General features: G+C 31.5%; 114 protein-coding genes and 1 pseudogene (2 of these 115 running past the window's edge). 61 read left to right on the top strand and 54 right to left on the bottom strand.

Going from position 1 to position 115,343, the window contains the following annotated elements; translation table 11 throughout:
* The 4 genes from hglS to VCM48_RS15665 all read left to right on the top strand — a co-directional run.
* Positions 1 to 273: the 3' portion of a 2-oxoadipate dioxygenase/decarboxylase HglS gene (gene hglS, locus VCM48_RS15680; protein WP_482271126.1), read on the top strand. 1,158 nt of this gene lie to the left of the window's left edge; only the last 273 of its 1,431 coding nucleotides appear in the window; the start codon falls outside the window, past its left edge; the stop codon is at positions 271 to 273.
* A gap of 123 nt (positions 274 to 396) precedes the next feature.
* A complete protein-coding gene (locus VCM48_RS15675; protein WP_241210203.1) occupies positions 397 to 855 on the top strand; it encodes an Lrp/AsnC family transcriptional regulator in 459 nt (152 codons plus the stop codon).
* A 36-nt stretch (positions 856 to 891) separates the two neighbouring features.
* Positions 892 to 3,789, top strand: a complete 2,898-nt coding sequence (locus tag VCM48_RS15670) for an FAD-binding and (Fe-S)-binding domain-containing protein (RefSeq protein WP_482271125.1) — start codon at positions 892 to 894, stop codon at positions 3,787 to 3,789.
* Between the two features lie 135 nt (positions 3,790 to 3,924).
* Positions 3,925 to 4,305: a hypothetical protein gene (locus VCM48_RS15665; protein ID WP_482271124.1), complete on the top strand. Its 381-nt coding sequence runs from the start codon at positions 3,925 to 3,927 to the stop codon at positions 4,303 to 4,305.
* Here VCM48_RS15665 and ctlX read toward each other — a convergent pair.
* Positions 4,302 to 5,237, bottom strand: coding sequence for a citrulline utilization hydrolase CtlX (gene ctlX, locus VCM48_RS15660; protein ID WP_482271123.1), 936 nt, complete (start codon positions 5,235 to 5,237; stop codon positions 4,302 to 4,304). The genes VCM48_RS15665 and ctlX overlap by 4 nt on opposite strands.
* A 157-nt stretch (positions 5,238 to 5,394) precedes the next feature.
* Between ctlX and VCM48_RS15655 the strand changes: the two genes are divergently transcribed.
* Positions 5,395 to 5,880, top strand: a complete 486-nt coding sequence (locus tag VCM48_RS15655; RefSeq protein ID WP_482271122.1) for a DUF2938 domain-containing protein — start codon at positions 5,395 to 5,397, stop codon at positions 5,878 to 5,880.
* 101 nt (positions 5,881 to 5,981) lie between these two features.
* On the opposite strand, the gene VCM48_RS15650 is transcribed toward VCM48_RS15655, so the two are convergent.
* Positions 5,982 to 7,025 carry a flavin-containing monooxygenase gene (locus VCM48_RS15650; protein ID WP_482271121.1) on the bottom strand — a complete coding sequence of 348 codons (1,044 nt, stop codon included), beginning with the start codon at positions 7,023 to 7,025 and terminating at the stop codon, positions 5,982 to 5,984.
* Between the two features lie 321 nt (positions 7,026 to 7,346).
* Here VCM48_RS15650 and VCM48_RS15645 point away from each other — a divergent pair, with 321 nt between their 5' ends.
* The 9 genes from VCM48_RS15645 to VCM48_RS15605 all read left to right on the top strand — a co-directional run bounded on the left by VCM48_RS15645 (position 7,347) and on the right by VCM48_RS15605 (position 13,304).
* Positions 7,347 to 8,075 carry a DUF4272 domain-containing protein gene (locus tag VCM48_RS15645; protein ID WP_482271120.1) on the top strand — a complete coding sequence of 243 codons (729 nt, stop codon included), beginning with the start codon at positions 7,347 to 7,349 and terminating at the stop codon, positions 8,073 to 8,075.
* Between the two features lie 67 nt (positions 8,076 to 8,142).
* Entirely contained in the window at positions 8,143 to 8,721 is a 579-nt protein-coding gene (locus VCM48_RS15640) for an Lcl C-terminal domain-containing protein (protein WP_482271119.1), read from the top strand.
* Positions 8,722 to 8,731: 10 nt separating this feature from the next.
* Positions 8,732 to 9,286 (top strand): GNAT family N-acetyltransferase, encoded by a 555-nt coding sequence (locus VCM48_RS15635; RefSeq protein ID WP_482271118.1) that lies wholly within the window; start codon positions 8,732 to 8,734, stop codon positions 9,284 to 9,286.
* Between the two features lie 55 nt (positions 9,287 to 9,341).
* Entirely contained in the window at positions 9,342 to 9,725 is a 384-nt protein-coding gene (locus tag VCM48_RS15630) for a hypothetical protein (RefSeq protein ID WP_482271117.1), read from the top strand.
* 115 nt (positions 9,726 to 9,840) lie between these two features.
* Positions 9,841 to 10,857 (top strand): TQO small subunit DoxA domain-containing protein, encoded by a 1,017-nt coding sequence (locus VCM48_RS15625; RefSeq protein WP_482271116.1) that lies wholly within the window; start codon positions 9,841 to 9,843, stop codon positions 10,855 to 10,857.
* A 188-nt stretch (positions 10,858 to 11,045) separates the two neighbouring features.
* Complete coding sequence (locus VCM48_RS15620) at positions 11,046 to 11,489, top strand: DUF6892 domain-containing protein (RefSeq protein WP_482271115.1); 444 nt, start codon at positions 11,046 to 11,048, stop codon at positions 11,487 to 11,489.
* A 29-nt stretch (positions 11,490 to 11,518) separates the two neighbouring features.
* Entirely contained in the window at positions 11,519 to 12,778 is a 1,260-nt protein-coding gene (locus tag VCM48_RS15615) for a hypothetical protein (RefSeq protein ID WP_482271114.1), read from the top strand.
* A 14-nt stretch (positions 12,779 to 12,792) separates the two neighbouring features.
* Positions 12,793 to 12,990, top strand: coding sequence for a hypothetical protein (locus VCM48_RS15610; protein ID WP_482271113.1), 198 nt, complete (start codon positions 12,793 to 12,795; stop codon positions 12,988 to 12,990).
* A complete protein-coding gene (locus tag VCM48_RS15605; RefSeq protein ID WP_482272229.1) occupies positions 12,963 to 13,304 on the top strand; it encodes a M23 family metallopeptidase in 342 nt (113 codons plus the stop codon). The genes VCM48_RS15610 and VCM48_RS15605 overlap by 28 nt, the downstream gene beginning before the upstream one ends.
* 3 nt (positions 13,305 to 13,307) lie before the next feature.
* Here the strand turns inward: VCM48_RS15605 and VCM48_RS15600 are convergent, their stop codons facing one another.
* The 3 genes from VCM48_RS15600 to VCM48_RS15590 form a co-directional block, all read right to left on the bottom strand.
* On the bottom strand, positions 13,308 to 13,532 hold the full coding sequence (locus VCM48_RS15600; RefSeq protein ID WP_099216474.1) for a hypothetical protein: 225 nt from the start codon (positions 13,530 to 13,532) through the stop codon (positions 13,308 to 13,310).
* Complete coding sequence (locus VCM48_RS15595) at positions 13,519 to 14,907, bottom strand: MATE family efflux transporter (RefSeq protein WP_482271112.1); 1,389 nt, start codon at positions 14,905 to 14,907, stop codon at positions 13,519 to 13,521. The genes VCM48_RS15600 and VCM48_RS15595 overlap by 14 nt, the downstream gene beginning before the upstream one ends.
* Positions 14,908 to 15,033: 126 nt before the next feature.
* The gene (locus tag VCM48_RS15590; protein ID WP_482271111.1) at positions 15,034 to 15,597 is read right to left on the bottom strand and encodes a fasciclin domain-containing protein; all 564 of its coding nucleotides are present in this window, start codon (positions 15,595 to 15,597) and stop codon (positions 15,034 to 15,036) included.
* 157 nt (positions 15,598 to 15,754) lie between these two features.
* Here VCM48_RS15590 and tpx point away from each other — a divergent pair, with 157 nt between their 5' ends.
* The 7 genes from tpx to VCM48_RS15555 all read left to right on the top strand — a co-directional run bounded on the left by tpx (position 15,755) and on the right by VCM48_RS15555 (position 23,210).
* On the top strand, positions 15,755 to 16,252 hold the full coding sequence (gene tpx, locus VCM48_RS15585; protein WP_274640514.1) for a thiol peroxidase: 498 nt from the start codon (positions 15,755 to 15,757) through the stop codon (positions 16,250 to 16,252).
* 6 nt (positions 16,253 to 16,258) lie between these two features.
* Positions 16,259 to 16,639 carry a diacylglycerol kinase family protein gene (locus tag VCM48_RS15580; RefSeq protein ID WP_124590778.1) on the top strand — a complete coding sequence of 127 codons (381 nt, stop codon included), beginning with the start codon at positions 16,259 to 16,261 and terminating at the stop codon, positions 16,637 to 16,639.
* A gap of 27 nt (positions 16,640 to 16,666) precedes the next feature.
* A complete protein-coding gene (locus VCM48_RS15575) occupies positions 16,667 to 19,117 on the top strand; it encodes a DNA translocase FtsK (RefSeq protein ID WP_482271110.1) in 2,451 nt (816 codons plus the stop codon).
* Between the two features lie 39 nt (positions 19,118 to 19,156).
* Complete coding sequence (lolA1, locus tag VCM48_RS15570; RefSeq protein WP_124590776.1) at positions 19,157 to 19,810, top strand: outer membrane lipoprotein periplasmic chaperone LolA1; 654 nt, start codon at positions 19,157 to 19,159, stop codon at positions 19,808 to 19,810.
* A gap of 93 nt (positions 19,811 to 19,903) precedes the next feature.
* Positions 19,904 to 21,376 (top strand): LptF/LptG family permease, encoded by a 1,473-nt coding sequence (locus tag VCM48_RS15565; RefSeq protein WP_415269677.1) that lies wholly within the window; start codon positions 19,904 to 19,906, stop codon positions 21,374 to 21,376.
* The gene (gene ribB / locus VCM48_RS15560; RefSeq protein ID WP_274640517.1) at positions 21,354 to 22,496 is read left to right on the top strand and encodes a 3,4-dihydroxy-2-butanone-4-phosphate synthase; all 1,143 of its coding nucleotides are present in this window, start codon (positions 21,354 to 21,356) and stop codon (positions 22,494 to 22,496) included. The genes VCM48_RS15565 and ribB overlap by 23 nt, the downstream gene beginning before the upstream one ends.
* Positions 22,497 to 22,901: 405 nt before the next feature.
* Positions 22,902 to 23,210, top strand: coding sequence for a hypothetical protein (locus VCM48_RS15555; RefSeq protein WP_416223636.1), 309 nt, complete (start codon positions 22,902 to 22,904; stop codon positions 23,208 to 23,210).
* A 138-nt stretch (positions 23,211 to 23,348) separates the two neighbouring features.
* On the opposite strand, the gene VCM48_RS15550 is transcribed toward VCM48_RS15555, so the two are convergent.
* From VCM48_RS15550 to VCM48_RS15535, 4 genes are all read right to left on the bottom strand, one after another.
* Positions 23,349 to 24,272, bottom strand: coding sequence for an AraC family transcriptional regulator (locus VCM48_RS15550; RefSeq protein WP_482271109.1), 924 nt, complete (start codon positions 24,270 to 24,272; stop codon positions 23,349 to 23,351).
* The gene (locus VCM48_RS15545) at positions 24,244 to 24,792 is read right to left on the bottom strand and encodes an alpha/beta hydrolase (RefSeq protein WP_482271108.1); all 549 of its coding nucleotides are present in this window, start codon (positions 24,790 to 24,792) and stop codon (positions 24,244 to 24,246) included. The genes VCM48_RS15550 and VCM48_RS15545 overlap by 29 nt, the downstream gene beginning before the upstream one ends.
* Positions 24,793 to 25,159: 367 nt before the next feature.
* Positions 25,160 to 25,468, bottom strand: a complete 309-nt coding sequence (locus VCM48_RS15540) for a hypothetical protein (RefSeq protein WP_482271107.1) — start codon at positions 25,466 to 25,468, stop codon at positions 25,160 to 25,162.
* Positions 25,455 to 26,768 carry an NAD(P)/FAD-dependent oxidoreductase gene (locus tag VCM48_RS15535; RefSeq protein WP_482271106.1) on the bottom strand — a complete coding sequence of 438 codons (1,314 nt, stop codon included), beginning with the start codon at positions 26,766 to 26,768 and terminating at the stop codon, positions 25,455 to 25,457. Before VCM48_RS15535 ends, VCM48_RS15540 begins: the two co-directional genes overlap by 14 nt.
* Positions 26,769 to 26,882: 114 nt before the next feature.
* Here VCM48_RS15535 and VCM48_RS15530 point away from each other — a divergent pair, with 114 nt between their 5' ends.
* Positions 26,883 to 27,317: a DUF7738 domain-containing protein gene (locus VCM48_RS15530; protein WP_482271105.1), complete on the top strand. Its 435-nt coding sequence runs from the start codon at positions 26,883 to 26,885 to the stop codon at positions 27,315 to 27,317.
* On the opposite strand, the gene VCM48_RS15525 is transcribed toward VCM48_RS15530, so the two are convergent.
* From VCM48_RS15525 to VCM48_RS15485, 9 genes are all read right to left on the bottom strand, one after another.
* On the bottom strand, positions 27,312 to 27,839 hold the full coding sequence (locus VCM48_RS15525; protein WP_482271104.1) for a hypothetical protein: 528 nt from the start codon (positions 27,837 to 27,839) through the stop codon (positions 27,312 to 27,314). The genes VCM48_RS15530 and VCM48_RS15525 overlap by 6 nt on opposite strands.
* Entirely contained in the window at positions 27,840 to 28,262 is a 423-nt protein-coding gene (locus tag VCM48_RS15520) for a secondary thiamine-phosphate synthase enzyme YjbQ (RefSeq protein ID WP_482271103.1), read from the bottom strand. It abuts the gene before it with no gap.
* A gap of 9 nt (positions 28,263 to 28,271) precedes the next feature.
* Positions 28,272 to 29,021, bottom strand: coding sequence for a LytR/AlgR family response regulator transcription factor (locus tag VCM48_RS15515; protein WP_482271102.1), 750 nt, complete (start codon positions 29,019 to 29,021; stop codon positions 28,272 to 28,274).
* A 1-nt stretch (position 29,022) separates the two neighbouring features.
* Positions 29,023 to 31,941 (bottom strand): sensor histidine kinase, encoded by a 2,919-nt coding sequence (locus VCM48_RS15510; protein ID WP_482271101.1) that lies wholly within the window; start codon positions 31,939 to 31,941, stop codon positions 29,023 to 29,025.
* Between the two features lie 480 nt (positions 31,942 to 32,421).
* Positions 32,422 to 32,928 carry a hypothetical protein gene (locus VCM48_RS15505; RefSeq protein WP_482271100.1) on the bottom strand — a complete coding sequence of 169 codons (507 nt, stop codon included), beginning with the start codon at positions 32,926 to 32,928 and terminating at the stop codon, positions 32,422 to 32,424.
* Positions 32,929 to 33,014: 86 nt separating this feature from the next.
* On the bottom strand, positions 33,015 to 34,322 hold the full coding sequence (locus VCM48_RS15500; protein WP_482271099.1) for a hypothetical protein: 1,308 nt from the start codon (positions 34,320 to 34,322) through the stop codon (positions 33,015 to 33,017).
* 86 nt (positions 34,323 to 34,408) lie between these two features.
* The gene (locus VCM48_RS15495) at positions 34,409 to 36,571 is read right to left on the bottom strand and encodes a choice-of-anchor D domain-containing protein (protein WP_274640530.1); all 2,163 of its coding nucleotides are present in this window, start codon (positions 36,569 to 36,571) and stop codon (positions 34,409 to 34,411) included.
* Between the two features lie 266 nt (positions 36,572 to 36,837).
* Positions 36,838 to 38,745, bottom strand: a complete 1,908-nt coding sequence (gene dnaK, locus VCM48_RS15490; protein ID WP_482271098.1) for a molecular chaperone DnaK — start codon at positions 38,743 to 38,745, stop codon at positions 36,838 to 36,840.
* A 136-nt stretch (positions 38,746 to 38,881) separates the two neighbouring features.
* Positions 38,882 to 39,487, bottom strand: coding sequence for an NUDIX hydrolase (locus VCM48_RS15485; protein ID WP_482271097.1), 606 nt, complete (start codon positions 39,485 to 39,487; stop codon positions 38,882 to 38,884).
* 7 nt (positions 39,488 to 39,494) lie between these two features.
* Here VCM48_RS15485 and pyrE point away from each other — a divergent pair, with 7 nt between their 5' ends.
* The gene (gene pyrE, locus VCM48_RS15480) at positions 39,495 to 40,145 is read left to right on the top strand and encodes an orotate phosphoribosyltransferase (protein WP_274640533.1); all 651 of its coding nucleotides are present in this window, start codon (positions 39,495 to 39,497) and stop codon (positions 40,143 to 40,145) included.
* 10 nt (positions 40,146 to 40,155) lie between these two features.
* On the top strand, positions 40,156 to 40,545 hold the full coding sequence (locus VCM48_RS15475) for an SRPBCC family protein (protein WP_274640534.1): 390 nt from the start codon (positions 40,156 to 40,158) through the stop codon (positions 40,543 to 40,545).
* On the opposite strand, the gene VCM48_RS15470 is transcribed toward VCM48_RS15475, so the two are convergent.
* Positions 40,540 to 41,277: a biotin--[acetyl-CoA-carboxylase] ligase gene (locus tag VCM48_RS15470; RefSeq protein WP_482271096.1), complete on the bottom strand. Its 738-nt coding sequence runs from the start codon at positions 41,275 to 41,277 to the stop codon at positions 40,540 to 40,542. The two genes, VCM48_RS15475 and VCM48_RS15470, sit on opposite strands and share 6 nt — an antisense overlap.
* A gap of 86 nt (positions 41,278 to 41,363) precedes the next feature.
* Here VCM48_RS15470 and rsfS point away from each other — a divergent pair, with 86 nt between their 5' ends.
* The 6 genes from rsfS to VCM48_RS15440 are packed head-to-tail and all read left to right on the top strand — an operon-like array spanning position 41,364 to position 46,006.
* Positions 41,364 to 41,732, top strand: coding sequence for a ribosome silencing factor (rsfS, locus tag VCM48_RS15465; RefSeq protein WP_047789323.1), 369 nt, complete (start codon positions 41,364 to 41,366; stop codon positions 41,730 to 41,732).
* Positions 41,733 to 41,757: 25 nt separating this feature from the next.
* Positions 41,758 to 43,683, top strand: coding sequence for an ATP-dependent zinc metalloprotease FtsH (gene ftsH, locus VCM48_RS15460; protein ID WP_274640536.1), 1,926 nt, complete (start codon positions 41,758 to 41,760; stop codon positions 43,681 to 43,683).
* Positions 43,684 to 43,693: 10 nt separating this feature from the next.
* Positions 43,694 to 44,284: a hypothetical protein gene (locus tag VCM48_RS15455; protein WP_274640537.1), complete on the top strand. Its 591-nt coding sequence runs from the start codon at positions 43,694 to 43,696 to the stop codon at positions 44,282 to 44,284.
* 3 nt (positions 44,285 to 44,287) lie between these two features.
* Complete coding sequence (locus VCM48_RS15450; RefSeq protein ID WP_482271095.1) at positions 44,288 to 45,082, top strand: phosphatidate cytidylyltransferase; 795 nt, start codon at positions 44,288 to 44,290, stop codon at positions 45,080 to 45,082.
* 28 nt (positions 45,083 to 45,110) lie between these two features.
* On the top strand, positions 45,111 to 45,368 hold the full coding sequence (locus tag VCM48_RS15445) for an acyl-CoA-binding protein (RefSeq protein WP_274640539.1): 258 nt from the start codon (positions 45,111 to 45,113) through the stop codon (positions 45,366 to 45,368).
* A 5-nt stretch (positions 45,369 to 45,373) separates the two neighbouring features.
* Positions 45,374 to 46,006, top strand: coding sequence for a YceI family protein (locus tag VCM48_RS15440; RefSeq protein ID WP_440122165.1), 633 nt, complete (start codon positions 45,374 to 45,376; stop codon positions 46,004 to 46,006).
* Between the two features lie 54 nt (positions 46,007 to 46,060).
* Here VCM48_RS15440 and VCM48_RS15435 read toward each other — a convergent pair whose 3' ends face one another.
* Entirely contained in the window at positions 46,061 to 47,599 is a 1,539-nt protein-coding gene (locus VCM48_RS15435) for a peptide MFS transporter (RefSeq protein WP_482271094.1), read from the bottom strand.
* Positions 47,600 to 47,797: 198 nt separating this feature from the next.
* Between VCM48_RS15435 and VCM48_RS15430 the strand changes: the two genes are divergently transcribed.
* From VCM48_RS15430 to VCM48_RS15415, 4 genes are read left to right on the top strand one after another with little or no spacing between them, the layout of a single operon-like run.
* Entirely contained in the window at positions 47,798 to 48,484 is a 687-nt protein-coding gene (locus tag VCM48_RS15430) for a TetR/AcrR family transcriptional regulator (protein WP_440122167.1), read from the top strand.
* Positions 48,468 to 50,138, top strand: coding sequence for a peptidase domain-containing ABC transporter (locus VCM48_RS15425; protein WP_482271093.1), 1,671 nt, complete (start codon positions 48,468 to 48,470; stop codon positions 50,136 to 50,138). The genes VCM48_RS15430 and VCM48_RS15425 overlap by 17 nt, the downstream gene beginning before the upstream one ends.
* Before the next feature lie 6 nt (positions 50,139 to 50,144).
* A complete protein-coding gene (locus VCM48_RS15420; protein ID WP_482271092.1) occupies positions 50,145 to 51,506 on the top strand; it encodes an HlyD family secretion protein in 1,362 nt (453 codons plus the stop codon).
* Between the two features lie 34 nt (positions 51,507 to 51,540).
* Positions 51,541 to 52,938, top strand: a complete 1,398-nt coding sequence (locus tag VCM48_RS15415; protein ID WP_482271091.1) for a TolC family protein — start codon at positions 51,541 to 51,543, stop codon at positions 52,936 to 52,938.
* On the opposite strand, the gene VCM48_RS15410 is transcribed toward VCM48_RS15415, so the two are convergent.
* The 15 genes from VCM48_RS15410 to VCM48_RS15340 all read right to left on the bottom strand — a co-directional run bounded on the left by VCM48_RS15410 (position 52,933) and on the right by VCM48_RS15340 (position 69,324).
* The gene (locus VCM48_RS15410) at positions 52,933 to 54,036 is read right to left on the bottom strand and encodes a hypothetical protein (RefSeq protein ID WP_482271090.1); all 1,104 of its coding nucleotides are present in this window, start codon (positions 54,034 to 54,036) and stop codon (positions 52,933 to 52,935) included. The two genes, VCM48_RS15415 and VCM48_RS15410, sit on opposite strands and share 6 nt — an antisense overlap.
* Positions 54,037 to 55,122 carry an amidohydrolase family protein gene (locus VCM48_RS15405; protein ID WP_274640547.1) on the bottom strand — a complete coding sequence of 362 codons (1,086 nt, stop codon included), beginning with the start codon at positions 55,120 to 55,122 and terminating at the stop codon, positions 54,037 to 54,039.
* 24 nt (positions 55,123 to 55,146) lie between these two features.
* Positions 55,147 to 55,623, bottom strand: coding sequence for a hypothetical protein (locus VCM48_RS15400; RefSeq protein ID WP_482271089.1), 477 nt, complete (start codon positions 55,621 to 55,623; stop codon positions 55,147 to 55,149).
* A gap of 7 nt (positions 55,624 to 55,630) precedes the next feature.
* Positions 55,631 to 56,161, bottom strand: coding sequence for a 3-hydroxyanthranilate 3,4-dioxygenase (locus tag VCM48_RS15395; RefSeq protein WP_482271088.1), 531 nt, complete (start codon positions 56,159 to 56,161; stop codon positions 55,631 to 55,633).
* Positions 56,162 to 56,257: 96 nt separating this feature from the next.
* Positions 56,258 to 57,034 carry an SDR family oxidoreductase gene (locus VCM48_RS15390; protein WP_482271087.1) on the bottom strand — a complete coding sequence of 259 codons (777 nt, stop codon included), beginning with the start codon at positions 57,032 to 57,034 and terminating at the stop codon, positions 56,258 to 56,260.
* A gap of 1 nt (position 57,035) precedes the next feature.
* On the bottom strand, positions 57,036 to 57,254 hold the full coding sequence (locus VCM48_RS15385) for a DUF6500 family protein (protein ID WP_482271086.1): 219 nt from the start codon (positions 57,252 to 57,254) through the stop codon (positions 57,036 to 57,038).
* Positions 57,247 to 58,689 (bottom strand): aldehyde dehydrogenase, encoded by a 1,443-nt coding sequence (locus VCM48_RS15380; RefSeq protein ID WP_482271085.1) that lies wholly within the window; start codon positions 58,687 to 58,689, stop codon positions 57,247 to 57,249. The genes VCM48_RS15385 and VCM48_RS15380 overlap by 8 nt, the downstream gene beginning before the upstream one ends.
* An 81-nt stretch (positions 58,690 to 58,770) precedes the next feature.
* Positions 58,771 to 59,427 (bottom strand): hypothetical protein, encoded by a 657-nt coding sequence (locus VCM48_RS15375; RefSeq protein ID WP_482271084.1) that lies wholly within the window; start codon positions 59,425 to 59,427, stop codon positions 58,771 to 58,773.
* Between the two features lie 40 nt (positions 59,428 to 59,467).
* A complete protein-coding gene (locus tag VCM48_RS15370; protein WP_482271083.1) occupies positions 59,468 to 59,878 on the bottom strand; it encodes a RidA family protein in 411 nt (136 codons plus the stop codon).
* A gap of 65 nt (positions 59,879 to 59,943) precedes the next feature.
* Positions 59,944 to 60,462, bottom strand: a complete 519-nt coding sequence (locus VCM48_RS15365) for a DUF1697 domain-containing protein (RefSeq protein WP_482271082.1) — start codon at positions 60,460 to 60,462, stop codon at positions 59,944 to 59,946.
* 11 nt (positions 60,463 to 60,473) lie between these two features.
* The gene (locus VCM48_RS15360; protein ID WP_482271081.1) at positions 60,474 to 65,312 is read right to left on the bottom strand and encodes a DNA repair ATPase; all 4,839 of its coding nucleotides are present in this window, start codon (positions 65,310 to 65,312) and stop codon (positions 60,474 to 60,476) included.
* Between the two features lie 81 nt (positions 65,313 to 65,393).
* On the bottom strand, positions 65,394 to 67,463 hold the full coding sequence (locus VCM48_RS15355) for a flotillin family protein (RefSeq protein ID WP_440122180.1): 2,070 nt from the start codon (positions 67,461 to 67,463) through the stop codon (positions 65,394 to 65,396).
* Positions 67,464 to 67,490: 27 nt separating this feature from the next.
* The gene (locus VCM48_RS15350) at positions 67,491 to 68,201 is read right to left on the bottom strand and encodes a hypothetical protein (RefSeq protein WP_440122181.1); all 711 of its coding nucleotides are present in this window, start codon (positions 68,199 to 68,201) and stop codon (positions 67,491 to 67,493) included.
* 2 nt (positions 68,202 to 68,203) lie between these two features.
* Positions 68,204 to 68,917: a PspA/IM30 family protein gene (locus tag VCM48_RS15345; RefSeq protein WP_482271080.1), complete on the bottom strand. Its 714-nt coding sequence runs from the start codon at positions 68,915 to 68,917 to the stop codon at positions 68,204 to 68,206.
* A gap of 11 nt (positions 68,918 to 68,928) precedes the next feature.
* Positions 68,929 to 69,324 carry a type III secretion system chaperone family protein gene (locus VCM48_RS15340; protein ID WP_440122183.1) on the bottom strand — a complete coding sequence of 132 codons (396 nt, stop codon included), beginning with the start codon at positions 69,322 to 69,324 and terminating at the stop codon, positions 68,929 to 68,931.
* Positions 69,325 to 69,557: 233 nt separating this feature from the next.
* Here VCM48_RS15340 and VCM48_RS15335 point away from each other — a divergent pair, with 233 nt between their 5' ends.
* Positions 69,558 to 70,316, top strand: a complete 759-nt coding sequence (locus tag VCM48_RS15335) for a helix-turn-helix domain-containing protein (RefSeq protein ID WP_440122184.1) — start codon at positions 69,558 to 69,560, stop codon at positions 70,314 to 70,316.
* 1 nt (position 70,317) lies between these two features.
* On the opposite strand, the gene VCM48_RS15330 is transcribed toward VCM48_RS15335, so the two are convergent.
* Positions 70,318 to 71,715 (bottom strand): FAD-dependent oxidoreductase, encoded by a 1,398-nt coding sequence (locus VCM48_RS15330; RefSeq protein WP_482271079.1) that lies wholly within the window; start codon positions 71,713 to 71,715, stop codon positions 70,318 to 70,320.
* Between the two features lie 5 nt (positions 71,716 to 71,720).
* On the bottom strand, positions 71,721 to 72,980 hold the full coding sequence (gene kynU, locus VCM48_RS15325) for a kynureninase (RefSeq protein WP_482271078.1): 1,260 nt from the start codon (positions 72,978 to 72,980) through the stop codon (positions 71,721 to 71,723).
* Between the two features lie 147 nt (positions 72,981 to 73,127).
* Between kynU and VCM48_RS15320 the strand changes: the two genes are divergently transcribed.
* On the top strand, positions 73,128 to 73,904 hold the full coding sequence (locus VCM48_RS15320) for an IclR family transcriptional regulator (protein WP_482271077.1): 777 nt from the start codon (positions 73,128 to 73,130) through the stop codon (positions 73,902 to 73,904).
* A gap of 59 nt (positions 73,905 to 73,963) precedes the next feature.
* Here the strand turns inward: VCM48_RS15320 and VCM48_RS15315 are convergent, their stop codons facing one another.
* The 3 genes from VCM48_RS15315 to VCM48_RS15305 form a co-directional block, all read right to left on the bottom strand.
* Positions 73,964 to 74,776 (bottom strand): M23 family metallopeptidase, encoded by an 813-nt coding sequence (locus VCM48_RS15315; protein WP_482271076.1) that lies wholly within the window; start codon positions 74,774 to 74,776, stop codon positions 73,964 to 73,966.
* A gap of 13 nt (positions 74,777 to 74,789) precedes the next feature.
* Positions 74,790 to 76,682 (bottom strand): phosphoglycerate dehydrogenase, encoded by a 1,893-nt coding sequence (gene serA / locus VCM48_RS15310; RefSeq protein WP_482271075.1) that lies wholly within the window; start codon positions 76,680 to 76,682, stop codon positions 74,790 to 74,792.
* A 169-nt stretch (positions 76,683 to 76,851) separates the two neighbouring features.
* Entirely contained in the window at positions 76,852 to 77,661 is an 810-nt protein-coding gene (locus VCM48_RS15305) for a UbiA prenyltransferase family protein (protein ID WP_482271074.1), read from the bottom strand.
* 131 nt (positions 77,662 to 77,792) lie between these two features.
* Here VCM48_RS15305 and gcvP point away from each other — a divergent pair, with 131 nt between their 5' ends.
* Positions 77,793 to 80,648: an aminomethyl-transferring glycine dehydrogenase gene (gene gcvP, locus VCM48_RS15300; RefSeq protein WP_482271073.1), complete on the top strand. Its 2,856-nt coding sequence runs from the start codon at positions 77,793 to 77,795 to the stop codon at positions 80,646 to 80,648.
* A 51-nt stretch (positions 80,649 to 80,699) separates the two neighbouring features.
* On the opposite strand, the gene VCM48_RS15295 is transcribed toward gcvP, so the two are convergent.
* On the bottom strand, positions 80,700 to 80,987 hold the full coding sequence (locus VCM48_RS15295) for a hypothetical protein (protein ID WP_099216293.1): 288 nt from the start codon (positions 80,985 to 80,987) through the stop codon (positions 80,700 to 80,702).
* Positions 80,988 to 81,589: 602 nt separating this feature from the next.
* On the opposite strand from VCM48_RS15295, the gene VCM48_RS15290 reads away from it, so the two are divergent.
* Complete coding sequence (locus VCM48_RS15290; RefSeq protein ID WP_099216292.1) at positions 81,590 to 82,459, top strand: M90 family metallopeptidase; 870 nt, start codon at positions 81,590 to 81,592, stop codon at positions 82,457 to 82,459.
* Positions 82,460 to 82,782: 323 nt separating this feature from the next.
* Positions 82,783 to 83,223, top strand: coding sequence for a hypothetical protein (locus VCM48_RS15285; protein WP_482271072.1), 441 nt, complete (start codon positions 82,783 to 82,785; stop codon positions 83,221 to 83,223).
* Between the two features lie 304 nt (positions 83,224 to 83,527).
* Here the strand turns inward: VCM48_RS15285 and VCM48_RS15280 are convergent, their stop codons facing one another.
* Positions 83,528 to 85,159, bottom strand: a complete 1,632-nt coding sequence (locus VCM48_RS15280) for an ABC-F family ATP-binding cassette domain-containing protein (protein WP_482271071.1) — start codon at positions 85,157 to 85,159, stop codon at positions 83,528 to 83,530.
* 224 nt (positions 85,160 to 85,383) lie between these two features.
* On the opposite strand from VCM48_RS15280, the gene VCM48_RS15275 reads away from it, so the two are divergent.
* The 6 genes from VCM48_RS15275 (at position 85,384) to VCM48_RS15250 (ending at position 90,770) form a co-directional block, all read left to right on the top strand.
* Positions 85,384 to 86,553, top strand: a complete 1,170-nt coding sequence (locus tag VCM48_RS15275) for a hypothetical protein (protein WP_482271070.1) — start codon at positions 85,384 to 85,386, stop codon at positions 86,551 to 86,553.
* A gap of 1 nt (position 86,554) precedes the next feature.
* A complete protein-coding gene (locus tag VCM48_RS15270; protein WP_482271069.1) occupies positions 86,555 to 87,253 on the top strand; it encodes an OmpA family protein in 699 nt (232 codons plus the stop codon).
* Positions 87,253 to 88,110, top strand: a complete 858-nt coding sequence (locus VCM48_RS15265) for an HNH endonuclease signature motif containing protein (protein ID WP_482271068.1) — start codon at positions 87,253 to 87,255, stop codon at positions 88,108 to 88,110. The genes VCM48_RS15270 and VCM48_RS15265 overlap by 1 nt, the downstream gene beginning before the upstream one ends.
* A gap of 436 nt (positions 88,111 to 88,546) precedes the next feature.
* A complete protein-coding gene (locus VCM48_RS15260; protein ID WP_482271067.1) occupies positions 88,547 to 88,687 on the top strand; it encodes a hypothetical protein in 141 nt (46 codons plus the stop codon).
* 585 nt (positions 88,688 to 89,272) lie between these two features.
* Positions 89,273 to 90,100: a DUF5677 domain-containing protein gene (locus VCM48_RS15255; protein ID WP_482271066.1), complete on the top strand. Its 828-nt coding sequence runs from the start codon at positions 89,273 to 89,275 to the stop codon at positions 90,098 to 90,100.
* Between the two features lie 151 nt (positions 90,101 to 90,251).
* On the top strand, positions 90,252 to 90,770 hold the full coding sequence (locus tag VCM48_RS15250; RefSeq protein WP_482271065.1) for a hypothetical protein: 519 nt from the start codon (positions 90,252 to 90,254) through the stop codon (positions 90,768 to 90,770).
* Positions 90,771 to 90,844: 74 nt separating this feature from the next.
* Here the strand turns inward: VCM48_RS15250 and VCM48_RS15245 are convergent.
* The 7 genes and pseudogenes from VCM48_RS15245 to holA all read right to left on the bottom strand — a co-directional run.
* Positions 90,845 to 91,030: pseudogene (locus tag VCM48_RS15245) on the bottom strand (DNA polymerase III subunit delta); the annotation flags it as partial.
* A gap of 6 nt (positions 91,031 to 91,036) precedes the next feature.
* The gene (locus VCM48_RS15240) at positions 91,037 to 91,639 is read right to left on the bottom strand and encodes a hypothetical protein (protein WP_482271064.1); all 603 of its coding nucleotides are present in this window, start codon (positions 91,637 to 91,639) and stop codon (positions 91,037 to 91,039) included.
* 23 nt (positions 91,640 to 91,662) lie between these two features.
* Positions 91,663 to 92,133, bottom strand: a complete 471-nt coding sequence (locus VCM48_RS15235) for a hypothetical protein (RefSeq protein WP_482271063.1) — start codon at positions 92,131 to 92,133, stop codon at positions 91,663 to 91,665.
* Positions 92,134 to 92,143: 10 nt separating this feature from the next.
* Positions 92,144 to 92,803, bottom strand: a complete 660-nt coding sequence (locus VCM48_RS15230; protein WP_482271062.1) for a hypothetical protein — start codon at positions 92,801 to 92,803, stop codon at positions 92,144 to 92,146.
* Positions 92,803 to 93,381, bottom strand: a complete 579-nt coding sequence (locus VCM48_RS15225) for a hypothetical protein (RefSeq protein WP_482271061.1) — start codon at positions 93,379 to 93,381, stop codon at positions 92,803 to 92,805. Before VCM48_RS15225 ends, VCM48_RS15230 begins: the two co-directional genes overlap by 1 nt.
* A 6-nt stretch (positions 93,382 to 93,387) precedes the next feature.
* Positions 93,388 to 95,271, bottom strand: a complete 1,884-nt coding sequence (tssD, locus tag VCM48_RS15220) for a type VI secretion system tube protein TssD (protein ID WP_482271060.1) — start codon at positions 95,269 to 95,271, stop codon at positions 93,388 to 93,390.
* A gap of 371 nt (positions 95,272 to 95,642) precedes the next feature.
* The gene (holA, locus tag VCM48_RS15215; RefSeq protein ID WP_482271059.1) at positions 95,643 to 96,644 is read right to left on the bottom strand and encodes a DNA polymerase III subunit delta; all 1,002 of its coding nucleotides are present in this window, start codon (positions 96,642 to 96,644) and stop codon (positions 95,643 to 95,645) included.
* A gap of 352 nt (positions 96,645 to 96,996) precedes the next feature.
* Here holA and VCM48_RS15210 point away from each other — a divergent pair, with 352 nt between their 5' ends.
* The 3 genes from VCM48_RS15210 to VCM48_RS15200 all read left to right on the top strand — a co-directional run bounded on the left by VCM48_RS15210 (position 96,997) and on the right by VCM48_RS15200 (position 99,824).
* Positions 96,997 to 97,440: a type I restriction enzyme HsdR N-terminal domain-containing protein gene (locus tag VCM48_RS15210; RefSeq protein WP_099216504.1), complete on the top strand. Its 444-nt coding sequence runs from the start codon at positions 96,997 to 96,999 to the stop codon at positions 97,438 to 97,440.
* Positions 97,441 to 97,698: 258 nt separating this feature from the next.
* On the top strand, positions 97,699 to 98,328 hold the full coding sequence (locus tag VCM48_RS15205) for a hypothetical protein (protein WP_482271058.1): 630 nt from the start codon (positions 97,699 to 97,701) through the stop codon (positions 98,326 to 98,328).
* Positions 98,329 to 98,825: 497 nt separating this feature from the next.
* Positions 98,826 to 99,824, top strand: a complete 999-nt coding sequence (locus VCM48_RS15200) for a glycosyltransferase family 2 protein (protein ID WP_482271057.1) — start codon at positions 98,826 to 98,828, stop codon at positions 99,822 to 99,824.
* Here the strand turns inward: VCM48_RS15200 and VCM48_RS15195 are convergent.
* The 3 genes from VCM48_RS15195 to VCM48_RS15185 all read right to left on the bottom strand — a co-directional run bounded on the left by VCM48_RS15195 (position 99,816) and on the right by VCM48_RS15185 (position 101,694).
* A complete protein-coding gene (locus VCM48_RS15195) occupies positions 99,816 to 100,484 on the bottom strand; it encodes a ceramidase domain-containing protein (protein ID WP_482271056.1) in 669 nt (222 codons plus the stop codon). The genes VCM48_RS15200 and VCM48_RS15195 overlap by 9 nt on opposite strands.
* An 85-nt stretch (positions 100,485 to 100,569) precedes the next feature.
* Positions 100,570 to 101,190, bottom strand: coding sequence for an L-threonylcarbamoyladenylate synthase (locus VCM48_RS15190; protein ID WP_482271055.1), 621 nt, complete (start codon positions 101,188 to 101,190; stop codon positions 100,570 to 100,572).
* Positions 101,191 to 101,193: 3 nt separating this feature from the next.
* Positions 101,194 to 101,694, bottom strand: a complete 501-nt coding sequence (locus VCM48_RS15185; RefSeq protein WP_482271054.1) for an IS1096 element passenger TnpR family protein — start codon at positions 101,692 to 101,694, stop codon at positions 101,194 to 101,196.
* Between the two features lie 58 nt (positions 101,695 to 101,752).
* On the opposite strand from VCM48_RS15185, the gene VCM48_RS15180 reads away from it, so the two are divergent.
* From VCM48_RS15180 to VCM48_RS15170, 3 genes are read left to right on the top strand one after another with little or no spacing between them, the layout of a single operon-like run.
* The gene (locus tag VCM48_RS15180; RefSeq protein ID WP_482271053.1) at positions 101,753 to 102,169 is read left to right on the top strand and encodes a PaaI family thioesterase; all 417 of its coding nucleotides are present in this window, start codon (positions 101,753 to 101,755) and stop codon (positions 102,167 to 102,169) included.
* Between the two features lies 1 nt (position 102,170).
* Positions 102,171 to 103,022, top strand: a complete 852-nt coding sequence (locus tag VCM48_RS15175) for an alpha/beta fold hydrolase (protein ID WP_482271052.1) — start codon at positions 102,171 to 102,173, stop codon at positions 103,020 to 103,022.
* Positions 103,019 to 104,056: an isochorismate synthase gene (locus VCM48_RS15170; RefSeq protein WP_482271051.1), complete on the top strand. Its 1,038-nt coding sequence runs from the start codon at positions 103,019 to 103,021 to the stop codon at positions 104,054 to 104,056. Before VCM48_RS15175 ends, VCM48_RS15170 begins: the two co-directional genes overlap by 4 nt.
* A gap of 382 nt (positions 104,057 to 104,438) precedes the next feature.
* On the opposite strand, the gene VCM48_RS15165 is transcribed toward VCM48_RS15170, so the two are convergent.
* Positions 104,439 to 104,801: a PUR family DNA/RNA-binding protein gene (locus VCM48_RS15165; RefSeq protein ID WP_274641213.1), complete on the bottom strand. Its 363-nt coding sequence runs from the start codon at positions 104,799 to 104,801 to the stop codon at positions 104,439 to 104,441.
* 82 nt (positions 104,802 to 104,883) lie between these two features.
* A complete protein-coding gene (locus VCM48_RS15160; protein ID WP_482271050.1) occupies positions 104,884 to 106,638 on the bottom strand; it encodes an ABC transporter ATP-binding protein in 1,755 nt (584 codons plus the stop codon).
* Between the two features lie 154 nt (positions 106,639 to 106,792).
* On the opposite strand from VCM48_RS15160, the gene VCM48_RS15155 reads away from it, so the two are divergent.
* The 10 genes from VCM48_RS15155 to VCM48_RS15110 all read left to right on the top strand — a co-directional run.
* Positions 106,793 to 107,893, top strand: a complete 1,101-nt coding sequence (locus VCM48_RS15155; protein ID WP_274641211.1) for a Glu/Leu/Phe/Val family dehydrogenase — start codon at positions 106,793 to 106,795, stop codon at positions 107,891 to 107,893.
* A 77-nt stretch (positions 107,894 to 107,970) separates the two neighbouring features.
* The gene (gene nusB / locus VCM48_RS15150; protein WP_124590300.1) at positions 107,971 to 108,909 is read left to right on the top strand and encodes a transcription antitermination factor NusB; all 939 of its coding nucleotides are present in this window, start codon (positions 107,971 to 107,973) and stop codon (positions 108,907 to 108,909) included.
* Between the two features lie 39 nt (positions 108,910 to 108,948).
* Positions 108,949 to 109,416 (top strand): DUF1573 domain-containing protein, encoded by a 468-nt coding sequence (locus VCM48_RS15145; protein WP_124590302.1) that lies wholly within the window; start codon positions 108,949 to 108,951, stop codon positions 109,414 to 109,416.
* Positions 109,416 to 109,736, top strand: a complete 321-nt coding sequence (gene yajC, locus VCM48_RS15140; protein WP_099216516.1) for a preprotein translocase subunit YajC — start codon at positions 109,416 to 109,418, stop codon at positions 109,734 to 109,736. Before VCM48_RS15145 ends, yajC begins: the two co-directional genes overlap by 1 nt.
* Before the next feature lie 80 nt (positions 109,737 to 109,816).
* Positions 109,817 to 110,746, top strand: a complete 930-nt coding sequence (locus tag VCM48_RS15135; protein WP_482271049.1) for a YbbR-like domain-containing protein — start codon at positions 109,817 to 109,819, stop codon at positions 110,744 to 110,746.
* A gap of 1 nt (position 110,747) precedes the next feature.
* The gene (gene coaE, locus VCM48_RS15130) at positions 110,748 to 111,338 is read left to right on the top strand and encodes a dephospho-CoA kinase (protein WP_482271048.1); all 591 of its coding nucleotides are present in this window, start codon (positions 110,748 to 110,750) and stop codon (positions 111,336 to 111,338) included.
* 109 nt (positions 111,339 to 111,447) lie between these two features.
* Positions 111,448 to 113,013, top strand: coding sequence for a sensor histidine kinase (locus tag VCM48_RS15125; protein ID WP_274641207.1), 1,566 nt, complete (start codon positions 111,448 to 111,450; stop codon positions 113,011 to 113,013).
* 11 nt (positions 113,014 to 113,024) lie between these two features.
* On the top strand, positions 113,025 to 113,723 hold the full coding sequence (locus VCM48_RS15120; protein WP_125068104.1) for a response regulator transcription factor: 699 nt from the start codon (positions 113,025 to 113,027) through the stop codon (positions 113,721 to 113,723).
* 126 nt (positions 113,724 to 113,849) lie between these two features.
* Positions 113,850 to 114,746, top strand: a complete 897-nt coding sequence (locus VCM48_RS15115; protein WP_274641206.1) for an ABC transporter ATP-binding protein — start codon at positions 113,850 to 113,852, stop codon at positions 114,744 to 114,746.
* A gap of 9 nt (positions 114,747 to 114,755) precedes the next feature.
* A protein-coding gene (locus tag VCM48_RS15110) for an ABC transporter permease (RefSeq protein WP_274641205.1) crosses the window boundary here: on the top strand, positions 114,756 to 115,343 show its 5' portion. It continues 261 nt past the right edge of the window; only the first 588 of its 849 coding nucleotides appear in the window; the start codon lies at positions 114,756 to 114,758; its stop codon lies beyond the right edge, outside the window.

The raw sequence follows: 115,343 nt of genomic DNA, 5'->3' as shown, positions 1-115,343 counted from the left end.
AAAGTGTATACAAAAGAAGATGTAAACCAATTATTAGAGGATGGTTATTTAAGTATAGAACCTATGGTTTACGAAGACTTCTTACCTGTAAGTGCAGCAGGAATTTTTGCTTCAAACTTAGGTACAGATGATGCTAAGCGTGAATATGAAGGCACTTCTAATCAATCATTATTTGAAAAAGGTTTAGGTGAACCTGTTTATAAGTTAACAAAATGGTATGAAGACATGCAAGATGAAAGCATACAAAACTGCTTAGCTGTAATAAATGCTTAATCATAAAATAGAATATTGAAAAAGTGTAGCCGTATATTTGCATTATCGGCTACACTTTTTTTCGTTAAAAACGATTGTTTATCTTGTAGCTTATATTAAGTTTATTCTAACAAAATTATTCTTTTGGAAAATCAATTTGATTATATAGACAAACAAATACTTTCAAAATTACGTTTAGACGCTCGTAAAGCCTATTCACAAATTGCGGAAGAATTAAAAGTTTCCAACTCCTTAATTCATCAACGCATTAAAAAGCTAACCGCAGAGGGTGTTATTAAAAATGCTGAGTTTGTTTTAGAAGAAAAGAACTTAGGTTATAAAACCAAATCATACACAGGTATCCGATTACGTGAAGCTCGCTTTGCTAAAGAAGTAATGCACGAGTTGGAAAAAATACCTGAAATAACCGAATGTAACTTTGTTTCCGGTTACTACGCTATTTTTATTTTAATCTTTGCTAGAGACAATGAACATTTACAAAAAATACTATACGATAACGTACATTTAATTAAAGGAGTGGCAGGAACCGATACTTTTATTTGTTTCGATACCTGTTTTAAGCGTCACATTCCAATAGAATAACTAACAACACTACCCACATTTTAGGTAATTAAGATAATGGTACAAACAACACAACTAGAAACGTTCAAAAAATCATTAACTGGCGAACTATTTTTTGACGACCTACATAAAAACATTTACGCAACCGATGCTTCAGTATATCGTAAAATCCCACTAGCAGTTGCCTACCCCAAGAATATACAAGATATTCAACTGTTAATTGATTTTGCTACTAAGAACAATATTACCTTAATTCCTCGTACTGCAGGAACTTCGTTAGCAGGACAGTGTGTAGGAGATGGAATTGTTGTAGACGTTTCTAAACACTTTACCAACATATTGGCTTTTGATGAAATTAACAAAACCATTACGGTAGAGCCAGGAATTATTCGTGATGATTTAAACCGCTTCCTAAAACCATTCGGATTGTTTTTTGGTCCGAATACCTCAACCTCTAACCGTTGTATGATTGGCGGTATGGTAGGCAACAACTCTTCAGGAAGTACTTCTATTCGTTACGGAGTTACCCGTGATAAAGTCATTGCTATTCAAGGTTTGTTAAGTGATGGTAGTGAAGTTACTTTTTCTGAAATTACCTCAGCTGAATTCAACCAAAAGAAAATAGAAAATTCGTTAGAAGGAAACATCTATCGTGCTATTTATACAGAGCTTTCTCAAAAAGCTATTCAGCAAGAAATTAAAAAAGAATTTCCAAAGGAAAGCATTCACCGAAGAAATACTGGGTATGCTGTTGATGAGTTTTTAACTTCCGATTTATTTGGCGGAACTAAACCAACTATCAACCCTGCTAAGTTTTTATCAGGAAGTGAAGGTACTTTGGTATTTTCAACCGCTATCACCATTCAACTAGACGACTTACCTCCTACCCAAAGTATTATGGTGTGTCCACATTTTACCAGTGTAAATGAAAGTTTAAAAGCTACCGTTACCACTATGAAACACACGCTCTATGCTTGTGAATTGATGGATAAAGTGATTTTAGACTGTACTAAAAACAACCGTGAACAAGCAAAAAATCGTTTCTTTTTACAAGGAGATCCTGAAGCTGTATTAATGTTAGAAGTTTCTGCCGATACCATTGAAGAAGCAGAAATACTAGCCGATAAACTTATTGAAGATTTAAAAGCAAACAACTTTGGATACCACTACCCTAAAGTGTATGGTGAAGACATTGCTAAAGTGCATCAACTACGAAAAGCTGGTTTAGGATTATTAGGAAATATAGTGGGAGACGATAAAGCAGTAGCTTGTATTGAAGATACTGCCGTAGCCCTAGAAGATTTACCTACCTATATTGAGGAATTCACCAAAATTATGGATAAATATCAGCAAAGAGCAGTGTATTATGCACATGCAGGAGCTGGTGAGTTACATTTACGTCCTATTTTGAATTTAAAGAAAAAGGAAGATGTAGTACTTTTTAGGAAAATAACTACTGAAACTGCCGAGTTAGTTAAGAAATATCAAGGGTCCTTTAGTGGTGAACATGGTGATGGTATTGTTCGTGCAGAGTTTATTCCATTGATGATAGGTGATAAAAACTATCAACTATTACGAAGAATAAAAAAGGCATTCGATCCAAATAACGTATTCAACAAAGGAAAAATTACGGATGCTTTTCCTATGGATCAAAGTTTACGTTATGAAATTGACAGAAATGAACCTGAGATAGAAACCATTCAAGACTTTTCGGATAGTGAAGGTATTTTAAAACTAGCTGAAAAATGTAACGGCTCAGGTGATTGTCGTAAATCTCCTGAAGCTGGGGGAACACTCTGCCCAAGTTACAGAGCTACTCGTAACGAAAAGGAAACTACGCGAGCAAGAGCCAATACATTACGTGAAGTGTTAACCAATAATACTGCTAAAAACAAGTTCGATTCTAAAGAATTAAAAAATATTCTCGACCTATGTTTAAGCTGTAAAGCTTGTGCTAGCGAATGCCCTAGTAACGTAGATATTGCCTCTATGAAAGCAGAATTCTTGTACCAATATCAAGAAACAAACGGGTATTCTTTCCGTAGTAAATTGTTTGCTAACAATGCCAAATACAATAAACTAGGAAGTAAGTTCCCTGTGCTAACAAATTTCTTTACCAATACTACCCTAGCTAAAAAAGTTATGGGAGTTGCTACAGAACGTTCTGTTCCTAAATTAGCTAAACAACCATTAAGTACTTGGTTGAAAAAATACCAACCTACAAACTCAAAAAAAACCGTGTATCTCTTTAATGATGAATTTACCAACTTCTACGATACTGAAATTGGTAAAGACACTGTAATTATGTTAGAAAAGCTAGGATACGAAGTAAAAACTGTAGATCATGAAGAAAGCGGACGTAGTTATATATCTAAAGGTTTTTTAAAGGAAGCTAAAGAAATTGCTAATAAAAATGTTACGATTTTTAAAGAATTAATTTCTGAAGAAACACCACTCGTTGGAATTGAACCTTCTGCTATTTTAACGTTTAGAGATGAATACTTACGTTTAGCAGATGATAAAGTATCTGCCAAAAAGCTTTCTGAAAATTGTTTTACTATTGAAGAGTTTTTAGCGAACGAACATGCTAATGGCTCTATAGATACAACTAAGTTTAGTAATGAAACAAAGGAGCTTAAAATACATGGGCATTGTCATCAAAAAGCATTGTCTAGTACACATGCCTCTTTTTCTATATTAAATATTCCTAAGAACTATAAAGTAACAATTATGAATACCGGTTGTTGCGGTATGGCTGGATCTTTTGGATATGAAAAAGAGCATTATAAAGTAAGTATGCAAGTGGGGGAAGATACGTTGTTCCCTAAAGTTAGAAATTGTTCGGTTGATACTGAAATAGTAGCCGCTGGTACGAGTTGCCGCCATCAAATTTATGACGGAACAAAGCGTATAGCAAAACACCCAGTAACAATTTTAAGAGAAGCTTTACTATAAATAATTGATTTTCATGTCATTATTTTGTACTTTTAAGACGATTAACTCTTAAAATGTACTATTATGGCGAGCAATAAAATCATATTTAGCAATGCGCTGCTAATTTTTGCGGGCATTGTTGGCTTCTTTCTAATTATGAAAATTTTTGGATTGGAAGATGTTTCCGAACTGCGTTTTTTAAACTTTGCTTTCGTTCTTTATGGTATTAACAGAGCTATAAAAACCAATATCATTAAAAACCACGAATCGTTATATTTTAGCAATTTTTTATTAGGAATTGGAACCTCTATAATTGCTGTAGCCTTAACCATTTTAGGCCTTATTATATATGTAGATTTTATAGATGCTGGTTTTATGACAATACTTGAACAGTCTTCTTTCTGGGGTCAGAACTTAAGTTTACCACTTGTTGTATTTGCATTAGCTATAGAAGGGATTGCTTCTTCAGTAATCTGTTCTTTTATCTTAATGCAGTACTATAAAAACTATAAAGTTTCAAATACAATGGTTGCTTAGGCTCTTGGTAAAAAAACCTCAGCCATCATGCAACGAGCACTTCCACCACCACAGGTTTCTATAGTTTCTAGAGAGCTGTGTAGTATTTTGCTGTGCTTTTCTATAGCTTTAACTTGATTAGAATTCAACGAATTAAAAGCAGAGGAACTCATTATTAAGTAATGTTCATCGTTCATTCCTTTAACTTGTAACATATTTCCTGCAAATTGTGTCACTTGTTGCTCTGAGATGGCAATAACTTCTTTTCCATCCGACTTTAAGTGCTTTAATAAGTTTTTCTTTTCTTTTTTATCATCTATCGAATCTAAACATACCACCGCAAAACTTTCCGCAACACACATCATTACGTTTGTATGATAAATAGCTTCTCTCCTTCCCCCAACTGTTTGGTTTGCTGTAAAAATTACAGGAGTATATTCAAAATCTTCGCAAAATTCAATAAACAACTCTTCATCTGCACGAGGAGATAAAGCACAATACGCTTTTCTGTTGTGCCTATCTAAGATCATACTTCCAGTTCCTTCTAAGAAAACCTCCTCCTCTTCTGCTTCAGAGTAGTCTACAACATTTTCTATTACAAACCCTTTTTCTTCCAAAATTTCTAGTACATCTTCTCTACGCTCTAAACGTCTATTATCTGCAAACATTGGATAGATAGCAACATCTCCATTTTCATGAAAAGAAATCCAATTATTTGGAAACAATGCATCGGGTGTATTTGGTTCTTTAGTATCTTCAACAACTACTACAGTAACACCAACAGCTTCCAACTTTTCTACAAAAGCATCAAATTCTTCTTGTGCCTTAGCATTGATTGATGCAGGTAACATTCCTGACAATTCTTGTTGGTAATAATTATTTACTGCTGTTTGTTCATTCATCCTAAAACTTGCAGGACGAACCATTACTATTGTATTTGTTGTTTGTTGCATACTGCGAATGTAATAAGATTTTGGTTTGTTTTAACAACCAAAACAGTAAAGAGAAGCTACTAAATTTAGTTAAGTTGTATTAATTTATCCTATTATTTCTCCGTTTTGTCCTATCACCACATTCTTCACCCATTTTACTTTTGTCTAAAAAAACAACATGAATAATTTATTTCAAACAATTTTAATAGGTATTGGAGCAACAGCAACTATGGATATTTACTCCATAATCTTGAATTACTTTGGTATAAAAACTCTTAACTACAAGTTTCTAGGTCGCTGGATTAGATATTTTTTTGATGGTAAGTTTTCTCACCATACAATATTTACCGCTCCCTCTATAAAACACGAACATATAATTGGCTGGATTGCACACTATACGATTGGAATTATGTTCGCTTTACTTTTAGTACTTATTTTTGATAAAAAATGGCTTGAAAACCCTACTCTTTTACCAGCTATAATCATAGGGGTAGTAACTGTTATAGCTCCTTTCTTTTTTATGCAGCCTGCTTTCGGACTAGGTATTGCCGCTTCTAATGTTCCTGATCCAATCAAAGCTAGAGTAATGAGCTTAATTACACATACCATATTTGGTTTTGGATTATTTTTAAGTGCAAAGATTTTAAATATTCTAATTAAGTAATTAGACTTATTTTTAAGAGAAGTATCCTTAATTTTATAAACCTTTCTAACAAAACTACTAATAACTGCTGCTATTGGTAGTTTTGTTATTATGCTTAAAATTTATTTTTTACTAATTATATCTGCCAAATAGCTTGCATCTTTTGATACACCTCCTAGAGTGGCAGAACCACGTGTATACATCCAAGGTAAACCTATAAAATACAGACCTTCTATATTACTTACTCCTCTATAATTTTTTGGATAGTTATCTGAGTCTAACTCCAAACCTTCTATCCATTTAAAATTAGGACGGTACCCTGTTGCCCAAATAATATTTTTTATTGATGTTACTTTTTTGTTTTCAAAAACAACTTCATTATCCAGCGCATCTTTAGTTCTTCCAACAGTAACTACATTTTCACGGGATAGAATTTCTTTTACATCAGTACCAATTACAGGTTGCAACGATGTGCTTATTTTTTTCCCTATCCAACTATACTTGTTAAACTTTAAAAAACCTATAAGTGTAAACCACCACCATAAAGTTTTACCTAAAAATTGCTGAGGTAAGGTTTTCACCTTCGTATCTCCCGAAAAATAAACCGTTTTTGATTTTTTATCCTTAGATATTTCATCAAGAATTTGGTATCCAGAATCTCCTCCTCCAACAACTAAAACATCTCCTTCTTGTAACTGTTTACTATTTTTATAGTAATTGCTGTGCATTTGTAATACTTCTTCAGATAGTTTAGTATGACAAGGTGGTGTGTACGGTATATGAAATGGTCCGGTTGCTACAATTATATTCTTAGCTAGAATTTCTCCTTCATTATAGATTACATGAAATCCTTTAGTCGATTTTTTTACAGAAGTAACTAATGTGTTTAGTTGTACAGGAATGTCAAACTTCTTCACATACGATTTAAAGTAATTGCTAACCTCATATTTAGATGGATAATGCCCTTTAGGAGCGTTAAACTTTAAACCAGGTAAGTGATTATATTCTGTTGGTGTAAATAGTTTTAAAGAGTCCCATCTATTTAGCCAAGAGGCTCCTATTTCTTCTTCTCCATCTACTACTATAAAACTTTTTTCCATCTTTTTTAAGTGGTAAGCCATGGATAAGCCTGCTTGTGCACCACCTATAATCACAAAATCTAACATCTAAAATCATTTTCATTAAGAGCTCAAATATAGATACTTTAAACAAGCGCGTCAAACTTTTCTCGGAACTGTAAATCCTCCTAAAACCATAGAACTATCATTTTCAACATATTAAACTAATTACAAGCAAAATAACTTAAGTTTTGTTTATACGAATAAAAGCATGTAACCAAATAATCTCAATTTATAAAGGCAGTAGTAACACAAAAATCTTATCAATCTTTACTATATTTTAACAAACTTTATATCAATACCTGTTGCTTTTATAAATATTTTCACCAAAAAATAAGCTATAATTTTAAAACATAAAAAAAACAAACTATGGGATGGTTTAACAGGAAAAAAACTTCAAAAAATAATACCCCTAAATCTAAAGTAACTCAAAGAGATTCTTCAAAAATTAGATCTCAATCAATTGCTACTTGTCTTGACGCTGGATTTCGTCCTGCAAGTTCTCTTCCTACAATCAGAGAAACAAAGTTAAGACCTGCTGACGAAATTGCAGGAAGACTCCACGCTATAAAAGCTCTTGTTTTATGGCTTATGGTGCCTTCAGAAAACTTACCTGACGAAAAAATAATTAACTTCATTAATCAAAATAAACTTCTTGGTTACATGACCACAGAAGAAAAAGAAATACTTGATGCTTCTAGAAATGATATTGAGTTAAGAAATTCTATTGGTTGGAAGTTTGAAAACGCATGGCCACTTGCTTGGTACTTTGGTTATGATGAACCTGAGATCTCTGGTCAAATGATGACAGGAGAGCAAATGCAGGAAATCCTAATAAATCATACATGCTCACTTGATACTTTAATTAGTGATTGGCTTCCTCAGCAACACACTCTAGAGAAAGAAAAACTGGTAGAAAAAGAGGATTTATTTTACTGCTTACATAATGCAGTAAGAAGTGCACAACTAGGAGAAAACACTGCTCCTGATAGCTTCGATCCTATTGGAAATGGAGGAGTTATACATGAACGTAGACATTCGTTAACATGGATGCTTTCTAACGGTACTGAATGGGAAGATACCGATCTTAGCACATAAACTTAAATAAAACAGGAGAAGTTAATTTATAGACTCATAAATTTGTAAAAATTGAAATTTTAAGAATATGAGAATACTTATCCTTGCTGTTTTACTACTTAACTTTTCTTCATGTAAGAACTCTAAAAAAGAAAATAACGAAGCTAAAAAGAAACCTGAAGTAAAAGTAGAAAAAGTTACTGCTGATAACAACCAAAAGAATATTGATTCTACTCTAATTGTTTTAGACTCTACTACAAACTTGGTTTGGATGAAAAAAGATTTTAGTACAATTGAGAAAAGGTTTTTAAATAAATGGAATGAAGTTTTTGAGTGGCAAGAACAAATGAACTCTATCAACTATGCAGGATTCAGCGACTGGAGAGTTCCTAGTATAAAAGAATATCGTTCTATCAATAAAAATAAAAAAGACAGAATTAATTATAAACAAGTATTTACAGAAATTGACTCTACTTTTTTTTGGGGAAAAGGAGCTTATGCTTTCTGGAGCTCAACAACACCTAATAAAAACACTGCCAGCTACATAAGTTTTAAAGAAGGGTTTGCTGTATCTGGAAACAGAGAAAAAATTATAACATACACAAAAAAGGATAAAGGAAAATCGTTTGGTATGAGTGTTAGATTAGTTAGAAATAAAGTCAATTAAAATATTCACAATGATTGTTAGAAAAGCTACTACCAAAGACACCAAAGAAATTGCTTCTTATATGTTATTAGCAATGGAAGACATTGTTTATAAATTTATAGGAGAAAGTTCTACAGAGAAAGCACTTCATTTTTTAGAATCGTTAATTATTCAAAAAAACAATCAGTACTCTTACGAAAACTGTTGGGTTATAGATAGCGACAATAAAACTATTGCCGCAACTAACATCTATAATGGCGCAGATTTAAAAGAACTTAGAAAACCAGTAGCTTCATTGCTAAAAAAGATGTTTAACCAAGAACTAACATATGAAGACGAAACCCAGTCTGGAGAATATTATATTGATTGTATTGGTGTAAACCCTAACTACCAAGGCAAAGGCATTGGCTCTAAAGTATTGCAATTCTTAATCAATGAATATGTCCATAAAAAGAACGGAACATTAGGCCTTTTAGTAGATAAAGAAAACCCTAATGCTAGAAAATTATATTTAAAACTTGGTTTTAAAGTTGTTGGTGAAAAAGTATTAGCAGGTAAAGAAATGGAACATTTGCAAATACAATAACTTTATTAAGAAAACTATAACAAACTACACTCGGTTTATTTTATAAGTTTACAGTATGAGAAAACTTTACAAAGCTTTTAATATATCTACCTTATTCTCTGCAATAGGGTTAGTTATTTTATTACTGTTTTCTCCTTGTAAAGTTAGAAACTTTATACAAGCAGAACTTAATATTCCTCAAACAGAGGTATCTAACAAAAGTCAAACAACACACAATCAAATAAACTGCTATGATAGTGAAATTACTGATGCTTCATTAATACAAATAGTATCTTATAGTAAAATTTCACCAGCTTTTCTGAATAAAGCTTTTAACTTCTCTCTTCGCCTTATTGAGAGCCTCCCTAGAAAAACAATAAGCAATTATCAAAAAAAAGGACATGTAACATCTTTAATTCCTCTTTATATTTTATTTAAAAATTTTAAAGTCCACCTTTAGCTCTCTCTTCTTAATAGTTACAGATAAAAAATAATAATCTACATAACACTTACTTATGTAGCTATCGCTTGTACTATAAAACTACAAATAGTATAAGTCTTAATACAAAAATATAATGATTAACAACAATATAAAAAACGATTCAGGGCTTTTGGCTCTGGCAATACGGTTAGTTATTGGTTGGACCTACTTCTCTGCTTTTTGGAGAAGAACAGTTTTAGCCGATAAACTCGACCCTGAAGTAGCAGGATACATTGGAGAGAAGTTTAACCATTTCCTCCCTAATGCATTAGGTATTAAACCTCTAATTCAATATTTAGTAGAAAACCCAGACATCCTATGGTTAAATATGGTAATATTTACCATTATTGAAGGAATTGTAGGACTATTCATCATTTTTGGTTTATTTACTAGGATAATGAGTATTGGTGTATTCGGTCTTGCTATGGGAATTCTTTTGGGCTCTGGTTGGATAGGAACAACATGCCTTGACGAATGGCAAATTGGTGTGCTTGGAATAGCTACAGGATATGTGCTCTTTTTAACAGGAAGCGGTAAATACTCACTAGATAACTACTTTATAAAGAACAACTTATACTTCACTAAAAAGAAATGGTTTGCATGGTTAGGATCAGGTATTTTGCCAATTAAAAACCATTTTTTTCCAAGATTTGTTTTAATAAGTTCCTTGGCAATTTTAGGAATAACTTTATTTACCAATCAAGTATTTCATGGTGGAGTTTGGGGAACGCTTCATAATAAATCGGTTAAACCTAAATTAGAAATAACAGAAGGAAAAATTAATAACGATACACTTTCTTTTGATGTTTTTAGAACAGAAGGTGTTGATGTATATGGTTCTTGGGTTATTGCAATAGATTTATTAGATCAGAATAACAATAGTATTGCTCAATATTCGCAAAAAGAATTAGCTTCTTTAGCTAATCAAAATATATTAAATTATTACGTTGCTAAAATAAAACCTGGTAAACATAGTTTAATTGTTCCTTTGGGAGCTAAAGCAAAAATGACTTTTAAAAACTCTACCTTCTCAAACCTTTCTAACGGAACATATACCGTAAAAATAACAGATATTAGTGGTGCGTTTTGGACACATCAAATAACTAAATAAACCTAAAACGCAATAGTGAAAACAATCACTATTGCGTTTCTTTTACAACTTCAACTTCTCTCCAACCAACCTTATACTTTTTTTAACAAATTTTGTATCGATTGCGTTTGTTTTTATAAATAATTTCACAAAAAAAAGCTATTGAGTGTTTTCTACACTTAACTTCTCTTTAAATAAAAAAATGGACTATGAGTAATCAATTAAATTTCAGAGAATTAAACTTTAAATTAACTGTAATTAACGAGTTAATGTACATTCAAGAAGTATTACAACCTAAATTAGAGGTATATGATTTTATTGAAAAACACCGAAACTTAACTTCTTCAGAAGCTTATGATATTATTGAAGAAGAAGGCTATGAAATAATTCCAGAGGTATTACAATACTTTAAAAACTTAGAAATTACTTCTGAAATGGTTGAAAACATTGAAGAGTTACACATGGATGGAGGTGATGAAATTTACGGTCAAATCATTCCTTTTTGGGATGGTGAAGATGATGTATTTAGTGTAAACTCTGCTGTTGATGCTAAATTACTTCCTAACTTAAAAAGCGTTTCTCTTCTTTATAGCGAGAATGAATCACTTTTAGAAGATTTTCAAGAAAAAGGAATTGAAGCTGATTGGCTTTAAAAAAGTAAAAACATATTTAAAAATATATAATGGAAACTAGTAACGCAAACGACAAAAAAATACAACAAGAGTGGTATAACATTGGCGAAACATACGCTACTGAGGTTAACAAAATGGTTGCTTTTGGTGAAGAACATGGTTGGGAGAACTGGAAAGGTAAAGAGCCAGAAGACAATCGCGACCATTTAGCTGATACTGTAGTACAAAAATTAAAAGAAGCCAATAAAACTGGACGTATTGAAGAGTTCAGAAAGCAATATCCGCCCGCTCATACTCCGTTAATAAAATATTTTAAAGAGAAAGGACAAAGCATTGAACAACTATGTTTTATTGAGAATGAAAAAATTGTTTTCATTGTTGGTACTTCCTATCAGAAGAGACAAGCATATATTCTAGACAACAAAATACTAATCAAATTAGACGATACTATTGAAGCCATTGGAAAGTCTCATCAAAATAACATTTTTGCTGTTAAAACACCTGGTATATTAATTACTCGTAAAGAATGGGATGGAGAGATTATCGAAACATTTGAATTAGGAGACATAAATAAGTTAGGTATTTCAAATATGACGCCTTTTAATGATGGTAAAAAAGTACTTGTCACAACTTCTGAAGGGATATATCTTGTTTCTAAAAACTCAATAAACATGATACATCCTGAACCTGATTTAGAAGATGAAGAATGGGACTCATATATAGTTATGGAAAACGCTACTTTATCAAATAACAATAAATATATTGTAGTCGGCGATCAATCTTTCGACCATCGAGTAATGGACAGCGAAGGAAATCAAATCGGAGAAATAGGTCCACAATCTTCATACCCTCATTTTTGTCTTTTTTCTAAAGACGACAAACAACTTATTACAAATTCTTGCCATTTTTATAATGGAATTACTATTGGAGTAGATACTGACAACTTAAATGGAATAGAAGTTGAATCTTATGTAGATGAAGCTGATAACTTTAAAGTTATTGATGATGAAATGAGAGTTTATGTTGGTATAACTACTAAAGATTACTATATCTTAGGAGATGCATATGGGTATATTAAAGCCTTTGACCAAAACGGAAATTGTATTTGGAGGCATTTTTTAGGATCTACCATAAGTGGTATTGCAATTTCTGATGATGAACAAACTTTATGGGTAGGTTCTTACACTGGGTTTGTTCACAAATTAAGACTTGGTAAAGGACATAGAGATACACACACAATAGGTAATGGAGATCATTACGAAGATTTCAGATTAATTCTATGGAAAGAAGAAACAGAACTTTGGTGGTAAAACTATAAAACAACATGTTTAAAATAAAAAAGAAACTACTTATTCTTTTAATAATTCTATTAACAGGCTTTTTAATTCCTCAAAACTTAAAAATGCCTGTTAATGGAGCTACCAAATCTGATTATAATCCAAAATCATTTTGGTATTATCCTTGGGGAAAATCAGTTACCCATAAAGGGTTGATATTTTTGCCAAAAAAAATACTAAAATAACCTCATCAACCTATGGACTAGTTTTATTTTCTAGAAAAATAAGTATGGGTGGAAATATTGTAGTTATACTAGGTCCTAAATGGAGATTACATTACTATGCTCATTTAGAAGAGGTAAAAACAACTTCTTTAAGTTTTTTAAATAATAATTCGGAAATTGGAACAGTTGGTACTAGTGGAAATGCTGTGGGGAAAGCTCCCCACCTACACTATTCCATTTTATCTCTAATTCCGTATGTTTGGAAAATTGATTCAGACAGACAAGGATGGAAAAAAATGTTTTACCTAAATCCTATTGATTACTTAGAAGAATAGCTCTTATTCTAATCCTTCCATTTCAGCATCATAAAATAACCCTGCAGCCTCAATTAAACCTTCTAACTCATTAGCTAAATCTTGTTCGTTTTCGTTAGACAAGTCTTCAAACCACTCAATTTCATCATCTTTTAAATTAATTAAAAAACGAGGGTACTCAGTATGTAAAACAAAAATATCTTCTGGATGTTCGCTATTATCTGCTAATAAAAATTTAGGTAAGTTCATGGTGTTTTGTTTTAATAAGTTCAATAGTTAATTTGTTAAATCGTATAAACAGTAAAATTGATGCTGTAGTTAATCCTGCTAGTAAACCTAACCAAATACCAAAGCTTCCATACATTTCTTCTGAACCGAAGAAAAAACTAATAGGAAAACCTACTACCCAATACGATATAAAAGTAATTAATGTAGGTACTTTTACATCTTGTAAACCGCGTAAAGCTCCTAACATTACAACTTGTATACTATCACTAATTTGAAAAATTGCAGCCGCAATTAACAAATTTGCTGCTATAGCCATTACCTCCATGTTATCTGCATAATTTTCAGCATCGCTTAAATCAACATATAAATTTGGTAATGATTTGTGAAAAACAAAGAAAAAAGTAGCAAATATAACTGCCAGTATAGTTCCTAAGAAAAATATTGAAAATGCTATTCTTCGTAATTCTTTATAATTTTTTAATCCTTTTTGGTTTCCTACCCTAATCATAGAGGCAACACTTAATCCTGTTGCTACCATAAATGTCATAGAAGATAAATTCAACGCTATTTGGTTCGCTGCCTGCGGATTTTTCCCTAACAATCCACTTAACCAAATTGCTGCCGTAAAAATGGCTACTTCAAAAAACATTTGCATAGCACTTGGTGTACCTAAATTTATGATTTTTCTAATCATTAAAGTATCTAGCACAAAAAACTTGATATTAGTAACCAAACGTCTTGAACGTTCCTTTTTACTTAACAACCACCATAAATATACTACCATTACAAACCTTGACAGTAAAGTTCCGTATGCAGCTCCCACGATACCTAATTGAGGAAAACCAAACTTACCGTAAATAAGTAAGTAATTCAGTAATACATTCAATACATTAGCTATCAATGTTGCATACATAGGATAGCGTGTCATTGACATTCCATCACTAAACTGTTTAAATGCCTGAAAAATAATCATCGGAATTAATGAAAAAGCTACCAAGTCTAAGTATGGAATCGCCAACTCAACCACTTCTATAGGTTGCTTCATTAAATACATTAATGGTTTAGAAAAGAAAACTACTAAAAATAGCATAATCCCCATCATAGTACACAAGAAAAGTCCGTGCTTAAAAGTTGATTTTGCTTGTGTAAAATTATTAGAAGAATCTGCTTCGGCAATTAAGGGAGTTATTGCGGTAGAAAAACCAATACCTAACGACATAGCTATAAACATAAAGCTATTACCCAATGAAACCGCTGCTAACTCTGCAGTTCCCAATTGTCCTACCATTATATTATCTATAAAACTCACAAAAGTATGCCCCAACATACCTAACATTACAGGAGCTGCAAGTTTTAAATTGTATTTAAATTCTGATGTATATTGCTTAATGTTCAATTTAGTACTCTTTTCAGCTTGCAAAAATACAACTGTTATCTAAAATAATACAGGGATATGACAAAATAAAAACCGCTTAAAAAAGCGGTTTTTATAACATCAAATAATTACAATTTACTCTAGTTTTTATGATTTTGGTAATAAAACGCTACTAATTACATGAATTACTCCATTAGATTGATTTACATCTGCAATAGTAACCTTAGCCTTACCTCCACTTGCATCAGATATATAAACATTTTTTCCTTTCATCCATGCTGTGATTTTACCTCCGCTAACAGTTTCTATAGAAGCCTTACCTCCTTTATCTTTTATTAACTTCACTAGTTCGTTTGCACTCCATTTACCAGCAACAACATGATACTTCAAAATGGTCTGTAACTTCATTTTGTTTTCTGGTTTCAATAACGATTCAACTACTCCTTCAGGAAGCTTATCAAAAGCCTTATTTACAGGAGCAAAAACTGTAAAAGGACCTTTACTAGATAAAACATCTACCAAATCTGCTGCTTTTACAGCAGCTACTAATGTTGTATGATCTTTAGAATTTACAGCATTTTGCACAATGTTTTTTGATGGATACATTTCTGCACCTCCAACCATTTTTGTGTCTTCTTGTGCCGTAATACTATAGCTGGTAAATAAAGCGACTGCTAAAACGGTTACTTTTAAAAAGTTTAAGGTTTTCATAAATAATGATTTTTAAATTAATATTTCTATTTAACCATACCTACGAAAAAGATTGTCTCTTGGTTTTGCAAAAAATTAAATTCCTCAGGAAAACTTAGAATATTCTTATAAGTTATTTAATAATTCTTATTTTTGATTTTCCTAAAACACATATAAAATGGCTTCAATAACTCTAAAAGGTAACACAATAGAAACAATAGGTAACTTACCTAAAAATGGAACTAAAGCAATTGATTTTTCGTTAGTTGCTACTGATTTATCTGTCAAGAATTTAAGTGACTTTAGTGGTTCTAAATTAATTTTAAATATTTTTCCAAGTGTCGATACAGGTACTTGTGCTACATCTGTTAGAGAATTCAATAAAAAGGCCGCCAACTTAGAAAACACTAAAGTTTTATGTATTTCTAGAGACTTACCTTTTGCTCAAGGTCGTTTTTGTGGTGCTGAAGGCATTGAAAATGTAGTAATGCTATCTGATTTTGCTGCTGGTAGATTTGGTAAAGACTATGGATTAGAAATTGTTACAGGGCCTTTAGCTGGCTTACACTCTCGTTCTATTGTTATCATTGATGAAAATGGTAATGTAACCTATACAGAACAAGTAAATGAAACTGTAGATGAACCTAACTATGAAGCTGCATTAAAAGCTCTTTAAAAATATATGAAGAACCCGAATGACGGCTTTTTAAAAGGACGCATACGTAGTATTAAATTTGCAGTAAAAGGAATGTGGTTATTAATAACTACAGAAGATAGTATAAAAGCTCAACTTACATTTGCTTTAATTGCTACTATCTTCGGATTTTACTTTAATATATCTGCAACAGAATGGATGATTCAAACTTTGGCTATTGGTATTGTTTTAGTAGCAGAAGCTTTAAACACAGCTATTGAAAAAGTAGCTGATTTTATACATCCTGATTATCATAAAAAAATAGGCTTTATTAAAGATATTGCTGCTGGTGCTCCTGCATTTGCTGCCTTTATATCACTAATTATTGCTGGGATAATTTACCTTCCTAAAATAATAGCTATATTGTAGCGTTCAATTTATTTCTAACAAAAATACATGGCAAAAAAGAAGACAACTGTTCAAAAAAAACAGCCAAAAACATCTATCATAAAAAAGATTAAGACCTTTTTTTCAAACAGACAAAACCAAACTATTTTAGGTTTTTTTCTGTTATTGTTTTCTATATTTTTAACTGTTGCTTTTATTTCTTTTTTCTTCTCTTGGCAAGAAGACCAAAGCACACTAAGTCAATTTGCAGATAAAACTATCCCTACTAAAAATTTACTAGGAAAAATAGGTGCTAAACTAAGTAATTTCCTTGTATACAAAGGTTTTGGTTTAGGAGCTTTTATTATCCCTTTAACATTGTTTTTAACTGGTGCTAGAATTTTACTACAAACCAATTTAAAAAGAATTATCACCTCATGGAATTGGGCTATTTTAATCATGCTTTGGCTTGCTACAGCTCTTGGTTTTGTTGAAAAAAAGCATGCCCTTTTATCAGGAGTAATTGGTTTTGAATTAAATGAATATCTTCAAACTTTCTTAGGTAAAACAGGTCTGGCTATTTTACTCATTTTCTTTTTAGTTGCTTATTTAATCATCCGATTTAGTATTACTCCTGAAGCAATTAGCGAAAAAGTAAAAGTTAATAAAGAGAAAAAAGCTAATGCTGTAAAAAACAATCCAAAAGTTAACAGAGACGATTCTACTATTGTAAACGATACTGATGATACCAATTCTGAAGAAGCTAAAAAAGATAAATCAGACTTTGAATTATCTCTAGAAAATTTACAACCAACTATTTCTAACTATTCTGGTGTTGAAGAAACTACTGATAATGAAAAAAATAAAGAGATTTCTTTAGACATCACCCAAAATAATGACCCTACAACAAATATATCAGAGGACAGTAAAAAAGAAGTAGAGGTTGCTATTGAAAAAATTGCAGAAGAAAAAAGTGTTACCGAAAACTTATCTGATCAATTACTTAAAGACTTTGGTGAATTTGATCCTACCTTAGAACTAGGTAACTTTAAGTTTCCTTCTTTTAACTTACTAAAAGAATACAACGAAAGTATTTCTGTTGACCCTACTGAGCTTGAAGCTAAGAAAAACCAAATTGTAGAAACTTTAAAAAACTACAAAATTGGTATTGCCCAAATAAAAGCTACTGTAGGACCAACCATTACCTTATATGAAATTGTTCCTGAAGCAGGAGTACGTATTTCTAAAATTAAAAACTTAGAAGACGATATTGCTCTATCGCTATCAGCTTTAGGAATCCGTATTATCGCTCCTATTCCTGGAAAAGGAACCATTGGTATTGAAGTACCTAATAAAAAAGCAACTATCGTATCTATGCATTCGGTAATTTCTTCAAAGAAATTCCAAGAATCACCAATGCAACTTCCTATTGCTTTAGGTAAAACTATTTCAAATGAAACCTTTGTTATCGATTTAGCCAAAATGCCTCACTTATTAATGGCTGGTGCTACTGGACAAGGTAAATCTGTAGGATTGAATGCTATTTTAACATCACTTCTATACAAAAAACACCCTGCTGAAGTAAAGTTTGTATTAGTTGATCCTAAGAAAGTAGAATTAACACTATTCAACAAAATAGAACGTCATTACTTAGCAAAATTACCAGATGATTCTGATGCCATTATCACTGATACCACTAAAGTAGTTAATACATTAAACTCTTTATGTATTGAAATGGACAACCGTTACGACTTACTTAAAAATGCTATGGTTCGTAACATTAAAGAGTATAACGCCAAGTTTAAAGCTCGTAAACTAAACCCTGAAAACGGACACCGCTTTTTACCCTACATTGTTTTAGTAATTGATGAGTTTGCTGATTTAATTATGACTGCTGGTAAAGAAGTAGAAACTCCTATTGCACGTTTAGCACAATTAGCTCGTGCTATTGGTATTCATTTAATTGTAGCAACGCAGCGTCCATCTGTAAATGTAATTACTGGTATTATTAAAGCAAACTTCCCTTCTAGAATTGCTTTTAGAGTAACTTCAAAAATTGACTCTAGAACTATTTTAGATGCTCCTGGAGCAGACCAGTTAATTGGTCGAGGTGATTTATTATACTCTGGAGGAAATGATATTACCAGAATTCAGTGTGCTTTTGTAGACACACCTGAAGTAGAAAAAATTACTGATTTTATTGGCTCTCAACGTGCATACCCTGAGGCTTATTTACTTCCAGAGTATGTTGGAGAAGAAGGTGGCACAAATCTTGATGTTGATATCGCAGACAGAGATAAACTGTTTAAAGAAGCAGCTGAAGTTATTGTTACTGCACAACAAGGTTCGGCATCGTTATTGCAACGTAAATTAAAGTTAGGCTACAACCGTGCTGGTAGATTGATAGATCAATTAGAAGCCGCAGGTATTGTAGGTCCTTTTGAAGGTAGTAAAGCACGACAAGTACTTGTACCTGATTTAATTGCCTTAGAGCAATTATTAGAGAGTGAAAAGAATTAATAATTATAAACTATTCCGAAAGTGGAAATAAGAAAGACGATGAAAAAAATAGGATTATTATTTATTGGATTATGTATTAGCATTAGTGCTATGGGACAAACAAATTCTTCTGAAGCAAAAAAATTGCTAGACGAGGTTTCAAATAAAATGGGTACCTACAGAAATATGGTTATCGGTTTTAACTCTTCCTTAATAAATAAAGAAGCTGGTATTACCAATGACCCACCTATTAGAGGAGAAATTACTTTATCTGGTGAAAAATATAACTTAGACTATCTTGGAAATACCTTTATTTTTGATGGAAAAAAATTAGTTGTTATCAACCAAGACGAAAAAGAAGTTAGCATTAATAACGGTAACTTAGATGAAGAAGATGGTTTTATTTATCCTTCTAAATTACTAACTTTTTATAAAGAGGGGTATAATTATCAAATGGGAACTTTAAAAAACAGTAATGGACGTAAAGTTCAGTATATAGACCTTACTCCTATTGACAGTAACTCTGATATTGTTAAAGTTCAATTAGGTATTGATGCTAAAACAAAACACATTTACAAATTAACACAAATAGGATCTAACGGTGCTGAAACTACCTTTACTATTACTAAGTTTAAAAGTAACCAGCCTATATCTGCTCAACTTTTTTCTTTCGACAGAAATAAATACGCTAAGCAAGGATACTATATTGACTAAAAAATTATATAAAAGTTTTGTTACTGATTTACTTTAAAAATCATTAACAAAACTTTTGTGTTTATATTCCACTAACCTACTACCTTTGCATCTGTGAAAACATTAGACAGATATATATTAAAAAGCTTTATAGTTCCCTTTTTAGCAACCTTCTTTATCATTCTATTTGTGCTGGTAATGCAAGCGTTATGGTTGGCTTTTGATAATTTTGCTGGTAAAGGTATTGGTATTGGTATTATTTTAAAATTCTTGTGGTATACAACACTTCTTGTAGCTCCTCAAGCCTTACCTATTGGTGTCTTACTGTCTTCTATTATGACACTTGGTAGTTTATCTGAAAATTACGAGTTCGCTGCAGCAAAATCTGCTGGAGTTTCGTTACAACGAATGGTTCGCCCAATTGTTTTCTTAGCTATATTTTTAAGTGGTATTAATTTTCTATTTCTAAATTATGTTTACCCGTATGCAATGCTTAAGCAATTAAACATGAAGGTTAACATTAAGAAAAAACAACCTGCCATTGCTTTAGTTGCTGGAAGCTTTAATACAGAGCTACCTAATTTCCAAATAAAGTTTAAAGAAAAATACGGAGAAGAAGACAATCTTTTAAAAGAGGTAATGATTTATGATTTGTCTTCTAAAAAAGGAAATAACAAAATTATTACTGCAAAAAGTGGTGAAATACTTTCAGAAGAAGGTAGTCGTTATATGACTTTAGTCTTGAAAGACGGTTATTACTTTGAGCATCACTTAAAAAATGGAGCTTCGTTTAAGGAGCGAGAAAAAATGCCTGCTTCGTACGCCGATTTTGAAAAGTACACCATTAATATTGATATTTCTTCTTTTAGTAATGATGATTTAGAAGAAGAAAAATATAAAACAAACTACAACATGTTAAGTTTGGCTCAGCTAAAAGATACTTTGCCAACGTTGAAACAAAATTACGATGCTTTTGTTAAAAGTAGAGCCAAAAATCTATTTTTGAGTATTGATGTGGAGGATTTACATCAGTATCCTGATTCACTTATAAACAAAGACCTTTCATTAGATATTCTTGAAAACTTTGAGTTAAAAGCGAAACAAAATATTCTATCTACAGCTACCTCTAAATTAGAGCGTACTATAAACAACAATAAATCTAACAAAGACACTTTAAAAAACAAACGTAAGTATTTAAACTTATATGATATTGAGTTTTACAATCGTGTAGCCTTTTCACTTTCTTGCTTATTACTCTTCTTTATTGGTGCTCCTTTAGGTTCTATTATTAGAAAAGGCGGTATGGGATTACCTATGATTTTAGCAATCGCAGTTTACGTTTTGTACTTTTTCTCTAATACTTTTGGAAGAAACTTAGCAGAAGAAAGTTCACTTACAGCCATTACTGGCTCTTGGCTAAGTGTATTTTTAATGCTACCTTTGGCTATAACTTTAACTGTTAGAGCTACTAAAGACAAAGGACTATTTGACATTAATGGTTTTTTTGCTCCAATACGAAACTCTGTAAAAAACTTATTCTCTAAAAAGGGAAAATCACAACATAATGACAACACAAACTCCAACTAATATTCAATTAAATACAATTGAAGAAGCTATAGAAGACATTAAAAACGGTAAAGTTATTATCGTAGTTGATGATGAAGATCGTGAAAATGAAGGTGATTTTTTAGCTGCTGCTGAAAAAATTACTCCTGAAATGATCAACTTTATGGCAACACATGGTCGTGGATTAATTTGTACCCCTCTTACTGAAACTCGCTGTAAAGAATTAGAGCTAGGAATGATGGTTAGCAACAATACCGACCCAATGGAAACTGCTTTTACCGTATCGGTAGACTTACGTGGAAATGGTGTTACTACTGGTATTTCTGCTTCGGATAGAGCTAAAACTGTGCAAGCATTAATAAACCCAGACACTAAACCTTTTGATTTAGCTAGACCAGGACATATTTTCCCTCTAAAAGCTAAAAATGGAGGTGTATTACGTAGAACTGGACATACTGAAGCTGCCATTGATTTTGCTCGTCTAGCTGGTTTAGAACCTGCTGGCGTTATCGTTGAGATTATGAATGAAGACGGTACTATGGCACGTTTACCTCAACTAATGAAAGTTGCTAAAAAGTTTGACTTAAAAATTGTTTCTATTGAAGATTTAGTAGCTTATAGAATGGAACACGATTCTTTAATTGAAAAGAAAGAAGACTTTAATATTCAAACTCGTTTTGGTGATTTCCGTTTACGAGCTTACCAACAAACTACCAATAACCAAGTGCATATTGCTTTGACTAAAGGTACATGGAGTAAAAACGAACCTATTTTAACTCGTGTAAACTCTACTTTGGTAAACAATGATATATTAGGAACCTTAACTAACAACGCTGATAAAAAGCTTGACCAAATGTTTAAGGTTATTAACGATGAAGGTAGAGGTGCTATTTTGTTTATTAATCAACAAATGCAAGCATTGAACTTATTAAATAGACTTCGTATTTTAAAAGAAAACCAAGCTAAAGGAGAAATGAAAGCTCCTAATGTAGTCATGGACAACAAAGATTTTGGTATTGGTGCACAAATTTTGCACGATTTACACATTCACAAACTACGTTTAGTTTCTAACACTAAACAAACCAAACGTGTGGGAATGATTGGTTACGGACTAGAAATTGTTGATTACGTAAATTACTAATCAAAAAATAATATAAGACAAAAATCCCGAGTTAATTAACTCGGGATTTTTGTCTTATATAACTATCGGTAATTACAGTCTTCTTTTTCAATCTTACTAATTAACTAACATTTTTCTACAACAAATAGTTTGTTTGAAAACACATCTATTAGGCAGTGAATATTACTCTCCTTACTATGGAAGTGTCACTCCCCTTATGCAGGAAAAGACACCCCAATTAGGCTTGGTGTATCATTTCCATTATCCTTGGGGTATAACCTCTATAATAATTAAATATCTTTTATGTTTATTTTTTATATTTGACGCTATAAAAGTTGCTATAAATTCCTTCCTATTTATTATTGAAGAATACAATAGTAATTTTTATTATGCTCATATGTTAGTTGCATACATTGAGGATTAAAAGTGAAAAGAAAATTTAATCAATACAAAAATATGTTAGAAATATTAGCAATAGTTTTTTTAGGTAAAAAAATAGCTGAATTGGCAGAAGAAAAAGGAGAAAATCCTAAAAAGTGGAGAGGTATAATGATTGGCTCTTGGTTTGGAGCAGAAATTTTGGGAATTGTAATATTTGCCTCTACAGTAGGAATAAGTGATGACACTATTTTTCCTGCTGCAATTACAGGTCTAGCTTGTGGGTTAGCTAGCTATTTTATTGTTAGAAGCATGCTATCTTCAAAGCCAAACACTTCTCTAAAAGAATTATCATAAGGAACAGCTGTAATAACTTACTCTGCATATAACCTTAATCGTTAGCTCACTAGATAGTATTATCTTATAAAATTTAAATATTGCATAGTATCCTAAGGGGTTCTATGTAATATACACCTATAGTATTACGATAACTTTCTACTCCACAGGAATACAGAAATCTACAATACATTTCCCTTCTGGATGTTCATTAGGGTTATTGTAAAAAATCTCATACGGATCTTGATCTGCTTTTTTGAAACCATGTTCACTCATCCACACAAAACTACTTTCCCATGCTTGTTGAAATTCTGACGGAGTAATTTCTAAACGAGATACTATACATTTTGCTTCGGGGATTTTTTTTACACTCACTTCTCCTTCAGTTTTTACCTCTGAATTTAAAGTTAAACAAACACTCATTCTTATTTTGTCTTCATCAGTAATTTTTGGACTGTCGTGATATACCGTTAACATTCTTAAATTTTCCTGCTGCATTAACCCTTTAGGATAAGCCCATTGCATCAATTTATTGTAGGTATTACCAACCGCTTCCATTTTTCCTTGATGTGTTAAGTAGGCAACTTTTAAGGTTGGCATTTTTTTTACTTCGGTTTTAGCTTTCATTTGCATCCATGTTAAGTTTTTATCTATGTTACAAATGTATTGTTCAAACTGTGTTTCTATTTTTCCATTCTTGCTTTCAGTTTTACAAATCTTGCTATATTTTAATGAACTTTCTTTTTTAAAATCGGCAGGACTTATTCCATAAAACTTTTTAAAAGCCCTTGAAAATGATGACAAAGTTGCAAAACCTACTATTTCGGATACTTCTGTAACCGTTTTATTCTTTTTATTTAGTAAAAAAGAAGCTGCCTTTTCTACTCTCTTTCTAGTAATAAAATCATTAACCGTTTCTTTGGTTACGGCTTTAAAAAGTCTATGAAAATGATATGGAGAGAAATATGCTTTTTCTGCTATTTCTTCTAGAATAAGTTTTTTTTCTAAATTTTCTTCAATAAAATCAATAGCATTACTTATGCGTACAGCTGTTTTATTGGGTATTTTTTGATCTGGGTTCATAACTACTTTTTATTAGTAAACATAACCTTTTAGCAAACTCTTCTTCCTTATACATTTCATGTACTTTCTCCGGAATTATACTACAATCTACCTTCATCTTTTCAAACCAATTATTATTTGGCTTGTAGTTATCTTCTTCTCCAAAATAAAGTATTGCTTCGGCTTTCGGTTTTTCTGTTTCATAACGTAATCTTGTGGATGAAATAGCATAAAGTTTTTTAACATCTAAACCTTTTGAACAGGCTTTCCAAGCTATAGCTCCCCCTATACTGAAAGCGAGTACAGTAAGTCTATCTTTTTCTAACTCTACTAAGTTTTTAACTGCTCTCTCAAGTCCTCCATTTACAAAAAAATTATGTCTTTCTTTTTCTGATAAGCTTTTCTCAGGTATCTCTGCTAGTTCACAACTACTATAAAAGGTAACTTGAAAGTCTTCTGACAATTTATCCACATACATAGCAACCCAACTAGCATTTGTAACTCCCCAAAGGTCTGATAAAATTATTAATCGATGTTTCATGTGCTACTACTATCCATTTTTTGCAAAACGAAAAATACAAAGCCTCCAGCAAAATATAAAACAACATCTAATACATCGGCTGTATACCTTGTATAATATTTAGGTAAAACAAACTCAAATAGCACTGAATACATTACACATATATAAAATACTACTCCTAAAGAAACTTGAAAGCACTTATCATTTCTACTCCATTGCAAAATAAAGAGACATACTGTTAATACAATAGGTATTATTAAAAAGTCGTTTACATAATTATTAATGGTAGAGGGAAGTTTTACGCTTAACTTTTGCGCAACATAGATAATGCTTCCTATAACTATTGAAACTATAAAGTAATATGTAAGTATTTTTTTTTGCACGTTACCTACCCTGCTGCTACCATAGCTACAAACCATGCTATTAAAGCGCCAATAGCACTTACTAATAAATATGCTGAATACAAAATCCACCCAGCAACTCGATACAACCAGAATGGATTCTTCTTTAACCGTTCTGCTAAATTGGGGTTTTCTATTTCATGTTTTACCTTCTTAAGCTCTTCTTCTTTATATGCTGTAACTTTTTGTTCTTGTTTTTTTTCAAAAGAAATTAATGTGTTACAGTTTTTACAGTAATCCCTATTCTTATTAAAAACTCCACAGTTTAAACACTTAACATTTCTAGTGATTGCCATTTTCTTGCTCTTTAAAACTATACTTGTTTTTCTTTTTGTAGGGACGGATGATAAGCCTTGTTTCTCTATCAAAACGTACATAGTTGTATACCCAATTCATAAATACTACTGCTTTATTTCTAAATCCGATAAGTGAAAACAAATGCACAAACATCCAAATAAACCAAGCAAAAACTCCTTGAAATTTCCAACTAGATAAATCTACTACTGCTTTATTTCTTCCAATAGTTGCCATTGATCCCTTATTATTGTACACAAATGGTTTTTGCTTTTTACTTTTTAGTTTTGTTAAAATATTTTTTCCTAGCAACCTACCTTGTTGAATAGCTGGTTGTGCCATCATTGGATGCCCTTTTTCATAATCCTTAGTTTTCATACATGCTACATCTCCAATAGCATGTATATTATCATATCCAATTACTTTATTATATTCATCTACCTTAAATCGATTGGCTCTTTCAACTATACACTCTTTATCTAAACCATTTACAGCAACTCCTTTTACTCCCGCAGCCCAAATAACTGTTTGTGCTTTAAAATGATCGTCACCATTAGTAGTTACAGTCTCTCCATCGTAATCCAATACTCGAAGACCTTTCCATACATCTACCCCAAGTTTTATTAAAAAATCTTCTGCTTTTTCTGAAGCTTTATTACTCATTCCTTTTAATAACTCTCCTGAACTTTGAATAAGGTTAATTTTCATTTGTCGGATATCCAAATCAGGATAATCTTTAGGTAAAATACCCTTTTTCATTTCAGCTAAAGCTCCAGCTAACTCTACTCCTGTTGGTCCACCTCCAACGATAACAAAATTCATTAACGCTCTTCGTTTCTCTAAATCGGTAACTAATAGTGCTTCTTCAAAGTTTTCTAACACCAAACTACGAATATTTAATGCTTGTGGAACCGATTTCATTTCCATTGCATACCGTTGAATGTTAGTATTACCAAAGAAATTAGTTGTTGATCCTGTAGCTATAATCAACTCATCATACTCTAAATCTCCTATTGTAGTTTCTATATAGTTTTTCTCTGCATTTATTTGAGTAACTTTTGCTAACCTGAAGAAAAAATTTTCTACATCGTTAAATCTTTTTCTTAAAGGAAATGCTATACTATCAGGTTCTAACCCACCTGTTGCTACTTGATATAATAAAGGCTGAAAAGTATGGTAATTATGTTTATCTATTAAAACTACCTGTAATTCTTGGTTTTCTAAAGCTCTTGCGGCTGCCAATCCTGCAAACCCTCCTCCTATAATTATTATTCGAGGAAAACTCGTTTGAGGTATGTTCATTATTTATTAGGGTTTTATATCTAAAAAGCAAATTTAACTAAAAGAGAAAGGAGTTAGTTAAAATTTATTTTTTAGTTTTACGTTCAACCCCCGTTAATCAAATCAAGAACTGTCATGTTTAATTTTTTTAAGAAAAAAAAAGTAAAAAACTTAACTATAGTGTGCGATACAGACGTTATACACATTAATAGTAAACCTCTTACATTCCCCACTAATTATGATGCTTTAATTGAAGTTTTAGGCAAACCAAGTAGAGAATTAAAGAAAAGTAATGATTATATTATTTGGGATACACATGGTATTTTTTGTGGTTATACTGAAAAAGATAATATTTTATCTATAAATATTTATCAGAATAAAGAAGATAGAAGTGAGTACAACACCAAAAAACAGTTTAAAGGAAGGCTTTTTTTAAATAATGAAGAAATTACTAATAATGAGTTTGGTAAAATTCCATTAGGAAAAGTTGCAATTCACAGACTAGGCAGGGAAAGCGACACTCGTTTTGGATTTAGTCTTGGCGTTAATAGAGATTATAAAGACTTATAATTCTAACTTTATTTGCTGTAGAGTTTTGTTTGTTGTTACCAGTTTATTGATTATTTTTTTCCTCAAAATATCAATATCCTCTTCATAATAACGTGCCCATTTGTACTCTTTAAATAAGGTTTGAACTTGCTTTAGACGTTGATGTACTAATTCTGAATTCATTAAAAAGTGGTTGTTTTCCAAACCTTCTTGAACTCTTTTTATACTTGCTTTTGCTTTTGTATAGTCTACCTCTAAATAGAATACTTTATCGATACTGTTTAATGGGTAAAAGCTTGACCAATTTGCATACCCAACATAATATTGCTGATTTTTATAATTATCTATTCCTTGAATTTTCCATCGGCAATTGGCAACTCTACCCCAATGGTTTGAATAACGAAAAACTCCATCTTCTGTATAATAGTAATAACTCCCTGATTTGCTTTGAAAGTGCGCTTTCATATCATCAAAAAAATTGATGCTTTGCATTTCAAACTCACAATAAGTAGTTCTATAAAAATTGAATTTATGGTACTTCATTTAATTTCCAAAAGCCGTTAATACTATTTTTCTTCTTCCTCCATAATTTCTGTGCTCTCCTAAATACACTCCTTGCCAAGTTCCTAAATTGAGCTTGCCATTGGTTATTGGAATTTGTACCTGACATCCTAACATAGAACTTTTAATGTGCGCAGGCATATCATCCGCTCCTTCATAGTCATGTTTATAGTACGGCATATTTTCAGGAATCATCTTATTGATATGCGACTCAAAATCCATTCGTACAGTTGGATCAGCATTTTCATTAATGGTTAAACTTGCCGATGTGTGTTTAATAAATGCCTGAAACTGTCCTATTTTAATTTTATTAAGTTCTGGAAGTGCTTCTAATAGAATATCTGTAATCAAGTGATAACCTCTATCAAACACTGGTAATTGAATTTCTTTTTGGTAAAATTGCATACCGCAAATCTAAAACACTTCTTTTATAATTTTTAAGAATTCTTGCTTTTTTGTTTTAGAAATAGGAATTGTTGTTTGGTTTTGCATTAGTAAAAAATCTCCGTCTTTTTTTACAAATTTTTCTAAATAATGAAGGTTTATTAGGTAAGATCTATGACATCTAAAAAATAAATTATTTCCCTGAAGTTGATTTTCAAAGTACGCTAGTGGTTTACAAATTAATTCTCTTTCTCTATTTGCTAAATGTACTTTTGTATACATTCCGTCTGCTTCTAAATATAAAATATCTTCATGAGACACAAAAATAATTTCTCCTGGTACTTCTAAAGCTATTTTATGTGATGATAACGATTGAATGGCATTTTTTAACTCTGAAAATTGTATTGTTACCTTTTTTTGATTGATATTAACCTTTGCTTTATTCATAGCTACTCTTAACTCTTCTCTATCAATAGGTTTCACCAAATAATCTATTGCCGATAACTTTAACGCATCTAACGCATATTGTTGATATGCTGTTGTAAAAATTAATTGAAACTCAATAGGTTCAGAAATAAAGTCTAATATCTCCAATCCAGAGTATTCAGGCATTTCAATATCTAGAAAAACAATATCAGGAGTATGCTGATTTATTTCTTTTACTCCATTTAATAGATTATCAGCTGTAATAACACTTTTTATTTCAGGAAAAAACTCTATAAGCATCATTTCCATCACACTACGTGCTTTTGCTTCGTCATCAATTATTAACGCTTTCATTTTAAATTCTTTTAATTTTTAGTGTTACTACCGTTCCTATAGCCTTATTATTTTCTTCAACTTTATCAGTAAACTCAACTGAAATATCAAACAACTTTTCTTTCTTGTATAATGAAACTCTCTCATGAGTGGCGTTCACTGCAAAAGATTTATGTCCTTGTCTTTTCTTATTGATTTCAGATGATTTTTCTCTTCCTATACCGTCATCTTCTATAGTTACAATTAACACATTACTTCTATTTTTTTTAACTGTTATCCATAAATTTCCTTGTTCTTTTTTATGAACAAGTCCGTGTTTTATGGCATTTTCTACAAACGGTTGTAAAAATAACGGTGGTACTTCAAATTGATCTTTATTGATGTTCTTATCTACGAAGAAATGAACTTTAAATTTATTCTCAAATCGTAATTGCTCTAACGCTATATAAATTTCAAGTGAATTGAGTTCTTCTTTAAGCGATATTACATTAACCCTACTATGATTTAAATACATTCTAATCAAGCGAGAAAATTTAACCAAGTAATCGCTTGCTAAATATTTCTCGTTCTTCATTACATAGTCTTGAATTGCTCCTAAAGAATTAAATATGAAATGAGGATTCATTTGTGAGCGTAAGTTCTCTAATCGTAACTTACTTATTCTACTATCTAAGATCACTTTTTCTAATTCTCGCTCTCCTTCTTTTTCTTTCCATTGCAATTTAATTCGGTAATATATTACTACCGCTAAAACTGATACGAAAAACACAGCTGCAATGAACCACCAATTCTCCCAAAAAGGCTTTTGAACAATAATTTTGACACCTTCACTTTCTTTCCCTATACTTCCATCTAAACTTTTGGTTCTAAGTAAAAACTCATATTTTCCAGATGGAATTCCAATATACCTAACAACATCATCATTCAATTCAGATGTTTGCCATTCGGTGTTGAAGCCTAAAAGCTTATATTGAAAAACATTTTTGCTACTAGCTTTAAATCCGTTTGCATTAAAATTAAATGTTATATCATTGGTTTTATAAGGTAGTTCATACTTTGTTTTTATTTCTTGTTCGTTACCTCCAATTTTAACATTACTTATATAAGCCAATGGAACCGTTTTAGAGTCGTCCATTAAATCTGGAATAGATACATCTATTCTACATAAAAAATTGTTTCCAGGTATCCATAAATGATTATTTTGAACAACTGGATGTTTAAACTTAATAGCACTTTTATCAGTTAAATTGATTGTTTTTATCAATTTTTTATCTGTATCATATCGCTGTACCCCTTTTTCAGTAACAATCCATAGGAAATTATCCTTTCCTAAAATTCCTTTTATTTGAGATTGCAACAATCCTGTTGAATACGTAATACTGTCGGTTACTTTTCCTGCTTCTAACCCTAAGATTTTATCTCTTGTAGTTGCCCATATTTTACTATTACTAGTTTGAGTGTATTCAGAAAAAATAATAGGTTTGCCTTGGTAACCTATAGGAATAGTTTGTAGTTTCTTATTATAAACTACCGTTCCGTCAATATAAGTTAGATAAATAAGTTTGTTTTTAGAATCGTAATGAGTGCTAATAGGTCTTTTACTCTCTAAAACTATGTGTTCTTTATTTTTTGACAGATGCGTATAAATAATAGCATGTCGATACGATAAGCACACCAACGAATCTTTGCTGATTTGAGCAAAACCTTTAGCAGTAGTAAACTGACTTCCTACATTCGTTACTCCTTTACTCTTTAGGTCATAAATATAACTACTCGTACCGTTGGTACTTACATAAGCTCTATTGAGTATTTCATCGTATTTTATTCTATTTACCGGTCGTTGATTCGATAAATTCGTAATTGTATAATCGTTATTTTGTGTATTATAATCAATCAAATTACCATTTTGTGTTCCTAACAACAAACGTTTTTTTGCTACAGCTTCTATTGAGATAATGTCTTCTTTTACTTCTAAAAAACTCTTTTTTGTTATCCCTAAACTTGGCACTACAAAAACACCATTCTGAAGTGTTGTTAACCAATAATTATTTTCATTGTCTTGTAAAACATCGGTTATATGATAATCTTCAAAAATCTGTTCAGTATTATTAACTTTTGTTTTTTCAGAAGTTCTATAAATTCCATTTGATGTTAACAACCAGTTTTCTTGAAATTTCTTTGTATTGTATACCTGAGTTTTCTGAAAACTATTTGGAAGTTTTATAGAACTAATTTCTCTCGTATGAATATTGATTGAAAATGCTTTTGAGACATTACTTTCTAATTTAACAACAATCTCATCAAACCACTGAAACATCTGAAAATTTCCTTTATTTAAAGAAAACTTTTTTTTATTAAATTTTACTTTTTTAAAAACTGATCCCCCATCTTCTTCATAAACATGAGTAATGGTATTTGTTTCTTTTAAGTTATAGTAAAAAAAACCGTTTTCAGATTTTGCTATTTTAGAAACTTCAGCATTTAAATCTTTTTTTACCGCCCCTGTTTTTTTGTCTATCTGAAAACTCTTCCTCTGAGATATAAAAAAGATATCGTTATTCAAAACCATTAAATGAGCAAAAGTTCCTTTTAACTCATCAGAAAAGTCTTTAAAAAGCTGTAACTCTTTATTTACAACTTTATAAATATGTCCTGAAATTGTAGAACACCATACTTGTCCCTCTTCATCAATTTGTAAATTGAATATACTTTTAGTAGTTGCTATCGGATTTTTTACCTTAATAAACCTTTTACCGCTATAGTAAAACAAGCCTTGTTCTGCACCAACCCAAACAAGGTTATCTTTATCTTGAATAATATTAAAATTAGCCAGAGAAGCTAGACCATCATCCGAAGTAAATTGCGTATAAAAAGGCTCTTGTGAAAAAACATTTTCAAAGAAAAGAAATACGAAAACAAATATGCAAAAAGTTTTTTTCACAAGTTTAATATTACTTTAAAAAGGCGGCTATGCAATAATACGCAAAACGCCACCTTTATTGACAACTGTTCTTAGTTTAAAATTCATTAATTAACTCCTATTATAATCAATTTATAACCATTGAATGACTTTTCAATACTAACTTTTTTTAACCAATAAAATTTACCTCTAAAAATTAATGGTATAAATAGAAATTTATGAACCGTATGAGTGTGTCTTTTTTTTATTATCCTTTTTTTAAAATAAAGTTTCATTGTTCTAAACAACATAATTAAGTATAAGAAACTCTAGAATAACTTCCTTCTACAACTTCATCATCACCTGATTATATATCTGAAAATAAATCAATTGTTGATTCAGTAAATTCATTTATTTTTAATTTCCTTTTTTTAGCTGAGTTTACAGTCGACTTCAGTAATAAAATTAATAATAGAACTATATTTATTATACTTTTAAATTCTCATAGTAATTATTATTTCTTTAATCTTCTGTGTATGCCCCACTATATTCTCCTTTAAATACAACACCATCAAGTCTTTTATATAAATATCTTAATTTGATATTGTCCTCAGTTAGTTCAACAACTTTAACATATCCTTCTGTAGCTTTTTTACTGTCAACATTATTTGACCTTAAGAGTTGAGAACTATTTACTACTCCTAAATAATAATGAGACTCAGGTATTTCTACAAAGTAGTCTACATCCATTGAAATATCAGTTTGTTTAATTCCTTCAAACTCCATTTTGGCACCAGAACCTAATGGTAGTTGGGTTAATTGATTTTTTGTTAATGAATGTAATAGTAATGCAATATCTCCCTGAAAATCATAGCTTACATTTACTAGTTGAATTCCATATTCATCCTGCCCAAAACTCATAGTATTATTATAAATTTCTTGTACTTGGGCTTGTTCTTCTTCAGAACAAGAGGTTAATCCTATTAGAAATAAGAATACTACCATTAATAATTTGTTTATTTTTTTCATTTTGTTTATTTAGTTAAACTTGTTGTATTTTTTGAGAAAACTCTGTCAATTGGTGTGAGTTTTATGACACAAGTAAGTTGTTAATTTTATTTTATATCACATTTACAATAACCTCCATAAGGTGCTCCTCCAGTTCGGCTAATTCCATTAAAATAAACTTCTCCGTATTTTCCGCCTCCTGTATAATCTCTTCGTAAAATAAACTGTTGTAACATACACTTTCCATCAGAATTTTCCTGAACTACAACACCTACTACCCATTGGTACAAAGGAACTCCTGTTACTTTATGCTTTACTGTTGACCATCTATTCGAAGTAACATATTGTCTTAAGTTCTTCATACTTGTTTTGCTGTAATAAGCATTTAAACCTTTGGTAGCAACTCCTATCAAGCTACTGTTTAAGTTACCTTTAGTTGGCATTTTTACTTTAGTTAATGCATCTCTTTCCGAATCTTTACGTAATTCTTCAAAAAGACCAAAGGTTGTTTTTTCAGTTAACTCAACATTTTTATAATATTTCTTAATTTTTTCTGGGTCTTTAGCAGCAATCACAAACTGTTTTGGTTGTGCATTATTCATCCACTTGTGACCTTCATTGTCGTTTTTGTGATATACTTCAGCTCCAATTAACAATACACCTCGCTCTAATAAAAGTACATTTGCATTGGTCCATTCAGGTCCGCCTCCCATTCCAAATTGAAACTGAATATTTCCTTTATCGGCAGATTTTCTATAATTTTCTGGTACTACTCCGTATCTTTTTTGATCTGGAGTAAAAAACGCGCTTAACTGATATGTTGTTGGATCATATTCTATAGAAAAACCTTCATAAATATCTCCTGGGTTACTATCAAAATGACTTGATGGATTTCTAACAAAGTATTGTGATAAATGGTAGTAACCAGACAGTTCCATCTTATCAGAAAAACCACCATCATAAGCAGGTAACTTTTTAAACTTTGTTCTGTTTAATACATAAATTTGATTGTCTTTAAATTTATCATTTTCACTACTTTCTATAGGTGAAGGAATTTCACTCACAACCGTTCCTTTACTATTTTCTTTAGCTAACAAAGCTTTTTTTTCCGCTGCTTGTTTTTGTTGATATTCTTTATACTTTTTAAAATAAAAATCTTGCTTTTGTTTATCGTTAGGATATTTTTTAGCTAGTTCTTTTTTAAACTCTTCGTCTGAATACTCATTTGTATTAGATGTTGAATTAGTATCTGAACTTGTAGTTGATTTTTCTATTGATGAAGAAGCTTTCTCTTCTATTTTTTTTGTTACTTTTTGCTTAGCTTTTTTTAACATGTTACCAAACTGAGCATTAGCTGTTTGATGAAACAAAAAACTAGCGAAGAATAAACAAACTAATATTGTATATTTTTTCATTTCTATTATTGTTTTTATACTGCTAGAAGCTACCTGCTTTTTACACAGGTAACTTTCTTGAATTACTATTTAAAAGAAAATGTTTTTTATTGACATGCAACTGTACTCCAAGAAGCTCCAGATGGCTTAGCCCATTGATTTGCTGTGGTATTCGGTGGATTTAAAGGGTCAAACCCAGCATCATGTTGAATACAAGTTAAGTTAGAGTTCCAATCTGCAACCATGTAAAGAAAATTTACATTATTACCATTTGCAACATTTAAGCTTGATAAGTTGTTATATCTAGCATGTAAACTATTAACTTTTGGATTGCTAGAAATATCTATACTTGTTAAATTGTTGTTGTAAACAACCAAAGTTCTTAAATCTGGATACATAGATACATCTAACGAACTAATTTGATTATGCTCTAAGTATAAAGTTTTTAAACTATTTGCAGTTGTTGGTAATACTAGTGTTGAGATATTATTATCTCCACACTGAAAGTTCCCTAAACTTGAGTGGTTTGTTAAATCGATTGAACTTATATTGTTCTGCTGAATTAATACAGTTTGTAAAGCTGTATTAGCTGAAAGATCTAAAGCTGTTAAACTATTTCCTCTCAAGGTTAATCTTGTTATTGCTGTATTCTGACTTAAATCTATACTTGTTAACGAATTATTCATAGCATGAAACTCTGTAATATTCACAAAAGCCTCTACACCTGTAACATCTGAAATACTTAACCCATCAACACGAATTAAACCTGAGTATGTCTGAGCTTCTGACACTTGAATTTCACTATCTCCATTAGTATTAATAGCGTTATTAGCAACTAAAGCCGTTTTAAAATTAGCATCTGGTATATTTACAATAGTACCTGTTGCGGCTTGCAACCCCTTCCCATTAATAATAATAGCATAACTCGGTTTTGTAGGATCATTACTTTCTACAACTATCATTGCCTGCTTTTGTCCTTCAGATTGTGGTGTAAAACGTGCTGTTACCTCATAAAAGCTATTAGGAGCAATTGTTTGTGGTGCAGATACATTTACCAAAGTAAAGTTATTAGCATTGGCTCCGCTCATTCTAATATTACTTACCTCTAAATTTCCTTGACCATTATTCTGAATAGCAAAAGTTAAATCATTTCCAGAGTTCCCTACAGTAACATCACCAAAGTTCAATCCTGTTTCACTAAAAGCAATTGCAGGTTGTGCTGGCGCTGTTCCTGTTCCATTCATTGGTAAAAACACTTCATTTTCACTAGAGTTATTAAAAAATCTAATAGATGCTGAAGCAAATCCTTGTGAACTTGGCGTGAACTTAACTTCAAAAGTATATGTATCACCTGGAGCAATAGTTCTTATTAATGAACTTGTTCCTCCTATTACTGTAAAAGATGATGATGAACTACCTCCTATAATATTCACATTAGTAATCTCTAAATCTGTATTTCCTGTATTAGAAACTGTAATATTTTTAGATAAGTCTTCACCTACTTCAACATTCCCAAAACTTATAGGTGATTCACTAAACTCTATAACTGACATAGGTGTTGCTGTAGCTTTACCGCTTAAGGCAATGGCTTTAACACCTGCATTAGTTGTCACCTCTAAACTTGCTGTTTTTTCTCCTACATTGGTTGGCTCAAATACTACCGTAATGGTTTTAGTTTCTCCTGCAGCTAAAGTTTCTGTTGTTGCTGAAGTTGAAAAGTTAGCAGCATTGGTCCCTTTTATTTCAAAGCCTGTAATTTCTAAGTCTGCATCTCCACTATTAGTTATAGTAAACGTAGCGTCTTTTGTTTGATTAATCTCTACGTTTCCAAAAACCAAAGCCGTTTCACTTAAATCAACACCTGGTAATGGTTTTGGTTTTGCAATTCCTGTTACTTTTACTTCTTTTTTCCCAATATTAGTCGTAATTTCTAAGATAGCCTTTTTTTCTCCTTCTGTTAAAGGAGCAAAGGTAATTTCAAAAGTATACGATTCTTCCTTTTTAATTACTTTTGGTACTGCACTAGTTGAAAAATCAGCAGCATTTGTTCCTTTTAATACAAATTCATCTATTTCTAAATCTGAACCTCCCTCATTTGTTACTTTAAACGAATAGTTAATAGTTTGTTCTACTTCTACTGCTCCAAAATCCTTTTCTATATCAGTAATAGAAAACTCTGCTGGAATAATTTCTTCATCCTTATCACAACTTGTGATACTTACAAGTACAAAAAGAATAGCACTTGCATACATGTTAATTTTTTTTCTCATGTGTGTTTATTTTTCTGATTTATTTTTTGTGCTTCCTTATAGTTATAAAGCACTTCTCCCTTATATTGGAAGTAAAATTACACACAGGATACCTCTTACAGTGAAAAAACTGCTGAAGTGATTTTATCTTTTTCTAAAACACTTTTTTTTTTTTCTAAAACACCTAATATCTATTTAAAAGCAAAAAAGCCCGTCAAATGACGAGCTTTTTTACATCTATAGTCCTAATAAAACTTGTAATGCTTTTTAGGATAATACAATCAAATTTATTTTACTTCTTCAAAATCTACATCTTCTACATTATCTCCTCCTTCAGCTGAAGCTCCTGCATCTGCACTTCCTTGCGCACCAGCTCCATTTGCTTGTGCATCTTGTTGTGCTTTATACATCTCTTCAGAAGCAACTTTCCAAGCCTCGTTAATCTTTTCCATTGCAGCATCGATAGCAGCAAGGTCTTTAGATTCGTGTGCTTTCTTTAACTCTTCTAAAGCAGCCTCGATTGGTTCTTTCTTATCTGCTGATAATTTATCACCAAACTCTTTTAATTGCTTTTCAGTTTGGAAAATCATAGAATCTGCTCCGTTAATTTTATCTGCAGTTTCTTTAGCCTTTGCATCTGCATCTGCATTTGCTTCTGCATCTGCTTTCATCTTTTGAATTTCTTCATCTGTTAATCCAGAAGAAGCTTCGATACGGATGTTTTGAGATTTACCTGTTGCTTTATCCGCTGCAGATACGTTGATGATTCCGTTTGCATCAATATCAAAAGTTACTTCAATTTGAGGAACTCCTCTTGGTGCTGGTGGAATATCTGTTAATTGGAAACGACCAATTGTTTTGTTGTCTGCTGCCATCGCTCTTTCACCTTGTAATACGTGAATATCTACCGATGGTTGGTTATCTACTGCCGTAGAGAATACTTGTGATTTTTTAGTTGGAATGGTTGTATTTGCATCGATTAACTTTGTAAATACATTACCCATTGTTTCAATTCCTAATGATAACGGTGTTACGTCTAATAATAATACGTCTTTTACATCACCTGTTAACACTCCTCCTTGAATTGCTGCTCCTAAAGACACAACCTCGTCTGGGTTTACACCTTTACTTGGTGCTTTACCAAAGAACTTCTCAACTGCTTCTTGGATTGCTGGAATACGAGTTGAACCTCCTACTAAGATAATCTCATCAATATCAGAAGTTGATAAATCAGCATTTTTTAACGCTGTTTGACAAGGCTCAATAGTTCTCTTTACTAAATCATCAATTAACTGCTCAAACTTAGCTCTACTTAACGTTCTTACCAAGTGTTTTGGTCCACTAGCTGTAGCAGTGATATATGGTAAGTTAATTTCTGTAGAAGTTGTACTTGATAATTCAATCTTAGCTTTTTCAGCAGCTTCTTTTAAACGTTGTAACGCCATAGGATCTTTACGTAAATCCATGTTTTCTTCAGCATTAAACTCATCTGCTAACCAGTTAATGATTTTTTCATCTACATCATCACCTCCTAAGTGCGTATCTCCATCAGTAGCTAATACTTCAAATACTCCATCTCCTAATTCTAGGATAGAAACATCATGTGTACCTCCACCAAAGTCAAATACTACGATCTTCTTATCTTCACTTGCTTTATCTAATCCATAAGCTAATGCTGCTGCAGTAGGTTCGTTGATGATACGACGAACTTTTAATCCAGCAATCTCACCTGCTTCTTTTGTAGCCTGACGCTGTGCATCGTTAAAGTATGCAGGCACTGTAATTACAGCTTCAGAAACTCCCTGACCTAAATAGTCTTCAGCAGTTTTTTTCATTTTCTGTAATATCATCGCAGAAATTTCTTGAGGCGTATACATACGATCATCAATCTTTACTCTTGGTGTATCGTTGTCTCCTTTTACAACATCGTAAGGAACTCTATCTGCTTCTTTTTGAGACTCAGAATATTTATTTCCCATAAAACGTTTAATAGAATAAACTGTTTTAGTTGGGTTAGTTACTGCTTGACGTTTTGCAGGATCACCTACTTTACGCTCACCTCCTTCAACAAACGCTACAATAGAAGGAGTTGTTCTTTTTCCTTCAGCATTTGGAATTACTACCGGCTCATTTCCTTCCATTACAGACACACATGAGTTCGTAGTACCTAAATCTATACCTATAATTTTACTCATAATCTTTATTTATCTTTTTTAAAGTTTTAAATTCAATTTTACGAGTAGTATTAGTCAAAGTGTATGCCAATGGTTTTTTGCTTGTATTTTGACAGAGAAAAGTATAAAACAAGTCATTTTTTATGACAGAGTGTCATTAATCGACATTGTTTAAATAAGATTCGTACACCATTATTATATTAGCAAATGTATTCTGAAACGCTTTTTCTCTTTCTTTTTCACCTTTAAACTCAACTTTAGTTATACCTTCTTCTAATTGAGGTGTTAAATCTCCTTCATAACTAGAAAACATTAAATACCAATGTGTTTGTTTTAATCGATATTCATTTTGTTGCATGAATAAATGATAGGTAATAAGTAGCTTTTGGTTAATTATTAGTTTTTCTATACCACATTCTTCTTCAACTTCTCTTATGGCTGCTTCTTCTAAATTTTCTCCTTCTTCAACACGTCCTTTAGGTAAATCCCATTTATTTCCTCTGTAAATAAATAGTATTTTTTTGCTTTTATTTAGAACTAATCCTCCAGCTGCTGTAATTACCTTAAACTTAACTTTAAAATCTAACCAATCTTCTGATAAGTTATTAGAATAGATATAAACACCTTTTAACTTACCCGCTTTTAACTTGTAAATAAGTTCTTCAATAATTGTATTTTTGTAGATATAAACTAAAAAATCTTCTTCATTTTTAAGTGAAGTTGTAAAGATTATTGGTTTATCATTAACAAAAACTTTATACATTTGCGCTATGGATTTTAACAAAGATACAGCAAAAAAAACTGCCGAGCTTCTTTTGCAAATTAAGGCTATAAAATTAAGTCCCAAAGAACCTTTCACATGGGCTTCTGGCTGGAAATCACCTATTTATTGTGACAACAGAATTACATTATCGTACCCTCCTGTTAGAAATTTTTTAAAACAAGAAATTGCTAAACTAGTAGAAGAAAAACATGGTAAACCTGATGTAATTGCAGGAGTTGCTACTGGTGCTATAGCAATTGGTATATTAGTTGCGCAAGAGCTAGGTGTGCCTTTTGTTTATGTTAGACCTGAACCTAAAAAACATGGTAGACAAAACCAAATTGAAGGCCACATAGAAAGTGGACAAAATGTTGTAGTAATTGAGGATTTAATTAGTACTGGTAAAAGTAGTTTAAATGCCGTGAAAGCATTGAAAGAAGCACATGCCAATGTAAAAGGAATGATTGCTATTTTTTCTTACGGTTTTAATATAGCTACAGAGAATTTTAAAAATGATAAAGTAGAACTTACTACTTTAAGTAATTATGAACATTTATTAGAGCAAGCTTTAGATAGTAAGTATATTACTAGTGAAGAACTTCGAACTTTAGAAGATTGGAGAATTGCTCCTAGTGAATGGAATAAAAACGATAAATAACAGCACAATAATGAATATAGAAGGAAATACAGTTACTGTAAAAAAATCATCTAAAGATTTATTTGAATTTCTAACCAAATTAGAAAATTTTGAACAACTAATGCCTGAAAACACTCAAAAATTTGAAGTTGATGGTGATAGTTTTATTTTTGGTTTAAAAGGTATGCCAGAAATTCGTTTAATAATGAAAGAAAAAACTGAGTATTCTAATGTTACTTTAGGTGCCGCAAGTAGCAAATTACCTTTTACATTAGCTGCTGACATTGCTGATATTAGTGATAATGAAAGCCAAGTTACTTTAAAGTTTAATGGTGAGTTTAATGCTATGATGGCAATGATGGTAAAAGCTCCATTAACGAAGTTTATTGGAACTCTAACTGAAAATTTAGAAAAGTTATAAAGTAGCAAACGAAACCTCTTTCAAGCCAAATTCTTGAATTGTTTCGTTTTCTAATTCTATTTGGAGGCTTCCACTTTTTGAAACTCCAATAATTTTACCCATAAATAAAATGTTCTGACTGTTTTTAAACATTGTTGGAACATTTTTTTTGTATAAAAACTTTAAGTAAGCTTCTTCTAATAATTCATATTCATTTTTTTCTAAAAGCCTAAAGTAACCTTCTAGCTTTTTCAAAATACTTCCTAACAATATATCCAAATCAAATTCTTTTCCTAAGATATTTTTTACAGAAGAAGCATTCGGTAAGTTTTTAGAAAATGAATCTTGATTTACATTTATTCCAATTCCTATTACAGACGACACTATCTTACTACCTTTTAATGTATTTTCAATTAGTATGCCTCCAAGTTTTTTATTTCCTGACAGAATGTCGTTAGGCCATTTTATTGCCAAGTTTGGTAACCCCAACTCTTTTAAAGCCTCAAAAACACTTAATGAAACACTAAAGTTTAAATACTTATGTTTTTCAACATCTAAGTCTGTAAACCTAGAAAACACACTAAACGTAAGGTTTTTTCCTTCTTCAACAACCCATTCAGAATTCATTTGTCCTCTACCCTTAGTTTGGGTTTTAGCAACTACAACTGTAAAATCATCAGCTACCACTTTTGACACCATATTCTTCAAAAAGGTGTTGGTAGAGTCGATGGCATTAAGTTTGATTATTTTCATGTAGATTTAGCGTGTAAAACAAGTATCAATATTACATAAATTACTCGCAAAAAAATAATAACTTTGCTAAAACTTAATTTTTTTTAATGACAATAAAACAAACAAACACAGACGATCTTTTAGCTGTGATTATTAAAGGGATTGATGATGTAAAAGGAGAAGATATCCAATTACTAGATTTAAGGGAGATAGAAAACACTGTTTGTGATTATTTTGTAGTTTGTTCTGCTAACTCGAACACACAAGTTAATGCCATTTCGGGCTCTGTACAAAAAATAGTAAGTAAAGAACTAAAAGATAAACCTTGGCATATTGAAGGACAAGGAAACTCAGAATGGGTTCTTATGGATTACGTAAACGTTGTTGTACACATCTTTCAAAAACAAGTTCGTGAATTTTACGACATTGAAAGTCTTTGGGGTGATGCTAAAATTACAGAAATCAACCCAGCATAATTGCTAACATTTTATACACCTTTTTATGAGTGATAATAAAAAAAACGCGCCAAAATTTAGTTTCAGCTCATTTTGGCTATACATACCAATAATAGTTATCTTACTAGGGTTAAGCTTTTTTAACTCTGGAAACTTAGGTTCTCGTAATATTACAAAAAACGAGTTCACTAAAATTCTTCAAGCAAACGACATTAATGAAATTGTTGTAGAAAACAATAATGTTGCACAAATTTTCTTAAAGCCTGAAGCTTTAAAAAAAGAAGAACATAAAAAATTAGCAGATTCTCCTTTTTATAGAAAAGGGTCGCCTCTTTACACATATAACTTTGGTGATTTACAAAACTTTGAAAACGAAATCAACAAGGAAAAAGAAGAAAAGAACCTAGATTTTGACAAAGTAAATGTAGAAAGAACTAGTATGATGGATACCATCATTAGCTTCCTTCCTTTTATTTTATTAATTGTTATTTGGCTTTTCTTCATGAGAAGAATGTCTGGAGCTGCTGGAGGTGGTGGTGCTGGAGGTCAAATTTTTAACATTGGTAAATCCAAAGCTAAACTTTTTGACGAAAATACTAAGGTTAAAACTACCTTTAAAAATGTAGCTGGTTTAGAAGGTGCTAAAGAAGAAGTTCAAGAAATTGTTGACTTCTTAAAAAGTCCAGAAAAATATACCAAATTAGGTGGTAAAATACCTAAAGGAGCTTTATTAGTAGGACCTCCTGGTACTGGTAAAACTTTATTAGCAAAAGCGGTTGCTGGTGAAGCTGGTGTACCTTTCTTCTCTTTATCTGGTTCAGATTTTGTTGAAATGTTTGTTGGAGTTGGTGCTTCTCGTGTACGTGACTTGTTTAAACAGGCACAACAAAAATCTCCTTCTATCATTTTTATTGATGAAATTGACGCTATTGGACGTGCTAGAGGTAAAAATAGTATGACTGGTGGTAATGATGAACGTGAGAACACATTAAACCAATTATTAACAGAAATGGATGGTTTTGGTACTGATACTAATGTTATTGTATTAGCTGCAACCAACCGTGCTGATGTATTAGATAAAGCTTTGATGCGTGCTGGTCGTTTTGATCGTCAAATCTATGTTGACTTACCTGATTTACATGAACGTAGAGAAATTTTTGAAGTTCATATTAAGCCTTTAAAATTAGCTGCTAATGCCGATTTAGAATTCTTAGCACAACAAACACCAGGTTTTTCTGGTGCAGATATTGCTAACTTATGTAATGAAGCTGCCTTAATCGCTGCCAGAAAAGGTAAAGATGCTATTGAACATCAAGATTTCTTAGATGCTGTTGATAGAATTGTAGGTGGATTAGAAAAGAAAAATAAAGTGATTACTCCTAAAGAAAAGAAAGTAATTGCTTTTCATGAAGCAGGTCACGCAACTGTTAGTTGGATGTTAGAGCATGCTGCTCCTTTAGTTAAAGTAACTATTGTTCCTCGTGGTCAATCCTTAGGAGCCGCTTGGTATCTTCCTGAGGAAAGGAAAATTGTTCAAACAGAACAAATGCTTGATGAAATGTGTGCTACTATGGGAGGTAGAGCTGCTGAGAAGTTAATTTTCAATAAAATTTCAACTGGAGCGTTAAGTGATTTAGAAAAGGTTACTAAACAGGCTCGAGCTATGGTTACTGTTTATGGTTTAAATGACAAAGTAGGTAATGTTACGTATTACGATTCATCAGGTAATGATGCCTTTGTGAAACCTTATAGTGATGCCACTGCTAAAAAGATTGATGAAGAAATTTCTGAAATAATAGAAACTCAATACAAAAGAGCTATTGAAATACTTGACCAAAACAGAGATAAGTTAACAGAACTTGCTGATTTATTACTGGAAAAAGAAGTTATCTTTAAAGATGATTTAATAAAAATCTTTGGAGACAGACCTTTTGGAAAGGAAGAGAAACCTCAAATTACAACAGAAGAATAGTTTTATTTTAATGAATTTTTTCAAAAAATTATTTAAAACATATCAAGAATCATCTAAAGAAAAAAAAGTCAACGAACAAGAAGTTCATTTGTCTTTAGATGATTCTTTTGTTCATCATTTTATTAATAAAGGAGGAAAGTTTTTATACTGTACATCAATAAACGAGGTTAGTAAAAATTTAAAGAACATCTTACAAGAAAATAACTGGCGCAAAATTACTTGCACCGATTTTGATTTATTAAAGATTACCGAGAAAATTGATATTTCTGTACAAAACCATTCCTCAGAATCTGTACCTTTTTTTACCTCTTGTGAACATTTAATTGCCGATAAAGGAGAAATTTTATTTTCTTCTAATCAATTAGGCAGCCACAAACTAGCGTCTCTCTCAAAACATTTTATTGTTTATGCTACCACTAGTCAGTTAGTAAAAAATACAGGAGAAGGATTAACAGGTATTAAAACACATTTTAGCGGCAACATACCAACCAATATTAGTTCTATTAAGAATTATACGTTTGAAATTGAAGATGATAATTTTTTGAGTTATGGTAATAATAACACAAAAGATTTATATTTGCTGCTCTTTGAAGACCTTTAAAATATGTCTAACCTTTTTGTAAGAAGTCTTTCTGCACTTGTTTATGCTATTCTATTTATTTCTGCTATTCTTTTTTCAGCAGAAACATATATAGGATTACTTGCTCTGTTTGCTGCTGTTTGTATTTGGGAACTTTCTAAAATTATACAAACAAAAAACGTTGTTCCATATATACTTTTAGCAAGTGTTGTTTATTTAACTTTTCAAAATACAGTATTTAAGTATACTGATTATTTATTTGGCACTACTATAATTGGATCTGTCATTTTACTTTATTTACTTTTAAGTTCTAAATCTATTAAAACAAATACTTTAGCTAAAAAACTATTTTTACAAGTTATATATTTAGTATTACCATTTTACTTCTTAATGAACCTTCCTTTCATAAGTGGTTCTTATCACCCCAACATAGTCATCTATATAATTTTTATTATTTGGACTAACGATAGCTTTGCTTTTTTAGTAGGTAAAAACTTTGGAAAACGTAAATTATTTGAGAAAGTATCTCCTAAAAAAACGATTGAAGGTTTTGTAGGCGGTTTATTATTTTCAATAATTGCAGGTTTTACTATTGGTCAATACTCTGGAATCTTTTCTATTTTAGATTGGATAATCATTGCTATTATAGTTGCTATTTTTGGTTCTTTAGGAGATTTAGTAGAGTCTAAACTTAAAAGACAAGCTAAAGTAAAAGATAGTGGTACAATTATGCCAGGTCATGGAGGCTTATTAGATAGGCTAGATAGCTTGTTTTTCCTTGCACCCTTCGTATATTTGTATATACATTACATAATGTAAACTATCTACATAAATAACTATCCACCCCATGGAAAATGATTTAGATTTAAAGTTTAAAGAAGCTTATAAAATAGCATCTGATTTAGAGGAAAAACTACCTCCTGATGTTATGCTACGCCTATATGCTTACTATAAACAAGCAGTAAAGGGAGATAGGTTTACATTTAATGACAATAGTGACTTACGAAATGCCTTTAAATTTAATGCTTGGATGCAACTTAGGGGTATGAGTGAACGAGAAGCTAAAAAAGAATACATTAAATTAGTAAATTCAATCATAAAATAAATCTCATGAAAAAAATCGTTTATTCTTTAGTTATCTGTTTTACAGTTTTTCAAATGACATCTTGTAAATCAGAGGCAAAAAAAGAAACAGAAACTACAAAGGAAGAAGTTAAAGTAGAAAAGAAAGCTGCATTTGTTTTACAAGATGCTGACAACTTAATAAACTGGACAGCTTATAAAACTACCGAAAAGGTACCTGTAAATGGACAGTTCCAAAAAGTAAATATTACTGCTGGTGGTGAAGCTGAGACAGCTAAAGAAGCTATCAACAATGCTGAATTTTCTATTCCTGTAAGTAGTATTTTTACAAAAGATACTAGTAGAGACTTTAAAATTAAAAAGTTTTTCTTCGGAGTTATGGACAACACTGAATTACTTTCTGGTAAATTAGTTTTAGAAAATGATTCTATTGGTCACGCTAATTTAACTATGAATGGTGTTACTAAAAAACTTCCTTTTAAATACACTCTAAATGGAAAAGAGTTTAGCTTAAATGCAACTATGAAAATTACCGATTGGCAAGCTGAAAACGCTTTAGATTCTTTAAATACCGCTTGTAAAGATTTACACAAAGGGGCTGATGGAGTTTCAAAAACTTGGGATGAAGTAGCTTTAAACATTACATCTGTTTTTAAATAAAACAGATTAAAATATATTTTAAAGCCTCAGAATAATTTCTGAGGCTTTTTATTTTTAATGTACTTCAAACATCCATTTTCTTACTGGTTTGTAAAAAGCAATTACTAACAAACCTATGATTGCTGAAATAACTCCTAGATTAGCATATACAGAAACATACGAATATAATTGATGAAAAATCTCAGACTGCTCCATAACTGTTTTCGATGATAAACCAGTAAACAATTCTGTTACCTTTCCAAAAAAGCCTTTAGAAAACACTCCTAAACTACCATTGACAACTGTAGTCAATTTAGCTATTTTTCCTGCAAAAAAATGACCATAAAAGTTTGCTGAAAACCATACTCCCATAATAAAAGCAATATATTTTACAGGTGATAACTCTGTCATTTTAGACAAACCTATGGGAGACAAAAACAACTCTCCAGTAGTTAGTATAAAATATCCTAAAATTAAATATACCATTGGGGTTTTAGCTAAATCGTCAACTTGATAACCTGACAATCCAAAAGTTATAAAACCTACCCCCAAAAACAACAAGCCTAATCCAAATTTTACAACAGAATTTGGATTTCTATGTATTTTATGTAAATAACCCCAAAGTATAGAAAAAGGGATTGCCATTAGAATTATAAAAGTTGAATTGATGCTATTGGTTTGAGCTGCATTTAATCCTATTAGGTTTACATTTCTATCAGCAAACAAAGTCAATGAACTACCTGCCTGTTCAAAAATTGCTGCAAACAAAGTATATAAAACAGTAAAAAAAATGGCTACAGAAAGTTTTTTTCGCTCTTTCGAAGTCACATTTCGTAAGATCTTGATTAAAAACAATATCAGAAATAAAGAAACAATCCAAACCAAATAATGCTCAAACTCATGGTAATAAACTATTAATGCAAATACTGGTACGGACAAAACTGCTCCAATTGTTACTAAATCTCCTTTTTTTATTCCAAATTGTTTTTCTTCAAATAATTCTTGATTTGGAACTAAACCTTTATTTTCAAAAACATTTCTTTTAAGACCTCCTTTAAAAACAACCAATCCTAACAACATACCAATTCCTGCCAAAACAAATCCGTAGTGCCAACCATATAATTCTGCCAACCACGCACATAATAGTGGAGCAACTGCTCCTCCTATATTTATCCCCATATAAAAAATAGTAAATCCAGCATCTCTCCTACTATCTCCTTCAGTATATAACTTACCCACAAATGAAGATATATTTGGTTTGAAAAAACCGTTTCCAACAATAATTAAGGATAATGATCCATAAAAAAATACTGGATGTTCAAAAGTTAAAAAGAAATGTCCTAGTGCCATCAATACCCCTCCTAAAACAATTGCTTTTCTAAATCCTAAAATTTTGTCAGCTAGCATTCCTCCAATCATTGGAGTTACATATACTAACGACATATATGCAGCGTACACTCCGAATGACATTTCATCAGAAAATAATAAATGTTTGGTCATGTATAATACCAACAATGCCCGCATTCCATAAAAAGAAAAACGCTCCCATAATTCAGCAAAAAATAAATACAGTAATCCTCTTGGATGTCCTAAAACATCTGTTCTTGAATTCATATGTTTAATAATTTTTAAGTTTTTACGAATATATTTTTCAACTTAAAAAAACAGAAGACATGTAGTTAATTGTAGTAAAAAATAAGCTTTTGTGAGTTTTTGTAACCGATTTAAAGGCTAAAAATTAACATCTTATTAATATCTTTAAACGCTTTTATGATAGTTTTACTATTATATTTGCACTATTAATTTTTATTTATGAAAAATTTACTATCAAATTTAAAAATAGAAATCCCTTCAGGAATATATATAAAAGACCCAGAGACCTCTGATTTGGGTAAAAGAATAATAGAGAATAGTATTATACTCATTGAAGAAATTGGTTTTGAAAGTTTCAACTTTAAAAAACTTGGTAAAGTAATAGGCTCAAACGAAAGCTCTATATATCGTTACTTTGAAAGTAAACATAAACTCTTAGTTTACTTAACTTCTTGGTATTGGGGGTGGATTCAATATTTATTAGTAATAGAAACTTACAGTATTAGTAACCCAAAAGATAAATTAATTAAAGCGATTGAGGTTCTGGCTAGAAAAGCCGAGAAAGACAATAACTTTTCACATATTAATGAGGCCTTACTTAACTTAATAGTAATTAACGAAAACTCAAAATCGTACTCTACTAAAGAAGTAGATACTGAAAATAAAGAAGGATTTTTTAAATTGTACAAAGAAGTAGTAAAACGTTTTGCTGAAATAATTAGTAATTATAACAGTTCTTACAAACATCCATTAACACTTGCAAGCACTATAATTGAAGGAATTTTACATCAGCAATTTGTAAAATCACATTTTAAGTCACTAACCAATTGTGATGAAAGCACAACTACTACCTCCTTTTTTATTGAACTAACTTTAAACGTACTTTCTAATGAAAGAGAAAAATAAACTAACTCCGTGGCAACGATTTCTAGGATTAATAAACCTAGAGAAAAAAGACACGCTACAAATAGCATATTATGCCATTTTTGAAGGTATTGTTGCTTTATCATTACCCTTAGGTGTACAAGCCATTATAAACTTATTACAAGCAGCACAGGTTTCTGCTTCTTGGATTGTTTTAGTTATACTAGTAACTGCTGGTGTTGCCTTTAGTGGAATTTTAAAACTAATGCAGTTTAGGATTATTGAAACTATTCAGCAGAGAATTTTTACCAGAGCATCAATAGAGCTTAGTTATCGTTTTCCTAAAATTAAGATGATTGAACTAAGAAACTATTATCCTCCTGAACTTGCCAATCGTTTTTTTGATACACTAACCATTCAAAAAGGTATTTCAAAAATATTAATTGATGCACCTTCTGCCCTATTGCAAATTGTTTTTGCCTTATTACTTCTTTCGTTTTATCATCCGTTTTTTATCATTTTCGGATTGTTAGTTTTACTATTAATCTACGTTGTTTTTAAGTATACAGCAAAAAAAGGATTAGAAACGAGCTTAAAGGAGTCAAAAAACAAGTATAAAGTAGCCCATTGGCTACAAGAAATTGCAAGAACTATCATAAGTTTTAAATTATCTGGAAAAACAAAATTAGCCCTTGAAAAAAGTGATATCCTGGTAGATGATTACTTAAAATCAAGAGAGAGTCACTTTAAAGTACTCGTTATGCAGTATATTCAAATGATTAGTTTTAAAGTAATTATTACCGCAGGTCTATTACTTATAGGAGGTTTTTTAGTGCTCACACAACAAATGAATATTGGTCAATTTGTAGCTGCAGAGATTATTATCATTTTAATTATGAATTCTGTAGAAAAATTAATTCTAGGGCTTGAATCTTTTTACGATGTATTAACATCTATAGAAAAATTAGGAGAAGTTATTGATAAACCAATAGAACCGCAAGAAGGTAGTAGCGTTAACAGAGACAAACCTTTTAAAATTGAACTTCAAGACGTTTCCTATGTTGTTAACAACCGACCAAAACCAGTAATTAACAATGTTTCATTTGAAATAAACCCTAACGATAGGGTTTTAATCCAAGGAAGTAGTAACTCTGGAAAATCTAGTTTAATACAATTAATCTCTGGTTTAATTGAACCAACATATGGAGATATTTTTGTAAACGATTTATCATTAAAAGGTATTATTACTAATAATTATAGAGCTAACTTAGGGTTGTCTCTTTCTGAAGAAACTCCTTTTGAAGGAACTATTAGAGAAAATATAACCTTTGGAGATTCATCTATCACTGACGAGGAAATATACAGTATTTTTAAAATTACAGGACTAACAGAGTTTCTAAAACAACAACCTAAAGGTTTAGACACTTATTTAAAACCTGAAGGGAAACTCATTGCTTATACAGTAGCTAAAAAAATTATTCTTTCTAGAGCAATCATTAAAAAACCAAAACTTCTCATTTTGGAAGATCCTCTTGATTTGTTTGAAAAAGATGAAGCTGAAAAGATAATTGATTTCATTACTGATGTTTCTCAACCATGGAGTTTAATTATTGTAAGCCGTAATGAACACTGGAAAAAGAAGTGCAACAAACAAATTACCCTTGAAAAAGGTAGTATAACTAACTTTAAATCCTAGGTAATCATGTTAAATATATCAAAAAACACCGTTTCAGATCAAATAGATATCACAAAATTCAAATCTGGAAAAGACATTTTTACAAAAGAGTACCACAAATTATTTAAAAGATTTTTACTAGTCTTTTCTGTTATCTTGGTTGTTATCTTATTTTTACCTTGGACTCAAAATGTATCCAGTGAAGGACATGTTACTACGTTAAAACCTAATCAACGTCCACAAACACTACAATCTCAAATACCTGGACGTATAGAAGAATGGTTTGTACAAGAGGGAGATTTTGTAAAGAAAGGAGATACTATTTTAAGAATTTCAGAAATAAAAAGTGGCTATTTTGACACTAAACTTGCTGAAAGAACTGGTAAACAGTTAAACTCTAAAACACTATCTGCCAAAGCATATAACAATAAAATTAGTGCTCTACAAAATCAAATTATTGCTATTAAAAAAGAGAGAAAACTTAAATTAGAGCAAGCAAAAAACAAATTAAAACAAGCTTATTTAAAGACTAAAAGTGATAGTATTGATTTTGAAGCTATTAAAATAAAACAAAAAATAGCTCAAACTCAGTTTGATAGAACTGTTACCTTAGAAAAAGAAGGCTTAAAAGCTGTAAAAGATGTTGAAGAAAAAAGAGCGAAACTTCAAGAGTTATCAGCTAAATTAATTTCTCAAGAAAATAAATTCTTTACTTCTAAAAATAATATTATCAATGCACAATTAGCTATTAGTAGTACACAAGCTTCTTATGCTGATAAATTGTCTAAAACAGAAAGTAGCTTGTATAGCGCGCAATCTGGTGCTTATGAAGCAGAAGTTCAAGTTTCAAAACTAGAAACTAGCTTAGCTAATTATAGCAAACGAAGCTCTTTATTATTCATTACTGCTCCACAAGATGGATATATTAATAAAGCTATAAAGTCTGGTATTGGTGAAACTTTTAAAGAAGGTGAGCAATTAGTAAATATTATGCCTGCTGACTACGATTTGGCTGTTGAAATGTATATACAACCCATAGATTTACCGCTGATACACATTGGTGAAGAAGTTCGCGTTCAGTTTGATGGTTGGCCTGCTATGGTATTTAGCGGGTGGCCTAATGTATCGTATGGAACTTACGGTGCCAAAATTGTAGCTATCGAAAATTTTATTAGTAGCAATGGGAAGTATCGTGTTTTAATTGTTCCAAATAACGAGCAAGAGCCTTGGCCAAAAGCTATTAGAGTAGGTTCTGGTGCAAAAACTATTGCCTTATTGGAAAATGTACCTATATGGTTTGAGTTATGGAGACAGATTAACAGCTTCCCTCCTAACTTCTACCAACCAAAAAATAAAGAGAGTGGTAAAGGCTCAAAAAAAGAAGCCTAAGAATCACTCAATAAAACAATAAAAAGACAAATAGATGAAAAGGTTAACTATCCTTTTTTTGTTACTAAGCTTTATAGCTACAGCACAAAATAATTTAAGCACTCAACTTAGTTTAGAGGAATATTTAGGTTATGTAAAAAAATATCATCCAGTTATAAAACAAGCTGAGCTTATTACAAGTACCAATGAGGCTAAATTATTAAAAGCTAGAGGTACTTTTGATCCTAAAATAGAAGTAGACTACGACAGAAAAGAGTTTAAAGGCAAGGATTATTACAAAAAACTAAATTCAACCTTTAAAATTCCAACTTGGTATGGAATAGAGTTAAAAGGTAGTTATGAAAATAATTCTGGCCAGTATTTAAACCCAGAACATAACACTCCTGAAAATGGTTTGTATAACGTTGGAATATCTGTTTCTTTAGCTAAAAACTTATTTATTAACAAAAGGATGGCTACTTTAAAACAAGCTAAACTCTATAATCAACAAGGTGAATTAGAACAACAGCTATTGATTAATGATATTTTATTTGAAGCTATCAACACATACTTAAACTGGTTACAGTATTATCAGAGTTATAATGTATACAGAGACTATTACGCTAACGCAGATATTAGATTAAAAAACGTAAAGAAAAGTTTCAAAGCTGGTGATAAACCAGCTATTGATACTTTAGAGGCTAATATCAATTTAAAAAACAGAAAGTTAGACCTAGAAAAAGCGAATATTAAATACATTAAATCTAAGTTAGAACTTTCTAATTATTTATGGATTGGTAACAACATTCCTATGGAAATAAAAGAAGAAATAATTCCTGACGTTACTACTTTTTCTAATATTGATGCTATTCTAAACACTTCTATAACTACATTATTTGATAATGAATTTGAAAATCATCCTAAGTTAAAGTTACTCGAGTTAAAGAAAAGAAATCTAGAAATAAATAAACAACTAAAAGTAAACAACTTATTACCTAAGGTAGATTTTCAGTATAATTTACTCGCTTCAAAAGTGAATAATTTTGATGCTTTTAGTACTGCGAACTACAAGAATTCTCTTCAAGTTAGCATACCTCTATTCTTACGTAAATCTAGAGGAGACTTAAAACTTGCTAAGCTAAAGCTACAAGATATTGACTTTGAAATTGCATCAACTAAAGTTTCTTTACAAAACAAAATAACTGCTACCGAGCAAGAAATTACATCATATAAAAAACAAAATAATATTTTAAAAAACCTTGTAAGCGACTACAATACAATTGTAAAAAGTGAAGAGCGTAAGTTTTCTTTGGGAGAAAGTTCTATTTTCTTAATTAATTACAGAGAAGTGAAATTAATTGAAAGTAAATTGAAAGAAATTAAAAATCAATACGAGTTTGCTAAAACCAAAGGAAAACTTATAAAGCTATTAGGTAAATTAAATAGCTTATAATTGTTGTTTATATTCCTCTAACAAAGCTTCATCAATAACTATATGCTCAGGAAGGATTCGCAAACGATACTTACTCTCACCTATAAATGTGATTAAATCTTTGCGCTCTAATTTTTCTTCTTCAAGATTCAAAATTGAATTTATATTATCTATAATTCTAGTAACGTATGTTTGACTTTTAATGTCACCTCCTGAATTTACTATAATTGCTTGTTTGTCTGCTTCTAAATATTTTCTCCTGAAAGCAAATGTTAACAGGTTCTTGTATTGTGTTGTTTTAGATCCAAAATCTATTTTAGCATTTACAATTCCTTTAGATGGAATGGTTAATTTTATCAGCGACCAATCTAAAAACTGAATTTTCATTTCATTAGGCTTTGGTGTATGCGCTAGTTGTATTACCCAACTTGTCGCTAATACTAAAAACACTGATACTAATGATGTTTTGGCTATAACCCTAATTAATTGGTTTGTAAACTCATTATCAAAGCCAATTAAAACATCAGATAACTGAGAAATAAATAACAATACAATTGCTATAACCGATATAAAAGCGACCAACTTTAAATCCCTATACATGAAAGTTCTATAAAAAGAAACTCCCATTAAAAAACACAAGAAAGTCGTTAATAAAACATCTGGAAGCGCCGCTATTTTTACTCCATAATAAAATTCATTCCCAAATAAAGAAGAGAATAATAACGTTATAGAAGCTACAACAACAATTATTAATGCTATAACTTTTACATTCTTTTCATTCCTATAGATAAACTTAGGAGCATCGTGTACATAATACAATGCCATCAACCAGAATAAGTTATTTACAGTTGATAGAATATTCACCCCTACTTGATGAGTTGTTGTTTTTTCAAAAGTGAAATAACTCGCTAGTAGTGCCCAAATACCTGAAATTACCCAAACTAGCATTCCAAAGCTGAAATACAACAAACCTTTATCAACTCTTTTTATTGAATTACCTTCTTCTAGAACTTCTTTAAACCGCTTTCTTATATTATAGTAAATTGCTAGTAATAACACAGCTCCGATAAATGAAATACACGTATGTAGTAAGTTATGAAACTGTGTTACTTCAGCCATTTATTGTAAGATTTTAGAAACTAAATCCTTTTTTGCTTTTTTATCATCTCCAAACAACCATTGTAATACATTATCTTCCCACATTTCATCTTTTTCTTGCTCGTTAATGATGTTTCTATCAATAGCTAAATCTAAAATTTTTCCTGGATATGATGATTGAATTTCACTCTCCATTTCACCCAATGGATACGGATCATCCAATCCTATTAATACTTGCTTTGCTCCTTGATTTTTAATCAATAAATCTAACGAACCAGTATCATGAACCAATGTATCAAAGAATATATTTTTATGCCCCACAGCTTTACGAGGATGTTGTTTTCCTTCAAATAAATCAGGTCTTCCGTCAAATCCTTGTATACGACGCCCTAAATTCATTTGAGCTAATTGACCTCCGTGAGCAAAACACACACGCATATTAGGATATTTCTCGTAATATCCGTTTAACGTTAAAAAGTGATAGGCATCTGCACATTGCGCCAACATCCAAATTAAGTGAAAACGCCAACTTGTATTTTGTAGTTTGATGAATTTTTCTCCATCATACGGATGAATTTCAACCGCTAAATTGTATTTATCAGCTAATTCAAAAATAGGTTCGTTCTCTTCATCAAAAATACAACGCCAAGTACCAATGGTATCCATGTAATGTGTAGGCAAACATAGCAAGCGCATTCCTAATACCTCAACACAACGTTCTATTTCCCATAAAGCACCACGTACAAACCCAGGATGTACTACAAAACCTGTTGTAAATTTCGACGGATTTTCATGCTGCACACGTGCATTAAAATCATTTTGAAAACGTAACGCTTGCTTCATTTCTTCCAAGCGTAAACCATTCCCATATAATTGAGACAAGTTCAAAACAACTGCATGATCGATTTTAAAATGTTCCATCCATGCTAACTTTTCATCTAAAAAGAAACTTGAATCTGTTACTGGTCGACTCCAATCTTTTTGTAGCATGAATTTCCTATCCTTATCAACCCAAAAAATCCCCTTGTCTTTCATAAACTGAGGAATTTGTTCTGGATAAGGCAGTAAATGTGAATGTCCGTTTATTCTTAATTTGCGTTTTTTCATTTTGGTTTTAAGCTAATATTTTTTTTATGAGCTAACTTTTGTATTTGGTTTAATTTCAAAATTACTATTCAAATTATACTTCCAATCATCAGTAAATTCTAAAAATTTAGAACCATCTATCGACACTAGTACTAAGCCTTCGATACTCGAAATATAAAACTCTTCCCAATTTTCTATAAAATCAATAGTTTTAATTTTTATAATTGGGTCATTATAGTCTAGCCAAGTATAAAGAAATTCACTTTTAGATAAATCACTTCCTCTTAAATACTCTTTTATTTCTTCTTCATTATTCTCATAATCAAAAAAAAACTGATAATGATTTTCTTTTTCGTGCCAATCAATAACTGAGTGATCTTTCTCCCAATATCTTCCTTTACATTTGACACCTAAATTGGTCAAAAATCTATTATATCCACCACACTTACCTTCAATACTTGTCGACTCAATAAAAGATATATGTTCGTGTAAAAAATGTTTATTATTCTCTAGAATACTCACTAATCTTCTACTTAACTTTATTAGGTGCTTCCATCACAGTACCACATTTATTACAGGTACATTTTTCTTTATCAGAATAATACTTATCGAAAATTATAGGCATGTCCGTTTCAATATTATCTAAAGCAAACTCTTCTCTATATAATTGATGTCCACAGTTTTCGCAATACCATTCTAAAGCATCCATCATACCTTCATCACGCGGATATTCAATAACCAAACCTACCGTATTTGCTTTACGTTGTGGTGAGTGTGGTACTTTTCCTGGTAATAAATAAATATCGCCTTCATTAATTTCAACATCAATCATTTCACCTTTGTCATCAATAATTTTTAGCACCATATCTCCTTCTAACTGATAGAAAAATTCTGGTGTTTCATTGTAATGATAATCTTTACGATTGTTAGGACCTCCAACAACCATCACAATATACTCACCATTATCCCAAACTTGTTTATTTCCTACTGGTGGTTTTAGTAAATGACGGTTTTCATCAATCCACTTTTTGAAATTTAAAGGCTGTACTAACTTGCTCATTTTATTTAGATTTTTAGACTTTTACACACAATAATTAAGATTGTTTTAAAGATACTTAAATAGTCTTGTTTCTAAAAGTCTTTATTCTTGATTCTTTTATAATGATTTTGTTCTACCTCCATCAACAGGAACGTTAATTCCGTTGATAAAACTTGCTTTTTCACTAGCTAAAAACACAATTGCATTAGCTACCTCTTCAGGTTTAGCAAAACGTTTTGCTGGTGATGCATTTTTCATCATTTCTGCAACTTCTTCTATCGACTTACCTGTTTTAGCAGCTTTGTTATTGATAATTTCTGTCAAACGCTCTGTAGCTGTAGCTCCTGGTAATACATTATTCACTGTAATTCCGAATTGACCTAACTCATTTGCTAAAGTTTTACTCCAGTTAGCGACCGCGCCACGAATAGTATTTGAAACTCCTAATCCATCTAATGGTTGTTTTACCGATGTAGAAATTACATTAATAACTCTACCATAATTTTGTTCTTTCATAAACGGAACTACCGCTTGTACCAACACATGGTTGCATTTTAAATGCATCGTAAAAGCTCGTTCAAACTCTTCTAACTTGGCATTGAATACTGGACCTCCTGCTGGACCTCCTGTATTGTTTACCAAAATATGGAACTGTAAATTTGTTGTTTCTAACTTTTCTTTTAAACCTGTTGGATTGGTAAAATCTGCTACCAAATACCCGTGATTTTGGTTATTGCTTGGTAATTCTGCCAACACAGCTTTTAGCTTTTCTTCGCTACGAGCTACTAAAGTTACATTTACTCCTTCTTGAGCTAATTGTATTGCTGCTGCTTTTCCTATTCCTTGTGTACTGCCACATACCAAGGCATTTTTATGTTGTATCTCTAAATTCATCTTATTCGTTATTCTGAATCATTTGTTTAATCTTAACTGCTTTCTCAAAATGATCTAACTGATGTGTTTGAATCCACCAAGTTGCCACTTCCATCAGTACTTTTGGGTTGTCATTTTTATTTTTGAAAAACGCATAAAACGAAAGCCCTACATTCTCTCCTTTCTTAGTAATCTTCTCTTCACAAACAGCAATTATTTTTTTCTTTATTTCCTTATTCATATTTTATACATACATTCTTCGGTTCTGTAAAAAAGCGTAAAGCTTCAAAACCTCCTTCGCGTCCTACTCCACTCGCTTTTTGCCCTCCAAAAGGAGTTCTTAAATCACGTAACAACCATGTATTTACCCAAACAATTCCTGTATGCAATTCTTTAGATATTCGCATAGTTCTTGTTAAATTATTTGTCCATAATGTTGATGACAATCCATACACCACATCATTAGCTAATTGCAACGCCTCATCTTCTGTTTTAAAAGACATAATAGTAACTACAGGACCAAAAATTTCTTCTTGGTTTAATCTACATTGGTTACTAGAAACCTCTATAATAGTAGGCTCTAAATAGTATCCATTTTCACTACCTTCTACCGTTACCGTATTTCCTCCATAGAGGATTTTACCACCTTCTTCCTCTGCAATATCTATATATGACTTTACCTTTTCTAAATGTGGTTTTGATACTAAAGCTCCTATGTTGGTATCAGCATCAAATGGATTTCCTATTTTTAGCTGTGATACCTTCTGAACAAAGTCCTTTTTGAATTGCTTATAAATACTTTCTTCTACAAAAATTCTGCTTCCGCATAAACAAATCTGACCTTGATTAGCAAACGATGAACGTACAGTAGTTTCTAGCATTTTATCATAATCACAATCAGCGAAAATGATGTTTGGATTCTTACCTCCTAACTCCAACGATAGTTTTTTAAACATCGGTGCTGCCGTACGAGCTATATGTGCTCCTGTAGCGGTACCTCCTGTAAATGAAATCGCTTTGATATCTGGATGTTCAATAATCGCTTGACCTGTGGTAGTTCCTAATCCGTGAACAATATTCAATACACCTTTAGGCAAACCTGCTTCATTACAAATTTCTCCTAATAAATACGCTGTCATTGGGGTTACTTCACTAGGTTTTGCTACCACACAGTTCCCTGCTGCTATTGCCGGAGCTATTTTCCAAGTAAATAAATACAATGGTAAGTTCCATGGAGAAATACATCCCACTACACCAATAGGCTGACGCAAAGTAAAATTCATAGCTCCTAAGCCAACACTTTCATGCGCTTCGGATGAAAATTGCGTAATCGCATCTGCAAAATATTGAAAATTAGATGATGCTCTCGGAATATCTATCGCTGTAGCCAAACTTAATGGTTTTCCATTATCCTTTGCCTCAGCTTCTGCTAATTCAGATAATCTTTGCTGAATTAACTGTGCTATTCTGGAAAGAATGTCTCTACGTTCATTTAACGTAGTATTCGACCAGGCTGGAAATGCTGTCTTCGCTGCTTTATACGCTAATGCTACATCTTCTTTAGTAGAATTTGGAATTTGTCCATACACTTCTCCAATAGACGGATTGTAATTATCTATATAATTATTTGCTACTGGCGCTACCAGTTCTCCGTTTATGTAGTTTTTAATGTTCATTTCATTCACAGATTAAAGAATCAAGACTAATAAATCAAGACTCTTTTATTTTAATAACCTATAATATTATAAAAATCAACTTTAAGGAGTCACAATAATTTTAAAGTGCCCTTCAGTAATTTCGACTTTATCAGATAAATCATTTTCATTGTAAAAGATAGCATTGAATTCTCCTTCTAACAATCTTCCCAATGAATAACTATCATATTGAGTACTACTAGTGATTTTAAAAGAACTCCCTACTTGGTCTCCATTGTAAGTTGTATAACCATAAGTAGAATTTGCACTTGAATAATAATAAAGTCCAACCTTTCCTGCATTCATATCTATATCATTATCATTTATAGCAAAATCATAACTTTTTTCGTCAAATAAACTATTGAATAAATCGCTTTGTTCTCCATCAGAACAAATATGCATTCTATTAAACTCTATATCCATTGTTGGAAGTGTATCATCAAAGCTAGGATAAATACCAGAATTATATGAAAAACCATTATCAGATGAATATACACATGTTGAAGGTTGTGTGTTTGTTGTACCAATTTCATAAGTTACCGTTGGTTCATCTATTTTTTGACCATAAATAAATGATTCTCCATTTAACTTGCCTGAAAAATACCATGAATATTCTGACTTATTTATTTGATTTGAAACATCTTCTTCATTACCACTGCATGATACTATAAATAAAAAAGCAATTGCGAAAGCGAATACGTTGATTAATTTGTTTTTCATTTTAATTTCTTTGTTTTTAATATTTAATTTATTTTTCTTTTCATTTTTTCTTGTACGCTACCACTTTAATCTCAATCAATAAATGAGGATGTGGTAATTGATGTACTGCTACGGTAGTTCTGGTTGGTCCGTTATAGTCAAAGTATTCAGCATATACTTGATTATACCCTCCAAAATCATTCATGTTTACCAAGAATGAAGTTACATCTACAATATCAGATAAGTCTGCTCCTACTTCGTTTAAAATATCACGGATATTTTCAATTACCGCTCGGGTTTGTTTCTTAATATCTAAGTTGGTGGTTCCAAATTCATCTACCTCAACACCTTCAAAAGAATTATCAGGTCTTCTTGAGCTAGTTCCCGATACATAAATAAAATCTCCTACTTGTTTTACATGTGGAAACTTCCCTCTTGGTATTGCTTTTCCTTTGATTACTTTACTGTCCATGTTTTATCTTTTTTGCTTCCAAACGCATTTAACGTAAGATTTCTCCCTTTGGTCTAAAGCGTTTTTTATGATTTAGCTAGTTCTACTAAATGATTTGTGGTTTTAAAGTTACGAGTAGTTCCCGAAACTTTTAACTTTCTTTCAAAAAAATTGTTCGTCAATTTTGTTTTTCCGTATCCTCCGGCTGCATTCACATAAACCACATCTTTTAAGATTGTGTATTCATCTTCTTTCGCATCTACTTCTATTTCATTTGTTTTAGTTTCATTGAATAAGAAGGTAAAATATATTTGTTTTTCCGCTAAATTACTATAAGGGTTATTTTTAAGAATTTCTTCTATTTCTTTTACTTCTTTTGCTAGTACAAGAACATCATAACCATATTTTTCTTTAATTTTTACATGAATGTTCTTTTCTATCTCTTTTAACCCTTCTGCTGTTTTTAACACAATATTTCCACTTTGAATATAAGTTTTCACATCATTATACCCTAGGTTTTCTAACAGAGTTCTTAATTCCTTCATGGGAATTTTATTTTTTCCTGAGACATTAATTCCTCTCAATAAAATAATAATTGTGTTCATTATAATCTGTTTTAGTCTTCTAACCCTTTTCTTAAAACTTCTTTAATTCCTTCTAAATTATCTGAAAAAGACATCATTTGGTTTAATATCTGAGCCATTTCATTTTTACCTCCAAAACCTTTAAGCTTATTATTCTTAATAAATATTTCTTTTATATCGCTCCATCTATTTGCTTCATTCTCTGATATATCTCCTATCAACTCTTTATATTTCAATAAATTTGCCTCTGCAGAAGAAGTTAATGTTTGAGACTCACTTTCATAATGAGACAATACCAATCTTTTTAACTCATTATCATTCATTATTGGTACTACTTTAGCTACTAGCTTATTCATATCACGATATGAACCTTGTAACTTAAAAGAGGGTTCTGTTCTATATTCATCTTCCTTTGCAGCCGACTCAATATATGCTTTATTTACTTTTAAGATGGTATTCCTTATAGTTATTACTTTTTGTAATACCGAAATATAATCTTGTATTTCTTGTTTAGTATGATTTCCTTTTAACTCTCCTTCTTGAGTATTATTTTCAACTCTATCTATTAACGCATAAACATCTTCAAAATACTTACTACTTAATTGATGTAATATAGGGTTTGATGTTAATGAATTTTCTATTAAACTAAGCTTAAATAAATGATCTGTATCTCCTATAATATCTCCCAAATTATAGATATCGGCTCTGTTTGCTAACATATCAGGTATTTGAAACTTATCTCCGCTTTCGGTGTAGGGATTTCCTGCCATAATTACACAAAACTTTTTCCCTCTTAAATCATACGTTTTGGGTTTTCCATTATATACTCCCTCTATTTTTCTTGTTCCATCCGAAAGAGAAATAAACTTCTGTAAAAACTCAGGGTTACAATGTTGAATATCGTCTAAATACAACATTACATTATCCCCCATTTCAAATGCTAAATTTAATTTTTTGAGTTCTTCCCTAGACGCTGAATTTGTAGCTGCTTCTGGATCTACAGATGTTACCTCATGACCTATTGCTGGACCATTAATTTTCATAAAGATTAATCCCAACCTATTGGCTAGATACTCCATCAAAGTAGTTTTTCCGTAACCTGGTGGCGATATTAAAAGTAACATTCCCATTCTATCTGTACGTTTATTATCTCCTACCGTTCCTAATTGCTTCGATAAATTATCTCCTATTAGCGGAAAGTAAACCTCATCTATTAATTTATTCCTAACAAATGAAGATAATACTCTAGGCTTAAACTCATTTAACTTCAATGTCTCTTTTAAATCTTCAACCAACAGGTGTTTAGCTTCTTTATATGCTAAAAAGTTGGGAACATCTTCTTTTGAAAAAAACTCTAATTTCTCAATAAATTCATGATAGTTAAATTCAAAGTTTCCTTCAATAATAGTATTATGCTCTCCTTTTAACTCTTTAATTGTTTCTTCAGGGTTTATATGTAAAGTAGCATTGGGCTCATGATGAAATAATAATAAAGAAATTACTTCATTTGTGTAATTTTCATTTCCTTCAATGGATGCTATAAATGAGCTTACCCATTGTTTAGTCAACTGAATTTTTGCTTTATAATTCGTAGTCTTTTCTAGGTTACTTTTAAATATATGTAATGCATCTTGCTTTGTTAAGTATTTTATAAAATCTTCTTTTATTCCCAATGCAATGGCGCTAACTACAAATGAATTAGTACTCTTTAATTGATTAAATAAATAACTAGCTACTATTTTTCCTAATTCTTTAGAAAACAATAAAGTTTCTTCTGAAAAAGTAATTATTTCTTCTTGTAACTTCTCTATTAAAAAATCGTATTCTTTACTTTTAGGAAAATATCTTAAAACTTCTCCTGAAGCCTTGATGGAAAAATTATAATAATCTTGACTTTCTTTAATTAATGAATTCCAAAAATACTGAGCAAACGCCCTTATATTTGATTGATACCTTAACAACCCTAATTCGTGATGTTTATGAGTAAGCGTATATAATATTTTACATGCATCAACATCGTGCACTCCTTTTACATACCCTTCTACAAATAAACCGCTACTTTCTTTTTGAACTAAATGCAATAAATCTTGTTCATTATGTTTTAGTAACTCTTCTGTAGCATAAGAAGTAAACAGTTTATACGCTAAATAAGAAGATCGATAAACTAATTTATTTTCAGAAATTAATTCTTGATTCCAATATTTCTCAGATTCCAATATGGTTTTATCCCTAACCTCTTGATAAAAATTTGTTCCAGTTAAGTGATAGTATAACGTCTCTTCTTTATAAACTATTGATAAGTCTAATAGCTGTTTATTAACTCCAAATTTATGTTTTCCTAAGCGAATTATATTTTCTCCATCTTCATATAATTCTTGTTTGTCTTTTAGTTTTCTTAACGCGTCTTCCTTAGCTACCTTAAGTTGCGTTTCAATAGCTTCTGCTTTACCTACTGACTCTAATTCTTTTAATTGACCAACAATATCTCTTAATTTGTTAATCATCAAGTCAGCAGCAAAATACCCATTGATATCCTCTATTGATGGAAAACTTTGAGCCTTTTTTGCGATACTTTTTAAAATCCTTTCAGAAGCAGCATTTAGGGCTTCTATTCTTTTGTTTCTTTTTTCAAGTATCGCATTTTTTCGAGTATCAAAAGCATTATTAACTTCTTCTCTCTTTTCAATAATCAGAGAAATAAACTCTTCAAAATCGGCAAATTTCCCTTCTATTTCTTCTAATTGAATTGCAACCTTTGTTAGAAACTCATCACATTTTTCCGGCGTATTAGCCATATCAATGTAATTTATAATACTTTGATCAATGAGTTTTAACTGAGCTGCAAAGTCAGCTTTGGCTTCTTTATTACCTAGAGATTTAATCGTATTTTTAATCCCTGATTTTAATTGATTTAGTGTTGCAAAAATTAAAGATATACTATCAATAATTTTAGTTGATTGTGAGGTATCTTCAATCTCTAAATTTGTTACTATTTCAATTAAGAGCTCTAAATCTGTTGTTATTTGATCTACTTCATTTTCGAGCTTTTTTGCATCTACTACTTTTTTTATAGATGTTAATTGTTCTTGTTTCTCTTGAACACGGTTATGGTATGGTTTTAAAGCTTGATCATTTAATAAAAACTCTACACATCTTTTTGATATAATAGTACTCTGTTCTTCTATAGAGTTTTCAATTTTTTCTAATACATCAATTGCTATGTAACGAACATCTTTTAAACTAATAACTTGTCCTCTTAATACTCTTAGTTGGTTCAACAATTCAACAAAATCTTCTATAGATTTAAAAGATGTACTTTTGATTTTACTTAAAAGTTCATCTGATTTTTCTTGAATTATTTTACCTTCTTTTACTGCTTGTTGTTTTAGCTGAGTTACTTTCTCAAATTCTTCAATTGCAGCATTTGCAGCATCGTTTATTTCTCCTACAGGTATACTTAATTGCTCTGTTTCAGAGTCATTAATCCAGTAATAACTGCTATTAATATCATTCGACTTCTTAGCAATATCATTGTATAAGCCGGCATAACTATCTTCTTTGTTTAAAAGTGTTATCAGTTCATGACATTCTGCCATTGCCTTTACAATATCCTTGTTTCCTATTTTATACAACAACGTGTCTTCATGTAAAGAAGGAATCGTATCTGTTTTTACGTAAGGGGTTTGCCAAATTTGAACAACATGGTGTTTTGTTTGTTCATTTTCGGTTTTGAAGTAACACAACTCTCCATCCTCTAAAATCGTAAAACCATTACAAACAATAGGAGTTTTTACCTCTTGTTCAATAATATTATAAGACATTAATATATAAAGCCCTCTTATGGTTGCATAAAACACATACAAAAAGTCTTCTCCGTTAGGAGAAACTATTTTTTCTTGAAACTTTACATCTTTAGTGTTATTTTCAAAAAGTTTATACTGACCTGTTTGCAAATAATATCCGTCAGGAAAAATAAGTCCTTGATCATCTGGTAATAATACCGCACAATCTTTAATACTATTAACTTTTTGAACTTCTTGTAGTTTGTGGTTATAAATAAAGTAACGTGCTTTTTCTTGAAATGGTTTTATTTCAAGAAGAATAAGATTACCTAAATCAGCATAACGAAATTGACCGTCATCTAATGTTTGGTCAACATGTTCAACAGGCTCTTCTAGAATTCCTTTTCCTTCATCGGTGTTATCTTCTATTTTTATAGTAAGATCTCCTCCAATGGTTTCAACAAAAACCTTATCTAGAATAGATATGTGAGAATATGTTCCATAACGGTGCATATCTCTTGTTACTTCTTGCCAGTTGAATTCGTGTTGTTTAGGAAACCTGTACTCGTGTTCACTTCTATTATCAACATAAACTAACTCATTTTCTTTTATTAACCATTTAAAAGTTTTTATATCAGTTTTATTTTCACTTAACTGAAAAACCATATGAAGGTAATTATCGATAATTGCAAATTTTGCAAAAATGGTATTTCGATAATATTTATATAAGTTCGTAAAGTCACTTATAAAAGTTTCGTTATGAAGAAAGTCTAGCGATTTAGGTTGAAAACGATTTTCCTTAAACTCATATGCACTAAAAACATCTGATAATTTAATGGATGTTCTTAATCCAAAATGAACATTATATCCAAAGATTGAAGTATTTCCTAAAGAAACAATATCTCTTGCAATACAGTTATTTTCTGTATTTATTCTATCGTTTGCTATGAGCTTTGTTTCAACAGTACCAAATACATTTTTTCTAGCTTCGTTTAATCTTTGTAACCTGTTTAATAGCTCTTTTTTTTGTTTTTGAAGACGACTCTGAATAATTTCATAAGTTCCGCCATCAAGTTGTTGATTATCCATACAAAATTACGAGTTAAAATTAATATTATAACACTTAAACATGTTCCGAGCATTGAATAATCAATGCTCGGAAAAGTGTTTTTAACCCATTTTCTTGTTAGAAATATCTAATCCTTTTGCTAAACTAAAAAGGTTTCCTAAAAGCGTTTGATCATCATCAGATGTTGCTCTATCTTTTAGAGTCATTAATAAGTTAGCTATTGTTAAGTTTTTAATATCATCAGAAGAAATTCCATATTTTACAGCAAAATCTCTTACACGCTCCATTAAATTCCCTTTTACATCATCACTACTTAATATAGCATCCTTTACCTCTTGTAAATTACTACTATTTTCAATCATCTTATCTAGTCCTTTAGCCTTAGTTATTTGTCCCATTATTTGCTCAAAGAACATAGTTTCTCCACCAACTATATCAATCTTAGCAGATTTTAATGCTTGTCCAATTACATCTGCTTGAGCATCTGCAATATCTTTTTGTATGTTGATGTGCGCTAAATCTACTTTTAAATCTTTTTCTAGACGTAGTTTAAATTCTTCATGCTCTTTACCTACTCCATCTAACTTTTTCATTGCTGCTGCTTTCTCTTCAATTCCAGCCGCATCTGCTAAGGCTTTTTCTCTTATAACTTCGGCTTCTGCCATTCCTTCTTTCCTCAACGCTTCTGCTTTTGCTTCAACTCCAACAGCCTCTGCTTTTGCTTTCTTCTCTATAATAAGAGCCTCCATAGTACCATATCGTTCACTAGCATCAGCTTTAGCATGCATTACCTGTGCTTCTGACATTCCTAAAGTAGCTTCTTCTTTTGCTTTTGCATCTGCTAATGTCTTACGTGCATCTGCTTCTTTTTCACTAGCTTCTTTGTGTGCTTGCGCTTCAATATTAATTTCTTCTGCTTTTTGTTTTGCAGCTTCTTTTTGTGCCTCTGCCTCTTTAATTGTTTTGATTAAATCTTCTTGAGCTTTTGCTTCTGCTAATGTAATTGTAACTTGTTTCTCTCTTTCTGCAGTTTTAAATGCCTGAATATCTTTCATATTCTCTTGCTCTTCAACAACTCCTTTTTCTAAAGTAACACGATCACGAATAACATCTTGTATGTTTTTCTTTTCTACTTCAACTACTTTTTCTTTTTCTATTTGAGCTAATGTAACTATTCTTTCACGCTCAGTAGCCTCTAACATTCTGTCTTTCTCTACTCTTTCAGTTTCAACTACATCTGTACGTAATTTATTCTTAGCTGCTACAATAACTTGTCGTTGTTTATTTTCTTCAGCAACTTGTACTTTTTCCTCTGTTGCTATTCTTGCAGACTCTGATTTTAATAGCTCTTCTTGATTAACTTTTAAGATTTCTGCTTCTTCTCTAGCTTTAACATTTGCTATTTCACGTTTCTGTTGTTCTTCCTTTTCTGCTAACTGTTTATCTAATTCTAAAATAGCTTCACGTGCTTCTACATCTTGCTTTCGAATAGTTTTCTCTTCGTCTCTTTTAATCAAGTTTGCTTTGATATTCTGCGCAGCTGTTAATTCAGTAATTTTCTTAATCCCTTCAGCATCTAAAATATTATCTGCTTTTAAATAAGATACAGATGTTTGTTCCAAATAATCAATTGCACAATCTTCAAGCGTGTATCCATTTAAATCTGTTCCAATTATATCTACAATTTCATCTCTAAACTCTCTACGCGCCTCATATAACTCAGTAAACTCAAACTTCTTACCTACAGTTTTTAATGCTTCAGAAAATTTTGCTTCAAATAAATCTTCTAGTGTTGAAATATCTGATGCTCTATCGCAACCTATAGTTTGTGCTACTTTCTTGATGAATTCTACCTCATTATTAACCCTTACAAAGAAGGCTACTTTAATATCTGCTCGCATATTATCCTTACAAAGCAATCCATCATTACCTAAACGTTCTATTTGAATTTTCTTCACAGATATATCCATAATTTCTACCCTGTGAAATACAGGTATAACATACATTCCTTTATCTGTAGCCACTTTGGTTCCTCCAAAACCTGTACGTATTAAAGCTTCTCCTTGTGGTACCTTTTTGTAGAACATTGCTATTATAGCAAAGTATAGAATAATAAGGAATAGAATTAAGCCTACTCCTACTCCAATAACCTGTAATAAACTGTTTGTCATAGTTCTTTTTTTAAAAAATTTTTGTTTTTAATTAATATATGATTGTGCGTAATAAAAAGACTTATCTTGACTCTGTTTTATAATCAAAATTTGCTCTCTATATTGTATTGGACTCCCATCTAACGATTTAATATTTATCGATAAATGAGTCCCTTCAGCTTTTACTTCAGCTGAACCTAATTTTTTTTCTTTGATATTAGATAAAGAAACACCTACTCTACCTACTATTTCTATCGGTAAGTCTCCATGCTGATTTAAGTTCTTAAAAAAACTTTTAAAAGGTGTTGTGAATATTTTATTAATGAATAGTGACGGTAAAAAACCTATTAACATTAGCACAAATCCAAAGCTATTATTTATACTACCCGTTAAAACTGTAGAAAATGCTGTACAAATCCACCAAATAAAAATCCAACAAGTAAATGTGAACATAAAAGGCAAACCAACAAAGTTGAAATAAATAAGAAATATTTGCCACCATTTTAGTGGTTTTCTTTTCTTCCCTAATACATCTTCTTTATTTACTTCTGCATTAGAAACATCATGAAAATCTGCATTTCCTCCTTCAATACCTGAATCTGTATCTATATCGAAATCTGCATCAATATCTACGTCTACATCTAAATCGAAATCTATTCCAGAAATCATGGTTACTATCCAATATAGTAATAGTATAATTACTAATATTGTTAGAGGTAAATTTACTGATGAAAATATAATATCGGTAAAAGTGTTCAATTCTATGCGTCTTTATCGTTTAACCCTAACTTTTCTTTCAGTTTTAATAAACTTTCTTCAGCTGTATTTTCAGTAACATCTGCTGCCTCAGACAACTCTTGATCTATTGACTTAGAGGATTTCGCTATTTCTCCATAAGCTTCTGCTAAAGCTTCTTCTTGTTGTACTTTCTCTTTCATACGTTCTAACATAGAAACAGTACTCGCACTGTCAATATCAGCCATTTGTTTATTCAAGTTCTTTGTAGCTTTAGAAACTTTAACTCTAGCTTTTAATGTTTTCAACTCATTTTCCCATTTACTAATATTCTGTTTAATTTCTTGAATATTATGTTCTAATTTACTCACAGAATCATTGAATTGAACTTCATCTTTTTTCACCATTACTATTTTATGGTTTGTTTCTTCCTTTTTCATCAAAGCCTCTTTCGCCAAACGATCTGCTTCAGCTACCTCCATATCTCCATTTTGTCCTTTCTTCAAAATTAATATCGCCTTTTGCTCATAATCTTGACTTTTGAAAGTTAATTCTTCTCTATCGTTTTTAGCTCTAATAGCTAATGCTTTTACTTGTGCAAGCGATTCTAAACTTTTTTCAAGATTTAATTTTAAATCTCTAATCCCCTGCTCTGTCATTTTAATAGGATCTTCCATTTTATCTATCGCAGAATTTGCTTCTGATTGCCCTATTTTAAAAAGTCTTTTAAAAAAATTCATATCTATTTTTTTTAATATTTTGAAAAATTAATAATGTGATCTGAGTATTCACTCAATAGTAAGCTAAGTGAGTTTAAGCTAGCTTCAAACTCGTTAGCATCTAAGTTTTCCAACTGAAGTGTATCTCTAAAAATAACACGCTCTCCACTTTCATCCAAGACAAAAGCACCATGAATAATATCTCTATTCTTCTGCAACAGACTCTTAAAAACCTCTTGATTTGGCTGTTTAATTTTAAAAATATATTGCTCAAAAATGATTATTGGATTTGCAACACCTATAATTAAGTTTTTAATCCCTTCGTTTTCTTTTTCGACAACAAAAATACCTTCCTCTTGATTTTCTTTTACAATATTGAAATTTAACTCCAGTAAAAATCCTTTTACTTTACTAAAATGTACATTCATTTTTAAGTAGTTTGATTAGTTTGTATAGCATTCTTTTTAAGCGATAATATTACAAAAAGTTTCTAAAACCAAAGACACTCAGTATAATATTATTAGTAACATAAATTTTTAATTTTAAATACTCTCTACTAATTTTTAAACTAAAAAAATTAGCAAAAACAAAAATAATTAGCTAATATTGTTTGCTCAAATATACGAAAATAAAATTATTCAGCAAATAAAATTAGCAAAACATGTCATTCTTTGGTAAAAACATAAGAAAAATTAGAAGCGTCAAACGCCTAAGCCAACAAGCTTTTGCTGAACTCTTCAACCTGAAAAGAGCTACATTAGGCGCCTATGAAGAAGGTAGAAGCGAGCCTAAAATTGACACTATCATAAAGATTGCTAATTATTTTAGCATACCTATAGACAACTTACTAACTTCTGAGCTTACTGTTAATAATTTACTTCAATTTAAAGAGAGTCTAACTCTAGAAACTGAAAAACTACCTAAAGAAACTACCTCCAAAATCCCTTGTATTACCGAAAAAGCAATCACACAATACCTAGAACACCATAACAATACTTCTTTTATTAATGATCTACCTATAATCCAACTCCCAATTAGCTCTCAAAAAAAACTTAGAGCTTACACTATTTCAAATTTAGAAATGGCTAATCATGACAATGGACTGTACCCTAATGACATAGTAATAGGTGAACTTACACCAAACAACAATATAAAGAACTTAAAAAACGGAGCACTTACCCTTACTCTTGTCAAAAATGAATTGATTTTACGTAGACTTTACGTCAATGACGATTCTGTAATACTCCGTGCAAATCATAAAAACATCCCTGATAAAACATTTTCTATTGAAGACATTAAAGAGTTATGGAAAATACAATACGTTTTTTTTAACAGAGTTCCTGATTTTAATACCTCCATCGAAAACAAACTCTCTTTTTTAGAACAAGAATTCTTTAAATTAAAAAGAGAATTAGAATAACCTACCTAAACCCTGCAATTTTATCTTCTTCTATAATTTCGTTGGTTTCTTCTTGTACTTTTTTTAACACCTCATTTAAATCGCTAATTGTATCTAAATCGTGGTGCGCCACCATATTTAACAAAGCTTTGTCTTGAGCGCGTCCTTTTTTCATCGCTTCTGCATACGGTATTTCTTCATTAAAAGTTACCATAGAGTATTTTGAAAAATATTCGGTTGGGAATGTTTTTTCTAAATCCATCTCCAACTTTCTCTTTTGTTTAAATAAAGGGTTTGCTACATGGTCGCGCATTTCGTAAAAGTTATCAATCGCCAAATCGGCAATAGCATCAGTATCTTCTTTACGTGCTTTTTCATAGGCTTTAAAAGTAGCTTCCCAATCTCCTTCGTGCGCATCTAAAATTGTATCAAATACAGTTACATCTTCAAAAGAAGCATTCATTCCTTGACCATAAAACGGAACAATTGCATGGGCTGCGTCTCCCATTAACAAGGTTTTATTTTGATAATGCCATGGTGAACATTTTACCGTTCCCAAAGCTCCTGTTGGATTGTTTAAAAACTCGTCTTTAATACTCGGTATTAATGCCAACGCATCTGAAAATTCTTTTTCAAAGAACTCGGTTATTTTTTCTTCAGTAGTTAAGTTATTGAAATTGTATTCTCCTTCATCATAACTTAAAAACAGAGTTACAGTAAAACTTCCATCCAAGTTAGGTAAAGCAATTAACATATACTCTCCACGAGGCCAAATATGCAAATGATCTTTACTTATTTGATGGTTTCCTAATTTATCCGCAGGAATTTCTAATTCTTTATATCCGTGCGTAAGGAAGTTTTGTGAATAGCTAAACAAGAATTTTCTTTCTAAATAGTAGCTTTTTCTCAATGCAGATCCCGCTCCATCAGTTCCAAAAATCACATCTCCATCTACCGAAAACTCTTCTTTGGTATTATAATCCTTAAAGTGCGCTACTGTATTTTCAATATCTACCGAAGTACACTCTGTATTAAAATAAATATTTACATTTTCGTGCTTCTCTGCTTCCGTTAATAGAATCCCGTTTAAATCACCTCTTGAAATAGAGTTGATATACTCTCCTTCTCTTCCTGAATAATTAGACGCAAAAGTATTTTCTTCTCTATCGTGCATTAAGCGCCCATACATTGGAATACAAATTTCACGTGCTTTTTCTTCCACACCACATAAACGCAAAGCTTTAAAACCGCGATCAGATAATGCTAAGTTAATGGAACGTCCTGCTGAAATATCAGTAACTCGTAAATCTGGACGACTTTCATACATTGCTACCTTATAGCCTCTTTGTGCTAAACGAAGTGCTAATAAACTTCCGCATAAACCAGCACCTATAATTACTATGTTTTCTTGTTTGTTCATTTGTTTTATAACAATGTTTTTAAAATTTCAACCATCCTGTATACATCTTCAAAACTATTATACATTGGCACTGGTGCGCAACGGATTACATCAGGCTCTCTCCAGTCGGTTATAATATTATTTTCGGTTAGTTTTTTGTGTAAACTTTTATCTGCATTCTTTACTTGAATAGACAATTGACACCCTCTTTCTTTCGGATTCGATGGCGTAATTATTTTAATTCTATCAGTATCAATCTGATTGATTAGATATTCAAAATATCCCGTTAGTTTTTCTGATTTAGCTCTTAAAGCTTCCATTCCTACTTCTTCAAACATATCTAACGAAGCTCTAATTGCTGCCATCGATAAAATAGGAGGATTTGATAACTGCCAACCTTCTGCTCCTGGCATTACATCGAAGGGTTGACGCATGTTAAAACGAGTTTCTTTGTTATGATTCCACCAACCTGCAAAACGAGGTAATTCTTTATTATGTGCATGTTTTTCATGTACAAACAATCCTGCTAAACTTCCAGGACCCGAATTTAAATACTTATAGGTACACCAAGCTGCAAAATCTACTCCGCTATCATGTAACTCTGGAGAAATATTTCCTGCACCATGCGCCAAATCGATACCTACTATACAGTTTTTAGCATGACCAATTTTTGCAATACGTTTGATATCTAAATACTGCCCTGTATAATAATTCACACCACCAATCAACAACAAGGCTATTTCATCACCTTGTTCATCTACTATTTTCTCTAAATCTTCAATACGCAATAACTCTTCTCCTTCACGAGGTTTCCATTCTATCAATCCTTCTTCCGTATCAAAACCATGGAATTTTAATTGCGATTGTACCGCGTATCTATCTGAAGGAAAAGCGTCACTTTCTATAACAATTTTATACTTTGTTTTAGTCGGTTGATAAAACGACACCATTAACAAGTGTAAATTGGTCGTTAGCGTGTTCATCACTACCACTTCTAATGGTTTAGCTCCCACTATTTTTGCCATCGAATTTGTCAAAAACTCGTGATATGGCATCCATGGATTTCGAGCTTCGAAATGCCCTTCTACTCCATATTTTGCCCAATCATCTAATTCTTGTTGAATGTATTGTTGCGTTTGTTTAGGTTGTAATCCAAGAGAATTTCCTGTAAAATACAACCAGTCATTCCCTTCTGCATCTTTTGGAATATGAAACTGCGCTCTTAAATGCGCTAAATTATCTTCTTTATCTAGTTGTTGTGCGTAATCGAGTGTTGGTTTATACATGCTTATTATATTTCTAAAAACCATTTCAAAAACACTAAAGATACTTCATTTTTACCTCAAAATAAAACCTAAAGTGTTTCACATAATAAAACGGTGTTTTATAAATCTACATATTTTTATTATATTGGTCAATAATTTTTTGAGAAAATGAATACAGATTCTAAAAATTTAAACCAATCTATTATCAAAGCGTTTGCTGTTTTAGACGCTTTTACCAATGATAAAAAAGAATGGGGAGTTAGAGAATTAGCTGCTAAAACAGGCTATAATAAGAGTACCGTATATCGATTACTAAGTACTTTAGTTTCGTTGAATGTTGTACAACAAAACGACAATGAAAAATACCAACTAGGTAGTAAGCTGTTTGAGTTAGGAAATCGTGTTTCAATCTATAAATCACTAAGAAATTTAACTAATGAACCTATACAGAAGGTAGCTTTAGAAATTCAAGAAACTGTTTTATTAGGTATTTTAAAAGAGCAACAAGTATTACACATCAATAAAGCTGATAGTTTACAAGGACTAAAAATAAGTACATCTATTGGTTCTTATGCACCTGTCAATGGAAGTGCCATTGGAAAATTACTCTTAGCTTTTTCTTCATTAGAAAGCCAAGAAGCCTTTCTAAATTCAACCACACTACAGACGTTTACCAAAAACACCATTACCTCAGTTTCAAAATTTAAAAAGGAATTAGTACAAATTCAACAGCAACAATTTGCATTAGATATTGAGGAATCAGAATTAGGTTTAGTTTGTATTGCAATCCCCATTTATAACAATAAAGGGAAAGTAATAGCAGGAATCAGTGCTTCTGGACCTTCTAGCAGATTTAAAATGGAAAATGTATCTAGTTACATTCAGATTTTACAAAAAGGTGCTTCGAAAATTGAACAGTCGCTAGAAGATTTTGATATTTTATAAAAAACAAAGAAGCCTTGAAAATTTTCAAGGCTTCTTTGTCAGTTTAAATATTCCATCGCTTAATTATAAGTCCTTTTATATTTTTGTTTCTCTTCTAAATAAACAGAATCCTCTCCATCGTTAATTTTAAACTTTGTTTTTAAAGTTTCTCTTTCTCCTATTTTTTGATTAAATACTACAAAGTGTAAATGTGGTCCAGTAGAAAAGCCTACATTACCACTTTTGGCTATTAACTGTCCTTTTTTCACCTTATCTCCTACATTTACTAAAGCTCCATTTTGTTTTAAATGAACATATTCTGAAAAAGTACCATCAGAATGATAAATTAAAATAAGATTATTGTATTTAACACATTCTTTAGTTGGGCATGTTTTATTATTGTTCTCAACAACTTTAACCACAACTCCATCTCTTGCAGCATAAATATCAGTATTTATGGGCATAGTAAAATCTAATGAGTTTTCATTTTGATGAGAAAAACTACCATTATATCCTTGATAAAGCTTAAACAATCTATCTTTTTCAAATGGCAAGTTGTACACAAAAGAAGTATCAGCTTTACTATTGAAGTGATTTCCGTAATTAAATCTTGTCTTAGAACCATAACCGTAACGTCCTCTTTTCACATAAGTCAATTTAGACAACAAAAAACCTTTCGTCCTAGCTGGAACAACAAACACTTTATTATTTCCTTCAGAAGATTCCATATTATTTAACGTAAAATCTACCTTTATAGAAACAGGGCAATATTCATCATTATCTGCTAAAAACTCATACCCTTTCTCTATTTTATTAGCATATGTTTTTAATTTAATTTGAGAAAAACCCAAACCAGAAACTAAAAACATAATCAATAGCAATCTTTTTTTCATATAACTTTAATTTTTAATATAACACTCTAAATTTAATAGTACCATCTACTTTTTTCAGTTTTGCAATTACTTCTTGATTGTATTCTTTATCCACATCGGTAATTACATATCCAACCTTCTCATCTGTAGACAAATACTGCCCAGTAATATTCAATTCATATTTTGCTAACACCTTGTTAATTTTCGCCATTACTCCTGGTACATTCTTATGAATATGTAAAAAACGGTGTGCGTTTTTATGTTTCGGTAAACGAATATTTGGGAAATTAACCGCATCTACCGTGTTTCCAGAGTTGATATATGCCATGATTTTATTCGGAACAAAATCAGCAATATCTTTTTGAGCTTCTTCTGTACTACCTCCAACGTGCGGAGTTAAAATCACGTTATCCAACCCTTTTAATTCAGTATAAAACTCACCATTTTTACTTGGCTCTTCAGGATACACATCTACGGCTGCTCCTGCAATTTTACCAGACTTCAATCCTTCTACTAAAGCTTCAATATCCACTACAAATCCACGAGAAAGATTTACTAAATGAACTCCATCTTTCATTTCAGCTATTTCTTCTCTTCCTATAAAGTTTTTGTTGGCAGCATTATCATCCACATGCAAGGTAACTACATCAGAAATATTCAATAATTCTTTTAAAGTATCCAACTTTGTAGCGTTTCCTAAAGCTAATTTGTCTTCTACATCGTAATAGTACACATCCATTCCAAGCGCTTCAGCCAATACAGATAGTTGTTTACCAATATTCCCGTACCCTACAATTCCTAGCTTTTTACCACGAACCTCTCTCGATCCCTGAGCTGTTTTGTTCCACTCACCGTTGTGAATTTCAGTGCTTCTTTGGAAAACACTACGCATTAACATAATAATTTCTCCAATCGCTAATTCAACTACCGAACGCGTATTGCTATAAGGTGCATTGAAAACTACTACTCCGTTTTCTTTACAAGCCTCTAAATCGATTTGCTTGGTTCCAATACAAAAAGCAGAAACTACCATTAGTTTTTCAGCAGCTTCAATCACTTTGCGAGTTACTTGTGTTTTAGAACGAATTCCTAACACATGAACGTCTTTTAATTTTTCAATCAATTCATCTTCCGACAAACTTCTTGAAACAGTTTCTACAGAAAATCCATCACCTGACAACTTTGTAAAAGCATCAGGATGTACGTTTTCTAATAATAAAATTTTGATTCTGTTCTTTGGGTATGATAAGTTTCTAGGCAATTTGTTAACGTATAAAAATTCATCTAAATTCGGTGTAATATGGTCGGCGTTGGCAATTGTCTTTTCTCTAGACACATTTTCGGTATACGCAAAAAAGGTATCTGCAACACCAGCTTCTTTGGTCACTGCATCACTATAGCCATCTCCAATCACTTGTACTTCACCTTCTAAATTTAAGGATTTTAAACAATCTATTTTACCATTATGCTTAGATAATGGGTTTTGAGTATCAAATCCTACAATAACTCCTGCTTTATCAAACTCAAATGTGTTTGCAAATACTCTTTCAGAAGGAATATTATATGCCGCTACAATTGGATCAATAAACTCTTTAAATCCTGCGGAAATCACATAAATAGCATCCGAAAAATTTTCAAAAAAATCTTTATTTCTTTCAATAGAAGGAGACACTTTTTGCTTTAACTCCTCAATTAACAAAGGCAAGTCTGCCTTTGTTGCTTTTAATAATTGAATCCGCTTTTCTAAGGACTCAGTAAAAGAAATATCACCATCAATTCCTTGATTGGTTATGTGGATTATCTCTTGAACAATCTCTTCTTTCTTCGGATTTCCCGCCAGCGTGATTTCTGCCAAAACATCTAATGCTTCTACACGGGTTAACGTGCTATCGAAATCGAAAACGAAATTTCGTTTTGCTAAATTCATGTTACTTAATTTGTGTTTTTGTTGTTGTGTTGTTAAGCCAACGAATGTACAAAGGTTTTCTTAAAAACACATATTACAAAACCCTTAAGTTTCAGTTTTTAACTATAAAAAATATGCTACTTACAAGCTATTACTTTTTAAGTTCTAATACTTCTAAAAAACTTCAGTTTTAAACGAACAAAAATAACCACCAAAAAATCGGTATGCCTTCAACCCAAAAAGAGCTATAGTATTTAGACTGATTTGTTTTTGCCCTCATCAACAGAAATAGTAATACAGTAAACAACACTAAAAAAACAGTTCGAAAATGAGTATTCGGGCTAATCATAAATTCCAACACCAAACATAATCCAAGCAGAACAACTCCAAACTTTTTAGTGTTTTCTATACCTATCTTTTTAGGGATTGTTTGCAAAGAAATAGCATCATATTGCACATCTCTTATATCAAATGGAAGGATTAATACTACCACCAATAAAAAACGTTGTATTGCAGATAAGTAAACCTCAGTTGTAAAAGAGGTTTCACTGGCATATATAGGTAACAATACCGTAGTTGCAGCCCATACTAAAGCCACTACTATTATTTTTAAATAACCAATACTTCGTAAGTTTTTTTGGAATCCACTTAAAAAAGGTACTGCATATAAAAAAGTTAAAACTCCTAGAGGCACAAAAAACAATAATGTTCTTAGAGGTAATAACCATGCATAGTAGCACATTAACAAGAAACAAATCAGCGAAAATATTTGAATGATTTGCAGGTTTTTAGTCAAACTTCGGTGATGGAGTTTCGCAACTCCTGCATATTTAACAAAATTATACCCAGTAATTGTGGCAAAAAACACAAAAAAAATCAGTGACTCATCGTATGAAAAACCAAAGTATAATTCTGTAATTCTAAACAAAGAAAACACCGCTAAGGCTACATGGATACTAGAATTTATATAAAAATCGAGTGCTTTTTTAAAAAGGTTCATCTAACAAAAATAACTTTTATGTTTATAACCAGCTGTTTTGGTTAATAAAATATTGTTTTTAACAAAAAAATATGTAGTATCAAATCAACCAATTTCACTATTTTTGAGGCACGAAAAACAACAACACAATAATGAACACAAATTCATTTCAACTTAGGCATATAGGTCCTCGTGTTAAAGATCAGGATCAAATGCTTCAAACAATTGGCATTGAGAGTTTAGACCAATTGATTTATGAAACTATTCCCGACGATATTCGTTTACAAAAAGAGCTTGATTTAGCTCCTGCCATGAGCGAATATGAATACCTAAATCACATCAATGAATTAGGTGCTAAAAACAAAGTTTTTAAAAGTTATATAGGTTTAGGATACCACGAAGCTATTTTACCTAGTGTTATCCAACGTAATATTTTAGAAAACCCAGGATGGTATACTGCTTATACTCCTTACCAAGCTGAAATAGCACAAGGACGTTTAGAGGCCTTGTTAAATTATCAAACTATGATTTGTGATTTAACAGGAATGGAGTTAGCGAATGCTTCGTTATTAGACGAAAGTACTGCTGCTGCTGAAGCTATGGCTTTATTATTTGATGTTCGTGAAAGAGCACAAAAAAAAGCTAACGTAAACAAGTTCTTTGTTTCAGAAGAAATTTTACCACAAACCTTATCGGTATTACAAACACGTGCTATTCCTATCGGAATTGAATTAGTTGTTGGTAACCACCAAGAGTTTAACTTCTCAGAAGAATTCTTTGGAGCTATTGTACAATATCCTGGTAAACACGGACAAGTATATGATTATACTGATTTTGTTGCTAGCTGTAATGCTAATAACATTAAAGTAGCTGTAGCTGCTGATATTTTATCGTTAGTAAAATTAAAAGCTCCTGCTGAATTTGGTGCTGATGTTGTTGTAGGTACTACGCAACGTTTTGGTATTCCTTTAGGATACGGAGGACCTCACGCTGGATATTTTGCTACTAAAGAAGCTTACAAGCGTAGTATTCCTGGTCGTATTATTGGAGTTACAAAAGATGTTGACGGTGGTCGTGCTTTACGTATGGCATTACAAACACGTGAACAACACATTAAACGTGAAAAAGCAACTTCTAATATTTGTACTGCACAGGTATTATTAGCTGTTATGGCAGGTATGTATGCTGTATACCACGGTAAAGATGGTTTACAATACATTGCAGATCGTGTACACACAAGCACTACAACCTTAGCAAAAGCTTTAACAGATTTAGGTTTCAAACAAAAAAACAACGCTTATTTCGATACTATTTTAGTTGAAGTTGAAGCAGACAAGTTGCGTCCAGTAGCAGAAGCTAACGGAATCAACTTTAACTACATCGATGCAGAGCATGTTTCAATCTCTGTAAACGAAACTGTTGGTTTAAAAGAAATCAACGAAATTGTTGACTGTTTCGAACAAGCATTTAATATCAAAGATATTTTAGTTACTGAATTTACTTCAGCTGACGTAATTCCTGCAGATGTAAAAAGAGCAACTTCTTTCTTAGATAACGACATATTCAATACGTATCAATCAGAAACTGACATGATGCGTTATATCAAAAAATTAGAGCGTAAAGATTTAGCATTAAATCACTCAATGATTTCTTTAGGGTCTTGTACCATGAAGTTAAATGCTGCTTCTGAAATGTTACCGTTGAGTAATCCTCAATGGGGAAACATCCACCCATTTGTACCTTTAAACCAAGCGGAAGGATACCAAATAATGTTAGATAACCTTGAAAACCAATTAAACGTTATTACTGGTTTTGCAGGTACTTCTTTACAACCTAACTCTGGTGCACAAGGTGAATTTGCTGGATTAATGACTATTAGAGCATATCACGAAGCAAATGGAGACACCAACAGAAACATCTGTTTAATTCCTGCATCTGCTCACGGAACTAACCCAGCATCTGCTGTTATGGCAGGTATGAAAGTGGTAGTTACCAAAACAGATGAAAGAGGAAACATCGATGTAGAAGATTTACGTGCAAAAGCTGAAAAACATGCTGATAATTTAGCTGCTTTAATGGTAACTTACCCATCTACTCACGGAGTATTTGAAAAGGCTATTAAAGAGATTACGCAAATTATTCACGATAATGGCGGACAAGTATATATGGACGGTGCAAACATGAACGCACAGGTAGGATTAACAAATCCTGCAACTATTGGTGCCGATGTTTGTCACTTAAACTTACACAAAACATTTGCGATTCCTCACGGTGGTGGTGGACCAGGTGTTGGACCAATTTGTGTAGCTCCTCAATTAGTTCCGTATTTACCTAGCAACCCTGTTATAGCAACTGGTGGTGACAATGCCATTACTGCTATCTCAGCAGCTCCTTGGGGTTCTGCATTGGTATGTTTAATTTCTTACGGATACATTACTATGTTAGGTGCCGACGGGTTAACAAACTCTACTAAGAATGCAATTTTAAACGCAAACTATATTAAAGAGCGTTTAAGCGGACACTACAGCACTTTATATACAGGTGAAATGAACCGTGCAGCACACGAAATGATTTTAGATTGTCGTGAGTTTAAACAAAACGGAATTGAAGTTACCGATATCGCGAAGCGTTTAATGGACTACGGATTCCACGCGCCTACTGTATCTTTCCCTGTAGCGGGTACAATTATGGTAGAGCCAACCGAATCGGAAGGTGTAGCTGAATTAGACCGTTTTTGTGATGCGTTAATCTCTATTAGAAAAGAGATTGCTGAAGCGAGTAAGGAAAACCCTAACAACCCGCTTAAAAATTCACCACATACGCAAGAAATGTTAACTGCTGATGAATGGGATTTACCATACTCTCGTAAACAAGCAGCATTTCCTTTAGAGTATATTGCAGACAATAAGTTTTGGCCTTCAGTACGTCGTGTAGATGATGCTTTTGGTGACCGTAACTTAATTTGTTCTTGTAATCCTATTGAAGATTATATGGAAGCGGAAGCTTAATAAATATAACACCTATAAAAAAAGACCTCGAAATTTCGAGGTCTTTTTTATTTATGCAACTCTTACAATTCTTTCTAACGGAATAATGGTTGCCTGTTTTAGTATTACTGAAGTATCAGTAATACCCCAAACAGTAGTTTCTACTTTTTTTAAGCCATCCATATCCATAAAAAATATTTTTACCTTTTCTCTTTCTAAGTTTCCTAAAGATAGTGCTCGTTGTAAATCTAAAATACGATTTACCATTGCTTTCTTTTTGTTTAACACCTCTTCTTTTGGAAATTTCAAGAACTTGATTTGTTCTTTTGCTACAGTCTGAAAATTTAAGTTTGTAGTCATATATATTGGGGAATTTATGGTTACTAATTAATTGGTATGTATAAATACAATACATTAATCTTGTTGCCAATGTATACATTCCAAACCTTATTTACAAATAATTTAATAAAACAACATAAATTTTAACACCTACAAAAAACAAGTGGCTATTTTTTAATAAACAATCAACAAAACAAACAAACAATTACAAAACACTCAAAACCAAAAACTTAAATACCATTACTAAAGAAGATTACTTCGTTTCCCTCACAATAACGAAACCATCCCGTCATCTCGAACTGGAGCAACGCGGAATGTGAGAGATCTCAATAATGGAAGTTACTGACTTCATGAGATTCCTCTCATCCGTTCGGAATGACCAAATCATCCCGTCATCTCGAACTGGAGCAACGCGGAATGTGAGAGACCTCAATAATGAAAATTACTGACTTCATGAGATTTAGTTCCACTGAACCTTACGGTTTCTCACATCCATTCGGAATGACACTTACCTAACGTCATTACGAAGGAGGTACGACTGAGAAATCTCAACAAAGTACTCCCTCTCTACCCTATTTTTATATATTTGAAAAAAATTACTACTAGTCACAACGCTATTTTAAATGACTTATCTATCTATAATTATACTCGTAGGTATTTTTCTTGTATTCAAAAAAAACACCTCAACCACTAAGTGGAAACAACCAACAACTCCATTCCCCAGTAAATGGAAAGTTATTTTAACTAAAAAAGTTGCTTTTTACAACGCACTCACTCCTGATGAAAAAGAATTGTTCGAGTTTAAAGTTTTTGAATTCCTATTAAATCATGAGGTTATTGGTGTTGATGTTACAGTTACAATTACTGACAAATTACTGATAGCTTCTAGTGCTGTAATTCCTATTTTTAATTTTCCTGAATGGCGCTATCCTAACATCAAAGAAATCATTTTATATCCTGCTATGTTTAACGAGCATTTTGAAACCGAAGGAAACAACCGAAGAATTTTAGGAATGGTAGGTAACGGGTATTTAGAAGGAAAAATGATTTTATCTAAACCTGCTTTACATTTAGGTTTTGAAAATGAAACTGATAAAAAGAATACTGCCATCCATGAGTTTGTACATTTAATTGATAAACTAGATGGTAATATTGACGGAGTACCACATGTATTATTAGAAAAGCAATACAGTATTCCGTGGGTAGACTTAATCAACAAAAAAATTGAAGAAATATACAACGACGCTTCTGATATCAATCCGTATGGCGGAACTAACAAAGCGGAATTTTTCTCGGTAGCAAGCGAATACTTTTTTGAGCGTCCGAAATTATTAGCCAGAAAACATCCTGAGCTTTATGCATTGCTAGAGCAAATCTTTAAACAAGATATGGACGACATGAACCTGCATTTAAAACGTTTGGATATTTCCAGAAACGATCCTTGTCCTTGTGATAGCGGTGTGAAATACAAGAAGTGTTGCGGAGTGAACTAGACCTTCTCCTCTACTCGTCATTTCGAAGGAGGTACGACTGAGAAATCTTAAGCATAAGAACTACTCTCCTCTTGAGATTCCTCACATCCGTTCGGAATGACATAAAATTAATCAGAATGACACTTACTGAACATCATAGTGAGGAGTCATAACGACGCGGCTATCTTTTTGTTCGATACACAACTAATTCTTACATTTACTTAAAAAAGTAACTTACATTTTTTGTTATGATAGAAAAGTTGATTGAATACGAAAAAGACGAACTTGATAATTGGTATAATACTTCTGTGGAATTCTCCGATAACTTCATGAAAGAATTTGTTATGTATGCTAATAACCACAAGAGCAAGGTTATCAATTATACTCTTAGCTCTGAACCTTCACTTATATCATCACACAATATAATATATGAAGCCCTTTCAACTTATTCTACAGACTGGAATGATTTTCTTTTTGATGAACTAAAAAGAATTTTAAACATTGTTGAAAAAGAACCAAAAAAATATCGAATCTTAGAGGTTATTGATTCCTTTGAAGTAGATAACATCTATGATAATGATTTTAGTTTTTTTGAAAAAATGATTAATTTATTATTTCAATATCATGACAATGCTAAAAACAAAAAAGTAAAGGGACATACCAGTTATGTCCTTCAAGATTTACTAACTGAAGCCGGTGAAGACTATAAGACTCGACGATGGTGGTCTAAAATGGATAATATTATAGAAGATTACCACAGAACAGAAATACTAAAAAAATCATAGCTTCAATTCCATCTTTATTTCAATTAAAATATTAGCTGAAGAAACCTAAATATCAGTCATAAGAGTTATTCACCTCTTGAGATTCCTCACATCCGTTCGGAATGACATAAAATTAATCAGAATGACACTTACTGAACATCATAGTGAGGAGTTATAACGACGCGGCTATCTTTTCTTCAACTGACAGATTGCTTCACTTCGTTCGCAATGACAATAAACAAGACGTCATTACGAAGGAGGTTACGACTGAAGTAATCTTACTCTCGACTAGCAGATTGCTTCGTTCCACTCGTAATGACGTTTTTTATAAGTCTATTTCCTTTAACGCTTTAATATTATTACGCTCTAAAAACGCATCAATCTTTTCAAAGTGTTCGATAACGCGTTGGTCTTTAAACTCAAATACTTTTTGAGACAATCCTTGTAAGAAATCACGATCGTGCGATACTAAAATCAACGTTCCGTCGAAGTGTAATAAGGCTTCTTTAATTACTTCTTTTGATTTTAAATCTAAGTGGTTCGTAGGCTCATCTAAAATCAACACGTTTACAGGTTCTAGCAATAGTTTCACCATTGCCAAACGGGTTTTCTCTCCTCCAGAAAGTACTTTTACTTTCTTTTCTAAATCATCTCCCGAGAACATGAAACGCCCTAATATATTTTTGATTTGCGTTCTTACGTCTCCTTCCGCAACCTCATCTACGGTTTGGAAAATTGTTAGTTCAGGGTCTAACAATGATGCTTGATTCTGTGCAAAATATCCCACTTTGGCATTGTGCCCTAAACCACATTCACCCTCAAAATCAATTTCTCCCATAATTGCTTTAATCATGGTTGATTTTCCTTCTCCGTTTCTTCCTACAAACGACACCTTTTCTCCACGGGCTATAGAGAAACTTGCATCTTTAAATACGGTTAAGTCTCCGTATTGCTTCGTCAATCCTTCCACTTTTACAGGATAGTCTCCCGAACGTGGTGACGGTGGAAAACGTAATTTTAAGGCTGAAGTATCTACCTCATCTATTTCTACAGGAACTAATTTTTCTAACATTCGTTCACGCGAGGCTACTTGATTCGTTTTTGAATAGGTTCCTTTAAAACGTTCGATAAACGCTTTGGTATCGGCAATAAACTTTTGTTGTTCTTGGTAAGCTTTTAACTGATGTGCACGACGTTCTTTACGCAACTCTAAATAGTGTGAATAGTTGGCTTTGTAATCGTGAATGGTTCCCATCGTTACTTCAATGGTTCTGTTGGTAATGTTATCGATAAACGCCTTATCATGCGAAATTACTACTACCGCCTTGGCTTTGTTTAATAAGAAATTTTCCAACCAAATTACCGATTCGATATCTACGTGGTTGGTAGGCTCATCTAACAAAATTAAATCGGGTTTTTGCAGTAAGATTTTCGCCAGCTCTATACGCATACGCCAACCTCCACTAAACTCTGAAGTAGCTCTTTCAAAATCTTCTTGTTTAAATCCTAACCCTTTTAAAGCTTTTTCTACTTCTGCTTCGTAGTTTACTTCTTCTAACGCGTAGTATTTTTCCCCTAAATCCGATACTCGCTCGATGATTTTCATATAATCATCCGATTCGTAATCGGTACGAGTTTCTAATTGTTTGTTGAGGTCATCCATTTCGGCTTTCATAGCAAAAATAGACGCAAATGCTTTGGATGCTTCTTCTTTTACCGTGCAGTTGTCTTCCATTAACAAGTGCTGAGGTAAGTAAGCGATTACGGTATCTTTCGGACTACGAACGCCTCCTTTAGTTGGTTTAGAAACTCCTGCTATAATTTTCATCATGGTGGATTTTCCTGCGCCATTTTTACCCATTAAGGCAATTTTATCGTTCTCGTTTATTACAAACGAAACGTCGCTAAACAGGGTGTTACCACTAAACTCAACCGTTAATTGATCTACCGTAATCATACAAAATATTTTAAGCGGCGAAATTAGCAAAAATGGTGTATAAACTTGTGAAAAACTTTTATTACATAAATAACTGATTTTACGGATTTCCATAAACATATGTATACTCATTGTTTTAGGTTCGTGAGAACTAAAAGTGAAACTGACATCTTATGTTTAATTAAATAAAAAGGCATTGCTCTTTTATAACAAACTAGTTGTCATTTGAAAAAAAACGAAATCACATGATAGAAATATTAAATCAAAGCATTGACACAATTTCATACTGCTTAGCAATTTTGATTTTAATATCGCCTTTTCTACTAAAACGTAAATTTGGTAAGGGACATATAGCTAACCTCACTATTACAATTGGAATCTTTGGAACTTTTCTTGGTGTTTTCATCGGACTACTTGGTTTTAATCCAGACGATATTACGGATAGTGTACCTAAACTAATAAATGGGCTTCAGACAGCTTTTATAACCTCTATTGCTGGACTTCTTGCTAATCTGGTTTTACGAATTTATCCAAGCGTATATGGCTTTAGGGAAGAACTAGCTGGTAAAAAGTCTGATGATATAGCTGAACAAATGATTGAGTCATTAAATCGTCTTACTAATTCAATTGTAGGTGATGGAGAATCTACTATGATTACTCAACTACAAAAAATTAGAACTACCAATTCAGATGGTTTTGATAAAATGAATAACTCATTTGAAGATTTTGCTGAGAAAATGGTTGCAGACAACACTCAAAGTCTAGTTGATGCTTTAACTCAAGTAATGCAAGATTTTAACACAAAGATTAACGAGCAATTTGGAGAAAATTTTAAACAATTAAATGAAGCTGTAGGTTCTATGCTTGAATGGCAAAAAGAATACAAAGAACATATTGAAACATTAACTGCTCAATTTTTTGCAATAGCCACAAATATTCAACAAATTGACAACGCGTTAAAATCAACTGCCGAAAGTAATAATACTATATTCGAGACAAATGAACTACTAAGAGAGACTGTTACTGATTTTTCATCTACTGTTAAATCATTTGCTGAACTCGGTGATAAGGCTAAAGATTCATTCCCAATCATTGAGCAAAATATGAATTCTTTAACCGAAACATCTAACAAATACATAAGGGACTCACTAGCGGACATTCAAACAAACTATGATTCGTTTTCGAGTACTCAAAAACGATTAATAGAAAACTACAAGGCGAACATTGAAAAAATGATTACTGATAATGCTGATAGAATTAAAAACCTAGATAATGAATTAGGGCAAGAGTTAAATAAATCTCTAGAAAGTCTTGGTAGTCAACTGACCAGTTTATCTCAACATTTTGTTAATGACTACAAACCATTGACTGAAAAACTAAAGGAAGTAGTACAATTAGCCAACAAAATTAACTAGTATGGAGAATTTTAGCCAAAAACAAGAAGGTGAAAGTCAATGGTTACCAATATCAGACTTAATGTCTGTATTAATGATGGTTTTTTTACTTATTGCTGTGAGCTACATGTTGAAGGTTTATTTAGAAAAAGAAAAAATTCAAGAAGTTGCAGTTACCTATAACAAACTTCAAAATGAACTTTATGAAGATTTGAACCTTGAATTTAAAGAAGACCTAAAAAAATGGAATGCGGAAATTGATAAGACTAGCTTAAGTGTTCGATTTAAATCTCCAGACATCTTATTCAATATGGGGAGTGCTAACTTAAAACCAGAGTTTAAAAGAATTTTAGCTAATTTCTTCCCTAGGTTTATTGCAATTTTACATAAAGATAATTACAGAAACGATATTGATGAAATTCGTATTGAAGGACACACTTCTAGTTACTGGCGAGCCAAAACAACCGAAAGCAAAGCTTACATATATAATATGGAGCTTTCACAAAACCGAACTCGGAATGTCCTTGACTACGTACTCCGTAAAGAACCTGATAAAAATCTAGCGAAATGGATTAGACTTAATGTAACTGCCAACGGACTTAGTTCGAGTAAACTTATTTATAATGAAGATGGGACACAGAACAGAGAATTATCAAGACGTGTAGAGTTTAGAGTTAAAACAAACGCAGAAAAAAGAATAACTAAAATACTTAGCGAGTAATGAAGCTGATTAATTTTTATAATTCTGAGAAATTAAATTCACTTCTTGAAGAAATGGGAGCTGAATTAAAAAGAATTAAAACACCCAATAGCTGGGAAGGTATTGATGATTCAAAACTAGCTGAATTACTCAAAACAGGTGAAGTTGAGATTGAATTAAGTGAAATCAAGACTAATGATGGTGTTTTTGAGTACAAAGGAAAAAAAGTGATTGTTTACATACGCGATCAATATTACAAGTATTACTCAAGAGGTTACAAGTTTCATTTAACAAAATGCAATACAATTGGTAGAGCTTTTTTAAACAGACGGAATTCAAGATACGTTGTCTCCTTAAGAACTGACGGTCTATTTAAAATAAACCTAATGGAAGACAATCAAATTGTAAAGGAAGATTTAATAGAACCCATGAACGTTTGCAAAAACTGTCTTGAACAAGTTAATTATAAAGAATATAAAATTCACCCCTATCATATTAAAACAAATATTTACGAAAATTTTGATTTAGCAGAATACTTCAATCAATTCAAAGATTCAAACCTAAATACTGGACTTTTTAGAAACGCGAATAATGCCCCTTTAAATGTTTACAACAAAAATTTTAATCTAAAGAGTAAAGCTATAAGGGAGAAAAGAAACTATATATGCCAAGATTGTGAAATTGACATGTCAAATAATGAACATAAAAAGTTTGCTCATGTTCATCACAGAGATGGAGATAAATCAAACGATAACCCGACAAATCTTGAAGTACTTTGTATTGAATGTCATTCTAAACAACCAGAACATAATAGACTAAAATATACACCTGATTTTAGAGACTTTACAATTAGAAAAAAGAATTTAGAATTTAAATAACTCTTCACAAAACACATGCATATAACAGAAAGAGAACTTAGTTTAACCTCATAAAGATTAGCAATATCCTTCATATAATATAGAATTTTGTCCGTTCATTTGTTTGTACGGCTGCTAACTCATACTACAACTAACAAAATTCTACTTTTAAGTATTGGTTGGTAGCTTTTTCTTAATCTCTTTTAATGTTTTCTCCGAGAGCGTTTTGTAATATCTGTTGGGATTTGAGGCTACGGCTAGCACCGCTGTCAACTTTTTTACGAGTGCTATTAATTTATCTATTGCCTTAGTATTAGCGACCCATGCCGTGGTGTTAACGGAGCATGCCGTGATATCAGCGACCCGTGCCGCGGTGTCTGCGGAGCATGCCGTGATATTAGCGACCCGTGCCGTGGTGTCTTCGGAGCACGCCGTGATATCAGCGACCCATGCCGCGGTGTCAACGGAGCACGCCGTGATATCAGCGACCTGTGCCGTAGTGTCTGCGGAGCATGCCGTAGTATTAGCGACCCATGCCGTGGTGTCTTCGGAGCATGCCGTGATATTAGCGCCCCATGCAAGTTTTTATGATAGCTAAAACTACTTTTAGTACCTAAATAATTGAGTTTATGGGATTCCGTAAGAATATGTACTTGTCTTTTTTTAGGTTCGTAAAAGTATAAACAAACATAAATACAATCATAAACCTACCAAAATGGTTGTATAACGATGTATTATACATCTATATAAACAAGTTGTGCAACATACCGAAAACTAATTATTCCGAATTATATTTGGAAATAATTTTTGACAAATAATAATACGCTCTTTAAAATCTTGGTGAATTAAATAGTTGGGTTTATAGCTTAACTCAAGGAGTTATTGTTCGATTAATCTGTGATTCTATAATTAAAAAAATAAGTCATATGAAAAAAAGATTCAATAATATCGTAAAAGGTCTAACCTTTATTATAATTCCAGTAATTCTAATAACGTTATTTCTATTTGGTGGGCAGACCATCCCGAACAGCAGACGTGTCCAAAAAGAAATTCCTTGAAAGCTCCAACATTTATGAAACCTAGGGACGGGTTAGAGGTTCGATTCCTCGGTCTGCTACTAAATTATAGGCTGTCTTTTCAGACAGCCTATTTATTTTAAAGATTATACAATAAATTATACAAAATGAATAAAGAAATAAAATTAGGCACTGAAGAGTATTTAGAAATTGCACAGCAAACACTTGACAAAACTATTCGATTAATAGCCAAATCTGTAAATAAAGGATTGACAAATACAAAAGACGATGTGGCAATGTCTTTTTCTCTTATGGTGGGTCCAATTTTGGACACAAGTAATTCTTTACTTGTTTTATCCACTATGGGAAAAATGCGTGATTGTTATTCTTTGTCTCGTATAATATTTGACCACGTTTTGAATTTGGGATATTTTGGAGCCAAAGGAGAAGAAACCGTTAAAAAGGCTTTACAACACTATCACCAAAAGGCATTTCGTGATTTAGATAGAAAAATTGAAATAAAAGATTTAACATTTGGCATCGGATTAAAGGATATTGACAAAACACCAATTTCGGACAAACTTAAAGAAGCACTGAATTACTTCACTTCAAATAAAGGATTTGAAATTAGGTCTTGGACTGGAGATAATGTTTTTAAAAAAATTGAGATAATTAGAGATTATTACGGAAAGGAAGTTGGAATGATGCTAGTTATAAATTTATTTTTTATTTACCGACATTCATCTGAAATTATGCACGGAACACTTTTTGGAAGTCTATTTGCACGTGGAATGACAAAACCCGAAAGTGAACAACCAAATGATGAAAAAGAATTAGAAATATTTCACAGAACCAGAATTAGCTTTGTTTTAATATGTTCAATTCTTTTAAACTATGTTACTTTTAATATAATTAACAAACATTATCCAAGACAAAAAGAAATGGATGAACTATCGGAATTAATAAAGGACTTTAGAATTACATTATACGAATAAGTACGTTGCACAACACCGTATAAAATTAATTGCTAGTGCAAGCCTACTTACGAAAATCCTCGCGGATTTTCTATTCGGTTTGTATTTGCTAAATTAGTTGCTTAAATCACGCAACTAATCTTATACAAAACCGTTGCCAAACATTAAAAAAATGAAAAGACTGACTTTAGTAATTGCCTTGACAATTGGGACAATTTCTCTTTTTGCTCAAGAACCAACAGAAAACTTAGACTCTTTAACCAGAGTTTTGACTGGAGTATGGGAAATTGAAAAAGTGATAGACAAGGACGGGAAAGAAGTTGAATCTATAACGAGAGAAATGAAAGGTTCACCATTGGGTAATGAAATCCAGATTAAAGCAACAGGACCTAAAATGACATTAAACGAAGATGGAAGCTATGAACTTCAATTTACTCCTGAAAACACGGACAAAGGAAATTGGTTTTTAGAAAGCCCGACTTCTCTTATACTCCAATTAGTGACCAAAAAAGGGACTAGTAGTTATAATATGCTCAAATCAGCAGCAGAAATGTTTGGTAAGACCTTAAAATATGACCAAGACGGAAATATTGTTGAGAACAATAAACGAGAAATCACAAAATTGGAATCAGACGAATTGTTAATTCGTTACGAGACTGACTATTATCAAGTATATAGAAATAAAAAATAAAAACGTTTGGCAACAATGGCTATAAAGCATAGGCCTAACCAACCAAACCGTTCCTACGCTTCATAGCCGGAACGTTAATGCAAAATCTTAAACAGCAATTCTTTTAAAATATCAGCATGAGTTTGGTTGGCTCCTACTCCTTTGCTTTTTACATCGGCATCGCGTAATAAGGCGATAATTTGCGATACTTTACGCATCGGGTAGTTACGGGCTGCGTTTACGTAGTCATCCACAAAATACGGGTTTACCCCCAAGTTTTTAGGGCTTTATAAAACTTTTAATCTTCTAAAATCAACTTTTCTTTGGTTTAAAAACTTTAAGTCTACAAAGTATTCTTCAAAATCTTTTTTAAGAATATTTTCTCCAGCTCTACTTAAATACATATCTTCCATTTCCCATTTTTTATAATATATATTAATAACGTTTTGTTCGTAAAGCTTCATTCTGGCTTCAACTTCATTCATAAAAACTGATGTTTGCAGTTTTATATTTCTGTCTTTTAAAGAAATTGTTATTTGCGACCTAAACCTTTTACGAGTTTCAAACCTGTCGTGTTTGTTTTTATAATATTCAGGCGACCTTATAAATAATTCGTCTAAAAAACTACTCTTTTCATCAAAGTAATCGTCTGGATTTTCTCTACATTCTTTTCCATATACATCAATAGATATAGTTTCGTCGTAATAGAATCCTTCAATTCTAACATCTTCTGTAGATACTTTTATGTGTAAGTAATCTTTAAAGAGCAACTTGTTTGACCTATTGTTGTATCTGGTAGCATTATTATAGTTATCGGGACTCTTATGTGAAGATGTAAGGTAAATACCTTCAACTATTTTTCTTATAAATGTTACTAAGCTAAACTGCATTATTAATGGGGTTCTTTGATGTTTTAATTTTTAACTATTTTTCTTTTGCTGTAGAATAAAAAATAATAGAAAGCTAGATAAGATGATAACAAAGTAAAGGGATAGATTATAACTAAGTTAGCATAATAATAACGTTCTGCAACATTTAGTTCTGAATTAGCTTTTCCAAACTTAAATATGTTTAACAATGTATTTGTTATCTCATTGCCATAAGTAAAGTGTTCATCGATATAATTAATCAAATAAACCATAATTAAAGTTGAAAACCCAGCACAGGTAACATATACAAGTGGTTTTCTTCCCTTGAAATTCATTAATAGACCAAAAGCAGTTAATAAAATTATAAAAAAGAAAAACAACAAAAAGCCTTTACTACCTCTATCAGGCTCTCCTTGCATTAGTACTTCTGCTAAAATTATGAATAAGATTATTTGAAAAGCAGTAAAAATACTACTGAAAAAGATCAGCATTATATTGATTATATTTTTTATCATAATTTATTTTTTACCATTCTACAGGAAAAAAAACAGCTTTATAGCGAGTGGGTCTCACCTTAACTTCACTACGTTTTGAGCTTCCTGTAGGATTATACTTCATTTTACGAGCTTTTCCTAAACCTGTAATAAAATTCAGTGAAATAGTATCATTTTTAGTCAGTAATTCCAATAAGTTATAATGTTTGTTTTTAAACTGAGAAAAAGAACCTATGTGCAAAGTATCCTTGTTTTCCTTTATCATTTTTTCAACATAAGGTTTAAGTTGTAACTGGATAGCATTGGTAGCATCTAAAAGATGACATCTTATATAATAGACGTAATTTAAACTGTCTTTACCATAAATAATTCTTTTTTGGTGATTAGTAGCGTATATAAGTGAATCGTCTTTAATAGTATAGAGCCCTAATTGAGATTTTTCTTTTTCTATATAAGGGCTAAAATGGTAATAATTAATTTTACTTAGTGTCTGATTAACATAAGATGTATTCCTTATTTTAATTTGATTGGGAAGTTTTATGTATGATATTTTATTTTCAATTCGTTTTTTATACATCCCTATTATTACTGGATAATCATTAGCCTGAACTTGATTAAAAACAAGATCTTTTTTAGGGTTGGCACATGTAAATGTTGTTAAGATTATAAATAAGTAAATAGTTAACTTCATTAGTTAATTTTAATAGGGACTTTAATTCTTTTAGGAGGAGAAGTTGTTTTATCAAAATTTGTAAACTTTAAAAAAATGCTGTCATTTGATAATAATTTTTGTGTCAATTCAGGCAGTTTATTTTTGAAGTTTTTAAAACTACTCAAATGTATTGAGTCTTTATTTAAATGTTTGTTTTGAAAGGCTGAAAGAATTTTATTAGAATCCGTCAGGTTATCAATAAGATGTTTTGAGTAAACGACATACTCTTTTTTTTGTTTTGGAAGTATCTCTTTTTTGAGCGTGCTACTCAGTTTTATTAAATCGTTATTATCATTCTCCTTATACAAAAATGCGAAAGCACCTTCACTAGGTTTTTTATAGATGTATTGATGAAAAGTAAGCTCTTCCTTTTGATTAGCTGATTTATTATTTATAGTTAAAACAAAGGGAAAGCTAATAGCCCAAATATCTTTCTGCTCTTTATCATACCAAGCTATAACTTTGTTTTTATTAGAAGGATAATTATCCACTTCTATTTTACTGACAGTTTTACAAGAGGTACATGCTAATAACAGTATATATAAGTATATTTTCATTTTGATTTATTTTTGAAATAAAATTGATTCGATAACTCTAGGATTTTCTTTTAGGTAGTCTTTTTTTACTTCTTTAATTAAAAGTTCTATTTTTTTAGCACCTCTAGTATTTACATCATAATCTAAAAGTTCGTCAAAAGTTTTAAATTCTCCTAATAACAATGCTGAGAGAGTTTTACTTGAAATAGGAATCAAATTATAATCTGTTTCATAAACATGTAAAAATGTTCTTAAAGCATCTAATCCTTTTGTTTTTGCTCTTTCAAGTTTTTCTTGCATTATTTGGTTAACCATAGCCTCTTGCTTTTCATGTTCAACTAATGCTACATATCCTAAAAACTCAAGCCATAAACTAATACCTACTATGGGAGTTTTGGGTAAAAAACGTTTTAACAAAAAATCAGGTACGTTTAAAGGTGTATCCGTTATTTCTTCTAAGCTCATCATAGAGAAATCAACCAAACTAAATATTTTACTAAATGCTTCAGATGCGTCTTCTGCACTCATTAGTGGTCTTATACGTAATGTATTTAGTATTTCTACATTAGTACCATTAGTTGCAAAATAATGTGCTTGGTTAGCTGCTGATTTTACAACACCGTTATTAAAACGTCTACCTCTTTTTACAATTACTTCTTTGTTAAATACTTCTTCGGTGTATTGATAAATTTTTCTAGACTTAGTATGTATTTTACCATTTGTGTCTACCATAGTACCTTTGGCTAATTTCGCCAATGCAATGGTAGTTACTCTACTTTCAATAGCATTATTATAACCTGCTACAGCACTACTTACAAGTTTTTCAGCTTTCTTTTTAATTTTCTTTTTAATTTTTGATTTAGCAATGCCCTCAACTTCATCAGTTGTAGCACCTTTAAGTTCTGCCAAAAATAAAGGGCTTCCATCATTAGCAATAAGTTGTGGTAATTTACCCCCTGCAATAGAAGGTTTAAAAAACAGTGTTCGATCGGAAAAAGCTACATTAAGATAAAGATTTTCTCTATTCGGTAAATTTTTAGTTATTTTTTTATAAGTAACTCTCCAATAAAGTTCAATATCGTAAGCTCTATCTTCTACAAGATTTTGTTCCCATTTTTGGTTAAGAAAAAGTTCAATAGTCGCCTTATTATTTTTTACAATAGCTTTTTTATGAATTTCTTTCTTATCGAATTCATCATCGTCAGGGTTTAAATAGTCATCTGAAAAAAACTTATCTAAATCATATAATTTACAGTCTATTTCCTCACGATCCTTTATATTCTTAGTTTCTATATGAAAATAAACTGTGTCTCCTAATTTTGCTTTTTTTAGGTTTAATCTGTCATTTTTATTTTTAGTCCACCATCCACTAATTATTTGAGGTTTTTTTTCTGATTTATTAGTTTCTTTCGCTTTATAAGGAGTTTCTTTTATAGGCGGTATAAAACTTTCTTGCCAGTGTTTTATATAACGAGTAGGACTTTTTCTTCTCCAGTCTGTACTATTATTAAAAAAACGATAGTCTTGCATCGCAGGCGATATGGTTAACGTAACATACATACCTTTTTGGTTGTCAAAAGCTTCGTAGTAATTTACAAGTACACCATCTTGAAAGTTGTATTGAAATAGTTCTATTCCATCAAACTCGTCTTTGTAAAAGACTATTTTACCATCTCTTAATAAGTATAAATTAGCGGGATATTCAACTTTTGGGTTTTCGGTTCTATCGGCTTTAATCCACTCTGCAAAAGAGTCGTCATACATTTGTGATTCAAAAGTTACTGAGATAGTTCCTCCCATTAAGGCAGAAGTAGGTTTACCGTTCCAGTCAGTAAGTCTGTTGTAATTTAAGTTAGCAGTAAGCAATTCTCGTTCCTCACCACATACAAAAAGCTTTGCTTTTATGTTCATAGATTTTTTTTAGGGTGGTACAATTTTTTGAGTTAAAGATATAAAATATCTCCAAAATCATACAATTAGTGTATTGATTTTTAAGCTTTTTACCGTAAAACACTGTCTTTTAAGAAGAACCAATTTTATTTGTACGCAACTTGTACTTATACATACAATTTTATGTACTTAAAAAGAGACAAAGTAGTACGTATTTTTTTATCTCTTTATTCGAGTAGTTGTCTATTTGATACGTTTAATTATGAAAAGAGAGAGTAGGTAACTTAATTTGATTGCCTCATTATTAGAATTTTGTTTGTAAAATATCGTTTTACGACATTTTTACTCGTAGTTCTTTACTTCTTTAATGATAAGGTTTGTACACAATACTATTAATGCAAAATCTTAAACAGTAATTCTTTTAAAATATCTGCATGGGTTTGGTTGGCTCCTACTCCTTTGCTTTTTACATCGGCATCACGTAATAAGGCTATAATTTGTGATACTTTTCGCATCGGGTAGTTACGGGCAGCGTTTACGTAGTCGTCCACAAAATATGGGTTTACTCCTAAGTTTTTAGCAATCGAAGCTTTTGATTTGTCTTTTAATCCGTGGTACATTAATAACTGTGTAAAGAAGCTATTTAGTAAGGAAATAGTCATTACCAACGGATTGTTCTTTGGGTTCTGTGCAAAATAATTGATAATTCTGTTCGCTTTCACCACATCTCGCTGTCCTACAGCTTTACGCAATTCAAAATTGTTAAAGTCTTTAGAAATCCCTATGTTCTCTTCAATATGCTTATCGGTAATAATGGTTTGCGCAGGCAATACTGAGGTTAGTTTATCTAATTCGTTGCTAATCTTACTCAGGTCTGTTCCTAAAAACTCCACCAACATTTGTGCAGCTTTCGGTTCGATGTTAAACTTTTTTCCGCCCAACACTTGACGAATCCAATCGGCTACTTGATTATCATACAGTTTTTTACTTTCATAAATGAGTCCGCTTTTTGCTATGGCTTTGTACGCCTTTTTACGTTTATCGAGCTTTTTGTATTTGTAGTTAAACACCAATACGGTACTCGGTTGCGGATTGGCAGCATATGACTCTATTTTATCAATCGTACGGCTTAAATCTTGGGCTTCTTTAACAATAATCACCTGCTTTTCTGCCATCATCGGAAAACGTTTTGCCGACGATACAATTTCTTCTATCGACACATCTCGACCGTACATAACTACTTGATTGAACCCTTTTTCAGATTCATCTAACACATTATCTTCAATATAATCTGAGATTTTATCGATGTAATACGGTTCTTCTCCCATTAAAAAATAAATGGGTTTGATGTTGCCTCCTTTTATATCGGATATGATAGATTTAATTTCGTTCATGTGTCTTTCTTCTGCCTTCTTTTGGTGTTATTGTTATTAAAATGTTGTAGCTAAGTATTCATTCCTTAATAACACTCTTAGTCATTTCGACGGAGCGATTTTATGAGCGACGAGAAACCGTAAGGTTCAGCGAAGCTAAATCTTAACAATAAGAGTAACACACCTCTTGAGATTCCTCCTCCTTCGTCGTTCGGAATGACAATTACTATAATGTCATTTCGAAGGAGGTTACAACTGAGAAATCTTAAACAAGGGAGTTACTCCGCTGAATGAGATTTCTACCTCTGGTCAAAATGACGGCTTCTCCTTCTTCTCCATTAGAAATAACTTATAATTTTCTTACTTTTGGGTTATGCAAAAGCTCAACCTTCCTAGCTATACATTCAAGCTCAAAAGTAACGAAAATAAGACGCTTATTTTTGATAATTTGAGAAAAAAATATATGGTATTAACTCCTGAGGAATGGGTACGTCAGCATTTTGTTCAGTGGTTAATTCAAGAAAAAAACTATCCTGTTTCGCTTATTGCTATTGAAAAACAATTGGTTATCAACAACCTTAAAAAGCGTACCGATATTGTGATTTTTGCTTCGGACGGACATCCGAATATTATTGTAGAATGTAAGGCTCCGCATATAAAAATAACGCAAGACACATTTGATCAAATTGCACGTTATAATTTAAAGCTTGATGCCGATTACCTCATCGTTACCAACGGACTACAACACTTTTTTTGTATGCTCGATAAAGAGAAGGAAACCTATGTGTTTTTAAGAGATATTCCTGAGTACCAATAAACTTTACGAAAACAGATTTTACTGCTGAACTGGTAACTATTAAGGAGCTAACGACTGAGAAATCTTAAACAAAAAAGTTACTCTCCTCATTAAATTCCTCCATTACGTTCTCAATGACGACAGCTTCTTTAAGGATATCCAACACACACTTCAACACAAAAAATTATGCGCTTATAACATTCGTTTATCTTTTTTGCTATCAAATTCTTAAATTCACATAACAAAACAACTTTATACCAAACTTTAAAAATTGACTTTATGAGTAACTCTATTAAATTAAACTTTGTAAACAAATCAAATGATGCGAATAATAGTGATGTTGTAATTTTTCAAAAGAATGTTGCTAGCAATTTTGATGAACGTCATATTGCATGGAAAGTGATTAAAAATCCAAGTCACGGGGAAAGCCATCCTATTAATTATTCTACTAACTTTCAAGTTTCTGCTGTTGATTCTTACGGAAACTTCACACCCAAATTAGCCGCTTATGATGGAAGTGCTTTTGAAATGGTTGAGAGAGCATCTGGACACACTTTACAACCATCCCAACACTTTGCTTCTAACATAGATGAAGTAGAAGTACGAAACAACCTAACACGAAGCGCTATTGATGCTAATTGTTATAAGGATGGTAAACTATTAGCTATAAAAACTAATCTTGCACCAGGTCAAAAAGCTGTTTTTAAATTCAATCCTAAACTTTATATAGGTGTTGCTTCTGAAATTGTAGAAGGAGAAATTCTTAATTCTGCTATTATTTCAAAAATAAACACGGAAATAAATTTATTTGAGGTTCAAAGCGCTGATATTGTAATGACTGGCGGAGGTTCTGAGCCTTTTAATTTTAGTTTAGAGAATGTAACATATATACCTGTAGAATTAGAATAGGAATTGCGCTGTTTAATGAGAGTTACTCGCCTCATGAGATTCCTCCTCCTTTGTCGTTCGGAATGACGGAAATGTGAAACGTCATAGCGAGGAGTGACAACGACGTAGCTATCTCACTCTCAACAAACAGATTGCTTCGTTCCTCTCGCAATGACGATTACTATAATGTCATTTCGAAAGAGGTAACTACTGAGAAATCTTAAACATAAGAGTTACTTACTCCTCTAAATGGAGTTTCTCACATCCGTTCGAAATGACAGGAATGCGAAACGTCATAGCAAGGAATGGTAATTACATGGCTATCTTACTCTCGATAAAAAAGATTGCTTCACTACCGCTCGCAATGACGAAACACGATTGTCATTTCGAACTGGAGTGTAACGGAAGGAGAAATCTCATGAATATGAGTAACACACCTTAAAGAGATTCCTCCCATACAGTCGGAATGACGAGAGGTTTTTAATGTAATTTCATTTATAAACTGTAAATTTGCCGTCTTGAAAACAGCAATCGTCATATTAAACTGGAACGGAAAAAAATTGCTTGAGCAGTTTTTACCTTCTGTCGTAAATTTTAGCTCTGAAGAAGCAGAAGTATATGTCGCTGACAATGCTTCTACGGATGATTCTATTGCCTTTATTATGCAGCATTTCCCTACTGTTAAGATTGTAAAAAATACCGAAAACGGTGGTTATGCAAAAGGTTACAACGACGCATTACAACATATTGATGCAGATGTATATTGTTTGGTAAATTCTGATATTGAAGTTACCAAGAATTGGTTAACTCCTATTATTGATACTTTTAAGAAAGAAGCTAACACTGCGATTATTCAACCAAAGATTTTAGATTTTAAAGATAAATCGAAGTTTGAATATGCTGGTGCTGGTGGTGGCTTTATTGATGCTTTTGGATACCCGTATTGTCGTGGTCGTTTGTTTAGCGACTTGGAAATTGACAACGGACAGTTTAACGATACTTCTGAAATTTTTTGGGCATCGGGAGCTTGTTTTTTTATTCGTTCAGAAGTTTTTCATCAACTCAACGGTTTTGATGAAGACTTTTTTGCACATCAAGAAGAAATTGATTTGTGCTGGCGCGCTAAAAACAGTGGACATACTATAAAGTACGTTGGGGCTTCAATTGTATACCATGTGGGTGGTGCTACATTGGATACGTTAAATCCTAGAAAAACGTTTTTAAATTTCAGGAATAGTTTACTCAACTTGGTTAAAAACTTACCTTCTACGAAATTGTTTCCAATTATTTTTTCTCGTTTGATCTTAGACGGTTTGGCAAGCCTTAAATTTTTATTAGAAGGAAAACCTAATCATTTGTTTGCTATTTTAAAAGCTCATTTTAGTTTTTATATGCATCTTCCTAAGTTCATAAAAAAGAGAAATAAATCTCCTAAAAAATCGAATTACTACGAACACAAGTCTATAGTTTGGCAGTATTACGCTAAAGGAAGAAAAAAGTTTACTGAACTACGTTAATTCTTGTTCATCTTTATAGATATAATATAGCAGAAAGAAAACTGCTATTCCTCCGAAAGTATGCCATAACCAGTGCGTTCCCATAGGTAGTAACTCTACTTTATTATCCAATGTTCTAAATAGCAACGCTATTCCAAATACCATTACTCCATACATTATATACTTTACGTTTTTCCAATGTGTTTTGTAAGCATACCAAATTAACGGAGTTATTACTGCAAATGCTGTTACTGCATATCCAAACGATGTTCTATACCCTGAAGGTATTGGTAAAAACCTTGGTAAAATAGATACTAAAAGTATAGCTACGATTATTGCTAATCGTTGCCACCATTTCTTTTTAATTTTTCCTATGAAATAAATAATAGCTCCTAAACATACAATCATAATAGGAACCCAATCTAACAACAACCAAAACTCATGACTTCGTGTTCCATGAAACATGGTGCCTCCTATCCAACTGATAAATATTACTGGAATGGCAAACAGAAAAAACGGATATTGTTTAGGGTTTTGATAAACTCTTCTTCCGAAGTAAATCAGTAGTACAATAAATATTAAGTTACTAAAGGTATTGAAAGGTTCAACAGGTAATCTGCCTGCTATGGTTTCTTGATATATTGGTCCGCTGTCGTTAGGGAATCTATCCAGTAAAAACATATATCCTTTTTCTATTCTGTACTAAGATAGGAATTGTGCTTTTAATTGAAAAGTGATTTTTTAAGATTTAAACTAAGTTTATTAATTACAAAATATCTAAACTTCCTTTTCCTTCACGAAGTACTTCTGGCTCGTCGGTTGTTAAATCAATTACTGTAGATGCATGGTTATCTCCGTATCCTCCATCAACTACAACATCAACTATATTTTGCCATTTCTCGAAGATTAATTCAGGATCGGTTGTGTATTCTAATACTTCATCTTCGTCATGTATAGACGTAGATACAATTGGGTTCCCTAAAGCTTCTACAATGGCTCTTGCTATATTATTATCTGGCACACGAATACCTACCGTTTTACGCTTTTTATACGCTTTTGGAAGTGAATTACTACCTGGTAACACAAAAGTATATGGTCCTGGTAATGCTCTTTTTAAAATTTTATAGGTGGTTGTATCAATTTGTTTGACATAATCTGATAAGTGACTCAAATCGTTGCAAACAAATGAGAAATTGGCTTTTTCTGGCTTTACTTTTTTTATTCTCGCTACTTTTTCTAGTGCTTTAGTATTGGTAATATCGCAACCTAAACCATAAACAGTATCGGTTGGATAGATAATCAACCCACCATTTTGTAAAACTTTTACAATTTTTTCAATCTCTTTTGGATTGGGGTTGTCGTTATACAATTTTATAAATTGCGCCATAGCTTAGTAATTATCAAAGTCAAAATCATCAAGGCTTTCAAAGTTATTAAATTCATCATCAATTTCATCATCTATATTTTTTGAAAGGTCATCTGCTTTAAATTCTTTTTCTGGGGCTTCTTCTGGAATTTCTCCAACAGATAAAATCATTTTTGTTTCAGTTACTTCTTCATTCGATTGTTCAATCACCTCCACGTAAAACGTCCACATTTGTAAAAAATCATACACATAAATTAACTTATCGTGTTGATTTGGCAAGGTTTCATGTAAAATACATGTTGCCATTGAAATTCCATCTCCTGCTTCTGACATATTAAATAGTGGAATTTCTTCGCCTTGGTTCCAATCTTCATCGGTACGGTAAAAAGATGCCATTTCTTGTACATTAAAACCAAACGCTTTTGCAATATCAAAGTGTAGGTCTTCTAACGAAGCTTTTTCATTTACCAATAGGGTTCTTATTACATCTTCTTTCGTATCTAAAATTACGCGTACTTTATACATTCTATCATTTTTTGTCAGTACAAAAATACGTATTTTTGGGTGATAATTTTTAGTTACCATGAATAAGCAAGCATCTCTTACAACCTTAAACAGTTACAACAAAAATACATTAATGGAAACTTTAGAAATAGAGTTTGTTGATGTTGGAGATGATTTTATTACTGCTAAAATGCCTGTAACTCCTAAAGTACATCAACCTTATGGATTATTACATGGTGGAGCAACAGCAGCCCTAGCAGAATCAGTAGGTAGTTGTGCTTCTGCTTTTTTTTTAAGAGATTCTTCTAAAATTGTAAAAGGAATTGAGTTAAGCATCAATCATGTAAAAAGTAAGCGAGAAGGACTTGTTTTTGCTACCGCTAAAGCTATTCATAAAGGCAGAACTACACATTTATGGGAAGTGAGAATTGTTGATGAAGATGATAACTTGATTTCACTTTGTAAGATTACCAATATTGTTTTAGATAAACAGTAGCATGAAATTGCTGAAGAAAATCTTAAAAATTGTTGGAGTTACTCTCTTTGTGCTCTTTCTTATTTTGTACTACTTATTCTGGAATTTTTCTGCTCCAAAATCTGATGCAAAAGTACTTGAAAAGTTTTCTGATAGATATGTTACTCCTATTCTCACTCATGAAAACTTTAAAGGGTTTAAGTTTAGGAAACTTTCCATTATAAAAGACACGACTTTACCTACACTCGTTTTTGTTCATGGAACCATAGGATCTTCTACTGATTTCGTAAGATATATGAAAGACAGTGTATTGCTTAGTAAAGCAAATATGATTTCATACGACAGGATTGGTTATAATTATCAAGACAAAAACCCTGTTCAAGAAAGTATTGCTTTTGAACGTGATATGTTAAAGAGTATCTTACAAGATTATAACCCCAACAAAACAATACTAGTAGGCTACTCTTACGGCGGTCCTATTGCTTTGGCTATACAACAAAAGATTCGGAAAGTGATTTTGTTGGCTCCAGCAGTGTATAGCGAAATAGAACCTATGCCATGGTCTTTAAATCTATATAAGTGGAAGCTTACTCGATGGTTGGTTCCACCTATTTGGCAAGAAGCTAGCAGAGAAAAGTTATCTCATAAACAAGATTTACTACTTTTTGAAAACAATTGGAAATCTACACCAAACACCATAGTAAGTATTCATGGAACTAATGATTGGATTGTACCTTTTGAAAACTCATTATTTTTAAAAGAACAATTTCCAAAAAATCAGTTTGAGTTAATTAGTATACCTGATGCTGGTCATGGATTTATTTGGAGTAAATTTGACGCAATTAAAGAACATTTAATACAACAACTAGATTGAGTATTTTTTCAAACATAAAAGAGACTTTAGACAAAAAATTACCTTTTGTTACTTATAGAAAACCTAATACTTCTAAAGTAAAAGGATGGTTTCAACAAAATGATGATTTAATTACTTCGGAAAACTATAGTGAAAGTGGGTTTATTTTTGCTCCGTTTGATAGTAAGGATAAAGCTGTTTTGATTCCTAAAAACCAATCTACTTACACTGAAGAAGAGGTTATTATTGATAATATTCTAGCTAACAATACAAATCACAGTCCTGATACTGCTTCCGAAGAAAATCACATTCAATTAGTTGAAAAAGGAGTAGCTGCTATTAAAAACCAGGAATTTAAAAAAGTGGTGCTATCTAGAAAGGAAAAAGTTGAGTTACCTGACTTTAACCTTATTGAAACTTTTCAAAAACTCTTAAGCAGCTATCCTACTGCTTTTGTATATGTATGGTATCACCCTAAGGTTGGGATGTGGTTAGGTGCTACTCCAGAAACCTTAGTAAGTATTAAAGACAAGAGTTTTACTACTATGGCTTTGGCCGGAACACAAGTTTACAATGACACAACTAATGTTATTTGGCAACCTAAAGAGCTAGAAGAACAACAGTTTGTTACTGATTATATCACCGACAGGTTATTAAATATTTCTTCAGAAATTACTACATCTGCTGTTGAAACTATTAAAGCTGGGAAGTTACTTCATTTAAGAACTATACTTAACGGTAAATTAAAAACTAATACTGCTTCTTTAATTAAAAGCTTGCACCCTACTCCTGCTGTTTGCGGATTGCCTTTAGAAACATCAAAACAGTTTATTTTAGATAATGAAAGCTACCATAGGAGCTTTTATACTGGTTTTTTAGGAGAGTTAAACATTAATGATAAAGAAAGTAATTTGTTTGTTAATCTTCGTTGTATGGAGGTTTCTAATAAAACTGTAAATATTTATGTTGGTGGAGGAATTACACGCGACAGTAATCCTGTAAAAGAATGGCAAGAAACGGTTGCAAAAACAACTACCATGAAAAAAGTTTTATAAGAAAAATAACTTCCTGATAAAATACTTCAACTTAAACAAAATATAACCTACTGATATTCAGTTTTTTTTATTATATTTAGGAGAACTCAAAACTCGCTTTCCTATGAAACAAAAATTACTTAGGATTAGCCAGCGTGAAGATAAACTTAATAGTAGAGTAGGTAGAACTTTAACTTATAAGCAGCTGGTTGAATTCGCATCAAAACTACCAAACAAAATAAAATCACTTATGTAAAAAGTAAAAAACCACCAATTGCTGTGCAACAACTGGCGGTTTTTCTAGTGTAAATTGAATTTGAATTGATTTTTTTCTGCACAATCTAGTATCTAAACACAAATTGTACAATTTGTGTTTAGAGCTATGCAAAACAGTTTCTTCTGTTTAAATATCGTCGAAAGAAACGTCAGTAAAACTTTCTGTTGAAGTTGCTTCTGTTGCTACGTTCTCTTCCTTTTTATAGTCTTTTTGATGGCGTTCACTGATTACCTCAGATCCTTTTTCGTTTACAATAAAGTCTGTTGCTTTATTCAACATTTCTTTAAAGTCGTTAAAATCTTCTTTGTATAAATAAATTTTATGCTTTTGATAATGAAAAGAACCATCATCGTGAGTAAACTTCTTACTCTCTGTTACTGTTAAATAATAATCATCTGCCTTTGTAGATCTAACATCAAAAAAATATGTTCTTCTTCCTGCTCTTAAAACCTGTGAAAAGATTTCCTCTTGTTCTACTCTCTCGCTCATAATTCGCTACTTAAAATAATAGTTGTTTACTTAAATTTTCTCAACAAATCTAACAAAATATTTGACTTGACAATACGAAATGCTATATTTCTTTTTCTAAAAGCTGCTGCTCATACAACTCTTTATAATAACCTTCTTGTTTTACTAATTGATTATGAACACCTTGCTGAATTATCTTTCCGTTATCTAATACAATTATTTTATCTGCATTTTTTGCTGAAGATACCCTATGACTTATTATTATCGTTGTTTTATCACTAGAAACACGTTCTAAATTTGATAAAATTCTTTCTTCTGTCTCAGTATCTACTGCTGACAAACAATCATCAAAAATTAAAATCTTAGGATCTTTTATAATTGCTCTTGCAATAGAAGTTCGTTGCTTCTGCCCCCCTGAAAGCGTAACGCCACGTTCTCCTAAAATAGTTTTATAGCCTTGTTTAAAATCGATAATATTATCGTGTATGACTGCATTTTTAGCCGCTTCAATAATTTCTTCTTCAGTAGCATCTTCTTTACCAAATTTGATATTGTTTTCAATGGTATCTGAAAACAAAAATGGTTCTTGCGGTACAAAACCTATTTGGTTTCTTATATCATATAAATTACAGGTTTTAATATCTTTTCCATCCATTAACACAGTTCCTTCAGTAGTATCATACAAACGTGAAACTAAATTAATAATAGACGACTTTCCACTTCCTGTTTTTCCTAATATCGCTAATGTTTCTCCTTTTTCTACTTTAAAGCTCACATCTTTTAAAGCTGTGATATTTGTGTCTTCATAAGTTAACGAAACATGCTTAAACTCAATTTCTCCTTCTATTATAGTTTCTTCTTCATTTGTATTTTTAATTTCAGGAACTTGTTCTAAAAATTCATTTATTCTTTCTTGAGAAGCTTCTGCTTGCTGTACCATTGAAGTTACCCAACCAACTACTGCTACTGGCCATGTTAAAATATTTACATACATAACAAAAGCACCAATGGCTCCTACTTGAATTTCTCCATTGATATATAATGTACCACCAACATATAGAACAATAATGTTACTAATTCCTATTAATAAAATCATTAATGGAAAAAATAATGCCTGTACCTTATATAAGTTTATGTTTTTGTCTTTACTAGCATCTGCCAGCGTATCAAAATTTTTAATCACAGCACTTTCTATTGCGTATGATTTTACCACATTAATTCCAGAGAAAAACTCTTGATTAAAAGTAGTTAATTTTGAGAGGTACTGTTGAACTACTGTACTCCGTTTATTTATTTGCCTACTTAATACAAAAACTGATACCGATAATACTGGAAAAGGTATCATTGTATACAAAGTAAGTTTTGGTGATATTGCATACATTTGGGTAAAACCAACAGCAAATGAAACTAACATATTTAATGAATACATAATAGCTGGTCCAAAATACATACGAACCTTAGACACATCTTCACTAATACGGTTCATTAAGTCTCCCGTTCTATTTTGTTTGTAAAAATTAAGTGATAGTCGTTGGTATTGCTGGTAAATCTCATTTTTTAAATCAAACTCAATCAATCGAGACATTACAATAATAGTTTGACGCATTAAAAAAGTAAAAAAACCACCTAGTAAGGTTACTCCTATTATAAGTAAAATGTTCTTAAAAAGTATACTTTTTACTTCAGACATTTCAGCTATTTTTCCTAACTGATAATCTTCTACAACATTTAATGAGTCTCCAACAAAATCAGGAATTTTTAGTGTTAGTATTTTTGATAATATCGTAATTAAAATTCCTAATAATAACCTCCATTTGTATTTAACAAAGTACTTATTTAAGTATTGTAATGCTTTCAATTCTATTCTATTATAAAAATTAAACTTTATAAAGGGTCTTGTTAAAGATACCTTAATTGAGACCACTTTTTTTGCTTATGTTTTAACGATTTCTTATTTTTGCCCTCGAATTTTTGAGATTGTCCAAATCATCTCAAATTAAAAAACAAAACAAATGACATCAGAAATCATTGATACTAAAGATCTTAAGAATGACCCAGTGTTTGGTCAGTTATCTTTTGACAATCACGAGCAAATCGTTTTTTGCAACGACGAAGATACAGGTTTAAAAGCAATTATCGGTATCCATAACACAACTTTAGGACCTGCCTTAGGAGGTACTAGAATGTGGCAATATAAAAGTGAATGGGAAGCTTTAAACGATGTTTTACGTTTGTCTCGTGGTATGACTTACAAGTCTGCTATTACTGGATTAAACCTTGGTGGTGGTAAAGCAGTTATTATTGGTGATGCTAAAACTCAAAAAAACGACGCTTTAATGCGTAAATTTGGTGAGTTTGTTAATTCTTTAAGCGGAAAATATATTACTGCTGAAGATGTTGGAATGGAAACTCGTGACATGGATATTATCCGTGAAGTTACTCCACATGTAACAGGTGTTTCTGAAAGTATTGGAGGTTCTGGAAATCCTTCTCCTGTAACTGCTTATGGTGTTTATATGGGAATGAAGGCTGCTGCTAAATACAAGTTTGGAACTGAGAACTTAGACGGTAAAAAAGTATTAGTTCAAGGTGTTGGTCATGTTGGTGAAACTTTAGTAAAGCATATTACTGATGAAGGAGCGCAAGTTATTTTAAATGATATTAACGAAGCTCGTTTAGAAGAGTTAAGTAAAAAATATGGTGCTAACGTGGTGTTAGGTAATGACATTTTTGGATTAGATGTTGATATTTACGCTCCTTGTGCTTTAGGTGCTACTATTAATGATGAAAGTATTGCTCAACTAAAAGCTAAAGTTATTGCTGGTGCAGCTAACAACCAATTAGCTAATGAGTTAAAACACGGTACAATGTTAAAAGAAAAAGGAATTGCTTATGCTCCTGATTTCTTAATTAACGCTGGTGGAATTATTAATGTATATGCAGAGGTTGTTGGTTACGATAAAGCAGAAAGCTTAAAGAGAACTGAAAACATTTACAATACTACATTAGATATTTTCAATTTATCAGAAAAAGAGAATATAACTACACATCAAGCTGCTTTCAATATTGCACAAGCAAGAATTGATGCTCGCAAAAAAGAGCAAAATAGCTAGATAAAAAATAAAAAAGTTTTACTTTTGCAGAGCGTTAGAAATAGTTTCTATCGCTCTTTTTTTTAAAGTTCTTTAGAATGATTAACAGAAGACATATTCGTGTTAAAGTAATGCAATCGGTTTATGCGATGCAACAATCGCATAGCGATGATTTAGTTAAGGAAGAAAAATTCTTAAAACATAGCATTCAAAAAATGTACGATTTGTACGTTTTAAACCTTCAATTATTAGTTGAAGTACAAAAATTAGCTCGTAAGAGAATAGAGCTTTCTAAAAAGAAAATACTAGCTACCAAAGAAGAACTCAATCCAAATACAAAATTTATAGATAATAAACTTTTAAACTCACTTAACGAAAGTGTAAGTTTAGAGGGGTATGTTGAGCTTAATAAGCTAAATTATTGGGATCTTGATGATGAATACGTAAAAATCTTATTAGATGAATTACAGAAAAGTGACATCTACAAAAAATATATGGACACTGTTGAAGATTCTTATAATGTAGACAAAGCTTTTGTTATTGATTTTTTCAGAGAAATAGTAGCTCCTAATGAAAAGTTAGCTGATTATTTTGAGGACAAAATGATTTCTTGGGTTGATGATATTCCTTTTGTAAATACTTGGATTCTTAAATCTTTAAACAAACAAAAAGCAAATAAGCCATTTATATTAGGAAGTTTGTATAAAGATAATGATGATAAGGTTTTTGTTTCTGATTTATTTACAAAAACAATGTTACATCAGCATAAATATGAAGAAGACATTAAAGAGAAAACTCCTAACTGGGAAGCTGATAGAATTGCCGATATTGATATGATTATCATCAAGATGGCAATTACAGAGTTTTTACACTTCCCTTCTATTCCAAGCAGAGTTACCATTAATGAATATATTGAATTAGCTAAAGACTATTCTACAAACAAAAGTGGTTACTTTATTAATGGTGTTTTAGATAAATTAGCCAAAGACTATCTAAGTTCAAACAAGATGGTTAAAATTGGTAGAGGTTTATTATAATAAATTAGTATTTTTACAACAAACTAAAAATATTTTAAAATGAAGAAAATAGCAGTAATAGTAGCATTTGTTGTTTCAGCTGGAATGTTAGTTTCTTGCGGACAAGGAAATGCTTCATCAAAAGTTAAAAAAGAAAATGTTGAAAACGCAGAAAAAAGGGATAGCTCTATTGGTTTAGGCTCGCCTGTTATTTCTTTTGACAAAGAAGAGTTTGACTTTGGTACTGTTAACGAAGGAGAGGTTGTTAAAACTACCTTCGTAGTAACAAATACTGGTAAAAGCGATTTAATTATTACGAATGCGCAAGCATCATGTGGATGTACTGTTCCTGTATGGCCAAAAGAAGCTATTGCTCCAGGTAAAACGGGAGATATTAAAGTTAGCTTTAATACTAACGGAAGAGTTAACAAGCAATCTAAATCTATCACTTTAACTACCAATACAGAAAAAGGTAGAGAAGTTATTAAGATTTCTGGAATGGTAACTCCTAAAAAGAAGAACTCATAATGTTTACAACCATTTTTTTACAAGCTAGCTCACAAGAAAGTTTAATGAATATGCTTCCTTTTGTGGCAATGATTGCCGTTTTTTACTTTTTAATTATTCGTCCACAAATGAGACGTCAGAAAAAGGAAAAACAATTTCAAACTGAAATTAAAAAAGGAGCTAAAGTAGTTACAACTAGCGGAATTCATGGTAAAATTGTTGAAATTAATGATACTGACAATACTGTTACTATTGAAACAGGAGCTGGTAAAATAAAGTTTGAACGTTCTGCCATTTCTATGGAAATGAGTAAAAAATATATTACTGAAACTAAAAAATAACAGTATACAACTTTATAAAAAAGTGAGCTCATGGGCTCACTTTTTTGTTTTTTATGTAGATTGCGTCAATAAATTATTTCTTGAAAACAAAATTTAACATACCTAAAACTTTCTTTGGTTTTTTAACTGCTTCAATATTTTTTTGGCTACTTATTAATCTGTCAAAAGAATATGATACAACCATAGTATATGATGTTGAGTATACGCAATTACCACAACAAAAAACATTAATAGAAACACCTATTAACAATCTTTCTTTAAAGCTAAAAAGTAGCGGGTATAATTTATTGGTTGCTAGCATTACTCACAAACCTATTAAACTAAACCTTGATAAAGCTTCAAGAAAAACTGGAACTAATTACTACTTCTTATCTAAAGATCTAATTTCTGAAGTCCAAGAACAACTAAAATCCAGCATTGAGTTAATTGAAATTAAAGAAGACACTATTCCTTTAAAAATTGGTACACTTAGTTCAAAAAAAGTTCCTTTAAAATCTAACTTAAATATTTCTTTTCAGTTAGGTTATGACCTTTCTAAGCCTGTAACTATTGTTCCTGATAGTGTTTTAATTTCGGGGGATGAAACCTATGTTGCTAAAACCGAATTTCTAAACTTAGAAAGTATAACTTTGGAAAACTTATCTAAGAGTACTACTATCTCCTCTCCTATTATTTTTCCTGAAAATGTACAGCTGAAGTCAAGTCACTCTACAGCTGAAATTAACATTGATGTTGATAAATTCACAGAAGGAGAAATAGAGATTCCTGTATTTGTTAAAAATGCTCCTAAAGGGATTAACGTTTTTCCAAAAAAGGTTAAAATTATTTATAAAGTGGGATTACAAAACTTTAATGAAGTAACTCCTGATTTATTTAAAGTTGAGTGCGATTACCTACAGTCTAAAAACAAAGACATCAATTATCTTACTCCTAAAATAAAAGATCTTCCAGATATGGTTACATTAGTAAGGATAGTCCCCAATAAAATTGATTTTTTAATATACGAATAGTATGGTAGTAGGTCTAACAGGTGGTATAGGTAGTGGAAAATCTACCATAGTTAAAATGTTTTCAGAGTTTGAAAATATTGCCATTTATATTGCTGATGATGAAGCTAAAAAAATAATGGTTACATCTCCAAAAATTAAAAACCAATTAATTGCCGAATTTGGCAAGCAAGTGTATATTGATAATGAGTTGAACAGACCCTACTTAGCTTCAATCGTTTTTAATAACAAAGAAAAGCTAACTATCCTTAACAACATTGTACATCCGGTTGTTAATGAGCATTTACAAAACTTTATAAAAAAAAACAGCAATAAAGAATATATCCTATATGAAAACGCAATTCTTTTTGAAAATGGAAGCGATTCTTTTTGCGATAAAATCATTACAGTTACCGCTCCTGAAAATATAAGAATTGATAGAGTTATGAAAAGAGATAACTCAACAATTAAAGATGTAAAAAATAGAATAAAAAATCAATGGAGTGAAACTAAAAAAACACTTCAATCTAACTACTTAATTGAAAACCTTACACTTACAAACTCAAAAGAACAAGTCTTAAAAATCCACAATTCTTTAACAAAAAAGATGCGTTAATTTACGCTTTGTTAATTCTTTCTGTTAAAATTATCTTAATTTTATAGTAACTTTGTTAATCTAAGTTAAAAGATTATACGCCTAAATTTTATTAATTTATTTTTGAATAATGGGTAAGAAAATTTTTATTCTCATTGTTGTTTTAATGAGTATTTCTTTGATAGGAATCATCTCTATTCAAGTGTATTGGATAAATGATGCTATTAAAAATAAAAAAGAACAATTTAAAAACAACGTAAAAATTGCTTTAGCTCGTACCTCTGAAAACATAAAAGAGAGAGAGTACCTAGAGTTTCAGCAAAATTATAAAGACTATTTTGAAAACGATAAGCTTAGAACTGAAGCTGAAATAACAACTTTTCTTTTTCAGCAAGTAGACACTGTAAGTAATAAAAAGTTTTCTTTTGGTAGTACTATTTTAGAAGAGAGTATAAAAATGCCCAATGAGTTCGTAGATAATGATTCCATCATTATAAAACGTTACTCGGGAAAAGAAGACATTTATTTTTCCCAAATAATAAAATCTGGAAGCAAAGATTTTAAGCCTTTTTTAGATGAAAGCCGCCACTCTTCTTTCAGAATATATAGTACATGGAATGACGAAGTAATGGAACATGCTTTTAGACGAAGTAAAGCAGTGTTTCCTATAAACCAAAGGATAAGTAATAAAGAATTAAGCAATACACTTACAGAAGAGTTTGCTAAGATGAATATTACACAAGACTTTAAATATGTTGTTTACGAAGACGGACTAGCAACACAGTTAAAGTCTGGATACTTTAACATACAACCAGAAGATATTAACTATCCGTTATTAGAAGATGAAAATGGAAATAGTAAATACAAGTTATATGTTAAATTTCCCAACGAGAAAAAGAATCTACTTTCAGGTATGATGAAAGTACTGATACTTTCTTTATTTTTTATAGGAATTATCATTGCTGCTTTTTCAACATCGTTGTATCAACTTATTCGTCAAAAAAAGATCTCTGAAATAAAAACTGACTTCATTAACAATATGACACATGAGTTTAAAACACCTATTGCTACTATTAACTTAGCATTAGATGCTATTAAAAACCCAAGAATCATATCTGATGAAGAAAAGGTTAAACGATATGTTCAAATGATTCGCGATGAAAACAAGCGAATGCATGGACAAGTAGAAAATGTATTACGAATTTCAAGACTAGAAAAGAACCAAATTGAAATTAGTAAGGATGCTGTAGATATGCACGACATAATTGAAGAGGCTATTGAACATATTCAACTTTTAACCGACGACAAAAATGGGAGTGTTACAACACATTTTGAAGCCATTTCTACAGAAGTTCTTGGAAATCAGTTTCATCTAACAAATGTTGTGGTTAACATGTTAGAAAACGCATTAAAATATTCAGAAAATGCACCAAAAATTGATGTATTTACTGAAAACACAAATAAATACTTTATCTTTAAGATAAAAGATGAAGGAATAGGAATGAGCAGAAACGCTCAAAAGTATGTGTTCGATAAGTTTTATAGAGAACATAAAGGGAATATACACAACGTAAAAGGTCATGGATTAGGCTTAGCTTATGTAAAAGAAATTATAGACAGCCACCAAGGTACCGTTTATGTTGAAAGTGAAAAAGGTAAAGGAAGCACATTTACAGTTAAATTACCATTAATATAAATTATTAAGAAATGGGGAGTAAAAAAATATTATTAGTAGAAGATGATCCTAATTTTGGAACAGTTCTGAAAGATTATTTAGCATTGAATGATTACAATGTTACACATGCTAAAGATGGAATAGACGGTTTGATTATGTTTAAAAATGCAGAATATGATTTATGTATTTTAGATGTAATGATGCCTCGTAAAGATGGTTTTTCTTTAGCTGAAGACATCCGTGCAACCAACAAAGAAATTCCTATCATCTTCTTAACTGCTAAAACGCTAAAAGAAGATGTTTTAAAAGGATACCAAGTAGGAGCTGATGATTATTTAAACAAACCTTTTGATTCAGAAGTTTTATTACATAAAATCAAAGCTATTTTACAACGTAAAGAAACTGAAAAAACGAATGATAGTGATGAGTTTGAATTTAAAATTGGGGCTTTTGACTTTAACTCTAAATTACGTCATTTAACATACAAAGGAGGTGAAGCTCAAAAACTTTCACCTAAAGAGAGTAAGCTTTTACGAATGTTAGCTATTCATAAAAACGACTTAATGCCTCGTGAATTAGCATTGACAAAAATATGGAGAGATGATAATTATTTTACCTCTCGTAGTATGGATGTTTACATTGCTAAACTTCGTAAATATTTAAAAAGTGATGAAAATGTTGAAATCTTAAACATTCACGGTGAAGGGTTTAGATTAATAGACAACAAATAAGACATACATACATTTTAATAACAGTAAAAGACTTCTTTAATTAAAGAAGTCTTTTCTTTTTTATACATTGTAACAATAATTTATATCAATCGTCAAATACATATAATCAACAAAAACCAAAATAGCTTGGAAACAATTTTATCAATTCAGAACCTCGATAAAAAATACGGAAAAGTTCATGCCGTAAATAATCTTTCTTTCGATATTCAAAAAGGAACTGTTTATGGAATTTTAGGACCTAACGGAAGTGGAAAGTCTACCACTTTAGGTATTATTTTAAATGTAGTAAATAAAACCTCTGGTAACTTTAGCTGGTTCAATGGAAAATTATCCACCCATGAAGCCCTAAAAAAAGTAGGAGCAATTATAGAACGTCCTAACTTCTACCCATACATGAGCGCTGTTCAAAACTTACAGTTAATTTGTAAAATTAAAGGAGTTTCATACGATAAAATTGAAGAAAAACTAAAAACTGTCAACCTTTACGAGCGTAGAAATAGTAAGTTTAAAACTTACTCTTTAGGAATGAAACAACGTTTAGCTATTGCTTCTGCATTACTAAATGACCCTGAGATTTTAATTTTAGATGAGCCTACAAATGGACTAGATCCTCAAGGAATACATGAAATTCGTCAAATAATTAAAGAAATTGCTAAAAATGGAACCACAATTTTATTAGCCTCTCACCTACTCGACGAGGTTGAAAAAGTATGTTCTCATGTAGTAGTAATAAGAAACGGAATAAAGTTATATAGTGGTAGAGTTGATGAAATGACTGCTTCTAATGGCTTTTTTGAACTTCAAGCAGACAATCAAGAAACACTTAAACAACTTTTAGAAAATCATTCAGCTATAGGAAGTATTAAAGAAGAAAATGGCGTTTTAATAGCTAGTCTAGCCTCAGAATTATCTGCTTCAGAAATCAATACGTTTTTATTTAATAAAGGAGTTTCTCTTTCTCATTTAGTAAAACGTAAACCTAGCTTAGAGCAACAATTCTTAGACCTAACCAACAACCAATAAACTTACATCATGTTACGACTTTTAAATATAGAAATTCATAAATTAAAATATAACAGAGCTAGTAAAGTTCTTTCAATTATATACTTCGCTTTATTAACCTCTATTGCTTTGATTGCTGCAATAAAGTTTGATATTGGTCCCATAAAATTTCATTTAGCTGAACAAGGAATTTTCAATTTCCCATATATATGGCACTTTAACACCTACATGGCAGCTATTTTTAAATTTTTCTTATTATTAGTTATCGTTTCTATGATGGCTAACGAGTATAGTTACAAAACTTTAAAACAAAATTTAATTGATGGCCTGAGTAAAAAAGAGTTTATCCTTTCAAAGTTTTATACAGTTATAGCTTTTGCTCTTATTTCTACCATTTTTGTTTTTGTTGTCTCATTAATTCTTGGAGCTATCTATTCTGACTTTAATGAAATTGCAATCATTTTTTCTGATCTAGATTATTTATTTGCTTTTTTCATTAAGCTTTTAGGTTTTTTCTCTTTTGGGTTATTTTTAGGAGTCTTAATTAAACGATCTGCCTTTGCTGTAGCTGCTATGATTGTTTGGTTAATTATTGAAAGTTTAATTAAAGGTTATTTA

It is taken from the genome of Tenacibaculum sp. DPLXC6 (assembly GCF_056815515.1).
The sequence above is the reverse complement of the archived record's forward strand: the minus strand, read 5'-3'. Positions and strand labels throughout refer to the sequence as shown.

Excerpts from the sequence above, each read along its gene's own strand:
- VCM48_RS15495 (WP_274640530.1), bottom strand. The coding sequence starts at position 36,571 with ATGAGAAAAAAAATTAACATGTATGCAAGTGCTATTCTTTTTGTACTT.
- VCM48_RS15225 (WP_482271061.1), bottom strand. The coding sequence starts at position 93,381 with ATGAAAATATACTTATATATACTGTTATTAGCATGTACCTCTTGTAAA.
- gcvP (WP_482271073.1), top strand. The coding sequence starts at position 77,793 with ATGAACACAAATTCATTTCAACTTAGGCATATAGGTCCTCGTGTTAAA.
- VCM48_RS15485 (WP_482271097.1), bottom strand. The coding sequence starts at position 39,487 with ATGTATAAAGTTTTTGTTAATGATAAACCAATAATCTTTACAACTTCA.
- VCM48_RS15230 (WP_482271062.1), bottom strand. The coding sequence starts at position 92,803 with ATGAAGTTAACTATTTACTTATTTATAATCTTAACAACATTTACATGT.
- VCM48_RS15295 (WP_099216293.1), bottom strand. The coding sequence starts at position 80,987 with ATGACTACAAACTTAAATTTTCAGACTGTAGCAAAAGAACAAATCAAG.
- VCM48_RS15275 (WP_482271070.1), top strand. The coding sequence starts at position 85,384 with ATGATAGAAATATTAAATCAAAGCATTGACACAATTTCATACTGCTTA.
- VCM48_RS15390 (WP_482271087.1), bottom strand. The coding sequence starts at position 57,034 with ATGAATTTAGAGATACAACATAAAAATGCCTTGGTATGTGGCAGTACA.
- VCM48_RS15550 (WP_482271109.1), bottom strand. The coding sequence starts at position 24,272 with ATGAACCCAGATCAAAAAATACCCAATAAAACAGCTGTACGCATAAGT.
- VCM48_RS15445 (WP_274640539.1), top strand. The coding sequence starts at position 45,111 with ATGGAAAATGATTTAGATTTAAAGTTTAAAGAAGCTTATAAAATAGCA.
- VCM48_RS15180 (WP_482271053.1), top strand. The coding sequence starts at position 101,753 with ATGAATAAGCAAGCATCTCTTACAACCTTAAACAGTTACAACAAAAAT.
- VCM48_RS15525 (WP_482271104.1), bottom strand. The coding sequence starts at position 27,839 with ATGAAGTACCATAAATTCAATTTTTATAGAACTACTTATTGTGAGTTT.
- VCM48_RS15640 (WP_482271119.1), top strand. The coding sequence starts at position 8,143 with ATGAGAATACTTATCCTTGCTGTTTTACTACTTAACTTTTCTTCATGT.
- VCM48_RS15255 (WP_482271066.1), top strand. The coding sequence starts at position 89,273 with ATGAATAAAGAAATAAAATTAGGCACTGAAGAGTATTTAGAAATTGCA.
- VCM48_RS15125 (WP_274641207.1), top strand. The coding sequence starts at position 111,448 with ATGGGTAAGAAAATTTTTATTCTCATTGTTGTTTTAATGAGTATTTCT.
- VCM48_RS15370 (WP_482271083.1), bottom strand. The coding sequence starts at position 59,878 with ATGGACAGTAAAGTAATCAAAGGAAAAGCAATACCAAGAGGGAAGTTT.
- VCM48_RS15415 (WP_482271091.1), top strand. The coding sequence starts at position 51,541 with ATGAAAAGGTTAACTATCCTTTTTTTGTTACTAAGCTTTATAGCTACA.
- VCM48_RS15515 (WP_482271102.1), bottom strand. The coding sequence starts at position 29,021 with ATGAAAGCGTTAATAATTGATGACGAAGCAAAAGCACGTAGTGTGATG.
- ftsH (WP_274640536.1), top strand. The coding sequence starts at position 41,758 with ATGAGTGATAATAAAAAAAACGCGCCAAAATTTAGTTTCAGCTCATTT.
- yajC (WP_099216516.1), top strand. The coding sequence starts at position 109,416 with ATGTTTACAACCATTTTTTTACAAGCTAGCTCACAAGAAAGTTTAATG.
- VCM48_RS15395 (WP_482271088.1), bottom strand. The coding sequence starts at position 56,161 with ATGAGCAAGTTAGTACAGCCTTTAAATTTCAAAAAGTGGATTGATGAA.
- VCM48_RS15285 (WP_482271072.1), top strand. The coding sequence starts at position 82,783 with ATGTATGCTAATAACCACAAGAGCAAGGTTATCAATTATACTCTTAGC.
- VCM48_RS15635 (WP_482271118.1), top strand. The coding sequence starts at position 8,732 with ATGATTGTTAGAAAAGCTACTACCAAAGACACCAAAGAAATTGCTTCT.
- VCM48_RS15235 (WP_482271063.1), bottom strand. The coding sequence starts at position 92,133 with ATGATAAAAAATATAATCAATATAATGCTGATCTTTTTCAGTAGTATT.
- VCM48_RS15165 (WP_274641213.1), bottom strand. The coding sequence starts at position 104,801 with ATGAGCGAGAGAGTAGAACAAGAGGAAATCTTTTCACAGGTTTTAAGA.
- tpx (WP_274640514.1), top strand. The coding sequence starts at position 15,755 with ATGGCTTCAATAACTCTAAAAGGTAACACAATAGAAACAATAGGTAAC.
- coaE (WP_482271048.1), top strand. The coding sequence starts at position 110,748 with ATGGTAGTAGGTCTAACAGGTGGTATAGGTAGTGGAAAATCTACCATA.
- VCM48_RS15650 (WP_482271121.1), bottom strand. The coding sequence starts at position 7,025 with ATGTTAGATTTTGTGATTATAGGTGGTGCACAAGCAGGCTTATCCATG.
- VCM48_RS15365 (WP_482271082.1), bottom strand. The coding sequence starts at position 60,462 with ATGAACACAATTATTATTTTATTGAGAGGAATTAATGTCTCAGGAAAA.
- VCM48_RS15575 (WP_482271110.1), top strand. The coding sequence starts at position 16,667 with ATGGCAAAAAAGAAGACAACTGTTCAAAAAAAACAGCCAAAAACATCT.
- VCM48_RS15335 (WP_440122184.1), top strand. The coding sequence starts at position 69,558 with ATGTCATTCTTTGGTAAAAACATAAGAAAAATTAGAAGCGTCAAACGC.
- VCM48_RS15375 (WP_482271084.1), bottom strand. The coding sequence starts at position 59,427 with ATGAAAAACAAATTAATCAACGTATTCGCTTTCGCAATTGCTTTTTTA.
- VCM48_RS15290 (WP_099216292.1), top strand. The coding sequence starts at position 81,590 with ATGACTTATCTATCTATAATTATACTCGTAGGTATTTTTCTTGTATTC.
- VCM48_RS15580 (WP_124590778.1), top strand. The coding sequence starts at position 16,259 with ATGAAGAACCCGAATGACGGCTTTTTAAAAGGACGCATACGTAGTATT.
- VCM48_RS15410 (WP_482271090.1), bottom strand. The coding sequence starts at position 54,036 with ATGGCTGAAGTAACACAGTTTCATAACTTACTACATACGTGTATTTCA.
- VCM48_RS15520 (WP_482271103.1), bottom strand. The coding sequence starts at position 28,262 with ATGCAATTTTACCAAAAAGAAATTCAATTACCAGTGTTTGATAGAGGT.
- tssD (WP_482271060.1), bottom strand. The coding sequence starts at position 95,271 with ATGAACATAAAAGCAAAGCTTTTTGTATGTGGTGAGGAACGAGAATTG.
- VCM48_RS15175 (WP_482271052.1), top strand. The coding sequence starts at position 102,171 with ATGAAATTGCTGAAGAAAATCTTAAAAATTGTTGGAGTTACTCTCTTT.
- VCM48_RS15655 (WP_482271122.1), top strand. The coding sequence starts at position 5,395 with ATGAATAATTTATTTCAAACAATTTTAATAGGTATTGGAGCAACAGCA.
- VCM48_RS15145 (WP_124590302.1), top strand. The coding sequence starts at position 108,949 with ATGAAGAAAATAGCAGTAATAGTAGCATTTGTTGTTTCAGCTGGAATG.
- VCM48_RS15240 (WP_482271064.1), bottom strand. The coding sequence starts at position 91,639 with ATGCAGTTTAGCTTAGTAACATTTATAAGAAAAATAGTTGAAGGTATT.
- VCM48_RS15405 (WP_274640547.1), bottom strand. The coding sequence starts at position 55,122 with ATGAAAAAACGCAAATTAAGAATAAACGGACATTCACATTTACTGCCT.
- VCM48_RS15590 (WP_482271111.1), bottom strand. The coding sequence starts at position 15,597 with ATGAAAACCTTAAACTTTTTAAAAGTAACCGTTTTAGCAGTCGCTTTA.
- VCM48_RS15360 (WP_482271081.1), bottom strand. The coding sequence starts at position 65,312 with ATGGATAATCAACAACTTGATGGCGGAACTTATGAAATTATTCAGAGT.
- VCM48_RS15330 (WP_482271079.1), bottom strand. The coding sequence starts at position 71,715 with ATGAACAAACAAGAAAACATAGTAATTATAGGTGCTGGTTTATGCGGA.
- VCM48_RS15440 (WP_440122165.1), top strand. The coding sequence starts at position 45,374 with ATGAAAAAAATCGTTTATTCTTTAGTTATCTGTTTTACAGTTTTTCAA.
- VCM48_RS15380 (WP_482271085.1), bottom strand. The coding sequence starts at position 58,689 with ATGAACATTAAAAACTACATAAACGGAGAACTGGTAGCGCCAGTAGCA.
- VCM48_RS15250 (WP_482271065.1), top strand. The coding sequence starts at position 90,252 with ATGAAAAGACTGACTTTAGTAATTGCCTTGACAATTGGGACAATTTCT.
- VCM48_RS15345 (WP_482271080.1), bottom strand. The coding sequence starts at position 68,917 with ATGAATTTTTTTAAAAGACTTTTTAAAATAGGGCAATCAGAAGCAAAT.
- VCM48_RS15425 (WP_482271093.1), top strand. The coding sequence starts at position 48,468 with ATGAAAGAGAAAAATAAACTAACTCCGTGGCAACGATTTCTAGGATTA.
- VCM48_RS15420 (WP_482271092.1), top strand. The coding sequence starts at position 50,145 with ATGTTAAATATATCAAAAAACACCGTTTCAGATCAAATAGATATCACA.
- VCM48_RS15450 (WP_482271095.1), top strand. The coding sequence starts at position 44,288 with ATGTCTAACCTTTTTGTAAGAAGTCTTTCTGCACTTGTTTATGCTATT.
- VCM48_RS15535 (WP_482271106.1), bottom strand. The coding sequence starts at position 26,768 with ATGAACATACCTCAAACGAGTTTTCCTCGAATAATAATTATAGGAGGA.
- VCM48_RS15270 (WP_482271069.1), top strand. The coding sequence starts at position 86,555 with ATGGAGAATTTTAGCCAAAAACAAGAAGGTGAAAGTCAATGGTTACCA.
- VCM48_RS15355 (WP_440122180.1), bottom strand. The coding sequence starts at position 67,463 with ATGACAAACAGTTTATTACAGGTTATTGGAGTAGGAGTAGGCTTAATT.
- VCM48_RS15430 (WP_440122167.1), top strand. The coding sequence starts at position 47,798 with ATGAAAAATTTACTATCAAATTTAAAAATAGAAATCCCTTCAGGAATA.
- VCM48_RS15625 (WP_482271116.1), top strand. The coding sequence starts at position 9,841 with ATGATTAACAACAATATAAAAAACGATTCAGGGCTTTTGGCTCTGGCA.
- VCM48_RS15195 (WP_482271056.1), bottom strand. The coding sequence starts at position 100,484 with ATGTTTTTACTGGATAGATTCCCTAACGACAGCGGACCAATATATCAA.
- dnaK (WP_482271098.1), bottom strand. The coding sequence starts at position 38,745 with ATGAGTAAAATTATAGGTATAGATTTAGGTACTACGAACTCATGTGTG.
- kynU (WP_482271078.1), bottom strand. The coding sequence starts at position 72,980 with ATGTATAAACCAACACTCGATTACGCACAACAACTAGATAAAGAAGAT.
- VCM48_RS15470 (WP_482271096.1), bottom strand. The coding sequence starts at position 41,277 with ATGAAAATAATCAAACTTAATGCCATCGACTCTACCAACACCTTTTTG.
- VCM48_RS15500 (WP_482271099.1), bottom strand. The coding sequence starts at position 34,322 with ATGAAAAAATATACAATATTAGTTTGTTTATTCTTCGCTAGTTTTTTG.
- VCM48_RS15435 (WP_482271094.1), bottom strand. The coding sequence starts at position 47,599 with ATGAATTCAAGAACAGATGTTTTAGGACATCCAAGAGGATTACTGTAT.
- ctlX (WP_482271123.1), bottom strand. The coding sequence starts at position 5,237 with ATGCAACAAACAACAAATACAATAGTAATGGTTCGTCCTGCAAGTTTT.
- VCM48_RS15645 (WP_482271120.1), top strand. The coding sequence starts at position 7,347 with ATGGGATGGTTTAACAGGAAAAAAACTTCAAAAAATAATACCCCTAAA.
- VCM48_RS15340 (WP_440122183.1), bottom strand. The coding sequence starts at position 69,324 with ATGAATGTACATTTTAGTAAAGTAAAAGGATTTTTACTGGAGTTAAAT.
- VCM48_RS15530 (WP_482271105.1), top strand. The coding sequence starts at position 26,883 with ATGTTTAATTTTTTTAAGAAAAAAAAAGTAAAAAACTTAACTATAGTG.
- VCM48_RS15210 (WP_099216504.1), top strand. The coding sequence starts at position 96,997 with ATGCAAAAGCTCAACCTTCCTAGCTATACATTCAAGCTCAAAAGTAAC.
- VCM48_RS15620 (WP_482271115.1), top strand. The coding sequence starts at position 11,046 with ATGAGTAATCAATTAAATTTCAGAGAATTAAACTTTAAATTAACTGTA.
- VCM48_RS15185 (WP_482271054.1), bottom strand. The coding sequence starts at position 101,694 with ATGTATAAAGTACGCGTAATTTTAGATACGAAAGAAGATGTAATAAGA.
- VCM48_RS15120 (WP_125068104.1), top strand. The coding sequence starts at position 113,025 with ATGGGGAGTAAAAAAATATTATTAGTAGAAGATGATCCTAATTTTGGA.
- VCM48_RS15320 (WP_482271077.1), top strand. The coding sequence starts at position 73,128 with ATGAATACAGATTCTAAAAATTTAAACCAATCTATTATCAAAGCGTTT.
- VCM48_RS15265 (WP_482271068.1), top strand. The coding sequence starts at position 87,253 with ATGAAGCTGATTAATTTTTATAATTCTGAGAAATTAAATTCACTTCTT.
- nusB (WP_124590300.1), top strand. The coding sequence starts at position 107,971 with ATGATTAACAGAAGACATATTCGTGTTAAAGTAATGCAATCGGTTTAT.
- pyrE (WP_274640533.1), top strand. The coding sequence starts at position 39,495 with ATGGATTTTAACAAAGATACAGCAAAAAAAACTGCCGAGCTTCTTTTG.
- VCM48_RS15305 (WP_482271074.1), bottom strand. The coding sequence starts at position 77,661 with ATGAACCTTTTTAAAAAAGCACTCGATTTTTATATAAATTCTAGTATC.
- VCM48_RS15505 (WP_482271100.1), bottom strand. The coding sequence starts at position 32,928 with ATGAAAAAAATAAACAAATTATTAATGGTAGTATTCTTATTTCTAATA.
- VCM48_RS15665 (WP_482271124.1), top strand. The coding sequence starts at position 3,925 with ATGAAAATTTTTGGATTGGAAGATGTTTCCGAACTGCGTTTTTTAAAC.
- VCM48_RS15385 (WP_482271086.1), bottom strand. The coding sequence starts at position 57,254 with ATGAATAAGGAAATAAAGAAAAAAATAATTGCTGTTTGTGAAGAGAAG.
- VCM48_RS15630 (WP_482271117.1), top strand. The coding sequence starts at position 9,342 with ATGAGAAAACTTTACAAAGCTTTTAATATATCTACCTTATTCTCTGCA.
- VCM48_RS15155 (WP_274641211.1), top strand. The coding sequence starts at position 106,793 with ATGACATCAGAAATCATTGATACTAAAGATCTTAAGAATGACCCAGTG.
- rsfS (WP_047789323.1), top strand. The coding sequence starts at position 41,364 with ATGACAATAAAACAAACAAACACAGACGATCTTTTAGCTGTGATTATT.
- VCM48_RS15315 (WP_482271076.1), bottom strand. The coding sequence starts at position 74,776 with ATGAAAAAAAGATTGCTATTGATTATGTTTTTAGTTTCTGGTTTGGGT.
- VCM48_RS15455 (WP_274640537.1), top strand. The coding sequence starts at position 43,694 with ATGAATTTTTTCAAAAAATTATTTAAAACATATCAAGAATCATCTAAA.
- ribB (WP_274640517.1), top strand. The coding sequence starts at position 21,354 with ATGACAACACAAACTCCAACTAATATTCAATTAAATACAATTGAAGAA.
- lolA1 (WP_124590776.1), top strand. The coding sequence starts at position 19,157 with ATGAAAAAAATAGGATTATTATTTATTGGATTATGTATTAGCATTAGT.
- VCM48_RS15280 (WP_482271071.1), bottom strand. The coding sequence starts at position 85,159 with ATGATTACGGTAGATCAATTAACGGTTGAGTTTAGTGGTAACACCCTG.
- VCM48_RS15475 (WP_274640534.1), top strand. The coding sequence starts at position 40,156 with ATGAATATAGAAGGAAATACAGTTACTGTAAAAAAATCATCTAAAGAT.
- VCM48_RS15670 (WP_482271125.1), top strand. The coding sequence starts at position 892 with ATGGTACAAACAACACAACTAGAAACGTTCAAAAAATCATTAACTGGC.
- VCM48_RS15600 (WP_099216474.1), bottom strand. The coding sequence starts at position 13,532 with ATGAACTTACCTAAATTTTTATTAGCAGATAATAGCGAACATCCAGAA.
- holA (WP_482271059.1), bottom strand. The coding sequence starts at position 96,644 with ATGAACGAAATTAAATCTATCATATCCGATATAAAAGGAGGCAACATC.
- VCM48_RS15610 (WP_482271113.1), top strand. The coding sequence starts at position 12,793 with ATGTTTAAAATAAAAAAGAAACTACTTATTCTTTTAATAATTCTATTA.
- VCM48_RS15540 (WP_482271107.1), bottom strand. The coding sequence starts at position 25,468 with ATGGCAATCACTAGAAATGTTAAGTGTTTAAACTGTGGAGTTTTTAAT.
- VCM48_RS15615 (WP_482271114.1), top strand. The coding sequence starts at position 11,519 with ATGGAAACTAGTAACGCAAACGACAAAAAAATACAACAAGAGTGGTAT.
- VCM48_RS15205 (WP_482271058.1), top strand. The coding sequence starts at position 97,699 with ATGAGTAACTCTATTAAATTAAACTTTGTAAACAAATCAAATGATGCG.
- serA (WP_482271075.1), bottom strand. The coding sequence starts at position 76,682 with ATGAATTTAGCAAAACGAAATTTCGTTTTCGATTTCGATAGCACGTTA.
- VCM48_RS15190 (WP_482271055.1), bottom strand. The coding sequence starts at position 101,190 with ATGGCGCAATTTATAAAATTGTATAACGACAACCCCAATCCAAAAGAG.
- VCM48_RS15545 (WP_482271108.1), bottom strand. The coding sequence starts at position 24,792 with ATGAAACATCGATTAATAATTTTATCAGACCTTTGGGGAGTTACAAAT.